The sequence below is a fragment of the Cedecea neteri NBRC 105707 = ATCC 33855 genome (assembly GCF_001571265.1).
Lineage (GTDB): Bacteria > Pseudomonadota > Gammaproteobacteria > Enterobacterales > Enterobacteriaceae > Cedecea > Cedecea neteri.
The window spans coordinates 1-114,958 of sequence record NZ_BCTL01000002.1; the positions used below are offsets into that span (position 1 = coordinate 1).

Consider the following 114,958-nt stretch of genomic DNA (forward strand, 5'->3'; position numbering starts at 1 on the left):
GGACACGTTCACCGTTTTCTGGACGTGCAGGGAAAACAGATTTATGGGTGAACGGAATAACTGCAGAGCGAAAGATAACTCCCGGAAGATTTTGAAAGAAAAATAGGTATAAGAGACAGCGCCCGTTGAGGCGAGAAGAGGCTACTCCTCTTCTTCCTCGGCAACGCGAACACCAATCTTACGTACCAGGTTGTCCTCTTTTTCGGCCACCGTCCAAATCATCCCGGCAAATTCTACCTGGTCACCAACAACCGGTGCGCCGCCAAGCATCCCCAGCACAAAATCACCTAACGACTGCTGGGTATCCACGTCTTCATTCAGCGTCAGGCCGTAAATGGTCGCCACATCGGAAAACTGGGCGCTGGCTTCCAGAATAAAGTCGCCAAAGAAACGCTGATCCAAATCCACCGGCGGAGACTGGCTAAACAGCTTACCCAGCGCGGGAAGATCGCGTTCGCGGCCAATCACGCAGAGCACGTCGCCTTCCCGCAGGCGGGTGCTGCCCGTCGGGTGTAGCAACACGTTATCGCGGAACAGCGCGGCAATGCGCGTCTCTTCAGGCATGTGCAGGTCCCGGAGGGCGGCGCCAACGCACCATTTCTCTTCGCTTAGTTGGTAGACAAATTGCTCCCACGGATTGTCAGGATGAATATCCAGACCGACGCGGGAAACGGGCCAGCCGACCGGTGGCACCACGACTTTGGCTTTCTTCGCTGCCCAGCCCAGGGATGTGCCCTGTAACAGCAGAGACACCAGCACCACAAAGAAGGCCACATTGAAGAACAGCCGGGCGTTATCCAGGCCGGCCATCATCGGGAACACCGCCAGAATGATCGGCACTGCGCCGCGCAGCCCAACCCAGCTGATAAACACGCGCTCGCGCAGATTAAACCCACGGAAGGGCAGCAATCCGGCAAAAATGGACAGCGGACGGGCAAAGAAAATCATCCACGCGGAAAGCAGCAGGGCTGGCACCGCGATTGGCAGCAGATCGGACGGATTTACCAGTAAGCCCAGCACCAGGAACATACCGATTTGCGCCATCCAGGCCAGGCCGTCAAAGGTTTGCAGAATCCCGAAACGGTTGCGAATCGGGCGGTTGCCCATCACAAAGCCGCACAGGTAAACCGCCAGAATACCGCTGCCGTCCAGCGCGGTTGTCACGCCAAACACCATAATGCCGCCGCTCAGGGCCAGCATCGGGTACAGGCCCTGGGGCAGGGTAATCCGGTTAATCATTTGCAGCAGCAGGTAGCCGCCGCCGAGGCCGAGCACAATCCCCAAGCCAAATTGCTGAATGATATGCACGAGGAACAGCCAGCTCAGGCCGGTCTGGTGCTGCTGGATCATCTCAATCAGCGTAATGGTGAGAAACACCGCCATCGGGTCATTGCTGCCTGATTCAATTTCAAGCGTGGCACCTACGCGCTCGTTCAGGCCTTTCCCTCCGAGCAGGGAAAAGACCGCGGCGGCATCGGTGGAGCCCACAATGGCGCCAATGAGCAGGCCGTCAATCAGGTTCAGGTTAAACAGCCAGGCGGCGGCAATGCCGGTCAGGCCGGAGGTAATTAATACGCCGACGGTTGCCAGCGAGAGCGCGGGACCCAGGGCAACGCGAAACGAACTCGCCTGGGTTCGCATCCCGCCGTCCAGCAGGATCACCGCTAGCGCCAGGTTACTGATCAGGTAGGCAAAGGGGTAATTATCAAACGGAATACCGCCCAGACCGTCGATCCCGGCCAGCATGCCGATAGCCAGGAAGATAACCAGAATGGGAATGCCCAGACGAGAGGAGAAAGAACTTAATAAGATACTGCAAGTTACCAGAACGGAACCCAAAATAAACAGACTGACAATCGCCCCTGCGTCCAAAATCATTCGTCTCCTTTGTCTATGCTGTGGAATTGTAACATGTCATCTGCTGCCCAAACGCCCAAAAAGGGCGCTTAAACCGGGCTTCTTTAGCGAAGCACCGGCTGCCCGCTTAACGTCAGTCGGGATGTGACCCCATCATGGACCAGCTCGCCAAACGCGCCGAGCGGCAGCGTCACGGTTTGCGGTTCGTGTCCAAAAGGCAGGCCGGAAAGGACAGGTATATTCAGGCGTTGTTGCAGCGTTTTACGCATTTCCTCAAAAGTATATCCTGCATCGTAATCCGTGGTGGTTGTACCGTTAAAACTTCCTAAAATAATCGCTTTCTGGCGCGAAAGTATGCCCGCATGGTAAAGCTGCAGCAGCATGCGCTCAACGCGGAACGGATGCTCATTAATGTCTTCCACAACCAAAATGCCGCCGTCTATTTGCGGCAGGAACGGCGTGCCGACCAGAGAGATCAGCATCGCGAGATTACCGCCCCATACCGTGCCGCTGGTTTGCATCGCAGGTGCATCGTTTTCCCAACTCAGCGCCAATTCCGGTTCGCTGAGCGCCCGCCAAAAGTGACGCCAGGTGTATTCATCCATCTCCTCGGCGCCAAAATTACCGGCAAGCATCGGACCGCTGAAGGTAATGGTCCCGCACTGTGCCAGCAGGCCAAGCTGGAAAGCGGTAAAATCGCTATGGCCGCAGATAATCTGTGGCCGGGCGCGGAACGAAGCGCCAAGTCGTGAAAAATCAATGTGCTCAAGCAGACGGCTCACGCCGTAACCTCCGCGGACGGCCAGCACGATGTCCGTTTCCGCCGGCAGCGTCGCCAACTGATTGAGATCCGCCAGTCGTTCACTGTCCGTTCCGGCAAAACGCTGAAAACGCCTTGTCACTGCCTGCTGATTGACGACCTGATGTCCGTTCTCTTCCAGCCGACGAATGCCCCTGGCGGCGGCCTGCTGATTAACGCAGTAGCCTGATGGGGCGATTAAATGAATCAGAGACATGGCATTTCCTTGCTGAATATGAATTGGTTATCATGCCGCTATCGAGAGCGCTTGTCATCGCCGTTATGGCTGGCCACATCAATAAGGATAGAGGCGTGAAATTAAGAGGGTTTATCATTCTGGTGCTATTTCTGGCCGGTTGTTCCAGCCATTCTCCACAGCAGCAGGCGCCGTGGGATCCGACGATCCCTACCCAGCGGGCGTTGAACTGGATGCCGTTGACCGAGCTCTCTGGGCAGCAGTGGGGCGTTAGCCCAAGGCTGATAACGGCGATCATCGCCGTGGAATCCGGTGGCAATCCGCAGCTGGTTAGCGGCTCGAACGCTATCGGGCTGATGCAAATCAAGGCCTCTACGGCGGGAAGAGAAGTATACCGCAATCAGGGCTTCAGCGGGCAGCCATCGAACAGTGAACTGCGGGATCCTGCGCGCAACATCGATATCGGCACGGCTTATTTGAGTATTCTGGAGCACGGTATTTTGCGGGGGATAAACGACCCACAGGTGATGCAGTATGCGCTGATTGTCTCTTACGTGAACGGGGCGGGGGCGCTATTAAGAACCTTTGACTCCGACAGACAGGACGCAATCGACAAGATTAACCGCCTGAGCCCGGATGAGTTTTATCAGCACGTAGCGACCAACCATCCCGCGCCGCAGGCACCGCGCTACCTGTACAAGGTGACGCGGGCCATGAACGCCATTTAGGTTATTTTACGCGGTTGGCCTTTTCCCGGGCCGACCGTTCCAGCGAGAAAATAATCTTTTGCAGTTCGCGCTCCACCGCCGGGTTTACGTTTAAGAAACGAAAACTCAGGCGCGGAGTAGAAATGGTCTCATTTTTACTGTCCACCACTTTTCGTTCTGAAACCATCACCAACTGCATATCAAAGTAAAACTTGCCCCATTCCACGAGATCCATCTCTACGCGGCCAAAACGCAGGCCGGGCGCAAGGCCTGGCGGCAATGTGCCATCCACCAGCGCCCCCATTCCGCCGAGAGACAGGTCGCAGAGCCGGAAGGCAAACTGAGAGCCATCGGCCAGTTCGGTGCGACAGTAATACTGCGGCTGCATGGGGGCGGTAATGCGGAAGTATTCCCGGCGCTGCACGAACCACAGCGACGGCGGCAGCGGCGTAGTGAACGCCGGCAAATTTTGATATTCCGTCGCCTTCAGACCGGGCAAGCTAAATTCAACTTTTGCCCCCTGCGTTTCAGCGATGAACTCAATGTGGGTGGCCTTTTGCACGGAAAGGTTTTCCTGCGACTGGCTACCGAAGTCCAGCACCAGGCGGTCCGCTGAGACCTCGAGAATCTTGCTGATGAACTGCCCGTTAGACCATTCCAGCCTGACGGGAACCTGCTGTTTGTGTAAGTCGCGTAGCACACCTAATACTGCCAGAGGAGACTGCTTCAGGAACTGCTCGTTATAGTGACTCAAGGCTCAAGTCCTTGTTGTGTTTTCAGGTTGTGGTATCGAAGCTTATCGGCAAAACCGGATAAAACTTAATACAAATTTTTGAATTTTTTTGCCTGAAAATGAGCATAACCAGGTGAGATTCATCACGTTTTTCTGCAACCGAACTATACTCTTTTTGACAGTAGGCCGCCGGCAGGGGCGCAGAGAGCGTCAGGCGAGCCTGCTAAAGCTCACAATGTAGAAGAGGACGTTCTAAAATGGGTATCCTGGCCTGGATTATTTTTGGTCTTATCGCGGGTGTGGTCGCTAAGTTAATTATGCCTGGCAAAGACGGCGGCGGCATTATCCTCACCTGTATTCTGGGGATCGTGGGCGCGGTTGTCGGCGGCTGGGTGGCGACGGCATTGCACCTTGGCGGACCGGTAACCGGTTTTAACTGGCCGAGTTTCTTTGTGGCGGTGATTGGCGCCATTATTGTGCTGGCTATTTTCAGGATGGTACGACGGTAGAAAGTCATTCATTACAAAAAACGGCCCTTCGGGGCCGTTTTTACGTTTAGCGTATTCTATTAGAAGTCATAACCCACGGTCGCAATAATCGACCGCTCCGCCCCCCAATAGCAGTAGCCCGTTCCGTAGCAACCCGCCACATAGTCACGCCCGGTCAGGTTGGTCGCATTGAGCTGTACAAACGCACCTTTCAGCGCCGGAGTCCATGCGCCCATATCTGCTCGCACCATCGCATCCAGCAGCGTTACAGAAGGTACGCGTAGGGTATTTTCGTTGTCGGCCCACTGTTTGCCGATGTAGCGAATCCCCGCGCCCAGGCTGAGGCCATAATCGGCTTTGAACGTGCTCCACAGGCTCGCCATTTGATTTGGCGTGACGTATGGCGTGTTGCCGTCGTTACCGTCAATCGCGTCTTTGTAACGTACGCGATTGAGGGTATAGCTGGCGATGGTCGACAGGCGTGGCGTTAGCTGAGTACGCGCTTCCAGCTCCAGCCCCTGCGAATGTACTTTGCCCGCGGGTTCAAAATATCCGCCCTGAACGTTACGGTTGCCTACGTCTTTCTGAGTCAGATCGTAAACGGCGGCGCTATACAAATCGCTGGTGCCGGCCGGCTGGTATTTCACCCCGGCTTCGTACTGTTCAGCGGTCGTAGGTTTCAGCAGCTTGCCTTCGGCATCGGAAAGCACCTGCGGCGTGACGGCCTGGCTGTAGCTCACATAAGGAGAAATGCCGTTATCAAAGGCGTAAAGCAGGGAAGCGCGGCCGCTGAAGTGGTTGTCCGAGCGGTTGTCCGTTACGTCGCTATCGATAGCCGTCGCGACCAGATGGCTTTTGGTGACCAGATGGTCGTAGCGGCCAGACAGTGTCATATGCCAGCGGTCCCACTTCATCTCATCCTGCAGGTAAGCCCCGGTTTGCTCGTACTGGCGGCGGCCAGCTTTGACCAGCAGTCCCTGATTGATCGTCGCGTAGCTTGGGTCTCGTGGATCGTAATAATAGTAACCGCCAACGCCGCCGGAAACGCCGGTCCACGGGTTCAGGTTGGTGGTATAGCCCGTCCCGTCCGTCAGATCGTTGGTGAACCGGTGATATTCACCGCCGAGCACCACTTTATGCTGCAGGTCGCCGGTCGTGAAGTCGGCTTCCAGCTGGTTGTCGATGGCCCAGGCATCCAGCGAGGAGTTTTCGCTGCTGTAATAGCGCGAAAGTTCGTTGTGAGCGGTGTCCGCCCAGCCAATTTGATAGGCCTGGCGCAGCGCCACGTTAGAGTGGGTATAACTGGCGTTCGAGCGGAATGACCAGACGTCGTCGAAGGCGTGAGCAAACTCGTAGCTGTAGATCTGCTGGTGGCGCTTGAAGGCGTCATCGCCCGGCTGCACGTCAGAGAACCCGGTATCCAGCTTGCGTCCCGTTGTGGTGTAGAGGCTGCCGTCGCCCGGAACGGAACCGTGGTAGCCGCCGGAAGGATCTTTTTCCAGATAAGCTCTCAGCACCAGAGACGTTGCGTCGTCCGGCTGCCACAGCAGAGAAGGCGAAATGGCGTAGCGCTCGTCGCGCGTGTTTTCATACTGGGTATCGCTATTTTTGGTCAGGCCGGTGATGCGGAAAGCCCACTGGTCGTTAATTGCGTTGGTGTAATCAAACGCCGTGCCGTTGGTATTGTGGTTGCCGTACATTGCCCGCACGTGGCCTTCTTCAACAAACTGCGGGCGTTTCGAGGTTTCCATCACCAGGCCGCCCGGCACGGTCTGGCCGTAAAGTGCGGAAGAAGGGCCTTTGATGACATCAAGGCGTTCCAGGAACCAGGGATCAACCTGTACGACGTTAAAGCTGCCCGCGTCGCTCATCAGGCGAAGGCCATCAAGGAAGATGTTATTGACGTCACCACCGTGGAAACCGCGCAGCGCAACGGTGTCGTAGCGGGTTGCGCCGCCGGCAAAACCGGTGAACACGCCAGGCGTGTAGTTCAGCGCGCTGTTAATGGTTTGCGCGCCCTGGTCTTCCATTTGCTGGCGGGTCACCACGGAAATGCTTTGCCCGGTGGTAATCAGCGGCTCGTCGGTTTTGGTTGCGCCACGGGTTGTGGTGGCGGTGTAACCCATTGTTGGAGAGGTTGCAGTATCGGCAGGTTTGGCGGTGACAACCAGCGTTTCTTCAGCCGATGAAGAAAAAGGGGCCATGAGAGCAAGCGCGCAGAGTAAAGCGGAGCGCTTTACGGTAAAAGCCTTTATCATTTTTTTGTCCGGAAGTATTGAGGTCATCATCCTGATGGAATTCCTCCGTCGACCTGCGACGGGAAAACGCGGTTTCTATATGCGATTTCGAATGCGAATTATTATCTAGCACAAGCAATGCCGCGCTTTTTTATACGTGAAAGCCCATGAAATCACTGATGATTTCATGGGCTTATTGTTTTAAATGAAATGATTAAGCGGCGATAACGCCGTTGTCGCTGCGGCCAGATTACTGCGCAGGCTTACTCGTGGCGGGTGATATCTCCGTTTTTTCCCCTGCAGGCTTGGCCGTTTCCGTCACCGGGCCGGGCGTGGCCGAAGGCAGTTTATCCGGCGCGTTGTCGCAGGGTTTGTCTTTCGGGCAAAGCAAATCCAGCATCTTCAGCGTGACGCCGTTGGTCCAGCCGAAGCCATCCTGCAGCGGATATTCGCCGCCGCCGCCCGTGCCACCGGTGGTCACATCGTATTTTTCAACCAGCTTTTGCTCTTTGTTGTAGAGATTCTGCACCGTACTGAGGAAGCGGAAGCTTACCTCCAGCGCGAGATCTTTATGGCCGTAGTTTTGTAAGCCTTCGGTTGCTACCCACTGCAGCGGTGCCCAACCGTTTGGCGCGTCCCATTGCTGGGTTGTTTTTACGCTAGTGGTAGCCAGCCCGCCAGCGCTGAGTAGATGCTGGCGCGTAGCCTTCGCCATCTTGTCCGCTCTGTCCTGTGAGGCAGCATGAACGTAAAGCGGGAACAGGGCGGCGGCTGTTAGCTGGTTTCGAACTGTATTGCTTTTCAGATCATAATCCGCGTACCAGCCTTCTTTGGCGTTCCACAGATTTTGCTCAATCGCTTTTTGGCGATCGTCCGCGGCTTGCTTATAGCGCGCCGCCGCCGCGCTATCTTTTGCCAGCTCGCTGGCGTGAGACAATGTTTTTTCCAACTGATAGAGCAGCGCATTAAGGTCCACGGGCACTATGCTTGTGGTACGGATTGTACCCAACTGGGCCGGATTATCCATCCAGCGGGAGCTGAAATCCCAGCCTGAAGCGGCGGCAGCCCGGAGGTCGCGATAGATATCCGTGGCCGCACGCGATGGCGTATTTTTCGCGGTGGTAACGTCGTCGAGATAAGCCTCGGTTCGCGGCGTGCCTTTATCATCCCAGTAGCGGTTGAGCAGGGCGCCATTTTTGAGTTTCACCACGCGGGCATGGGCTTCACCCGGCTTAAGGACATCGCTGCCTTCCATCCACCAGGCGTACTCCTGCTTCAGCTGCGGCAAATAGGTTGTATACACGCTGTCGCCTTTATTCTGCGCCAGCAGTTCAACCATCATGGCGAAGAACGGCGGCTGCGAACGGCCCAGGTAGTAGCTGCGGTTGCCGTTGGGAATGTAACCCCAGGTGTCGATTTCGTGCGCGAAGTTGTCCACCATATTTTGCACGTCATCCCAGCGCCCGCTCTCCGCCAGCCCCAGCAGGGTGAAATAGCTATCCCAATAGTAGAGCTCCTGGAAGCGGCCGCCTGGCACAACGTAGGGTTTTGGCAGCGGGAGCAGCGGGTTCCATTTGTTGGTGCTGTCGGCGGAGCGGGTCAGCACCGGCCACAGCCCGTTAATGTGTTCTCGCAGGCTTTCTCCTTCCTGCGGCTTATATTTATCCTCGTTCTTCGGCAGGATAAAGTTCACATCAACAAAATGGCGTAGGTCGAACCCCGAGAGACGACGCTGCATACGGTAGTCCGCAAGGATCATCAGCGGATCGCCTTTGGGCACGGCATCGGCAAAGGTTTTCTGATCGGGGAACAGCTTCGCTGTCTGAACATCAATAAACAAAGGCCCAAAAAGCTCGTCGGGCGTTTGAGGCTCGGCCGGACGTGGTGTTTCGATTTCCTGGGCTGCAAATGAAGCAAGCGGCGTGAGGCCAAATACGGCACCGGTAGCGGCCATTTGGGCCGCAAAGCAAAGCACATAAGGTCGGCGCAAAACGGGTTTTATCATCATTCCTTCTCCATCGACGGGACGCAACACGCTACGTTGCGATCAACTCCCTGAAAACCTTAGTTGAATTTTCCGAATTTCGAGCGCCGTTGAAGATAAAAAGAGAAAAACCGGATTATTTACCCCTGTAAAAAAGCCCCGCAGAGCGGGGCTGAACGATTGTGCTACCGACACGGCCTGCAAAACGCAGACTCCGGCTTCATCATTATTACCAGCTCAGGATCCACCCGTTCATCACCGGGCGTTGATAGTGAACGTTAAGCTGGTTGGCTGGCTTATTGCCTACGATGTCGTTATCGATGTGCCCATCTTCCTGTTTGTCTTTTTTAAGCTTCTCGAATTCGGCCTGGGAGATTCGAATTCCGAAGGTGGTCGTCTTACGCTCACGTCCGGTTTCACTGTCTTTGACCCACACCGCCTGCGGCACGCCTGCGGCACGCCGCGACTGTTTATCGCTTCGGCGATCAGGTACCAACTACGGCCGCCTGAGTCATCGTAAGTTCGCTCCACGCCAGATTTTTCACCGATGCGATCCACCACAATGAAAGTCAGAGGCTCCACCACATAGGCGTACATTTCATCCATGCGGTTTATGGACGCTATCCATTCCGGGGGCGGCGTTATCTCTGTATAGCCGCGTTCGGCTAAGCTACGCTCCAGTCCGGCGACAAAATCGCTGAGCGTTTTTCTGTCCTGACTGGAAAGGGGAAGCCCGAGCAGCTTATTTTTCTTTTCTGCAAAAATTTTTATCCGCTCGGCACGCGTTTTTTGCTGCTCCACGGCGGTGCTGACCTCTGCCACGGTGGCCTCAACCGTCGGGCTATTTTGCAAGATAGCCTGTTTCGCTGCGTCGAATTTGGCCGTAATGTCAGAAGACTGGCTGAGGAATGTCGAGAACTGTGGATCGACGGTAATCTGCTGCAGCGAGCCGTCAGCACGCAGCAGGCGGGTAACGTCGACGATAAGATTATTGGCGTTTTGCAGGAGATCTCTTTGTTTGTCATTCAGCGCCGTCAGCGACTGTAATTGTTCCTCGCGCTGCGCTGGGGCATTCTCCATTGCCAGATTTTGTGGCTGCTGGTGGATAAACTGTTCCAGCATGCCGTTGACCTTATCTTCGACCTCAGCTAAAGGCTTCGTGGCCCAGACGAGTGCCGCTTTATTGGCAACATCCAGCGTCCCTTTTATGTACTGGGCAATGCCCGTCAGGTCGTGGCTTCTTTTTATCTGCAGCGTAATGCTGTTGTTCAACGCTTCCAGCTGGTTATGGGCGTCATAAAGACGATAGCCGGTGAACAGCACGCCGCACAGTACCACTCCGCCCAGCCCTTTTAGCCACTTAGGGCTCGTCAAATACAGGTTTGCGCCCAGCCGCTGGCTGAGGGTTAACGGCGGTGACTGGTAGCTCAAACGCTGCGTGAACCAGTTTTTCACGCCTTCTTCGATAAGCTCGTCATTCACAGCCGTGCCTGACTTCTGATAGTAATCACGTATGCGCTGGCTGATTTTCTGCTTTAACAGCGGCAGGTCTAAATGCTCGTCAACGGCAATTTGCTGGGCATGCAGCGCGTCGACGATGGCCATCGCCCCAAGCTGATCGCTGAGTTTTATCTTATCCATCAGAAACTGTCCGTGGTCCGGTAACTACCACCCCCGGTTGAAGAAGAAGAGCTAAAACCTCCGCGGGAAGAACTTGAGCTGGAGCTTCTGGCGGAGGATGAACTGGATGTCCATACTGAGCCGGAAGAGGGGCGTCGGGCGCTGCTATAGCTGCTAACGGCTGCCGGTTTGGGTCTCTTACGGGAGGCTGCGGATATTTTAGCCAGAATATCTTTCAGGCTTTGTTCGCCGTTCATATAGCGCTTGATCTGCTTTTCCTCGCTATCAAGCAAGCCCCATTTAAACTCAAGATCGGGATCGTTAAAGCCATGCTGGTGGAAAGCGTTCTCCAGCGATTCGGCCCGGCCAAGATCGTTCCTTGCACTATCCTGATCGGTTTGCGCGGCGGCAATACGGCCGCCGAGGCTTGTCTCCTGAGGAATGAGCGTGCGTATTCTTTCAAGCATAATATCGTCGTCAGGCGAGGCGGTTCGCGCCACCAGTTCGCTGAGCTTTTGCTGCGGCAAACGCGACATTTGTTCCGACAGTCTGCGCATAATACGCTGAAAATTTTCACCTTCTCCGTTGGCATATTCCTGCATTTTCATCTGCAGCTGGCTAACCTTTTGCTGGCTTACGGTCAGGTTGGCTTCCAGCGCCTCAAGCCGCTGGTACTGCTCGGGCAGGCCAACATTCTTTTCAACCCGGCTGACAAAGCCTTTGAAATGCTCATCCCGCGCGTTGGCCTGCTGGCTCAGCGTTTGCAGTTTGGTTTCAGAGGCTTTTTGCAGCGCAAAAAGCATACGGTAATTGGCTACGTTTTCGTTAAAGCGGCACAGTCCGGCAATCCAGCCGTCGAGATTACGCCGAAGGCGCCAGGCACGATATTTCTCGGTGCCGTAGCCTTTGAGAAGCAAATAACTAAACAATTTCTGCTGGTCGTAAACCGCCGTTTTTTGCGCGACCTCCACTTCAAGTTCGGCGTGAAGTGCAGTTTGTTCCTCTAATTCAGCGGCGAAGCTTTCCTTGTCTACCCGAGCCTGTTCAGCCTGCGGATCGGCGGCAAGCTGCGCGTCTCGTTCGGCTTCTTGTTGGTCGACTTGTTCATCCAGGGCTACCAGCGCACGTTGATGCTGCTGAAAGCGTTGCTCTTCGGCAGCCAGCTGCTGGCGGGTAAGGGCAATTTCGTTGTTCAACTGTTGCAGCAGAGGCTGGATGTTTTGCTCATCGACATCAACGGTTGAAGACTCCTGCAAAAGCATCGTCGCCATTTTCTGGTAAAGAGAGGCGATCTGCTGCTGTAAAGACAGCTGCTGGCCGCGCAGCTCGGCCACAGAGGCTTCTACAGACGAGAGCTGTAAACGCTGGGCTGCGGTGTTCTGCGCCAGCGTTCGTGCCAGTTTATAGGCTTCCATTTAACTCAGATTCTCCATGAATCGCGTCGGAATAGTGGTGTTGAACATCGGGTATCAGCGCGTCAGTTCTGCTTTATTGACGATGCTGGTAAAGCGGCGTTTACCGTCTTCGACAACCGCCGCCAGCTCTTCAGCATTTTTGGTGGCTTCCCCGCGCAGCTCTTCAATCATTTTGTAGCTGGACTCCTGGAAACTGACGATGGCATTCACAAGGGAACGCACTGATTCGGCTTTGATTGTTGAGCCGTACCCTGCCCGAAGTCCTGCTTCCAGCTGTTTTGTACCGTTGGACGCAATCGTGTTCAGGCCATCGTTGATACCTGCCTTCATGGCCTCCAGCGTTTTAGTACTTTCGTCGAGGCCCTGAAGTGAGGTCATTGAAGCTGAAAGTGCGGTAAAGACGATTTCGTTCGTCGCAAAGAAGGTCACGCCCTGGCGGTAAACACGCTCTTTAATGGCGTTAGTTTGCTGCAGCCGGGCAAACACCGCTTCCGCCGCGTTGTAGGCGATAAGCAAATTATCGGTAAGGTCTTTGACGATTTGGTAGCGCTCATCTTCTTTTTGCATTGCGCGCAGGGCTTCATCCCGGACTAACTCTCGACGTGAGCGCTCTGCGCCGTCAGAGGCATCGTGACTGTCAGTGGCGGTCTGAGCGCTTTGCAGAGTCTGGCGACACTGCTCTACGCGTTGTTCTGCCAGAGTCATGAGCGCCATGGCATCCACATGGGCCTCTTTCAGGCCAAAACGGAAATCCTGATAGGCGTCGAGAATGACTTTCTCGCGGGAGATTTGCTCATCGGAGGCTTTGGCAACGTCGAGCCAGGTTTTTTTGATAGCGTTGAAGCGCTCGGGAATAGAGCCGCGGCGAAGGGTCATCCAGCCGGACTTAATGCGCTCCATCAGATCCAGTTTACCGTCGTCCAGCCAGTCAACCATTTGGGTAGCATCCTGGCGGATCGAGTCGAAGGCGGCTACGATTTTCGTCTGGCGGTTGGCAACATCCATGCTTGAAATATTGTCGCGAACAACAGCGTTAAACGCGCTTTGCTGCTGCAGCGTTCTGCCGATGGCGGTTACCCGGTCGGTATCCAGGTCCACAATCGCATCCAGCAGCACAAGCACCGGCGATTCGACTTCTGGCGCGGGCATGATGCCTAGCTTCTGTAACTTTTGTATGGCCCGGTTGGTATAGCTGGCTACGGCAGATGTCATCATCGCTTCCTATGTTGATGTCAAAATATTTCAGCCAGTACTATACCCTTATGTTTTGTCTCTGTAATCACTCCTGTGGGTTCACCAGCCACGTGCCGGAGTTTGCCACCACAATGGTTTGCTTGCGGGATGTTTCGCCGCCGCTCAGCGTTAACAGGTATTTCCCAGCCGGGAGCTGAAGTGATGCAAAACCGTTGGCGGCAGGGGTCAGCTTTTGCGCTTTACCATTGACCGCCAATTGCTCACCGTCGTTCATTCGGATATAAACGCGGGCAAGCGTACTTTCAGCTGCGGCAGCAGCAGGTGCCGCGCTTACCTGCGCCGGGCTTTGATTAGCAGTCAGCGACGCAGGGGCAGGTTTTGGAGAACTCACGGAAGGGCTTCCCCGGCCAAAAAGCACCGCACCGACAATCAGACCAGCGGCGGCACCAGCGCCAATCTGCAGTGCAGGTTGATAGCGTTTCCAGCGCGGAAGCACCGCCGTGTTATCCGGATCTTCTACCGGCACTAGCGCGGTACCCGTTTTTTTACTGCTCACCAGCTCACGCACGTCGCCTGGCTGGATATTCAGCAGGGCCGCAAATGCGTCAATGGATTGAGGACGATCTTCCGGCTTTAGCGACAGCGCTTTATCAACTGCCTGCAGTAAATTGAGGGAATATCCCTCGGGCTGGCTTTCCGCGAGCTTAACGCAGCTGTCCTGAATACTGCGCGCGACGCTGGCCGGCGGTGCATTACCTGTAATAAGCGTATACAGCACGGCGCCGACGGCGTAGATATCGGTCCAGGGCCCCAGCTGGCTTGCCAGGTCTCCGGTGTACTGCTCCAGCGGGGCAAAACCGGGATGTAGCAAGGTATTGCCTTCGTCCAGCGAACCCTGGCCCCGGCGCGGGGCGCCAGTATTGAGCAGGATTGGCAGGCCGTTATCCTGAATTTGAATGCTTTTCAGCGACAGGTTGCGGTGCAGATGCTCCGCCGCATGCAGCGTTGCCAGCGCGCCGCAGAGCATGGGCAGCATCCGACGGAGCCACGCTTCATCAATCAGCGATGGCTGCTGCTTTTGCAGTTCATCCAGCGTCATCCCGCTATAAAACAGTGTGACGATGTAAGCCGTATTATTGTCGCTCCAGATGCGCAGCACCTGAGGCAGATTGGGGTGGTTAAAGTGCGCCAGCTGACGCGCTTCTTGCATGAAGCTGTTCAGGCCGGCGGTATACACCAGATGATCGCGCTCGCTGTGCAGCACCAGCTCCATTACGTCATTGCGCATGACGTAAGCTTTGGGCATGTATTCGCGGATAGCCACCAGGCGTTCGAGCTGGTGATCCCACGCCCGATAAAGAATACTGGTCACGCTGGCGTCGATGGCTTCCTGAATTTCAAATTCATCAAAGCGGTAGCCCGGCGGCAGAGCGTTAGGGACTCTTGGGATAAAATCGTTATCTAGCATAATGTTCTCTGCGCGTAATCATGCAATATACGGCCTGTTTATTTTTGGGCACGCCAGGCTCCGGCGGCCGGGTCGCGCAGCTGCGGATGCAGGGACTCAACCAGCAGCAGCGTGATGGACGTGCCTGGCGTCAGCCAGCCAGACCAGAGTTTACGCACCTCATTTAGCCGGGTCTGGAGGCGCTGTTCATCCAATGCCATATCGCGAGAGACCTCGACGGCAACGGTGCCGCTGGTTTTCCAGCCATTGATTTCCGGGTGGTAGGGCAAAATTAGCCAGCTTTGCGGTGCCTGTTCATTGCTAACCACCATGCGTTCATTATTCACGCTGGTGATAAGCAGGCTGTCGGCGTCCGCCGCGGGATTCAGCCCGCTGACCGGGAAGCCGTGGACAAACGTCATCATAATCCGCTTCTCGCCGCCAGTGCCGCGCTGAATGACTTCGCTGCTGCCGTTCAGCCAGCCGCCTTTTTCACACTTGCCATTCTCTTTACCTGGAATAAACAGCGAGCTGCTGCCCGCGTCGCCCTGCCAAAAGGTGCGCAAGTGGCAACCGTCCTGCAGGGTAAACTCCAGCCAGGGCGTACGATCGAGAGGCGTGGAAAGATCTTCCGGGCGTTCATTGCGGGTGGCAACCGAAGAGAGTGGAGATTCTATAGTGACTTCCCAGTCGCTGGCCTTGGCGGCGGAACCGCGAGCAAGGGATGCGCCTTCAGGATCTTCCAACTGCCAGTTGACGCGCTCAATCTCACTACACTGGTTTTCCAGAAGCGCGCCGAGTCGGGGCATAAAAGTTTTCAGAATTAGGGGGTTTTTCTCCCCGTTTGCCACAATGCGGACCGGTAGTTCACTCCCGCACCAACTTTGCGGGGCATTACTTTTGATGTTATCTATCCACACGTCCAGCTTTTGGGAAGGTGACTGAACGATGCGGTAGTTCCCTGCCCAGACGGTAGTGGATGCCAGCAGCAACGCTATACCCGAAAGCCAGAGTTTCATAAAGATCCTTGTTAGCCTGTGTGTAAAGAGAAGGCAACGTTAACGTCTGCACAGGTTGCCTGTGTGACCGTTGCCATTCTCATACGGAAGTCTTTGGTGAGAAAGCCCCCGAAGGGGAAGTTAATTAATGATCCACGTTCCGTTATCGGCGTTCTGGCAGGCTTTGCTGTTATTATCTACCGCAACGCAGGTGGATTTTTTCGCCGCACGACGAGGGCGTGGACGATCTTTTTTCAGCGCCTGGTTGTACAGTTCGCTTTTCACCAGGGCTCTCAGCGGCACATAGCCCAGCAGTTCTGGTTTATCCTGTTCGGCGATAGCAAACCAGTGGTTTTCTACCTCGCCTAACACCGTATAGCTTTGGCCGTTTTCAAGCTGGGCCAACACTTTGCCACCAAAATCGGGCTTGCTCATGATAGATCCCGGATAAAGCGCCCGATAGTCCGCATTGACTGGCGTGAATTCTTTCGGTACTTCAACGACATAGCGGTGAGTCAGGGTGACGCCGTTTACCGTGCTGGTCACAATGGTGTCGTCGGTCATCTTCGGCGGCGGCGCTTTACAGCCGACAACCGTAGTGACAACAAGAAGGACTAACAGGCTTCGCAATTTCATTGAGACGTTCCCTGAGAAAAAGGTTAAAACCCAACCGCCGCGGAAGCAAGGAGCGCCGCACAGGATAATTATCCACGACGTGAGATACGCCCACGCAAAACGGCGTGGCGGTTTGGGTATCTCGCCGGCGCAAGGAATTCGCGTGGTTTCAGCATAGTAGCGTGATTTTACATAGCCCGGTTAACAATTCAATGGTGTTATAACAGTGGAATAACCTATTACGTACATGAAGGTTTGAGGCGGGGCTGGTCGAGATGAAAATTGGGTTGGTTTAAAAACGAACAGCGCGTCATCTAAGTGGAATAAAAAGCATGAAGTTAGCGTTAATTTTTTGAATTTGTTTGATAAATTCAAGCTTTTCAGCGAAGTCTTATTTTTATTCCGTGGTCAATGCGAATGGCCTTTGGCGGTTTCCCTGAGGTTATTCTTAAAACAACGAAAAAAGTACCGGGCAGTCTTCAGGCTACCCGGCTGTGAGCCTGAGGATCAGGCTTCGGCAGATTGCGAAAAGAGACGTAGTGCGCGCTCGCCCAGTTCATCAACCGGCAGGTAAACCAGCAGCCTTGAACCGTCCCTCGGCGCGGAGTACCAGTTGACCTGCTGCATACCGAAGGTGCCGATCTGCGGATGCGTATACTGCTTGATATGGTTTTCGATATTGCGGATTTCGTAGCGCTGCTCCCAAAGTGTTTTAAACGCGGGGGAGGCGGCGAAAAACGATTCCAGCAACGTCTCCCAGCGCGGATCGCCACGGTGTTCGGTGATCCCGGCGCGGAACCAGCCCACAAACTTGGGCAGCACATCTTCGTTACAGTCTACCCGACTGCGCCAGGTGGCATTCGTCAGGTATTGATAGATACAGTTACGATGCTCCGGCGGCTCATTGTCGAGATCGACCCCCATTAGCCGGCAAAAATGTGAATTGTAGCCGAGGATGTCGAAGTTCGGCTTCTGGATGCTGGCGGGGTTGGGCATCAGGGCGTCCAGCATCCGGCGAGCGGCGGGGCTGAGACCCTCGCACTGTGCGGCGGCGGGGGCTTCGGACGGGGGTAGCCCGGCCAGAATAAACAAGTGTCGGGTCTCTGCCGGGGAGCACTGCAGCGCGCTGGCGATCGCCGTCATGGCGCTGGCGGAAGGATTCACTTCTCGCCCCTGCTCAAGCCAGGTATACCAGGTCACGCCGATGTCAGCCAGCAGCGCCACTTCTTCACGGCGAAGACCGGGCGTGCGGCGACGCCCGCTGCGCGGTAAACCCAGCCGCTGCGGATCCAGACTTTCACGCCGGGTGCGCAGAAACAGCGCCAGCATTTTACGGCTGTCGTCCAGCGGGCCGGTTCGCAGCTCAGACTGAGTGATGAGCATCACAAATACTCCAGAATAGTAGTGCCAGTACCAGTATAAGTAAGAACTGGTACCCGGTTAAATGTTCATGGATCCTACGTCGGTATCCTGAACTATGCAATGGAGTCCCTGATGAATAATTCGCCTGTTTCACCCGGCCGTGCTGGCCTGGTGCTGCTGTTGACGGGCCAGATGTTGCCGTTGATCGACACCTCTATCACCAATGTGGCACTAGACTCAATCACCCAGTCCCTTGGCACCACGCCAACTCAACTGGAGCTAATCGTTGCACTTTACGGCGTTGCCTTTGCCGTCAGCCTGGCGGTGGGCAGCAAGCTGGGGGATAACCACGGCCGCCGCAGAACGCTGCTGTGGGGCGTGGCGCTGTTCGGCATTGCTTCCTTCCTGTGTGGAATTTCCGGCTCGGTTACCGAGCTTCTGGCCGCACGAACCCTACAAGGCGTTGGCGCTGCGCTGATTGTGCCTCAGATCCTTGCCACGCTGCACGTTACGCTCAAGGGCACCGCTCACGCCCGTGCCATCAGCCTGTACGGCGGCATTGGCGGAATTGCATTTATTATCGGCCAGATGGGCGGCGGCTGGCTGGTGTCGGCAGATATTGCCGGGCTGGGCTGGCGTAACGCGTTCTTTATCAACGTGCCTATTTGCCTGTTAGTGCTGGTGTTGAGCCGCTTTTATATCCCAGAAACGCGCAGTGAAAGCCATTCACGCATTGACTGGCAGGGAACCGTCACGCTTGCCCTGATGCTTTGCTGCCTGCTGTTCCCGATGGCGCTTGGCCCGGATCTGCACTGGCCGTGGCCGATGCAGCTGATGCTGGTGGCGACGTTACCGCTCGGTTACCTGATGCGCGTCGGGGCACTTAATCAACAGCAGCGCGGACTACAGCCACTGCTGCCGCCAAGGCTGCTGAAGCTCGGCAGCATACGGTTTGGCCTACTGATCGCGCTGCTGTTCTTTACCTGCTGGTCGGGCTTTATGTTCTGTATGGCGCTGACGCTGCAGTCGGGCATGGGCATGGCGCCGTGGCAGTCCGGGAATAGCTTTATTGCGATGGGCATTTCTTATTTTGTTTCAGCGTGGTTTGCGCCGAGGCTTATTGTGCGCCATTCGCTGAGTACTATTCTGCTGAGCGGGATCGCAATTCAGGTTGTGGGCCTGCTGGGGCTGATATTTACGCTCTGGCATTTTGGTACTCACGCAGGCCCGCTGGCTATTGCCCCTGCGACGCTGGTGACCGGTTACGGCCAGGCGCTGATTGTGAACAGTTTTTACCGCATTGGGATGCGCGATATCGACCTGAACGATGCCGGGGCGGCAAGCGCCATATTAAGCACCTTGCAGCAGTCTGCCCTGGGGCTTGGCCCGGCGGTGCTGGGGGCATTATTCCTGCATTTACAGCGCCAGAGCGGGGATTATTCCGTGGCGATGATCGGGTTCCTGGCCGCTGAAATTGTGATGATGCTGGCGCTTGCGGTTGCCGCCGTGACCCGCCGTCAGCTTTTGTCCGGGGTGAAAGTCTCTTTAAGATAACGTCCCGGCGGCAGGCCGATAATTCGGGTAAAAGCAGTGGTAAAGCTGCTGGCGCTTTGATAGCCCATATCATAGGCCACCTGAGTTATCGGCACGCCGTTAACCAATTGTTCTACCGAACTGATGATCCTCATCCGTTCCCGCCAGCGTGTAAAACTCATCCCAATTTCGCTTTCGAACAGCCGGCCTAATGTTCTGGGGCTGATGAAGGCAACCGCAGCCAGCTGAACCAGCGTTTTGCTACAGGCCGGATCTTCCCGCAGCAGGCTGGTGATTAGTCTCAGTCGTTTATCTCTTCCCTCAGGCACAAACAGATCCGTTTTCAAAACCTGCTTACGCAACTGGAAGTGCAGCAGTTGTGCAATCAGTTCAAGTTGTTCAGCCGAATCACTGTTTGGTTGAATCGCCAGGGCTTCTTTGGCCAATTCCGTCAGCAAGTTTGAGGCGACGATAAGCGAACTGTTTTCCGGCAGCAGCCGCTCAAATCCTTGCCGGAAACGCAGATTAATTAGCCGCGAACGTTCAGTGTAGAGCGCCCGGTGTAGCAGGCCCGGCGGCACCCAAACGCCGTTACCTGGCGTCGCCAGCCACCAGCCGGTCTCGGTTTGCAGTCGGAGGGTACCTTCCAGCGTGACGCTTAACTGGCCATGCAAATGGCGGTGAAACGTCACGTCGTCACCCCGAAGATGCGCCATGTCGGAAGCGGCGATAGCGACGGGTAGGGCATCTGGCATGTTGGCACTCCTGCAAAGCGTTTTGGCGGATTAGCGAAAGAATTATCTCATTCTTTTTTTGATAATACCTTCATCGAAAAATAAGAGGAGAACAAGATGAAAACATTACGCTTCGTGGGAATCGCCGGTAGCCTGCGGATGGATTCGGCTTCCCGTGCATTGCTGAACAGCATTCGCGAAATGCTGCCCGAGCAGAGTCATTTTAGTGTGCTTGATATTGGTGCCCTGGAACATTACTGCCAGGATTTGGAAAAGACGGAATTACCTGAGCCGGTGGTTAGCGCCCGCCAGCTGGTGGCTGAGGCCGATGCGGTGATTATTACGGTGCCGGAATACAATCACGGCATGCCCGGCGTACTCAAAAATGCGCTCGACTGGCTGTCGCGGCCGGTCAGAGCCAGCTGTATGCTGGGGAAATATGTCTTTTTCGTTTCGCAGTCGACCGGCGCTCTGGGCGGCGTCAGGGCGCAATACCAGCTGCGGGAAACGCTGGCTTCGATGTTGTGCAATATGGTGCCGCTGCCGGAGCTTGCGGTCAGCTTTGTGAATCAGAAATTAGAGAACGGACGTTTAATTGATTCCGCCACGGCGGCGTCTATTCGTACCCAGCTTGCTGTCTTTATTAAGGCGGTAGAGCAGAATAGCACAAACCGTTAACGACGAATTTATCGCCTTTTGTGGAAATGAAATAAGGATAAAATCCATGCGCATGCGTGGATTTTTTTTGCCAATAACATCCCGATAACTAAGCGAATTACCGCTAATAATACCCGGAATACAGGATGTATTATTAGGCGGCGTTATTTTTATAATATTTGATTTTATTTGGTTTTTTTAATTAAAAAAATCATTGGCATTAATTGTATGGATTAATCGGGATGTGAATGAGATTTTAAAATATCGTAAAAGTGGGTTAACATAGATGTACTTCATTCACCTGCGATGCAATAGAATTATTATGCCTGCAATGAAAAAGACAATTATTTCTCTGACAACACTGGCGTTATTCGTAAGCTCTGCTAGCTACGCTAACGCGGATTCCACGCAAAAAACTGACTTCCTGCTGATTGGCGGCGGTATTATGAGTGCCTCTCTCGGGACGTGGCTCCAGGAGCTGCAGCCGGACTGGAAACAGGTCATGGTTGAGAAGCTTGACGGCGTGGCGCTTGAGTCCTCCAACGGCTGGAATAACGCCGGTACCGGGCACTCGGCAAATATGGAGCTGAACTATACGCCGGAGCGCCCGGATGGTTCTATTGATGTCAGCAAAGCGCTGGAAATTAACGAACAGTTTATGATTTCTCGCCAGTTCTGGTCCGCACAGATTCAGCGCGGTATTTTGAACGACCCGCATTCGTTTATTAATTCCACGCCGCACATGAGTTTTGTCTGGGGCGATAAAAACGTTGAGTATCTGACCAAGCGCTATGACGCACTGCAGAAAACCACACTTTTCCAGGGCATGAAATTCTCCACCAACCACGAGCAAATTAAGCAATGGGCTCCGCTGGTGATGGAAGGACGCGACCCGAATCAAAAAGTCGCGGCAACCTGGACGCCTGTAGGGACCGACGTCAACTACGGTGAAATTACCCGCCAGCTGATCGGCAGCCTGAAAAAAAGCCCGAATTTCTCCCTGCAAACCTCTTCTGAAGTCACCGACTTCAAACGCAACGGCGACAATTCCTGGCACGTCACCATCAAAGACGTGACCAGCGGTAAAGAGCACGCCATCGATGCGAAATATGTCTTTATCGGTGCTGGCGGCGGCGCGCTGAAGCTGCTGCAGGAAACCGGTATTCCGGAATCGAAAAACTACGCCGGTTTCCCGGTGGGTGGCTCCTTCCTGATGACCGAAAACCCGGCGGTAACCAGCCAGCATCTTGAAAAAGTGTACGGTCAGGCCTCCGTGGGTGCGCCTCCGATGTCCGTGCCGCACATTGATGCCCGCTTTATCGACGGTAAGCGCGTAGTGCTGTTTGGGCCGTTCGCGACCTTCTCCACCAAGTTCCTGAAAAACGGTTCTTTCTTTGATCTGCTTAGCACCACCACGACCAGCAACTTTATGCCGATGACCGACGTAGGTCTGGATAACTTTGACCTGGTGAAATACCTGATTGGTCAGGTAATGCTGAGTGATGAAGACCGCTTTGACGCGCTGAAAGAGTACTACCCGCAGGCGCGTAAAGAAGACTGGAAACTGATCCAGGCCGGTCAGCGCGTGCAAATCATCAAAAAAGATGAGAACAAAGGCGGCGTGCTGAAGCTGGGTACCGAAGTGGTTGTTGACCAGCAGAAAACCATTTCCGCTCTGTTGGGCGCATCCCCAGGCGCTTCTACCGCGGCACCTATCACGTTGAACGTGCTGAAGCAGATGTTCCCGCAGCAGTTCAACTCCGCGGAATGGCAGAACAAGATCCGTGCCGTTGTGCCGAGCTACGGTCAGGAGATGAACGGCAACGCGGCGCTGACGCAGAAAGTTTGGGATGACACAGCAGCCACGCTGCAGCTGACCAAACCGCCGGTTATTCAAATGAACGACCAGAGCGCAACGCCGGTGGCAAAACCAGCCGAAGCGAAAGCGGAAGCGGCCACCCAGCACGATATGGCGCTGTAAGTTTACGCCTCAGCCAGCCTCTGTATTGCAGGGGCGGTAATAAAAAAGCCAGCCGCAAGGCTGGCTTTAGACTGATGACAAATCTCATGCGGATAAAATTCTGCAATGTGTCACCAGAAAAATAAACAGGAAAATCAATTCATTGCTTTTCAGCTGATAAACACAAAGAGGGAAAAACCACGCTTTTTCCCTCTTTGTCAGCAATCAAGCCAGCCGCAAGGCTGGCTTTTGCATTTCAGCGACCGTTACAGCCCGCGTTTATCCATCAGCAGGGCAAGGTCAACCAGGCGATTGGAGAAGCCCCATTCGTTGTCGTACCAGGCCAGAATTTTCACCAGGTTACCACCAATCACCAGCGTAGACAGCCCGTCAATAATCGAAGATCGTGGGTCGCCCTGATAATCGCTGGAAACCAGCGGCTCATCGCTGTAGCCCAGAATGTCTTTCAGCGGACCCGCTTCAGCAGCCTTACGGAACGCGGCATTCACTTCTTCCGCCGTGACATCGCGTTTGAGCGTCACGGTTAAATCGACGATAGACACCACCGGCACCGGTACACGCAGAGAGTAACCGGTCAGGCGACCGTCGAGCTCGGGGATAACCTTGCCGAGGGCTTTTGCCGCGCCGCTGGAATACGGCACAATCGACAGCGCTGCCGCACGTGCGCCGCGCAGATCTTTTTCCGGCTGGTCGTGCAGCGCCTGGCTATTTGTGTAGGCGTGAGTGGTGTTCATCAGGCCGTGTTCAATGCCGAATGCCTGATGCAGCACCTGAGCGGCAGGGGCAAGTCCGTTGGTAGTACAGCTGCCGTTGCTAACTACAAAGTGCTTCTGCGGATCGTAGCTTTCGTGGTTCACGCCCAGCACAATGGTCAGATCGTCGTCTTTACCAGGGGCAGAAATGATCACGCGTTTTGCGCCGCCGTGGGTGATGTGAACTTCGGCTTTTTCGCGGCTGGTGAAAAAACCGGTGGCCTCAATAACGATATCTACGCCGACGTCACGCCACGGAATTTGCGCCGGGTCTCTTTCGCTGAAGACGCGAACCGGCTTGCCGTCAACGTGGAGCAGCCCTTCGGAAGCCTCCACCGGCGCAGGCAGTTTACCCATCAGCGAGTCGTGCTTGAGCAGGTGTGCGAGCGTTTTGCTGTCCGTCAAATCGTTGATTGCTACGATCTCAATATTGGGGTTACCCAGGGCAGCACGCAGCACGTTTCGTCCGATTCTGCCAAAACCATTAATCCCGACCTTAACCATGATTCACTCCTTCTCTTGAATGTCTGAGGTCAGAGTAGGCGCAGAGCGAAATGGCGTAAATGACAAAAAAGGATCAATTCATGCCAATTTCCGGCAGTGGAAGCGTTCGCGGTATTCTCCCGGCGTGAGGTGCAGCTGGCGCTCAAAGACGCGGCGCAGGTTAATGGCGGTGCCAAAGCCCGAGGCGCAGGCCACCCGTTCCAGGGTGTCGTTCGACTGCTCAAGATGATGACGAGCGGCGGCCAGTCGGGCTTCTTCCACGTAGCGAGCGGGGGTAACGCCGGTTTCACGGGTAAATACGCGGGTAAAATTCCGTGGGCTCATGGCAACGCGTTCTGCCAGTTTCTCCACCGACAAATCGTCCGCCAGGTTATCCAGCAGCCAGTCCTGAAGCTGGCTTATAGGCCCGGTGTTGGCGGCCTGGCGCAGATGATAGCGGCTGAACTGCAGCTGCCCGCCGGGGCGATGCAGGTACATGACTAAATCCTGAGCGACGTCACGGGCGAGGGTGAAACCGTAGTCGGCCTCCACCAGCGCCAGCGTAAGATCGAACCCAGAACTCACGCCGCCTGACGTCCATACCGGCCCGTCCTGAATGTACAGCGGGCCAGCTTCGACCTGGATTTGCGGCCATTTGGCCTGCATTTCCTCAAGCATTCGCCAGTGGGTGGTTGCCCGGCGGCCGTTCAGCAGCCCGGCCTGAGCTAATAACATGGCGCCGCCGCAGATGGAGGCAATGCGGTCAGTATGCGGCGCCGCGCGGCGTATCCACTCCACCACGGCGCTGCCTTCCGGCTCGCTCAGACCTTTCCCGGTAATCATGATGGTGTCGCGAGGCTCGTCGGGATCGAGGTCTGCCAGCCGGTGGTCGGCCAGCAGGTTGAGCCCGGACATACCGTGCACAACGTGATGAGGCTGCGTGGTAGCGATGCTAATGCGGTAGCGAGGTTCGGCGAGGGCCTCCGTATGCAGGCGAGTGGCCTGCATCAGAATATCGGCGATACCGGCGGCTTCGAACAGCATGCCGCCGTCAGGAACGATGATCAGAATAGTTTTCATGTCCTGAAAAGTACGCTTTAAACAAATTAAGTCAAGCGGGCTAGCCGTAGTGACGTTTTCCCCAGTCCAGCGCCGTCTCAATCAATTGGGTCAACAACTGCTGGAATTGCGCGCCTTTATCGTCTGACCATGCAAAGCTCTCTTCGTCCATATAGCAGCACTGCGCCACTTCCAGCTGTACGGCCTGAATGTTTTGCTCCGGCGCACCGTAATGGCGCGTGATGTAGCCGCCCTTGAAGCGGCCGTTCAGCACTTTGCTGTAGCCGTTAAAATGCTCGCTGGTTTTCAACAGCTCGGCGCTGAGCGCCGGGTCACAGCTGGCTCCGTCCGCGGTACCAAAGTTAAGGTCCGGCAGGCGACCTTCGAATAGCCGAGGTACCACGGACTTGATGGAATGCGCGTCCCACAGAATCGCATAGCCGAAGGTTTCTTTCAGTCTTGCCAGTTCCTGGGCAAGCGCCTGATGATAAGGCTGCCAGATGTTGGTCAGGATATCGGCCCTGGCCTGCGCATCGGGGGATTTTCCCGCCTCGAACAGCGGTTCGCCATCGAAAAAGATGTCCGGATAAAGCCCGGTAGTGGCGGTGGTGTACAGCGGCTTATCGTCCGACGGGCGGTTTAAATCAACCACGTAGCGGGAATAGTTGGCGCTGAGCATGCTGGCGCCCAGATCGCGTATCGGCTGGTAAAGTTTGGGAATATGCCAGTCGGTATCTTCCAGTTTTTTTGCCCGCGCCGTCAGCCCGTTCGCCACTTCCGGCGTTAACTGTGTGCCGGGATGCGGCATGCTGATCAACAGCGGCAGCTTACCCTGATGAAGCTCAAAGCCCTTAATCATTCCACACCTCTTTACCTTGATAGATAACCTGTTTGGAGAGCGTGCCGCCCAGCCAGTAGCTCAGCTCGGCGGGATGATCTATCTCCCACGCAACAAAGCTTGCTTCTTTACCGGCTTCAAGGGTGCCCGTTTTCTCACTAATGCCGAGCGCACGCGCCGCATTCAGCGTCACCCCCGCCAGCGCCTCTTCCGGCGTCAGGCCAAACAGCGTGCAGGCCATGTTCATCATCAGACGCAGCGATTGCACGGGGGAGGTGCCTGGGTTCAGGTCGCTGGAAATTGCCATCGGCACGCTGTGTTTACGCAGCAGCGAAACCGGCGGTTTTTGCGTTTCGCGCAGGAAATAAAACGCCCCGGGCAGCAGCACGGCGGCCGTGCCGTGTTTTGCCATCAGCGTGATATCGTCCTCGCAGAGATATTCGAGGTGGTCGGCTGAAAGCGCGTTATGGCGGGCGGCGAGCCCCGCGCCGTGCAGCAGCGAAAGCTGTTCGGCATGAAGCTTGACCGGCAGGCCGAGCTCATGGGCTTTGTCAAAGACTCGCTCAACCTGCGGCACGGAAAAGGCCAGGTGTTCGCAAAAGGCATCCACGGCGTCAACTAACCCTTCGCGATGCAGGTCAGGTAACCAGCGTTCGCAAACGTCGGCGATAAAGTCATCGCTGCGGTCTTTGTATTCCGGGGGTAGGGCGTGCGCGGCCAGACAGGTGCTGTAAATCGTCAGCGGCAGGCTTTGCGCCAGCTGGCGGATCACGCGCAGCATTTTGCGCTCGTCCTCAAAGCTGAGGCCGTAGCCTGATTTCACTTCCAGCGTGGTTACGCCGTCTTTGCGCAGCGCATTAATGCGGCGGCTGGCGCTTGTCAGCAGGTCGGTTTCGTTCGCCTGGCGCGTGGCCTTCACCGTGCTGGCTATCCCTCCGCCCGCCGCGGCAATGTCCGCGTAGGTTGCACCGTTCAGGCGCATCTCAAATTCCTGGCTGCGGTTGCCGCCGAACACGCTATGGGTGTGGCAGTCGATAAGACCGGGAGTGACAAGTTTGCCGCGCAGGTCGCGCTCTTCGTCATAAGGCAGGTTGGGACGCTGACTATAGGGGCCCACCCAGGCAATTTTGTCGCCTTCGGTTAGCAAAGCCGCGTCTTCGATAAGATTGTACTGGCCGTTGGCCATGGTAGTGATGCGGCAGTTACGCCATAAAATCCGCATAAGATCTCTCTCATCAGGACGGGGCGCGGCGAGGGCCGCGCCACAGGGGAACTACTTCGCCAGCATTGGCAGGTTCAGGCCGTGCTCTTTGGCGCACTCGATAGCAATATCATAGCCTGCATCCGCATGGCGCATTACGCCGGTGGCCGGATCGTTATTCAGCACGCGGGCGATTCGCTCCGCTGCTTCGTCGGTGCCATCGCAGACGATAACCATGCCGGAGTGCTGCGAGAAGCCCATGCCGACGCCGCCGCCGTGGTGCAGGGAAACCCACGTCGCGCCGCTGGCCGTATTCAGCAGGGCGTTCAGCAGCGGCCAGTCGGACACCGCATCAGAACCGTCCTGCATTGATTCGGTTTCGCGGTTCGGACTTGCCACCGAACCGGAGTCAAGATGATCGCGGCCAATGACGATAGGCGCAGACAGCTCGCCGCTTCTGACCATTTCGTTAAACGCCAGGCCCAGTTTGGTGCGCTGGCCGAGGCCGACCCAGCAGATACGCGCCGGCAGACCCTGGAAGCTAATGCGCTCTTTGGCCATGTCCAGCCAGCGGTGCAGGTGCTTGTCGTCCGGGATCAGCTCTTTGACTTTGGCGTCGCTGCGGTAGATATCCTCAGGCTCGCCGGACAGCGCGGCCCAGCGGAAAGGCCCAATCCCGCGGCAGAACAGCGGGCGAATATAGGCCGGCACAAAGCCCGGGAAATCAAAGGCGTTGCTCACGCCCATCTCTTTTGCCATCTGGCGAATGTTGTTGCCGTAGTCGAAGGTAGGAATGCCCTGCTGCTGGAAGGCGAGCATCGCTTTTACGTGCTCTGCCATCGAAGCTTTCGCCGCATGAGTGACCACCGCAGGCTCAACGGCCGCGCGCTCGCGGTACTCTTCCCAGCTCCAGCCCACGGGCAGGTAGCCGTTGAGCGGGTCGTGGGCGCTGGTCTGGTCGGTCACCATATCCGGGCGCACGCCGCGTTTTACCAGCTCCGGCAGAACTTCTGCCGCATTACCGTGCAGGGCGATAGAAACGGCTTTCCCTTCGCTGGTGTAGCGTTTGAGGCGGGCGAGGGCGTCATCCAGATCTTTGGCCTGCTCGTCGACATAACCAGTGCGCAGGCGGAAGTCGATGCGTGACTGCTGGCATTCAATGTTCAGTGAACAGGCACCGGCAAGGGTCGCGGCCAGAGGCTGTGCGCCGCCCATGCCGCCGAGGCCTGCGGTCAGCACCCAGCGCCCGGTTAGCGAGCCGTTGTAGTGCTGGCGGCCTGCTTCCACGAAGGTTTCATAGGTACCCTGCACGATGCCCTGGCTGCCGATGTAGATCCACGACCCGGCGGTCATCTGGCCGTACATTGCCAGGCCTTTAGCGTCCAGCTCGTTAAAGTGTTCCCAGTTAGCCCAGTGCGGCACCAGGTTAGAGTTGGCAATCAGCACGCGAGGGGCACTGGCGTGGGTTTTAAAAACGCCAACAGGCTTGCCGGATTGCACCAGCAGGGTTTCATCTTCATTCAGTGCTTTAAGCGCTTCGACCATTTTGTCGTAGCACTCCCAGTTTCTCGCCGCCCGGCCAATGCCGCCGTAAACCACCAGCTCTTTCGGGTTTTCAGCCACATCCGGATCGAGGTTATTCATCAGCATGCGCAGCGGGGCTTCCGTCAGCCAGCTTTTTGCATTCAGCTTTGTACCGCGTGGCGCCCTGATTTCAACATCGCGATAACGAGAAAACTCACTCTTCATGGGGTTCACCTTGTTTTGAGATAACGGGGAAAGTGCTCACGAAAAATACCATGTCATTTTTTCGATTGCTTGTATATACATGATTAGCACATTTGATGCCAGGCACGAGATTGTTTTTATATTTGTTTTAAATCATATGCTTATGTATGGCAGGGTAAGTAGTTACATCATATATCGTTCCTTTTTTATCCTTTAACGCACCATTTTGGCGCTCTTTACAAAGAGATTGATCCTTTTTAGGGCAAAAATAGCAGTTCGGATAGCTGGAAAATCGCTCATAAGGCACCGTTTAATCCTGATAAAAATCACGAGTTGATCACACTTAAAATTTAATAAATTAATTATTTGATTGTTTTTAAACAATAAAATGTCTTTATTTTGATGTTGCGAGTTTGTTATGGCACAGGCTTTGCAGATTGTACATACAATGCTATACATAGCTTTTTTACGCAGCCGTTCATTTCTTCGGCAGCCAGATGACCATGAGGCGTAGCGATGATTACTTTCAACAATGTGACCAAGTTTTATGACGACGGCACGGTCGTGGTGGATGGGCTCAATCTCACCGCACCCGGCGGCAAGATAACCGTGCTGGTAGGCCCTTCAGGCTGTGGGAAAACAACGTCACTGCGGATGATTAATCGGCTGATTGAGCCTTCCTCCGGCGAAATCCTGCTTAACGGCGAATCCACCGCAGAAATGGACGTGGTGCAGCTGCGCCGTCGCATTGGCTACGTTATCCAGAATGCGGGCCTGTTCCCTCACCGAAACATCATCGACAACATCGCCACTACCGCGATTCTCAACGGCATGCCTAAAGCCAAAGCCCGTGCGAGAGCGGGCGAGCTTCTGGAGGTCGTCGGCCTGGCCCCGCAGCTGGCCAAACGCTATCCGTGGCAGCTTTCCGGTGGCCAGCAGCAGCGTGTTGGGGTTGCCCGAGTGCTGGCCGCTGACCCGGAGTTCATGCTGATGGATGAACCCTTCAGCGCCGTGGATCCGGTGGTGCGCGATCAGCTGCAGGAAGAGTTCCTGCGCATTCAGAAAGAAGTCAGCAAAACCATCATTATGGTGACTCACGATATCGATGAGGCCATGAAGCTGGGCGACCTGGTGGCAGTGCTGAAGCCCGGCGGCAAGCTGGGACAGATGGCCTCGCCGGGTGAACTGCTTAACGCGCCACAGAGTGATTTCGTGGCCGATTTTATTGGCCGCGACCGCGGTTACCGCAAGCTGAGCTTCTACAATTCAGGGCCGCTGGCGTCGATGCAGATGGAACCGACCGCCGAGGTGGGCACGCCTATCGACATGGCGCGCCACATTGCGGTGCAGCGCTGGCTGCTGGTGACCCGCGAAGGCAAAGCCTGCGGCTGGTTTGACACCCATCAGCAGGTCGAGGCCGTTGTCCCCGAGCACATTAATCTGGGCGCCACCTTCTACCCGCAAAGCGGCACGCTGCGCCAGATGCTGGACTCTGCGCTCAGCTCGCCGTGCCACCGCGCCGTGGTGATTGACGACCGCGCTGAAGTGCTGGGAACGCTGGGGTTGGATCATGTGCTGGATGCCTGCAAGTCAATGGCGCGGGAGGCGGTATGAGATTTGACTGGCTGTGGGCGCAAAGCGACAAAATTTTCCATTTGCTGCTGTGGCATCTCTACCTCTCGGTGACGCCGATCCTGATTGGCCTGCTGCTGGCGATCCCGGCCGGCTGGCTGGTGAGCAGCATGCCGCGCGTGAAGGGCGTCATTCTTAACCTGTTCGGGCTGCTGTACACCATCCCGTCCCTGGCGCTGTTTGTGCTGCTGCCGCCGCTGCTAGGCACGCAGATCCTCGACCCTATCAACGTGGTGGTGGCGCTGACGATTTACAGCTTTGCGTTGCTGGTCAGAACCGTGTGCGACGGGCTGGATTCGGTGCCCACCGACACCCGGCAGTCCGCCTTTGCCCTAGGCTACAGGCCGGTGCACCAGTTTTTCCAGGTTGATTTACCGCTGGCGGTGCCGGTGATTGGCTCCGGGATGCGGGTTGCCGTGGTCTCTAACGTCAGCATCGTTTCCGTTGCCGCGCTGATCGGCGCCCCGCAGCTCGGGTCGCTGTTTACCCAGGGTTTTCAGCTGCAGTTTCTGACGCCGATTATTGCCGGCATCGTGCTGTGTATCGTGCTGGCTTTTGTGCTCGACTGCGTGGTCGTGGCCGTGACCCGCTCATTAAGCCGCTGGCAGCCAACAAGGGGATAAAGTATGTCTGACTGGTTCTTTACGCTCAGCCACTGGTATGGCGATGACGGTATTCTCCCGCTGCTGGCGCAGCATATTGGCTACAGCGCGGTGGCGCTGGCGATAGCGATAGCCATTGCGTTTCCGGTGGGCTGTTACACCGGCCATACCGGCAAAGGGGAAGCGCTGCTGATTGGCACCACCAACGCGCTGCGTTCGCTGCCTTCGTTTGGCCTGATTATCCTGCTGGTTATCCTGATGGCGGGCTATTTCGAGTCGGATATGGCCTTTATTTTGCCGTGCATTATCGTGCTGGTGGTGCTTGCCCTGCCGCCGATAGCGCTGGGCGTTCATGCGGGGATTCGCTCCGTTGACCCAAGCGTTCACGACGCCGCCAAAGGCATCGGCCTGACGCCTTTCCAGGTGCTGACGCAGGTTGAGCTGCCCTGCGCCACGCCGTTGATTCTGTCCGGCATCCGCAGCGCTACGCTGCAAATAATCTCCACCGCCACCATTGCGGCTTACGTCTCTCTTGGCGGCCTGGGGCGGTTGATTATCGACGGCCGCGCAGCAAACGATTTTTCCCAAATGACCGCTGGCGCCGTGCTGGTTGCCATTCTGGCGCTGCTCGTGGATGTGTTCTTTTCCCTTTCGGTGAAGTACGTGGTGTCCCACGGCATTTCCCGACGTATCAAAACCCAGTGATGTTGAGCCCGTAAATTACACAAGGTGAACGCGATGAATATGAAGAAACGTTGTTTGACGCTGTTGAGTGCCGCGATGCTGTCCGTTGTTTCCTCCGCGTGGGCGGCAGACGCGGGGCAGAAGGTGATTATCGGCTCGGCTGACTTCCCGGAAAACCAGCTGCTGGCGACGATTTATGCCGGCGCGCTGGAAGCGCAGAACATCCCGGTGGAGAAGAAGCTCAATATCGGCAGCCGCGAAGTCTACATTCCGGCGCTGTTGGACGGCTCCATTAACGTGATCCCGGAGTACAGCGGCGCGCTGCTGAGCTACCTGGACGCCAATAATAAAGCGCACAGCTCTGATGAAGTGGCGGCCGCGCTGGCGACGAAGCTGCCGGCAAAAGTGAAAATGCTGAATACTGCCGTGGCACAAAACAGCGACGTTATCGCCGTGACTAAAAAAACGGCGGATAAATACAAACTCAAAACGATTGATGACCTGAAGCCTCATGCGGCAGAACTTATCCTGGGTGGCCCGGCAGAATGGAAAACGCGTCACGAAGGCGTGCCGGGGCTGAAAGAAGTCTATGGCCTGAACTTCAAGAGCTTCAAAGTGCTGGACGTCGCGGGCCCGCTGACGCTGACCGCGCTGAAAAATAACCAAATTCAGGCGGCTGACTTAACGTCCACCACGCCGGAAATCCAGAAAGATCATCTGGTGGCATTGGAAGATCCGAAAAACCTGTTTGCGGCACAAAACATCGTCCCGATTGTGGCCACTTCCACGCTGAACCCGACGATTGAGAACACGCTGAACAAAGTGTCTGCGCAGCTAACTACCGCAGATTTGATTGCCATGAACGGGCAGCTTGCCGAATTCGCCAGCATTGATGACGTGGCTCATCAGTGGCTGGTTAAACATGGCCTGAGCAAGTAAGGGCGCACAATGACAAGACAAACTGGCTCCTCCGCTCACCAGCATCAGGCCGTAACCTTAGGCAGAGCGCAGACCACTATCGAAGAGTTAGTGCGCATTGCCGACGGGGCTCCGGTCACGCTGGCCGAAGAAGCGCTGGCGAACATGGACAGCGTGAGCGGCTATATCCGCCGGGCAATAGAAGAAGGGCAGGTGATCTACGGCCTGACCACCGGGGTGGGCGATTTGGTGACGGAACGCCTGTCTGCCGACCAGATCGCCAGCGTGCAGCTGAACATGCTGCGCAGCCACGCCTGCGGGATGGGGCCAGATTTGTCGGTGCGTGAGGTGCGCGCGATGATGGCGGTGATGCTGAAGTCGCTGCTGCAGGGTTACAGCGGCGTCAGCGCCGGGCTGGCGAAACGCATGGCCGAAATGCTTAACCGCCAGGTCACGCCGTGGTCGCCTGCGGGCGGCTCGGTAGGCTATTTAATTGCGACGGCGCATATCGGCCTGTCTCTCTTTGGGGAAGGGAAGTGCTGGTATCAAGGGGAGCTATTGCCGTCTGCCGAAGCCCTGGCGAAAGCGGGCATCGCCCCTCGAATCCCTGGCCCTCGAGAAGGCCATGCTCTGATCAGCGGCACTTATGAGATTACTGGCCTGGCGTGCCTGGCCGTGCATGATTTTGAGCGGCTGCTGCCGGTGGCGGACATGGCTGGCGGTATGTGCCTTGAAGCGCTGAAGGGCAACACCCGTGGCTACGACGCCAGGCTGCACGCCCTGCGCCCGCACGACGGGCAGCAGAAAACCGCCGCGATTTTGCACCGCCTGCTGAGCGGCAGCGAGATCTTTGCTCGTTTTCGCGACCATCGCGTGCAGGATGCCCTGAGCCTGCGCTGCATTCCGCAAATTCACGGCGCGGTGCGCGACCAGCTCGCCCATTGCCGCCAGATTGTCACCATCGAGCTGAACTCGGTCACCGACAACCCGGTCTTCCTCATCGAAGACGACGCGCTGGTGATTCTTCCCGGCGGCAACGGCCACGGTGCCCCGCTGGCGCTGGCATTAGATTCTCTGGCGATAGCCATTGCCCAGGTCAGCACGGCGTCTCAGGCTCGATCCGACCGTATCACCAACGTGCATCTTAGCGGCCTACCTGCGTTCCTGGTCGGCAGAAGCGGCGCAAACTCCGGGATGATGATCCCGCCTTACGTCGCTGCCGCGCTGGCGGGGGATAACCGCAGCCTGGCCGCGCCGTCGAGCGTGCATACCGTCACCACCTGTGCCGGGCAGGAAGACCATATCAGCATGGGCGTCTCTTCGGCACGCAAAGCTCTGCAAGCGGTAAGCAATGCGGTGGATATTGTTGCCATCGAACTGCTGTGCGCCAGTCAGGCGCTGGAGTTTCATCGTCCGCTTCGCGCCTCGGTTGGCGCAGAGTTAACGCTGAACATGGTGCGCGAACGTGTGCCGTTCCGCGAAACGGACACCGCGCTGTACCCGGACATGCATGCCGTGCGGGATTTGATTGCTGAAGGCGATCTGAGCCAAAGGCTGCTCTCCCTGATTGAGGAGTCCGAACATGAGTGAAGCTTTGCAGCCGCTAAAAGGCATCAGAGTGCTTGATTTGTCCCGCGTGCTGGCCGGCCCGTGGTGCGCTTCGCTGCTGAACGATCTCGGGGCGGAAGTCATCAAGATTGAGATGCCGGGCAGCGGGGATGACTCCCGCAGTTTTACCCCGCATATCGGCGGGGAAAGCAGCTACTTCATGCAGCTTAACCACGGCAAAAAAAGCGTCACCCTGGATTTAAAGGCACCTGAGGGATTAGCCATTCTTAAGCAACTGGTGGCGCAGGCCGACGTGCTGGTGGAGAACTTCCGGCCGGGCGTAACCAAACGCCTCGGCATTGATTATCCGACGCTGCAGGAGATTAATCCGCGCCTGGTTTACGCCAGTATTTCCGGGTTTGGTCAGCAAGGGGCGATGGCGCACAAAGCTGCTTACGACCACATCGTGCAGGCCTATGGCGGCATTATGCAGGTGACCGGCTGGGCGGAAGGGGAGCCAACCCGCGTTGGCGATGCCATTGGCGACGTGGTCGCCGGGCTGTACGGCAGTTGGGCGGTGCTTGCGGCGCTGCTGCAGCGCGGGATCGGCGGCAAAGGGCAGCATCTTGATGTCTCTATGCTCGACACGATGGTGACGATGCAAATGGTTTCCTTGACTCAGTGGATCGGCGGGCAACCTTCTGCCGGGCGGCTGGGCAACGCGCACCCCATCAGCGCGCCGATGGACAGCTATCCGGCTCAGGATGGCCACATCGTGATTGCGGTCGCCAATGATAAGCTGTTCCGTCAGCTTTGCTCGGCGATGGAGAAACCAGAACTGGCGAGCGATCCGCTGTATCTCACTGACCCGCTGCGCCTGGCGAACCAGCAGCCGCTTCGCGGAGAGATAGAGCGCTGGCTGGCGGATAAAACCGTCAACGATGCTCAGGCTATTCTGGACAGCGCAGGCGTCCCGGCCTCCGCCGTTCTGCGCCTGGATCAAATCCTTACCAGTGATTATGCGCGAGAGCGCGAACTGGTTAAACAGGTGACGCACCCGACGGCAGGCAACATCTCTATCGTTCCGCAGCCGGTGAAAATGAGCGGCATGAAAGCGGAGCCAGCGCTGGTGCCGCCTGCGCTGGGCGAACATACGGCAAGCGTGCTGCGAGAATTACTGGCTATTGATGAGGCAACGCTGACTCAACTCAGGGCGCAGGGCGTCATTTAACCGGCGGAGAACGCAAATGGTGCAAATAAAAAAAGTGGCGGTAGTCGGGGCCGGAACGATGGGCGCACGTATTGCCGTAGTGATGGCGCGGGCGGGCTACTGCGTGAGTCTGTGGTCGCGCTCTGAGGCGACGCTCGACAAAGCGCGGACCATTGTGGCATCGCTCGGCGTGGATGAAAAAGTGGATTTCACCACCTCATTTGAGGCTTGCCTTGCCGACGCTGACCTGGTTTCTGAAAACGTGGCCGAGGACGTGGCGCTGAAACAGCGCGTGCTGAAGGATGTCGAGCGCCTGGTCAGCGCGGATTGTGTCATAACCACCAACACTTCAAGCGTGTCCATCACGCTGCTGGCCTCGTCTCTCAGCCAGCCGCAGCGGCTGATCGGCATGCATTGGTTTAACCCGGCGGATACCATGCCGATGATTGAGATTGTGCGCGGGGAGCAGACCGGGGATGACATCTGCCAGCGCGTGCGGGATATCTGCCAGCAACTGGGCAAAGAGACGATCGTCGTCAACCAGGATATTCCCGGCTTTATTATCAACAGGCTGCAGTACGCGATGCTGCGCGAGGCGCTTTACCTGGTGGATGCCGGGATTGGCTCAGTGGAGGATGTTGACCGTGCGGTGCAACGCACGCTGGCTCCCCGCTGGGCGGCGATGGGGCCGATGAAGCTGATGGATTTTGCCGGGCTGGATACGGTGGAAAAAGTCGCCGGGATCTTGCTGCCCGCGCTGGATAACAGCAGCCAATTGCCCGGGTGGTTGAAAGCCAAAGTGGCCGATAACAAACTCGGCGTTAAAAGCGGTGAGGGTTTCTATGCCTGGACCGCAGAGACCGCCGCGGCAGGTATGCGCCACCGGGATGACATAGTCAGACAGCTGACCGGGGGTGAGAAGCATGAGTGATATTCTCTCCCGCGTTGACGGCGCGGTTGCCGTGGTTACGCTCAACCGGCCGCAAAAATATAACGCGCTCACCGCTGAAATGCTGGATGAGTTGGTCAGCACGCTAAAGGAACTGGACGGGCGAGCGGACGTCAGGGCGATCGTTTTGTTTGGCTCCCCCAAAGCCTTTTCTGCGGGGGCCGACACCGGCACGCTGGCGTCCGCTTCGGCGACGACGCTGTGGCGCAGCGGGTTTAGCGAGAAGTGGGACAGAGTCGCTGAGATTGAAACGCCGCTGATTGCCGCCGTCTCCGGTTATGCGCTCGGCGGTGGCCTGGAGCTGGCGCTGCTGTGCGACATGATTATCGCCGACCAAAGCGCGGTCTTCGGCCTGCCGGAAAGCCACATTGGTATTATTCCCGGGGCGGGCGGCACGCAGCGGCTGGTACGTGCCGTCGGCAAGTCGCTGGCGATGGACATGCTATTGAGCGGCAGAAGAATTGACGCGCAGGAAGCCCTGCGTGCCGGGCTTGTCAGCCGCGTGACGGATGCGCTGGAAGAGCAGGCGCTCGTATTGGCCACTCAGGTGGCAAAAGCCGCGCCGCTTGCCGCGATGATGATTAAAAAAGCCGTGGCGGCGAGCTACGAAATGCCGCTGAGTGCGGGCGTGGCCTATGAACGATCGCTCTCTGCGTTAATCGCCGACAGCGAAGACCGGGCGGCGGGGCTGGCGGCGTTCAAAAATAAGCAGTCGCCTGAGTTTAAGGGGCGATGAGGTGAGATAAAGATGAAACCGGCAGCCAGTCTGCCGGTTTTTTTACGCTGTAAGGATAACGCGAGCAAAAAGGGAAGGGGCCGCGGAAAGCACGCTGACCGCAGCCGGGGTGCTAATCAACAGGCTGTCGTAGTGCTGTAAAATCTGGCGTACGCCGTTGACGTCAATCTCCAGAGTGCCACCGGCATTAAACAGCAGCTGTGTACCCTGCTGGTGCGTCCAGGTGCCCTCCCGCAGCCAGCTTACCGTGGCTTGTATGGTGTCTGCCTTATAGATGACGTTAAAGTCCAGCAGCGGTCCGCCGACAATCGCACAGCTGACTTCGCTGTCGCCGCTAAAATCCGTTGCCTGAAACGGCGGAATAAGCGCGCTTTGCTCACCGTCGACGGTGAGATACATGCCTTCGCCTTCCAGCACGCTGATGTTGCGCAGGTAGCCTGAAAAAAGAGAGAAGGGGCCGTCCTGGCGGATGGTCGCCACCGAAATACGCCAGGCGTAGTCATCCGTGGCCGGGCTGCGGTAGATCTCCCGTGTGACGCCCTGGCCGTTTTTCCAGAGCATTTCCGGGCATTGCTCATACGGCAGAAGCTGGATCATTTATGCATGCTTCCTTCGAGGCGGTAGCGCGAGCCGGGGTAAACCAGGCGCACGCTGGTGACGATTTTTTTGTTCTGCCGCCCGGTCCAGGTACGGCGATTAACCTGCAGGCAGGGCGTGTGTTCGTCGATTTCGAGATACGCGCATTCTTCGCGAGGCACGTTCACCGCCTCAATAATATGCTCACCTTCAACGATAGGCGCGATGGACGAAAGATAGGCGTTGGGCGTGATGCGGGTGAAATCCTGCTGGAAGTAATCCGGCACGATAAGCGAGTTCACCAGGCGGTCTTCCAGCATCACCGGCACGCCGTTTTCGTAGTGGCAAATCAGCGAATGGAACAGGCGGCTGCCTTTAGGTAAATTGAAGGCCATCGCCTGCTGTGCGTCGGCATAGACCTGAGTTAGTTCCAGCACGCGGGCGTGATGGCGGTGGCCGCGGCTGGCGATTTCGTCGGCAATGTTGTTAATTTCCAGCAGCGCGGATTGGCCACGAACCTCGGCCACGAAGGTCCCGATACCCTGCATGCGCACCAGCAGGCCTTCGGCGGTCAGCTCGCGCAGCGCGCGGTTGATGGTCATGCGGCTGTAGCCAAACTGATTTACCAGCTCGCTTTCCGATGGCACGCGGTAATTCACCGGCCACAGCCCGCTATGAATATTGGTCTTAATAATGATTTTGACTCTTTCATAAAAAGGGGCCGGCTGGTCCAGATTTTCGGTCTCTGCCGCTGCTTTATATACGTCGTTTTGTGCCATTCATCATTCCTCGCCCGGGTATCCTTTAAAGTTTACTCTACCCCTATTTGGATGTATATATACATGCATGTATATACAATTGATTAACATCAAACCGGGGTGCTGATATGACGGTATATTTCGCGGCAAAAGCGCTTCTGCCGCAGGGCTGGGCGGAAAATGTCAAACTGGGCGTTTCGTCGCAGGGAGTGATCTGTTCCCTGGAATGCAACAGCGTGCCGGGGGCCGACGATATCCGGCTCGACGGGATTGTCGTGCCGGGCATGCCAAACCTGCATTCACACGCTTTTCAGCGGGCGATGGCCGGGCTGACCGAAGTGGTTGGCGACCCGGTGGACAGCTTCTGGACATGGCGTGACCTGATGTATCGGCTGGTGGGCAAAATCACCCCGGAGCAGCTGGAGACTATCGCCAGTTACCTGTATATCGAAATGTTAAAAGCCGGCTATACCTCGGTCGCCGAGTTTCACTATTTGCACCACGATGTTGACGGTAAGGCCTATGCGCAGCCTGCGGAACTGGCGCTGCGCGTCGCTCAGGCAGCAAAAAGTGTCGGCATTGGCCTGACGCTGCTCCCGGTGCTGTATACGCACTCTGGCTTTGGGGGCCAGCCTGCCTCAGTTGGGCAACGCCGCTTTATTAATGACACTGACAGCTACCTGAAACTGTACGACAGCATTGCCACGGCGCTTGCCCCGGAACCGATGCAGCGCGCAGGGCTGTGTTTCCATTCATTGCGTGCCGTTACGCCGGAACAAATACGCATCGTGCTGGAAAGTCAGCCGCAGCCTCAACCGGTGCATATTCATATCTCCGAACAGCAGAAAGAGGTGGCGGACTGCCTTGCCTGGTCCGGGCTGCGTCCCGTCGAATGGCTGTATGAAAATATGCCCGTTGATGAGCGCTGGTGCCTGATTCATGCCACCCACATCACCGAAAGTGAAACTCGTCTTATTGCAGATTCTGGCGCGGTTGCCGGGTTGTGTTTGACGACCGAAGCGAATCTCGGGGACGGTATTTTCCCCGGCCAGGCGTTTTTGCAGCAGGGCGGCAACTGGGGGATTGGCTCCGACAGCCATATCAGCGTTAGCGTCAGCGAGGATTTGCGCTGGTTTGAATACGGCCAGCGGCTGAATAACCGCCGCCGTAATTTGCTTCACCTTGAGACGGAGCCTTATGTCGGCAACGTGCTTTATCAGGGGGCGCTGCGCGGTGGGCGCATGGCGCTGGGGCAAAACATTGGCGAGCTGGCCGTGGGGGCAAGAGCCGACTGGCTGGTGCTGGACGGCGACGATCCGTTCCTGGCGACGGCGAAAGACAGCGAACTATTGAACCGCTGGATTTTTGCCTGCTCTTCTAACCCAATAAAAGAGGTGATGACCAGCGGGAAATGGGTGATACGCGAAGGGCAGCATGAGAAAGACGCGGAGATCAAAGCCGGTTTCGCCCAGGTGTTGAAACAGCTAACGCGTTAAGACGCGGTGAAAACGCATATCCGCTATTGAGCTATCCGCCTCGGGGCTTTCGGGTTTTATTCGTACTGGCCTGCAAGTCCACGAGGATAAAATCATAACCCAGGCGCGTTATGCCATTTTGGTCGGCGGTTCTGGCGTAACCGCCCGGCTGAAGTGCCCGAACCAGCCTGCCAATTTTGGAACAGTCCGGCGTTAAATGGCCGCCCGGGACACGTAGATGAATAGGCCGCAATAGCGTTTTTTCTTCTGGATAATCAGAGCATTACCGGCAGTAACTTTCATTGCGATGGCGGCTATACGCTGCGTGAGGCACGTTTATCCGTGGGCGTGTTTTTTACTCAAGTTAACGCCTGTCTGGCCGATATTTACTGCAGACCAACATAATGGGATGAATTAAATGACAGGTCCGATTGGCAGCATTGGCTTTTCTGTTCCCTTGATGGGGGCAAATATTACGGCAAAGGTAAAAGCTCCGGTGGTACCCACCCCGGCGATCCAGGCCTCAACGCGCGTCACCCTCAGCGGGGCGAGCGACAGCATCAGCGCAGTTTACTCTTTCGGCGCCCAGAAGCTTCGGGCGAATACTCCCGCTGGCAACAGCAATTTATCCATGCTGATGGGGGCAACGCTTTCGCAACCGGCTTCTGTTTCGTTCCAGGGGCTGGGCAAAGAGCTTCTGTTGGCGCTGAAAGATAACCCGAAAGGCTTCTCTCTTGCGGTAGCCTCGCCTGCGGCCGCAGCCGCAGATGGCGATGTCACTCAGGACAAAGACAGCGCGGTCGCGCTGAATATCGAGACGCAGAGCGGCGTTAAGGTCAGCATTTCCTTATCCCGGCAGTCTGAAGGCCTGGTCGCGGAAGTTCAGACCAGCGGCGGCGACCTGACCGACGATGACGTGGCGGCGATCTCGGGCCTGGCGGAGGGTTTCCAGAATGCGCTTGATGGCCTGGCGCAGCAGCCTCCGGCGTTAAAAATCGGTGGATTGCTCAACGTTGACAGCAAGCTGTTCAAGTCCGTGGAGCTGAACACCGATGTCAGCCAGGCCGGCAGCTCAATCCAGTCCCTCAGCTTCCAGAGCGACAGCACTCAGCGTGCGTTAAGTTATAAAGATGCCGACGCCACGTTTAACCTGACCACGGATCTCAGCGCCCCGGGAACATTGGGCAGCAAAAGCCAGCAGGCCCAGGCGCTCTCCGCCTATGAGAAACAGCTGGACGGGGCCGGTTCTCGAGGCCACGCCAACAAAGCCCAGCTTGCCCTGTTTAAAAGTGCCTTCCATGCGCTGAACAGCGATTACGGCTCAAACGAGGCGAAAACCAGCGGGATTCAGCAAACTATTACGGTTTCTGCGGAGGATAAGGCTCGCTCTTACTTGAGCGGACTGGCGGACTTTACCGCGTCCTTCAAGCAGGCGGACGTGGCATCTAACCCTTATAAGTCTGAGGAAAACGACAGTTTTTCCTACGACTTTAGCCAGACGACCCAGGCCAGCACCGACAGCCGGGGTGACCTGAGTAAACTGGTTCAGAACACGAGGGCGAGCCTCAAGGCCAGCTATCATGAGTCGCTGCTCCCCGGTGAGAAGCTGGATCTCAAGGGACTGAAATCGTCGCAAAACTACACTTATCATGTGATCAGTGAAGAAACGACCACCCAGACCGCGCTGGAGTTCAAAAAGGGCAATCTGGCGAGCGTGGAAACCAGCCGTGCAACCCACAACGCCGAATACGTTCAGACTTACGTTGCGGCGCGTTTGACCGATGAGAAACGTACCCCGTTTGATAAGGAAGAGACGAAGAAGGTCAATCTGCTGGCCGACAATATCAGCCTGAAATCGACCAATCCTCTGAATTTGAAATAATCCTGTCACCCACGCTTCGGCGTGGGTTTTTTACCTCTGCCGGGGAACCTGCGCGCCAACGCTGCCACTCAGCCTCAATTACCCAACGAGTGGAATACCCTCCGATGAGAAATATCCTTAATACTTTCCGTCCGACACAGTCCGATCCTCGCCTGCAGGCACAAAGTGGCCAGTCGAGCCGCACTGCGAGAACGTCGGCTACGGCTTCTTCGTCCCGTAGCGTGAATAACCCGTCCACCCGCCTGGTGCAGGATTTTGCGAAGCTAAGCGGCAAAAATCTGAGAGCCAACGTGCTGCTTAACAGCGATGACAATTCGGTGCCGATTCACCATAAAAGCCCATCGGCGCTGCTGAAAGCGATAGACGATAATATTTCAAATACGGCCAGAGAGTGGGGAATGCCTAAGCACGAAGTTGAGGCGATGCTGGGCAGCAGCAAGCGCATTAACGAGCCTGTTTGCGGCGTCACGGCGAATAACGTGATGAAGCTTTTCCTCGACACCGACCATTTCAGCTACGCTTTTGAACACGGGCGTACGATGTCGTTACCTCAGCTTCAGCAACAGCTTGCCAATTTACCCGCTCACAAACATTTTATTTTGCGTGTGAATGACGCAGGCATGGGCCATGCCTACGTGATTGATCTGCCGGCAAGCGCAAAACCACGACGCGATGCGTTTCTGTATCAGTCGGATTTAGGCGACGGCGCAACCCGTCCCCTGCGTCTTGATGACTGGATGAGCAAGAAAGCTTCGCACCCGGTTTCGCTGAACGATATCAACACGCATTTTATGAACATGGCGCAGGGGCGAATCGATCCGGGGCATATTGCTAAGCTGTTCGACGTTGACAGTAACCCGAATATGCTGCGCCCGGAACGTCTGGATTTAAAGAGAAATCAAGGTTTTAATTTTCAGTTAGCGGAATACGATCCGGCGAATCTTGAGCGAAACGTCACGGCGATTAAAGCCCGATGTGGCTAAGTATTTGCCGCCGGAAGCAGGGAATAAATCCACGGTTGATGTGGATTTATTCCGGTTTGTCGGCAGAGAAAAAGCGGCGTTGGGGCTGGACTAACTCAATGTGATCTCTATCATGTCGGGGTCACTACAGAACAAGAGAACGTGCTATGCAACATATCATCGAAGGTTTTCTTAACTTCCAGAAAGAGATTTTTCCGCAGCGTAAAGAACTCTTTCGCAGCCTGGCGTCCAGCCAAAATCCTAAAGCGCTTTTTATTTCCTGTTCCGACAGCCGCCTGGTGCCGGAGCTGGTGACTCAGCAAGAACCGGGGCAGCTCTTCGTTATTCGTAATGCCGGCAATATCGTGCCTTCTTTCGGCCCCGAGCCGGGCGGCGTTTCTGCGACCATCGAGTACGCGGTCGTTGCCCTTGGCGTAACCGATATTGTGATTTGCGGGCACTCTAACTGCGGCGCGATGAAGGCTATCGCCTCCTGCCAGTGCCTGGATCCGATGCCTGCGGTGGCCCACTGGCTGCACTATTCCGATGCGGCAAAAGCGGTAGTCGAAAAGAAAACCTGGGATAACGAGACCGACAAGGTCAACGCCATGGTAGAAGAAAACGTTATCGCACAGCTGAACAACATTAAAACGCATCCTTCCGTCGCGGTAGGGCTGCGTAACAATGGCCTGCGCCTGCACGGCTGGGTTTACGATATCGAAAGCGGTGAAATTCGCACCCTGGATAAAAACAGCAAGACGTTTATCTCCCTCGCGGATAATCCTGACGTTTGTTTCGAATAAACTCACGCAGAAGTTCTTGCAGACAATAAAATCCACGCTTTGCGTGGATTTTTTACATCTATGGATAAATAAAGACGTCAGAAGCGGGATTGTGGAGATTTCGCGAATTTACTTTCCCTGTACGGAAAAGCCTGAGGCGGCGGGATTATAATCGACATAAAGCGGGCCAAAGCTCGCGTTCAGCCGCAGGTCAGGAGTGTTTAAGATGAAAAAGTCTCTGTATGTTTTGGCAATGTCTGCGCTGATTGTCGTGCCGTCGCTGGCGCAGGCACGCCCCGGCCCCTGGTTCGGTCATGGGCCGGGATTCTGGTCTGGTCCTCGTTATTACGCCGGGCCGCATTACTTCTATCCAGGGCCGCGTCTGACTGTGCTGCCGGGGCTGGCAACGGCCATTATCGTCGGCGGGCTGACCTATTACGTGGTCAACGGTATTTATTACCAGCGTCAGGGCGCGGAGTACATTCGGGTTGAAACGCCGTCAAGCCCGGGTGCCGGCATCAGCGTTCTGGATTACAACGGCAAGCGTTATTACGTGCGTAACGGCAGCTATTACCAGAAGGATATTAACGGTAACTATTTTGAAGTGCCGCGTCCCGCCGGGCTGTAGCGCCGACTTTAACCCGCCCGCGGCTGACGCAGGTTAGCAGGCAGCAATGCAGGAAACCCACCGTCAGCGTGGGTTTCTTTTGGCATAAATTTACGTCTGAATTTTCCACTTTCCCTCAACGTTAACCTCCCAACAATTTTCAGGCTGGCCTGTCCGCGCCCGGTAACCATCAGTTTTTCATATTGGTACATATGCACATCAATTTGGTTACATAAAATCTACAACTTAGTTCGCAAATTCATTATCAGCAGGGTGTGGTTTGCATTTTTTGCTTGTATATACATGAGTGGTCATTTGATGTGTGACGGGTTTTCCGGTGTTTAATCAGGTTTAGCGAGGTCGTTATGTCTTCCTTTTCATCCACAGAAGAACAGTCAAAAAAGGGCTCTCGGCTGAGCGAGACCCGATCTATCGATTACATCCCGGACGGGGAACGCCACGGGCATCCGTTTAGCCAGTTTACCCTTTGGTTCGGCGGCAATTTACAGATCACCGCGATTGTCACCGGCGCGCTGGCCGTTGTGCTGGGCGGCGATGTCGTCTGGTCGCTGGTGGGTCTGTTTGTGGGGCAAATTCTGGGGGCATCGATCATGTCCTTCCACGCTTTGCAGGGACCGCGTCTTGGCCTGCCGCAGATGATCATCTCCCGGGCGCAGTTTGGTGTTTACGGGGCGGTCATTCCTCTGGTGCTGGTGTGCATCATGTATATCGGGTTTTCTGCCAGCGGCACCGTACTGGCGGGGCAGGCGATGGCGCATTTGCTGTCCATCAGCGATGTCAGCGGGATGATCCTGTTCAGCGCCATTATCATCGTTATTGCCGTGCTCGGCTATCGCGTGATCCATAAGCTCGGGAAGGTCGCCAGTATTGTCGGCGTGTTGGCTTTTGCCTGGCTGTTTGGGTCGCTGCTGTTCAACACCGATCTCACAGCCATCCTGCAAAATAATCATTTCTCCATGCCGATGTTTTTGCTGGCGGTGTCGCTGTCTTCTTCCTGGCAAATTGCGTTTTGTCCTTATGTTTCCGATTATTCGCGCTACCTGCCGCGAGACGTGTCTGCCCCTAAGGTGTTTTTCTCGGTGTTTAGCGGCACCGTGCTGGGGACTCAGGCTTCGATGACGTTGGGCGTTATCACCGCCGCGATTGCCGGGAGCGCCTTTTCCGGCCACGAAGTCAGCTATATTGTGGGGCTGGGCAAAACCGAAACCATGGCGATGCTGATTTATTTTGCTATCTGCTTCGGCAAAATCACTTTTACCACGTTGAACGCCTACGGCAGCTTTATGTCGCTGACCACCATTGTGTCCGGATTCCGTAAGCAGGTGACCCTAAGCAAGAAGAACCGTATTCTGTTTGTGGTGCTCATGGTGGCGGCGTCGTGCATCATTGCACTGCTGAGCGAACCGGCGTTCCTGAAACACTTCACCCATTTCCTGCTGTTCCTGTTGGCCTTCTTTGTACCGTGGAGCGCTATTAGCCTGACCGATTACTTCTTTATTTCGTCCCGAGCTGTTGATATTCCCGCGCTGTTTGACGCCGATAAACGCTATGGTCGCTGGAACCTGTTTGGCATTGGCGTTTATGTTGTTGGGGTTCTGATTCAGCTGCCTTTTATTGAGAACCCACTGTTTCACGGTTCGCTGACGTGGCTCTTCGACGGCAACGATGTGTCTTGGATCATCGGCTGGTTTGGTACGGCCATTCTCTATTATGGTCTGCATCGCCTCGATAAACGTGCTCTGCCGGCGGAGACGGTTTTCCCTAATAGTTCGGCTCGCTGATGCTGCGTTAAAAAACTGGGTTGCCCGGGGAAAGAGAAGACCACTGCTTGTCGGAAATTTGTTAGGCTGGTGAAAACCGACGAACAAATTCTCTCAACTTTTGATTGATGCTTACCCGGGCAGGATGACGCTATGAACATTAAGCAATTGAGTTATTTCTGCCACGTCGTGGAGTCAGGCAGCGCCAGCGCGGCCGCAAAGCAGCTGTTTATCGCCCCCACGGCGATCAGCATGCAGCTGGTGGCGCTGGAGCAGGAGTTGGGCGGAGAGTTGTTGAACCGAAGTTCCCGCCCAATGTCTTTGACTAAGCTGGGGCACTTTTTTTATCCACGCGCCCAGAAATTGCTTAATGACTTTCATAAATTGCAGAGTGATACGCGGGCATTTGTTAGCCTTGCCGATACCGTATTGAACATTGGTTTTCCACGTTCGGTTATGGTTAACCTGTTACCGGAGGCCATTAAGCTTTTCTCGGCAACACACAGCCATGTCACGCTTAATTTGACCGAGGTGTTATCGGAGTACCAGCCAGAGAGGGTGCTTAATCAAACCATTGATATTGGTATTACGCGAGAGTTTGAAGGCGACTGTATTGTACCAAAAAGTTTGAATCATCATCTTATTTTGGTTGATCCTTTATTCGCGGCGATTCATCGCGACCATTATCTTGCGCAGAAGAGTTTTTTAACGTTACAAGATTTCTGCCGTTCTCCCTTTATCAGTTACCCCAAAGATGAGCGAAGTGGTTTTTCCCAAAAAATACTGAACTATTTTGCTGCACAGCAATGTATGCCTGTTATTTCACATCGGGCAATTGAAATTCATACCGCACTGGCGCTGGTAGGTGCAGGCTTAGGCGTGACGTTAGTTGGCAAGTCAGCCATTCCTGAAAATCGTCAGGATGTTATTTATCTTCCCATCGAAGATTTTAAAGTTAATAGCTATATTTACGCTATCAGCAATCCAGACAGCAGCGGTACTCATATTCATGCATTTATTGAAATATTAAAAAGCATTGCGGCTTAATCAGGCGTTTTGAATCGGTTCTTCGATAGTCAGCACAATAATAAAGGTCAGAATAGAAATTGCTGACATAAATAAAAACACCGCATTCCAGCCGTAATGATCAAGCAGCAATCCCCCAATAAACGGCGTCGCGGCACCGCCCAGCTGTCCGCCCATATTCACGATGGCATTGGCTGTCGGGAAATTCTTCCTGGCAATAAACGACATCGGGTAAACCATATAAGCTGAAAAACCAATACTAAGCAGCAAGCCGGTGAGGAAAAGTAGCAAGGCACAAATGACCGGGTTCGCTGGAATAGAGATCAGGGCAAGCATCATGAGCGAGGTCGAAATAGCCGAGATCAGCATGCCGGGTTTTCGGCGTTTTCCCAGGACTTTATCAGAAAGCCAACCGCCAAAAAGATTACCTAATACCGCACCCACCCAAGGCGCTGCGGCGACAAACCCCATTCCCACCACCGACAGCTGTTTTTCAGTCAGCAAATAAGTGGGGATCCACGCCAGCAGCAGGCTTGAGATACCGAGCTGAAAACAATAGCCAAGACTGCATCCCCATACGTTCCAGGAGCGATAAATCTGCCGGGTTTTCTCGAGCATGTTGACCGGCCTGACGCGAATCAATGTATCCAGAAACGCTATTTTTTTGTAACTGTCAGGCGCCTGATCAGACGTCAGGGTCGTTGCTCTTTCATTAATCAAATCAACCTCTGCCTGATTTGAAAAGCGAGAGTTTTCCGGCTTATCGGTCACAAAAAAATACCAAAGCAGTGGCAGCAGCAGGCCCGGAAGCGCAAAGAAAATAAAAATCTCTTTCCATCCCCACAGGGTAATAATCAGCGAGCCAATAATGGGTGTGAGTACCGGGCCGAGCTTGATTGATGAGAGAAAAATACCTGATGCGATGCCCTTTTCGCGCGAAGGGAACCAGTTGTTAATGGTTGAGGTTACGCCTATTGGCAGCGGGCCTTCCGCAACGCCCAACAGTATTCGACAGATTTTCAATTGTACAATAGAGCCAACCATGCCAGTTAAGGCCGTTGCCATAGAGGTGAAAATCATCGCAATGCTAAACACTTTTCGCACGCCAAAACGAGAGATTAACCAGGCTGAAGGAAGCTGCACCAGCGCATAGGCGACAAGAAACAGGCTGGCAAGGCCACCAGCCTCGGCATTGGTCATAGCGAATTGTTCACGGATAAACGGGAGGGCGACCCCCAGATTCGCCCGGTCAGCTGCGGCCACGGTATAGATTAAAAAAAAGAGGGCTGCGACCCACCAGCGGTGATGGGTCGATTGTGAGTGAGTTGAAGCCAGTTCCAAAGGTGTACTCATTATTTTTTCCTCACTCTAAATGAAAGCGCCGGAATGTTTCGGCGAGGTGCATTAATTCGGCTGTGGTGGCGCCATTTTTAATTGCGTTTTTAATTGAGGTTTCTTTTTCTTCCCGGGCAATAGAGTGTGCAATGGCTATTTCCAGCGTGGCGGGAGGGACAATTACCACGCCATCTCGATCGCCTATCACAATATCGCCGGGGTGGATAACGCAGCCGCCAATAGCGACGGGGACGTTGATCTCGCCGGGTTGAAGTTTGCTGGTGCCTTTAATCGACAAGCCGCGAGCAAACGTCGGAAACTGCAGGTCGATGATGGTTTGCGCGTCACGCACCGCGCCGTTAACCAGGATACCGGCCAGCTCAAGCGTCATCGCCTGTGTGGTGAGCACATCACCCCAGACGCCAGCTTCCATAAAGCCTTTGCAATCAACGACCAGCACATCACCGGGATTCGCGTGCAGCAGCGCGTAATGGAGCAGCAGATTGTCGCCGGGGCGCATATCAAGGGTGAAGGCGGGCCCCACCATTTTCATGTCCGGGCTGAGAGGTTTTATTCCAGAATCCAGGGCGCCAAATGCCCCCTGAGCTTCATAAACCGTGGCGGCCCCCAGTTTTTTTAATAGCGAAATGGTTTCGGTAGACAAAAGAACAGCGTTATTCATCATTGAATACTCCGGTTTCAGGCAAATGAGGTTTATTTATTGGGGTTGCGTTGCAGCTGGTGATAATGATGTTTTTTACGTGCTTCGGAGAGCGTCATGCCTTTGAGGGCGTCATTAATAATTTCACGTTCGATTTTCTGCATAGACAAAGCCCGGTCGACCACGGCCTCAATATGTTTCTGCGGAACAATGACCACACCGTCAATATCGGCTACGACAAGATCGCCTTGTTTAATCAAAACGCCACTGATTGAAACCGGCTCGCAGACGGCACCAACCTGAACGCGATCCTTGCCGGTGCGCATATAGCGACCGACGGCAAAGAGTGGATAGGCGGCCTCGTTGGCTTCGGCGGTGTCACGACAAACGCCGTTAATGACGGTGCCGGCAATGCCTTTTTGGGCAGCAAGCTGGCTTAAAATACCGCCCCAGACGGTACAATCCTGGCGACCGGCGTTATCAATCACGACAACATCTCCGGCGTTAACCCGATCGATAAAATCGCCGACGGTGCCAGGGGCGTCGTTATCGAGTGCGACATAGCGCACTGTCCAGGCCAGTCCGGCCAGGGTTTGTTTGCCTGCAATGTGTTTAATGCCGAGCAGTGAACCAGGCAGCGAGAAGTAATCCAGCGCATCTGAAATTTCCGGGGTGGTTAACTGCCGGGCTTTTTCGACGGCGAGGGTGAGCGTGGTATGTGTCATCGGTGTCTCCTTTTTACCCATGATTTCTCATCGGGATTCAGGCGACAATTGGGTGAAAATGACGCTAAGTTCAAAAAAAATGAATGTGGTTGATGTTTGTACTGATTCTCCGCTGGTCATTTATAACTGACTGAATAAAAAGATAAATAATTTCTTGTGTGTCATGGCGTCAGGCGCGATTTTTGCGATGGAAATCAAAATAAATATTCTCTGGCGGCGATAAAACCGGCTCTTTTTACGGACGTTTTTGTTCCCTGACTGAGAGGTTTTATTCATGGCATATAAAAATTAACCAACATGAGAAGCCTGCTATACTCATTGCGTTGCGTGTTTTTTGACCTAAAAACAGACTTGATCCTGATGCACCCTTATTCAAGGATGTGCCATGCCTCAACAAGCTGATGTCGACAATCATTCACCGGCGGATAATGTCATCGTGCTCTGGCGTGAGATGGCGTGGCTGTCGCTGGTGATTAATCAGGTTATTTGCAGCTATCTCAAGCAAGAAGGGCACGAACGCCATTGGTCAGATATTTCGCCCCCGGAATTAGTCAAAGGCACACCTTATGCTGATCTGGTGATCGACTGGCAATTATCTGTGTTTGAACGCCTGGCGCTTGTGCTTGCTATGTCCCCGGGCGTAAAGCCCGATACCCTGGATATTTTCTTCGGCCTGAACAGCCTTATCGACCGGCCTTTTACCGAATTTGGCGGCGTCAGCGATAAAGCCTTTAGCGGTTTTATTCCCACCGGGCAAACGCTCAACTTTCTGATTAGCGCCAACGATCCCGACTGGCGAATCTATACCCATGCGCTTCTTTCCAATAAACATCGCTTGATGGCCGAGCAGGTGACCGAGCTATTACCCGTTGATGATGGCGTCCCAAAATGGGCTGGTATTTATCGACTCAACGAAGAGTGGCTGCACTATTTTACGACCGGCGAGCGGCTGCGCCCGGAGTTGAGCGCCAGCTTCCCTGCGCATTTGCTGGAGTCGCCGCTGGAATGGCAAGACCTGGTGCTGGATAGCGACGTAATGGCGCAGGTGGAAGAGCTGCATGCCTGGCTCAGGCATGGCCGCACGCTGATGAAGGAGTGGCAGCTGGATAAAAAGGTCAAACCGGGTTACCGGGCGGTATTCTTTGGCCCGCCGGGGACGGGGAAAACGCTGACGGCGGCGCTGCTGGGCAAGGCCACAAAACGGGATGTCTATCGCGTGGATCTTTCTATGGTGGTGTCAAAGTACATTGGTGAAACGGAGAAGAACTTATCCCGCGTGTTTGAAGCCGCCAGCTACAAAGAGTGGATCCTGTTTTTTGACGAAGGGGATGCGCTGTTTGGTAAACGCTCCGAGGTGAGTTCATCCAATGACCGGCATGCCAACCAGCTGACGGGGTATTTGCTGCAAAAAATCGAGGATTTTCCCGGCACGGTGATCATTGCCACCAACCTCAAAACCAATATGGATGAAGCCTTTACCCGCCGCTTTCAAAGCATGGTGCAGTTTACCATTCCCGGTCCGCAGGAACGCCTGCAGCTGTGGCAAAACGCCTTTAACGGCGCCTGTGAACTGGCTGAGGATGTCAATTTGCCGGAGATCGCCGACAAGTATGAAGTGGCCGGCGGGCAAATCATCAATGTGCTGCGCCAGTGCGCCTTAACGGCCATCCAGCGTGGCGCGCGGACGGTGAATCAGGCCGATATCATCGCCAGCATTCGTCAGGAGTTCCGGAAAGACAACAAACTCTTTTTTGAGTAAAGGTTGCGCTAATCCACGGGCGTTATTGCCTGGGGGTTTATCAGTTTTATCGTTTGAGCAAAAGTAGGGGGTTGTTATGTTTTCCAGACAGGCGAATGGGCAGCAGGCTACCCTGCGGGCGGTGCATGCCTCATCGGCCTCGCAGCGCAAAGAAAATCATGCAGAGACCATAGAAGATAACCGCCCTGAAACCGTGCAACGGCAGGCGAATAAAACCGGGCTGCCGGACAATTTAAAAAGCGGGATGGAAAATCTTAGCGGCATGAGTCTGGACCACGTCCGGGTGCACTACAACTCCGCCAAACCCGCCGCCGTGCAGGCCCATGCCTATGCGCAGGGCAGCAATATACATCTGGCCTCGGGCCAGGAAAAACACCTGCCGCATGAGCTGGGACATGTTGTCCAGCAGGCGCAGGGGCGCGTGTCTCCCACAACAACGGTGGCCGGTATGGCGGTGAATGATAATCCCGGGCTGGAGCATGAAGCCGATGTGCTGGGGGCTAAGGCGCTGCGGGGGAAATAGGGTATTAACTTTCAAAAGGTCTGAGCTATGTATAAACATACAGAGAAGCTGAAAGAAAATAACAGCAGAGCGGTTCTTCATTCGGTTGCACAGAAAAAAAGTGATGGAAAGCAAGGTTTTGGACTTGTGGATAATCGAATTGAAAATCTGAGACTTAAAAAAACAAGTACGCAAAATGATGATTCATTTAATCAGCCTGTTTTAAAAAAAGAATATATCTCTGATTCAGGGGGTTATCATTTAAAGAGTAAGCATGGGTTAGTAGATGATGAATCGCAGAATGTAATTCAGGGAAAGTTTGTGTACGCAGGTTTAAATAAGCGTTTGATGAAAGCATTGGTCAGTTATCAAAAAAATATACCAATAGTTAAAGAGATGGGGGAGCATAAAATTTACACCGTCACATTTAAATTAATTAATGATGAGGGTGAGAAATGGCTTGGTGTTACTTCAAATAAAGGAAGTGGTAATGTTGAGATAATTTTAAATCTAGCACATGCTAATACTCCTCATCAATTAGAACATACCCTTACCCATGAACTTTTATTGCATGGTTCAGATCATTTTCTTACTGCAGTAGGTAAAATCGGAAGTATACCCTCAGTAGAAAATCAGCATGATAGAGCGACAGATACTTTTATTGGAAAGGATTATTATCATGCTCAACTTAACATAATAAAACAATTCATCGAAAAAGGAGATTTTGATACCGCCACAGAATATACATTAATTGCCATGCAAGAGACTGCACAAACGGTGAACTTAAAAAACACAAACCGTAAAGAACTTAGTAAAGGGAAAGAACTTACGCACAAAGGATATTCGAGCACCTTAACTAAAGATGAGTGTACCTTTGCTATTGAAAAAATTATAAACTTGAAGGTTGAATTTGAACGAGAGCTTAATAAGAAAGATCTGTATGATACAGACCGAGAAAAATGGAATGAAATAATAGAAAGAATTGGCCACCATTGTAGTAAATTTTCCAAGTTGGTTTCTTCAGAGATGTCAAGTTTGTAAATATGTCGAGATCATTATTGTTGGCATGCGTTGCGTTAGACATGAGGGGATAATACTTCCATTTATTATCCCCTTTCCAAAAATCATCCCCTATGGCTTATCCCCGTCCCTTCGCACCATCCTGACCACAAAGAGTATCCAACCGATCGTCAGTACGGTAACGACTAAAATCGGTACTTTATAATCCTGGAACAGTGGATCGGCGACGAATACCAGCGTCAGCCCGCAAATGGAGAGTGCGACCAGAGCTACAAACGGGATGCTGCTTAAATGCTTCCTGAGCGGGAAGGACCAAATGCAGATAATCAGGAACACAAGAATAAACATAAACGACACAAACAGGCCCGCTCTCAATTCCCAGCGATTCACGCACACCCAGTTCAACAGGGTATTGATATTGTTTACCACGTGATTGAGCGGCGGCGGATATTCCGGGGAGGGCAGGAAGAATGTTTTATCAATCAGCGCTTCGTTGGCGTCGCTTAGCGGCAACGGCCAGTAGGCAGCCCCCAACAAGTTCCAGCTGGAAAGATTGACCAGTTGGGTCAGGAGCTGTGGCTGATCCCGATTATCTTCGGTAATCAACACTGGCACCAGTTGCTTATACACCCGCAACACTTCGGCCTGGTTAGGCTGATTGCTGAGCCATTTCTGCAGGTCTTTTATTTGCGCGACCTCATCGTTAGCATCATCGACCTTATCCGGGTTACCCGGCCGGACGATCGCCAGATTGGTCTGTCTGGATAAGGTGTCGAGATTGTTGAAGCTATAAAAGTTATCTTTAAGCGTCACGATATCTTTCGCGGGAACAATCACATTCACGAAATATCGGTCGCTGTTTGCGGCAGGATAATCGACGTCGCTGCTGCTCCGGCCATGCTGGTAACTTTGGCGCAGGGCGATTTTGAGCTTCTGCAGGAAGGCAAAAAATGCCTGCTGGCTGTCCGGCGTATTTAGCACCGAAAGATCGATATCAAAGGTAATACCGTCCGCCATCGGGAGCACGTCTTCGAGGCCAAGGCTTATCCACTGCTGCACATTATTAATAAAATACTTGTCCATCGGAGCGGTGACGGATGCCACCAGGCGTTTAACCATCTCATCAGTAAAGAGCGCAGTCAGTTGCTCCCGGGACAGATCTCTCGGCGTGGTGACCACCAGATCAAGCTGGGTACGGTAGCGGTGCGTGGTTTGAATAAACTGGCTAAAGGCTGGCGTGACTTGCCAGTTTTGCGGCAGCACCAGCGCACTGCCGCTTCCTTCAGGCTTCATCACCGCACCGATATAGCCGATACGATCTAAGCGGCTGAAATCAATCGTTTGTCCTTTCTCAAGGTGCTGCCAGTACGGGTAGAAACCATAAAAAGTACCGACGCTGAATATCGATTTGGCGCTGTCCTGGCAGCCGCAGCCCGGTGGCGCATCCCACTGCATCGGGACGGCATGTATCGGACTAATTCCGCTTTTTCTTGCTAAGGCGTAGACGCCTTTATCCTCCAGGCTGGCGGGTGAAATACCGGATATGTTCACTGCCATCTGGAACAAATAAAGGCTGGGGAAAACCTCATCCTGTAGCGGTGCCAGGGTTTTTAGCACCTCTTTAGACAGGGCGGTGATCCCCAACTCCTGAATGGTTTGGTTCAGCGCTTCAGCGTTCAACTGCCAGACGACCTGCGGGGCCGTGGTTTGCGTATCGCTTTGGGTGCTGGTTTCCGTCACCTGTGTGGACGAATCCGGGACATCCGTATTTTTATCGTCGGCATTTTCAGTATTGGCCTCAGTTTCATTGCCTTCGGGTTTCGCGGGCGGGGTAGCGTTGGTGCTGGTGCTGGTGCTGGTGCTGGTGCTGGTGCTGGTGCTAGTACTTGTGGTTGCGCTGGTGCTCGGGTGCGTCGTTTCTATGGTGTACGCGTCAATCAAGCTTTCGATATTCAGCGGCGGCGTAAGGGGGATATTCAGTTGGGTAAATAACTCGCTAAGCTGATTATAAAGCTGGCTGCGCTGGTCGAACTGCTGTTTTTCTAACTTTGCAAAGGTTGCCAGCACGGTCTGGCGTAGCGCCAGGCTGGCGAAATCTTTTTTGGTCAACTGATAGTAATAGGGCGTGGTATCGCTGTCGGGCCGGTCTGGCAAAACCGTCGAGGTCGATGTTGACTTGTCCGCGCCTTTCTCTTTACCGGATGCATTGCGACCGAGTTTTAGCTCAATCTCCGCCGGGGTGAAGGTCAGCAATTCCGGGGGCGTTATCGCCGTGCGCCAGGTGGGGTAGAGCATATTACGTTCGGCGGCGCGACTTAACGCGATCATCAATGCGTCGACGTAAACCTGATGCGGATCGCTGTCAGATTCCGGCGGCGTGAACATAAATTCACCGCAGAAGTAATCCATCCAGTAACGAGTGGTGGGGCCGACAATGCCGTCATTCAGCGGCTTGCCGCCTTTATTTAGCTGGGCCTGAAAAGCGGCGTTGGCCTGATAAATAGACGCCAGTTGCGTTTGTATCTCTTTCCCCAGCGTGCGTTTATCACTCCAGGTTAACTGTTTGCTACACGGCTTAATCGCCTGAGCCTGGCCAGCTTCGCTGTTTTGCGCCGCGTACCCCGGCAGCGCTATGCAGGCTAGCAGGCCACCGCACAGTAATCCGCGAGCCATTTGCCTGGCGATACGGACAGAGGCGTTACGCATAAGTGATAACAAACTGAATGCAGGATTTGTCATTGTTTTCGTCCTTAGCGCCATGAAACAAACAGAGGTTTGTCCATCCATGGGTATTTGATGGTCTGAAAACGCCAGGGCAACTGGTCGAGGAGCATGTCAAACGTGCCAGGGATGACATTCAGTTGCCAGTGTTGGGGCGTGAAAGTCAGTAAGCCTTCACGCTGAATAAAGGTGGTCTGCAGCCCGCTGATTGAGGTGTTCCCCAGCACTTTCCAGTGGGCAATGATCGCCGTGAGCAAACCTTCGATCAGGGATTCGGCCCCGTCGGGTAACGGAATATGTTGTGGAATTGGCGTGGAAGGCTCAATGCCGCACAGGACTTTATTCAGCAGAAGCTGATATTCAGGCGCGCTGTCGGTGCGATGGCTCATCCACAACAGGCAGAACAACGCCTGATGCTGAGCCTCGCGACTGACAAACTTCTGCCCGTCGGTCAGGGCTAAACGTTGAAAGAGCATCGGAATATAGGTCGACGCGATGACCAGGCCCGCATTGAATAGCGTGACGGGATCGCTACTGGCGTCCTCGTCATCCTGCCTTTTTTTCCAGGGCGTTCCCTCTTCAGGGCTGACTGTTTTATTCGGCATTTCTATGGCCTCAATGAGCTGTTTGATTTCCGGCCGCTGGTGGTGCAATTGTGCCGTCCACGGCTGAACCTGCGGTTGGCGGGGGACGGGCAAATGTGTCATTTGCGTTAATGCTTTTTGCAATGATGCAGAAACGATCAACGGCAGCAATCGCGTGGTTAACCCGGTTAGCGGGGCATTTTGGGGCGTTGGCGCCGCGTTCGTGTGGGCCAGCCACGCCTGATTTAGCTCAATGAGCAGCGCAGGCATCAACTGGCGGCTGGTCAGCGTTATGCCTTTGAGCCAGTGTTGACGATAAAGTGTTTGCCAGAACAGGTATTCCCCCTGTTTTGGGGCCGCCAGGAGTTGGCAAAAGGCATGCCGCAGATCCAGCAGGGCGAGCGTGGCGTGGTTGAAGCGTGGGAACAATAGCGCCTGATGCGTGGCCGGTGTCAGCTCCTCGAGCCAGCGCTGCAAATAGCGTGGGTTGGCCAGGGAGCGACGTAAATAATCTCGTCCTGACGGGGTTTGTATCAGGCTGGTGAATAACGTTTGTTCCGGCACGCGGGCTTTCCCCTCAAACCAGGACTGTATCTCCGTCAGCAGCGCTTCTTCTGGCGTGATGCTATAGAGCCAACGTTCGCGATCGGCCCGGGAGAACTTAATGTCCTGGCTGTTGAGCACGAGCTGTCGCAATTGCAGATAGCGGCCTGAGGATGGCGACGTCCCCTGCCGGTTGATTTGCTGCATCAACCGCCGGAACCATTTTTCCGGGGTGGCCGGGCAATCACCGCTGAGCAGCAGTTGGTAAAACCAGTGCGGCGCCAGGGTAAACCGCCGCACGATGGCAAGCAGAACCGGCAGCAGCGCAATGACACGTTCATTTACCTGCGGCTGCATCAGGCGTACAAGCCGCTCAAGTTGAGGAGGATCCCAGCGTTGCAGCTGAGTCGCCACCGCAGAGGCGTTGATTGAGATATAGCGGTGCAAAAGGGTGTGCTGAGCAGGGCTTATTCCCGGCGGTTGAGAGGCAGACTGAATATTATTCAGCAATTGAGGCCCCGTGGCGGGGATCTCTGTCTGGTGTCCGACAAGCTCAAGCAACTGTTGTCGCCAGAGAAAACCGCTGTCGCTCAGGCTTAACCATTCCTGAATTAATATTTCCGTCTTTACCTGGTAGCGGGCAGAAAGTTGCCCGGTGAGGTTGAGTAAATACTGGTATTGGTTGAATTCGCTGCCTCTGCGGCTGAGCAAATAATGTAGCGTCAGCTCCCATAGCGCATGCCGGGTATTGGTCGGGGCGATCGCGCCCGGTGCCCGGCGAATCGCCTTCTCTATGATATTTTCTTCGTTAAGGATGCCCCGCACTGTCTCTTTCGCGTACGGATTGATAATAGTCGTCAGGGTAAATAAGGCGGGATCATCAAAATGGCTGACCCAGCGTTTTATTGTGGAAGCGTTCAGGCCGGTATCGCGGATGATCGGCTGTAACTGCTTGCCGTAATGACGCTGCCACGGCTCAATGTGGTGATTCCACTGGCTTAAATTAGCGTTTTGCAGCGTGAGAACGATCTCTCCGATGTCGTTGAGTTGCGCTGGCGAAAATGCGTTTAGCCGCGAGGGGGGTAGCGATGACGTATACCCCAGACTGATTTCTTCAGGCTGCGCCGGGCGAGAAGTTTGGGCCAGCCCCGCCAATAGCGTAGCCAGGGCGGTAGCAGAAGGTGAAAACCCTCCTCTACCGGCGACGTGGCTTAGCATATCGTCCAGGAGATCGGCATAGGCGATATTCCCCTGAGCGGCCATCTGCTGGAGTAAATAGCGGAGATAGCTTCTTCTGTTAAATGCACTGCGGGTCTCCACAATCAAAAATGCGAAAGTGAATTGCCACAGGTGAATGTGCGCCGTGCGTTCAGTGCGGGCGGCGGAGGTAAAGGCGCTAAACAGGGGCTTTTCTGCCAGCAGCGTTTGGATAAAAAACGCGGCGCGCGGCGCCAGCACATCGACCAGCGCCAGCAATGTTTTTTCAGGGTAGGTTTCAGCCCAGTGGCGGCGTACCGCATCAAGCTGACCACACCAGCGCAATAAAGCGGCGAACGCTGGCCGGTTGGTTGGCCAGAACTGGATGAGCTGAGTCTCCTGGCCTGAACAAAGCGCAATGACCAGTTCAGTCAGGTCGTTCAATGGGGATTCACCGCTAAGTGAGCTGCTTTCGTCATCAGGCATGGCAGGGGCTTCAGCGATTTCGGGCATCGTCGATGCCGATGAAAATGTAGCGGACGTGGCAGACAGCTGTAGCGTAAGAAGCAAGTCCAGTAACTGCGCCCGCAATGTGCTGTCGATGGCGGTGTTGTCTACGGCAGAAATCAATGACGCCAGCAGCGTGTCTACGGACTGATTTTGTGCGCTGGCCATCCGGACAACCAGGCCTGACATATAGCTCTGGCGGTTAAATACGCTGCCGCGGTCAACGAGCAGATAATGGAGCGTGAAAAGCCACAAGTGCTGCTGGAGCTTTGATTCAGGCAAGATCGCCCTGAAGTCCCCCGTAGGTGCTTCTGTTATGGCACGGGTGCTGTCGGCGGGGATTTTCATTTGCCACAGCTTCGGTGCCTGCAGCACGGCCGCTAAGAAGGGGTATTCCTGTGGCGTTAAGACGCTGAGCAGCAGCATGCGGTCGGCTTGCGTGAGATCCCGAAGCAACACCCCCGGAAGTTGGCTGTCGGTATGGCGCTGATAAAGGGCTTCAATAAGCTGCGGTGCAAACTGGGGAATGAGTTTTTGCCAGCTGAGGCGAAGAGACGCCAGATTGTGCCGGGCCAGTAAGTGCGTGAAACGGGCGTACCAGGCCTGTGCCAGCAGGCCGGGCAATTCGCCCTTATTGCGGTCAGGCCGGGTTAATAAAAGCGACATTATTTGCCATTGATGTGCCGGGGCCAGGGACGAGAACAGGGCCGCCAGGCAGGTCGCGGGCAATTGCTCAACCACGCGGTGTAGAATCGCCCCCGGCCGGCTGGATCGATGAAGTTCATCGTTAAACTGTACGGTGTACTCCGCCAGCCCGGCGGCTAAACCGAGCGCCTCCAGCGACCGCTCGACAGGCATTGACCAGGGCAAAATGCCGGTACTGAGAAATTGCCATAGCTGGTTCCAGCGCTGTTGCCGTGCGCTGAGCAACGTGGCGAGTTGTGGCTCGTCCACTGCAGGATTTTTGGCGCTTTTTAAGGGCACTGGCTCCAGCTGCATGGCCTGGCGAAGCTGGTTACGGATCTGTTCCTGCAGCAACTGCTTGAGCTTTTCTGGCGCCCGCGAGTAAAACGTTGCTGAACTGAATTCGCCGAGATCGAGCGTTAAGGTGTCGATAACCAGGGTTTGATGCGGCGAGCACAGTTCGTCGAAGACCGTTTCAATGACGGGCAGGAGGTGCTGAACGACCCATTGCGCAGCGCATGATTCAAAGGCTTCCGCGTCTGCCAGCCGGATGAAGTCAAATGCTATGCTGGTCTGGTGAATGCTGTGCCGCTGGCTCATCGATCCCGCACCTCATCAGTTTTACTCCGCGGCTGTTGAATGAACGGAGATAACCGCTGAGCGAGAGCATCGCATTGGGGCTGATCTTCACTGCGCTGCAGCGCGCTGGACTTCGCTTTTCGCCAGCGGTTATACAGCGCTTCAAATTGACTAAATTCATCAAAATCAAGCCATTGGCATTCTGTCAGTAGATGTGCCGGGCTGTTATCAATGATTAATTGTGCAACCTGCTCGCGGAAAATGAGATTAGTAAAACGGGCGGTATAGCCTGGGAATACAATGGTTACCCGGTTCGCCTCATTACCCCACGCCGCGTTATTTTCCCCGGCGCGCAATAAAACAGGCTCAACGACATAAAGCCCCTCGCTGCTTTGGTTCAGCTGAATTAGCCAGCGTTGCAGGTGATGGCAAAGGTGGGTGAGGGTCTTCAAGTCCGGGTGACTCGCAAGGCAAAGCCATTGCCCGGAGGCGGTGATGTCCACTTTCAGCCACAGCTGATAATCATTATGTGTCGGGCGGTGGAGCAGGCGGTATTTGCGGTTATCAATGCCGAGCTGCAATAACGTGTCAGGCAGCGTTCGTGTCGCAAAGAGATCAAAGGCGGACAGGATTTGATGCCCCAGCGCTTCATCGACGCTCACCTCTAACTTGTTTTCCGCTAAAGGCTGCAACTGCGTTAAGGTTTCGGCATTCAGTATCGACAGTGCATTTTTGCCCGGGCCGGTGGTGAACCAGGGCTCGCCGGGCACCAGATCCAGCGAATGTTTAGCGAAGGTGTGCCTGTAACCCAGCGGTGGCGCAGCGTGCGGAAGTAGCCCCAGCATGAGCGCTAGGCGCTGGCTGTAGCCTCCGCGATGCTCGGGCAGCAGTAAATTATCCCCAATGCCCCGGCCATTCGTCATGGTGACGATATTCAGGATAAAATCTTGTTTATATTTCAGGAGCTGTTTTTCCAGCGCCCCGGCAGAATAATAAGGGTTGAACTGGCGATGCAATGAATCAGGGAAACGCTCGCTATAAAGGGCAAGCAAATAATTAAAAATGCGGTTTTTACGCTCCGGGTAATCATCCAACTGAGCGCGTAGCTGCTCCAGGTGGGCGGCTGAGTCTCGCGGATAATGCTGGGCGATATTATAAAACTCGTCATCCTGGAGCAGATGAGCGTGGTAGGTCTTTTCCGTGGTTAAAGAGAGCGAGAACAGCGTAGTTAGTCCGGCAATATCATCGCAAAAATTTGCCATTAGCTGATCAAACAACAGCAGGTAGCTGCGCAGTTGATGCCGCTGCCCCTGCTGCTGCGCAAGGTACTGGTTTGGTATGCCGGGCGCTAAATGGTAGTTGCGGGGGAACAAGGTCTGAATAGATTCATAGCGCCGAAAATTAAAATAACGCCCGGTAGGCAACGTGGGCGGGTTAGCGATGTGGAGCTGTGCCGCACGCCTTTCGTACTGGATTTGCTCTATTTGAATTGCCAGATCGGCGTAGTCTATTTCAATCGGGTGCTGAAACTGGATTATTTCCATCCCCGAACCGGTGGTGCGCTTCGGCATCTTCAAATAAGAAAAAGGGGCCAGGGTCTCCACCGTTACCGGCTCGCTTTTCCCCGTGATGTCACTGTATTGGCTGAACTGAAGCCTGTCGATTTGCTGAATGCCGCCTTCGGCAAGCAGGAATTCTTTAATGACCGAAACGGGCGTGGGTTGGGTAATGGATTCAAGCCAGAGGCCGATGCGGTGATAAAGCGTGGCTGCAAGCCAGGTGACATCCGTCACGTCATCGCTGACGTGAAGCGTTGCCTTGAGCGTCAGGGGATTTTGCCCGGTTAATTCAATGCTGGACAAATCTTCCCCAACGGCGCGGACGCGGTAATATTCGCCGCGAATACGCTCTATAGCGGTATGCTGCTGGGCATAAATTGAGTGATCACCGCTGCCGTGCTGCTGGCTTAAGGCATAAAAATGGTTCAGCTGCGCGCTGAGCGTGTAAATTCCCAGCTGCGGTTTATTTTCGTGCCAGCGCAGCCACACTTTATCCAATTCGGGAAGCCGGGCTAATAGCCAGGTTTCATACTCTTCGGGCTGCTGTGGGTAGGTCGGGAGGATGTCCTGGGCCAACGCTAACCCATGCGTGCGGTAGTCAATGTTGCCGGACGTTTCGCTGAGATAGTCTGCGACATCAAATTCGCAGCGGTAAATCAGATCTGTCAGGGCGTAGCAAACCTGCTCCAGGATAGTCATGCCCGGATCGTGCGTGTTGTAGTCCGTCCAGATATGTCCACTCAGCTGTTGGATATAGGTCAGGCCAAGCTGATAAAGCTGTTCAAAACTATTCGGATTATCGTGATGGCGCTTTTTCGAAATAGTCTCAGACATGCGTGGATTTACTCCTCTACCGTCGCAGGTTGGCATTGCTGCATAAACGCGTCGTGCCATAGCTGCGTAATGTGGTATTGGATTGTCTGGTTTTCGCCAAAGGCGGTGTTGGTGCGAATTTGCAAGGCGTAAGGGCGCACGGTGCCTTTATGGTTTCTTTGCCGCCAGCGGAATTGAATTTTGTCGGCAGAAGAGTGGAAGTGCGCCTGAGTCACATTGATGGGGTTTTTGTCTTTTCGCTGCCACCAGCGCTTATTGGGGGCGCAGGTATTGATCGCGATGGCGTGGGCGAGCGCATATCGTCCGCTGTAACGAATACCAATCCCCGCGACCACTTCGAGCATATGGCACCCTTCCAGTTCGGGCGTAATATCGTGCCATTCCCCGTCAGCGGGAACGGGAGTATCAATAAACACTATCCCCTTTCTTCCCTGAGAAGCGACGGTGCCGTTCACTTCCAGGGCTTGCCTCGGGGTGGCGGTATTAATGCCCACGTAGCCTTGGGGCGTCATCGACAGATTGACGGCCTGCGCGGGGGCGTTATTGTCCGCGTCCGCCCGCGTAATATCCGCTTCCGGGTTGGCAAAAATGTGCAGATTATTGCCCTGGGGGGCAAAGCCCACGTGCCACAAGGGCGTGTCGTGGTTATTTTGCTGATAGAAACTCAGAATGTGTTCCTGGTCCAGGGTTCTTAGCTGCAGCCCCGTTTCTGGCGGTTTGATAAAGCCTTCGTCAATCTGATTCACGCAGGAATCAATCAGATCCGAAAAATGCTCGGCTGACGGCATGGTGCCGTGGCGAAAATAGTTTTTTAGCGTACTTCGATTACGTTTTGCCATTATTTTGTGCACCTTTTTTATTCGAAGTCGAAGCGGGACCCACAATAAACTGCTCCCCGATCGCTAATTCGCCAATGCCCACATTCACCGGCTTGTGAATGAGGTTATCGGGTGAAATTTGAATGTAGTGATGTTCTTCGGGAATCAATAAAAACCACGGCAAAGCCGCCTGAATAGGCTGGGAGGTTGCCGCGCTGTCCTGTAGCGAATAGTCGGTATCTTCATCGATGCTGATTTTTAGCGCGGATAATGCACTGACATTAATGATATTTTCTTGCCCAAGAATAAAGGCGCTGAGTTTCTCAAGGGACAAACGGAACCCCAGGCCTGTATTGAGCGTATCCGGCTCCCAGGGGCATAATTGTGATTTAACCGCATACTCCAGCTTGCGCAACGCAGGGCCGTGGTTCACGCCCTCTTTTAGCGTGACTTTGCATCTGATCTGAATCTTTTCATACCCAGGATTGCGCACGTCTATTTGTACGTGAGCGCGAGAAATGCCCTGCAGAAAACGGCGGATGCTGAGTAAATATGAAGAATCTAACTGTTTGGGGGCGCACAGGGAGTGATCGCAAGATGTGTTGATCGGGGTCACGATGATTAAAACGTGGCCAGCAGCCGGCGCCTCAGAATAATAAGTTCGCGTCGGGAAACAGTATACGGCACCGACTTCAGGAAAGTTCTCAAGAATAAGATGTTTATAATCCCAGGGGGTGATGGCTTTGCCTTTGTGGCGCAAGGTCTCGCTGACCCGCATTTGAAAATGACGATCGCTTTCTATTTCAGGAATTTTTATCATCGGATTTAACTGGGCGATGGGAGCCAGATTTGCCCGACGAGGTATGCTTCGCCATGCAGAAAAGGAGCGTGGAGTGACACCATCGTCGGCAAGAGGAGCGCCTTTCCCCATGACTTTTACTACGTGCGTGGCGACATGCAGGCAGTCTGGATAACGGTCGATGCCTTTATTTGTACTTACACGCAGCCAGAAAAGGCCGGCGGGCATTACGCCGTGCTCGGTGTTAATGTCGTCCGGAATATCGAGCGTAACAATCCCGGTGGTGAGAAAGCTTAGCGTCGTGTCGTGAATAATCTGATTGGGGCTGAGCGCGTGCCATTCGTCATCCACCAGGTAGTACCACGTATAAAATGTCGACGGATAAGGTGTGAGTAATTTTGAACTGCCGTCAAAGACGAAAAAGAGATTTAAATAGCCGGAAAGCTCAGTGGCCGCGATGCCGATAAAGCAGTGCCCGTCTTCTTTGTAATTCGGGAAAAAGCGCGGGCGGCCGATCTGCTGGAGTTGTGTCGTTGGGTAAATAACGTTTTGCCCAAACGGATGCAGGTGAATAATCTCGCTTTGGCGGCTGTCATCGAGTGCCATGATATCCAGAGTGGCTTCCGCCGAATAATCCAAAGAAATTCGGGTCACCAAAGGCGTATAAGGCGGGTTCGGCAGCTTTCTTTTACGCTTGTTAGTCACATTATGCGTGAGCGTGTCGCTCAATAAAGGCGCATAGTCTTTATGGCCAAAGGCGGGTTCCGGGCCGGTCAGTTTTAACTTAAATAGCCCGTCACGTAAGCCTGACTGGTTGCTGTAGGGTGTTTTTGGCCAGGGCTGCGTTATCGGGGTATAGCATTTTTTAACGTCGGAGAATTTAATATGCCGATCGTGGCGCAAAGGACCCGTGGCGGGCGTAAACAAAGGTATGTGTGCCGGGCCGATCTCCACCCACTGTCCGTGACTCAAAACTTCAGAAATAAGTTGAAAACTGGCGTTGGTGTACGGATACGGATATTGCTCGTAGTGCTGTTTGAAGCCATCAGACCCTGCGGGAAGCCCGCCCCAATGCAGGTTCAGTGAGACCTGAGTCACTGACTTCCTGGCAATTTCTTCGTTGGCAATCACGGCATAAGCATCCAGATAAGGTTGTGAGCCAAATAAGAAAAAGGGCTGGGCGGTATCGACTTGCCCTTCCGGGTTAAATAATTGCAGCTGCGTCACCCCTTGAACCTGGGCGGCTACCTCAAATTTTGATAATTCGAAGTCACGGAAAATGGCGTAGGGGAAGCAATTACTCTGCCGTTTTAACGTTATTTTCAGCGATGCGCTGTGCGGGTATGAGGCATAAAGCGGAACAATTGGCGCAAAGCCGGTATCAATGTGGCATTTCACCTTAAAGCCAATCTGGCATTCAGCGGACGTGCAGGGGTGAATTTCGACATTCGGCAGCGTTTCCCATCCTTTGGCGGTGGAGGCTTCAATGTGAAAAACGCCCTGCAGCAGTTGGTAAAATGCCGCCGTGGTTGAGTAGCTGAACAACTCTTTGAGGGTGGAATACGCAATCGGGTCTTCCGTCAGCATCGGGGCTACTGTGCTTAGAATATCGCTGATATCAGATGCCGTTAACCACGGAGTACAGTAAAGCGAGCGGCGAGCCACGATTTGGCCAATAACGCGAAAAAGAAGTGTTTTACCGGATAAGCCGTACGGCATTGCCTGGCCTGGCTCGTCGGGCACTGAATGAATAAAATGCAACACCTGCAGATAAAACAGCTTATAGGCAACGTAGCTGTTCTGCGGCGGCTTTACGCGTTCAAACTGGCTAAGCTGTTCAGGCGAGAGCGTTTGGACTAAATGATCGACGCTTATTCGTGCGGCCCAGTCTTCGAATAAATGGGCATGGGTGATGAGCAATTGATTAAACACATTTTTTAAGGCCGCGATAATCTTGTCTCGATCGTTTGCCCCCAGCAGTTCTTGCGCAACAATATTCGATCTCACCTCTTTAAGATGTATCACGAGACTGACGACGCGATTACCCTGCTCCAGCGAGAATATCGGATCGGTGATGATAAGCCCCATCGGTTGCGTGTTGTCATCGGTTTTATACTGGTTTTTGAACAGATTGAATTGTTGTTCACGGGGGAAATTTTCGCCGGTAGCGTTAGCCGTAATGGCGATATGCTGGCCGCTCACCCCGCAGACAAAGCCAGATTCTTTCTCGGGTGAAACCAGCGGGTCGCGTTGCAGCGTGAGGTTGTATATATGCGAAACCTCGGCATCCGTGACTTCTATCGGCCAGGCACTGCGGTAAATAATGGGGGTAAAGTCAGGCGTTTCCCCAGGGCTAAACCCGAAGCCGGATTCAAACTGAATCGTCCTGTCGGTTGGGTTGTTTAACGAGAGTTTCAGGTATACCGGGTTGTCTGGAGGAATCTCCTTCTCCTGCTGCAGGACGCGTTGGTAATAAAATTGCAGGTGTTTTTCCGTGAAATGATTCAGGCTCTGCTGGGCACGCTCAAACAGCTTGAGGAAAGCAAAATAGAGTGCCTGTTGCGGCGCGTTTTGCTGGTGAACCAGTGCGGTCTGCAAGACCTGTTGGCTTTGCTGTTTTATTTGTTCGATGACAAAAACGATTTTTGCAAAGCAGTGGCGTATTTGTTCCGTGAAACTGCTGCGCTGTAGTACACGGGAGGCGGTGTCCAGTTTTTGCTGATCGAGATTCCATATTGTATCGAGCTCCTGCACGCGATGGCGGAAATGCTCGGGCAGGCGGGTGATAACAAGGCCGATCGGCAATGTCAGATGGGACTGATATTCGTGTAACAGGTAATATTTGAACTGATAAGCGCTCTCGGGGGTTGCCGGCAGGTGCAGATACCATTCTTGTAATCGCTTTAACAGCACAAATAAAAAATCAGTGGCTGCATCATCGCCCTGAGCCAGCGCCTGCTTGAATTGGGTTTGGATCTGCCCGGTGTGGCTGGTGGCAATGGCGGCACAAACCACAATTTCATTTTGCTCAAATAAACTGTCCCAGTGCCCCTCCAACCGATCCTGGAGGTTTCTAAAGGGCAGCGTCCGGGCAAACTGCCGCGCCCAGACAATCAATTGCTCAAAGCTGAGCTCATGGGGTTTAAGTAAGGCGGGATTAATTGCCTCATCCAGGCGCTGTTGCCGTGAAGTCATTGCACCATATCCCATTCATGGGTGAGCGGCAGCAGTTGAGGTGAGATTAACGTGCCTTCATTTAGATAGAAGGGATAAACCATATTGCTGCGGGTGTTGGTGGTTATCACGCTGTAATCGAGCTGGATGAGCAACTTCCCGGTCCGCGGTTCCGGCAGAAAATGCATCTCTTCGAGAGTGATCCGTGATTCGAAAAACAAAATGGCGTGACGAATTTCAGACTCCAGTTGGGTTAATACCGTTTGCGTGAGCTCTTCAAAGACAAACTGATGAATGCGGCAGCCGAAGTCGGGCACCATAGGTCGCTCTCCTGGCGTGGTGGAAAGCAGAATCGTTAAGCTTTGCTCAATATCCTGGCTATCCGAACTCATGACGGCGTGACGGTCCGGCCCCTGAAAATGAGGAGGGAATGCCCAGCCGGTGCCCAAAAATGCATTATCGTCGGTCATAATTATCCGGGCTCCTGATGGGCGGCAATTAGCCACCAATGATGACGGTAGGGCAACCTAAGGTGATGGTGCCCCCGTGCGTCGTGGTGTCTCCTATTCGTGCCGCCGGTTTCCCGCCAATCATGACCGTGGCCGATCCTTTAATGATGGTTGAGGGCGGTCCTACGCAGGTGCAGCTGTCCCCGATAACGGCCGCAGGCAGGCTACCAATCAATACCGTCGGCACGCCTGGGCCGATAATGGGGCCGCCGACGTGGGGAATCGGCGGCAAACCGGGCGTGGCCATCGGGCAGATCTGTAAATCGGTAATTCTGGCGGCAAAGGGCATAAGTCACTCCGTTTTTAGCTAGTTAATTTTGACCAGCGCACCTTTTACGGTGGTTATCCCTGAACAGGAGAGTTCGGCGGTGGCGTTCCCTTTGAGCGTTATGCCGGTGTTGGCCTGCGCGGTCACGTTCAAACCAGACACTTTGGCATCGCCGGTTGCCTTAATCGTGGTATTGCTGGTGGATTCAATACTGACGGCGTTTTTGGCGGACAGCTTGATGTCTTTGCTACTGCTCAGAGAAATACCGCTTTCCCCCATGACGATGGTGTTACTATTTTGATCGGTCAGGGTGATGGACTTCTCTTTATCACTCATGACGATGGAGTTTCCGTTGGGGGTGATAAATGTCATCACGCTATTTTCGTCATCAAAGACAACCTTCATCTGGCTTTTGGTCACGAGGGTTTTGATATGGTTTTCTGCCGTAAGCTCCTGCGGCATCTTATTTTTACTGCTGTATACCGATCCTAAAACGATCGGGTTGCCTGGATCCTGATTGAGGCAGCCAACAATAACCTCATCCCCGACTTCAGGAATAAAAAAGCTCCCGAAGCCCGCCGAGGCGTACCAGGTCGCTAAGCGCGCCCAAATTAAATTGGATTCACTGTTTAACGTCGGTATTTTTATTTGAATACGGTAATTTGAATCAGGATCTTCGTTCAGTTTGGTTACCACGCCAATTTGCAGACCATCTACGGGCGGCAAATAACCTGCTGCAGGCGGCGCGCCAATATCACGATGTTCAGCCGACCACATGGGAGACAGCCCCAGTTCGGCGGTGGTTACCCACTGGCCTTTTTCAATGTTGTGATGAATCGCGCCAATATAATGCGTGCCGTTATAGCGTTCGCCAACGCCGGCCAGCTCAATCAGGCTGTTGATGACGGCACTTGCGTTTCCCTGAAAAGTCACGCTGCCGCGGACTTTACTTAGCATGGCCTTCACCTGTTGGCCATTAGCCCAGCTGGTCAGTGCATCTGAACTCAGGAGGGACGCGGTTTGCAGGGTGTAATCATTGATGCCTAAAACCTGTGCTAAATCCTGGCTCGTGAAATTGCCCTGACCCGAGATGGATTGCGCTGCCCCTTTGCCCGTCACCATATCCTGCTTCGTTGAATCCCATGCAGTGGCGGTCACAGACGTAAGCTGGTTCCTGGCATCCACCTTTGCAGAAAACGCCATTAAATCCGCGCCATAAGTGACGACGAGCGCTGCCGAGCCGCTTACCGACGGTTTATCAACCGTTACCTTATTGGACTGATTGACGATCACAAAGCCATTGGCTTCGGCCCGGGTGAGCATAAAATCCCAGTCAGTGCTGTTGAACTGCACCAGTTCCGAATGCGTGTCGGCAATGCTGCCGACGGAGCCCGTCACGCCGGCATAATTGGCAATCAGGCTGCTGATGATTGCGCTGTCCGATTTAGCGAGAAAGCACTGGCTGTGTTTGGCGACAGTCATGCCTACTGCCTTGTCTTTACAGACAATGTGAAGAAATGTGCTGTTATCCGGCGTGATTTCAATGCCGTGACTAATAACGATACCTTCAAAAATAGGGGATTCATCGCTGGCGTAGCCAGCCGAAATAGAAATGATTGCGCCAGGCTTAAAGGTGTCGGCATCACTGATATCAAAGCGTTGGGCGGCCATATCACCATCGCTCAGGATGATTTCTGCCGTGGCGATATGATTGATTCGATAATCAATATTAATGGAGATAACCCCAATGGAACTGTCCATCGGGCTACCATTAACTTTAAGGGTATAGGTTGTTACGCCTGTGCTGTTGGATGAAGGAGAGATTGCCATAGTAAGCCTGATGACTAAATTAAAGGGGGAAAATAAAGTTTAGTGCCGGGTTTTATCTGCCGGGCGCTGATGAGGTCATTGGCACGAGCGACCTCGAGGTAATAACTGCTGTCGTTATAAATCTTATGGCACAGCATGGGCAGCGTGTCGCCCGCTTTAAATTCCACAATATGCGTTAAATCCGGGGAGGATTGTTTCTTTAACGCGCTTTTTTCTTTTTGCGTCAAAAATTTGGTAAAGCTCAGCGAGACCGTGGCGCGAAGCGGATTACCGGAGGAATCAAAAAGAGAGTAATTAATGCTGATAGACGTCAGGCGACCCCTGAAGCTGACGGACGCGCCCCACGTGATGAGAACGGGATAGGGTTCATGCTGTTCACCGTTGTAGGCGTAGGTCACTTTTTTTAGCGTGGCCAACTGCTTTTGAACGGTGCTGGTGCTTGTGTTGCCGGTGACGCCGGTGCCATCCAGTAACAGTTCGAAGTCCAGTTTTTCGCTCTCGTAGCCTTTGAATGCGGTTTTCGGCGAGAGATCCCCTTGCTGTTGCAGGCCCGTATTGGTGTAAGAAATACCAAAGTTGTGCTTAATGCTATTCGGGTTCAGCGTCGCCGAAAATGTCTGTGCCACGTTTCCGCTGGAGGTAATCGATTTTATTGTTATTCTTTCCATGCCGCATGCCCTTTAATAAAATTGCCTATCTTTCTCTCGTCTCATTTACGCTAACAGGGCGATAAGCAGAACCATTACCGGACGGTTTTTCGTCCGCGTCACGATGCGATTCATTTGCATTGGGTGATGGGTTTTTACCGTCATCGCTGATGGTCTTTGACTTAATAACAAGCTGTTTTATTTCGACTGGCACAGTTATAAGTTCCTTTGTAAACGGTTAAAGCAGATTTCAATTTCTTCTATGGCAATGTCGTTCTTGGTTGCGTTGAAGGGTTCCATTTTCAACTTGACCGGGTACGCATTGGATGCCGTCCAGCTTTTGCAGGTCATGCCATTTTCATTGAGCAAATTGATCGACACGCTCTTGGTCGAGATCGGTTTGGACAACTGATCATTGACGATGCCAAGACACCAGGCGAGCAGCTGGGATTTTTTTTCCGTTACCGCTCGCTTTAATGTCAAATTGCTATTTTTAATCGACTTAGGCAGGTGATAAACCAGATTGTTTCCGCCTTCGATGTACTCTTCAGTGTCTATCTGGAATTCCAGCCCGGAAACCTCCTGAAAAGCCGTATCGCCAGCGCATCCACTGATCGAAACGCTGAAGTAGAAAGCCGGCAGAGGCCATTCCCCATCTCCCTGCGTCCCGCCTTTGCCTTTTATTATTTCCATCCGATCACCTTGCACCCTGTCAGAGGAAATAAGGCTTTACACCAACTAAGCGTAAAACCTTATTGTGGCCAGACATTAAACGGAGATTTCCATTCCCTCATGGGCAAGTTCAATACTTTCAACGGCGACCTCATTACTGTCTGACTTTAGGTCGGTGCCGGTAACTTTTGTTGGCCAGGCATTTTTTAATTTCCAGCTCATTACCGGAGCGCCGCTTTCATCCAATAAGTTAATGGTAACTGCGGTACGGGCGATGGTGTTCATTTTTATTTTTGAATACCAGGTGTAGAAATTATTATCTCCCTTAAAGATGCCTTTCTTGAGGGTGATATTGCCGGTTTTTATCAATCCAGGCATTTTTATGGTTGAAAAGACGGGGCTGTTGCCTGCCCGGTATTCAATCGGTTGTGCTTCAGAATCAAGACCGGATACTTCCTGAAAGGCTGAAACCATCCCGGCACCGGCGCCGCCGTCCCACTTCACTTCGAAGTGGAACTTTGGCATCGGCCATACTGTTTCTGATTGCGCTGAACCATCATCTGCCATGGGGATTCTCCTGGAAAACTGTCCACGTCATATTCGACGATATTGAATGCCAACCACATCGGAACACGATGGCGGTTTCTACGATTCCTGCATTTTTTGCTGGAAGGTGATTTCGATAAACTCGGCCGGTCTGGCGATTGCCACTAGCACGGTGATCCGCAAAATACCTTCCAGAATATCGTTGGCCGTCATCGTCTTACCGAGACCGACGCTGACGTTGTAGGCTTCGCCTGGCGTGGCACCGGCTAAACCGCCTCGCTTCCAGATGCCGTACAGGAAGTTGCTCAGCATGCTTTCCATGGAAACCCAGGTGTTGGCGACGTTAGGCTCAAAAACATAGGCTTTCGACGCCAGTCTGATCGACTCTTCCAGCATAATCATCGTGCGTCTGACGTTGATATAGCGCCAGTCGAGGCTGTTGCCATCCAGCGTTCTGGCGCCCCAGACCAGCGTGCCTTCGCCGATGAAGGGGCGAATAGCATTAATAGATTTGCCCTGAGTGGTGACGTTTAAATCTTCTTGCTCATCGTCGCTGATATTCACCGTGGGTGAGACTACGGCGTTAACGCTGACGTTGGCAGGGGCCTTCCAGACGCCACGGGCGTTATCGACCATGGTATAAATCCCGGCCATTGCCGCGGAAGGCGGCAGGATGTTTTGCTGGAATTTAATATCCGCCATGATGGTCTGGTAGAGCGGGCTGATATTGAAAAGAATTTTATGTAAAAGCACCGCGTCCGCCGGGGCAAGTTCGGTACTTAGCTTAGCGATTTCATCCAACATGGATTGTTTGCGGGTTGCTCTGAGCTTGTTCCCACCGGTGCTGAGTTCTTCCGGCGTCAGGCCATCGAGATCGCTGAACGATGCCGCAACCTCAGTGTTCAGAAGCTCCGTCAGTTTGTCTAAATTACCGACGTTGAGAAAACTGACATCGCTGTCCTGCACGATGGACGTGTTGAGCCAGGGATAATAGGCAGAGGCATAATCGAGATAATTGGTGCCCAGTTTGGATCGGAAATTTTCCACACAGTCCCCGTCCGGGTGCTGCCTGTCTTTATACCCGTTCCAGACATCTAAAATGGCCACGCGGCTTTTCATTTTACCGCCGCAGTGGCCCAGCATGGCCTGCTCAACGTTGATGCAGTCATCCTCTGCCAGCTGGATGGCTTCTGGAATGAGCAGCATAGTCGGTTCAGCTTCTTTGATGAGCGGGTTAATCCCTTCTTTTAATACCCCGGCATCAATAGTGTCGGTGTAACTGCCGACGGAAATGATATAACAAGCCCCGCCGCCATTTTGAAAGAAAAATAGCATGCTGTAGTAAAGGTGATGTCGGGTATTGGTCTGTGAGATCTGATAGGTTTTATCAGCCTGCTTAAAGGCCTCTCTGACATTGTCGTCGGCAGGTGTTTTTATTTCGGCGATTTCAAATATATGCTGGGGTTCTCCGCCAAAATATTGCCGGTATTCTGACATGGAAGTAATCCGCCAGGGCTGATTACTTAGCGATTTACCGCCGTTGACCGCTTTTTCTGTGTATCCAATAAACGCGGGAACCGATGTTGCCACTTCAACAACAGAGTTCGGAAATGCGTTTTGCTCAACAATATATACACCCGGAGTTTTCATTACGCCCATGATTTGGACCTTCAGGTAATTGAGTGGCAATCATGCCCAACTGTTAACACAGGAAAAAGCAATGTTAAGAAAGGCATTCAATAGGAACTGTCTGACTTTTGCTTAGACTGGTATAGCGTTTGCCGTGTTTACTGTCAACAGCCGTTTTAAATAAAACGCAATGGCCCGTTTTATGGACAATGAATTTATACTTTTATGACATTGATAAGTTTTTTTAACTATAGAGGTGCGGGCCAAGAATATATTTTAAAAAGCTGATCGACTTCAAATAAATTAGGGTGCAAGGGGGTTTTAGCGATGCTTAAATATGAATGCTTATGCTTAAATTAAAAGATTTGTTGGCTTTAAAGGTGTTAGCTGACATAAATATGCGAGGTTAAATGTCCCTCACCGTCGATAAATATTGTTGACATACTGTCAGACCTGGGGAAAGGCAATGATTTTATCATTGTTTTATTGTCCTGCAATAAGGACAGCGATGTCGTATAAACCTTCTGTAATGGCATTTTATTTTTTGAAAGGAATACCCGGGCAGTTTTATCGGCGATTTGCTCTGTCGGTTTCTCCGTGAAGTCCGGCAGACTATCAGTTGGGCAAGTAATACTGAGTGCAGGCTTAGCGTTCAGTGAGAAAAAATAATACTTCCAGTAAGTCGAGAGGGTGTTGAACTGCACGGTAAGGAGTTTTTGCCCTGACGTAAAACATTCTTTTGGGATATGAATGTTAAGAACGCCTAATAAGTTGTGGTCATAATGAGTGAGAGCCTGCGGGAGGCTTTCTCGATTTGTCCAGTTTTCTGCAGGGGTACTCAACGTTGCGGATTGGGCGAAGCTGACGTTGATATTTGTGATATCAAACGTGGCGGGCATGTTTGTCATGCTTCTGAGCGTGGGATCCTGGCTGATGAGAAAAAAGGTTAAGTGAAAATCATTGATTAAATCGACTAAGTCAGCCAAGAGTGCCGGGTCTGCAATAAGATGGATAACACCCGGTTTCGCCTTTATAAGCATACCGCACTGTTTGAGCAAAAGGGCAGTTTCACCTTCGGGCAGAACGTCTATCGGGGCCAGCGCATTTTCATGTGTGTTGTAGTATTCATGCCTGACGCTCACGGTCAGGAAAGGCTTATAGTCTGTCATTTAGCGGTCTCTTTTGCTCAGGGCGGTATCCGTCAGGCGGATATTGCCTGCCTGGGAAAGGATAGATTCACTGTCCGGCACCAGCGCTCTTACCCGGTAAATACAGGACGGCAGATAGTGTGAGCCAAATATTCCCCACATGTGATTTAACTGTTCACCCGGTATAGATTCCAGCTCCATATTGATCTGTTCAATATTTTGGGGCAGATCAGGGGAGTTCTGCCGGGTGAAGCTGTTGTGACGATTGAAAAAGGCGAGCAGGTGAGAGAGGACTTTTAGGCCATCGGTATAATGGCTGGTGGTAAAGTTTGCCGCGACGGTGACCGTCAGGGTGATAAAAAGGGGTTTAGAAGACAGCGCCGTTCTGCTCCCGCCCAGATTGCTATCCTGCCGAAGGCTTTTGGAGAAGACATCTTTTTCAATATTGCTAATAAAAATAAGGATCTTATTCTGTATTTTATCGGTTCTTGAACCGTCGAGATCTGTCGGCGGGGAGACAATCACCAGGTCAGTAGATAACTCGAAGGTGTTTTTTATCGACTGGTTCATTCTTTCTTTTAAGTAATCTAAGCAGTTATCCAGCATAAGATGTTCCTGATCGAGAATAGAGCATTACGGTCGGCAGAGGGACCCTATAGCTATAACGCATACGCTAAGTTTTTTACAACTTTAAAGGGGGGCTGTAGGTTTTTGTCATACGGACTACAGTGTGTAAGGAATGCGTTGTCGTTCTAAAACCCTGTCACGAAAGTGCTTACCTAAAAAGGTTTAAGATATGTATGCACAAATGAAAAAGTCGAAAGAGAATAAAAATAGTGCCGTTGCCGCTTCTGTTGCTCAGAAGAAAGGTAATGGGAAATATCCTTTTGGGTTTGTGGATAATCGATCTGCGGCGGTTGCATATAAAAAACCGCAAGGACAGGTGAATAATGGCCCTCAACGCACTCAAATTCCGCAACTACAGCTTATGACCAATGTAAACGGAATTCCAGTGAGCCAACGCGCTGGCGTTATACAGCGGGTTCAGACCGTTACTATTACCAATAATGTCGATAATTACGACAGTGGGTGGTTACAGGCTGAAACACAACGTAGAGGGGTAGAATCCGGGCCAAGGGCTGAAGCACAAACCGTGGCGAATATCGTTGGAGGAACCTGGGTTGGGGGACACATGGTTAATGATGCCCTTGGCGGTGGAGGAGGGTTCAGTAATATTGTGCCCATTACGTCCTCAATGAATAATCAACACCACACTATAGAAAATGCTGCGCAAAATATCGTAGGGAATATTGGATCAGCCTACGAGGTCAGATATTATATGAATATTTTGAACCGTACTAATTATATCGTCACCCCCAATAATGATCGTATAAACAATCTTCCCGATCAATTTCAGCAGCGTTACACCTTCAGAACAAAAGAGGTGCAAGCCGGTGGAACCACTAGTCGGCCGATAGCTTATCAGGCACCTGGGCCCATAACTACGGTAACAGGGAGCGTGCTCAACATGCATGTGTGACGCCTAAAAGCAGAGAGACCATTGAAATGATTGAGCCGATAGGGTTTTTCTTACGGCACAGGCAGTGCGGCATTGGGTATCGGTGAGCATAACGGGGGATTGTTTAATTATTATACCGTCATTGCACTCACTAAAAATGAAGATGGAAGAATGTTGTACTCATCCATGTACTCATTTTTGACAGCGTTGTTACGAGATGAGTTGAGACATTATGAAATGAAAAATCCACGCAATAGCGTGGATTTTTTAGGGTTTTTCCGTTGCTATGAGATTCAAAGAAACCTCATGAGACAACAAGTTTTATTTAGACGTTGAACAAGAAGTTCATCACGTCGCCATCTTTCACGACGTAGTCTTTACCTTCGGCGCGCATTTTGCCGGCTTCTTTTGCGCCTTGCTCGCCTTTGTAGGTTATGAAGTCTTCATAGGCGATGGTTTGCGCACGGATGAAGCCTTTTTCGAAGTCGGTGTGGATTTTACCCGCCGCCTGTGGCGCGGTCGCACCGACAGGGATGGTCCAGGCACGTACTTCTTTCACGCCAGCGGTGAAGTAAGTTTGCAGGTTCAGCAGCTCGTAGCCTGCGCGGATCACGCGGTTCAGGCCCGGCTCTTCCAGACCCAGCTCGGCCATGAACTCTTCACGGTCAGCGTCGTCCAGCTCGGCGATGTCGGATTCGACGGCAGCGCAAACGGCAACCACGACGGAACCTTCACCTGCGGCGATTTCGCGGACTTTATCGAGGTACGGGTTGTTTTCAAAACCGTCTTCGTTAACGTTGGCGATGTACATGGTTGGCTTCAGGGTCAGGAAGCTCAGGTATTTGATTGCCGCTTTATCTTCTTCGGTCAGGTTCAGCGCGCGCAGCATGCCGGCGTTTTCCAGCTGTGGCAGGCATTTTTCCAGCGCGGCCAGCTCGGCTTTAGCGTCTTTGTCGCCGCCTTTGGCCTTCTTCTGCACGCGGTGAATAGCGCGTTCACAGGTATCCAAGTCAGACAGCGCCAGCTCGGTGTTGATAACTTCGATATCGTCAGCCGGATCCACTTTATTATTTACGTGGATGATATTGTCGTTTTCGAAGCAGCGCACCACGTGGCCGATAGCTTCGGTTTCACGGATGTTGGTCAGGAACTGGTTGCCCAGGCCTTCGCCTTTAGACGCGCCTTTCACCAGACCGGCGATGTCCACGAACTCCATGGTGGTCGGCAGAATACGCTGCGGTTTAACGATTTCGGCCAGCTTGTCCAGGCGCGGGTCCGGCATTGGCACAACGCCTGTATTCGGCTCGATGGTACAGAACGGGAAGTTAGCCGCTTCAATACCCGCTTTGGTCAGCGCGTTGAACAGAGTGGATTTACCAACGTTCGGCAAGCCGACGATACCGCATTTGAATCCCATGGTTTAAATCACCTTAATTGCTTGATAATCAATGAATTTTAACGTTTTCATTGAAAAAATGTAGATAACTTTGCGCATTATACACTTAAACCGCCGTCAGCGGGCGTGGAAATCCTTTCCGCCAGGGCGGAAGAAGGAATTATTGTGCTTTAAAGGCGTGCAGACGATTGGTCGCTTTTGTCAGGCCTTCTTTCAGCCAAACCTCGGTGCAGCGCGCCGCTTCGTCGACGGCATCGTCGATCAGCTTCTGTTCGCTAACCGGCGGTTTGCCGAGCACAAAGCCGACAACTTTGTTTTTATCGCCCGGATGACCGATCCCTACGCGTAACCGGTGAAAGTTCGGGTTATTGCCCAGTTTGCTGATGATGTCTTTCAAACCGTTGTGCCCGCCGTGGCCACCACCCAGTTTGAATTTTGCCACGCCCGGCGGCAGATCAAGCTCATCGTGGGCCACCAGAATTTCGTCCGGGGCGATGCGGAAGAAAGTCGCCATGGCGGCAACAGCTTTCCCGCTGAGGTTCATAAACGTGGTCGGAACCAGCAGACGGACGTCTTCGCCGCCAAGATTAATGCGGGCGGTATAGCCAAAGAATTTCGCTTCTTCTTTCAGCGACTGATTGTGGCGTTCGGCCAGTAAATCCACATACCAGGCTCCGGCATTATGGCGGGTCGCTGCATATTCAGCGCCTGGGTTGGCCAGGCCGACAATTAATTTGATGCTCACGTTTAAATTCCTGAAAACCGTTCACAGCCGCGTAGTTTACTGCGCGACGGCGGCGTTGACAAAGCGCAATCCCCGCGCCGACACATTCTTGAATAGTTGACGATCTGAACCATTAGAATTTCAAGTAACTCAGGTGCTTATTTGTAAACTTTTGTAGAGCTTTCGTTCGTAATTGTGATCGCCCACGCACATGCTCTTTAGGGGCATTGTCTATACTTTAGTCACAAGGATAGGGGATGTTCCCCACCGACCCGTAATATTGCGGAGGTGACATATGAAACGCAGAAACGCTTCGTTACTCGGTAATGTCCTCATGGGATTGGGACTGGTTGTAATGGTGGTCGGCGTGGGCTATTCGGTTCTGAACCAGCTCCCGCAGCTGAATCTGCCTCAGTTTTTCGCCCACGGTGCCGTGATGAGCATTTTCGTCGGGGCCGTACTTTGGCTTGCCGGGGCACGTATCGGTGGGCGTGAACAGGTCTGCGACCGTTACTGGTGGGTTCGCCACTACGATAAACGCTGTCGCCGGGATGAACATCATCGCCACAGCTAATATTTAGCAGATTTGAAGAAACGGCTCCTTTTCAGGGGCCGTTTTTTTTATGCTTAACGGGTTGACCCTCACGTAACGTGAGGCTGCACACTCCCTCTCAGCAGAAGCCAAAAGGAGCAGGACATGTTGTTCAAAGTCGGGGAACTGGCAAAGCGTGCTGGCATTACAGTACGAACGCTACACCACTATGAAGCGATGGGCCTGTTGCTGCCTTCTGCCCGCACCACTGCGGGTTATCGACTGTATAACCGGCAGGATATCACCAGGCTGCACCACATCCAGGCGCTGAGCCGGATGGGAATGAGCCTGAGTGAGGTGCGCGACTGTCTCGAACGTCGGGCGCTGTCGCTCCAGGAGATCCTGGATTCGCAGATCTCAATGCTGGATGGCCAGCTGGCGGAAATCGCCGTGCTGCGCCAGCGGCTGGTTACGCTACGTGACACTTTGCGCAGCGGCGCAGAACCTGACCTCGAGGAATGGCTGACTACGCTGGAGTTAATGATGATGTACGATCGCTATTTTTCAAAAGAAGAGTTACAGCGCCTGCCTTTTGCGCAGCCTGATAGCCGCCGTGACGAGGAATGGAAGCAGCTGGTAGAGGAGGTGACCGGGCTTAATGCTCAGGGCGTGCCGCCAGAGGATGAGCAGGTGCAGCGGCTGGCGACGCAGTGGATGGAAATGCTGGAGCGTGATACGGCGGGTGAACCTGACTTTTTGGTTCGCCTGAACAGAATGCATCAGGCCGAGCCTGACATGGCCCGGCAGACCGGGATCTCTCCGGCCCTGACCGACTACGTGACCCGCGCATTCGGCCACAGCAAACTGGAGATTTACCGGCGCTACCTCAACGAGGAGGAGTTTGCCTTCACCCGCCGCCACTACTTCGATCGTATGCAGGAGTGGCCGCCGCTGGTGGCCGCTGTGCGTAAGGCCAATGCGGAAGGGATGAAGCCTGATTCAGACCAGGCACAGCAGCTTGCTCGCCGCTGGCTGGAGCTGTTTCAGTCGTTTGCCGGGACTTCACCGCAGACGCAGCAAAAGTTCCGCACCGCAATGGCTCAGGAGCCCGAACTGGCCAAAGGAACCTGGATGACGCCGGAGGTACTGAGCTGGCTGCAGCAGGCCATCGGCGCTATGTTCCAAGCCGCTGGACTAAGAAATCAACCAGGCTCCTGACCCGCAGAGAGAGATGGCGGGCGTGAGGGTAGAGTAAAATAAAGGGACGTGAGGTGCCGCCGTATTCCGGCAGCACCTCAACCAGCGTCCCGTCGGCCACATCCTGCTCCAGGATGAACCGGTAGGTCTGAATCAGGCCCGCACCGCTTCTTGCAAGCGTCACAATCCCCAGCACATCTTCCGCGCAGGTAAAACTGCCACGGGTAAAAATGTCAGTGTCTTTGCCGTCGATGTTATACGTCCAGGGCACTTTTCGTCCGGTGCTAGGCAGTTCAAACTGGATGCACTCGTGCTGATTCAAGTCGTCCAGCGTTTTCGGTATTCCCGCCCGGGCTAAATAGGCCGGTGAAGCGACCGTGATCAGCTCAGAGTCTTCGAGCTTGCGGGCAATCAGCGATGAGTCCGCAGGCGAACGGCCTCGAATAGCTATGTCGTAACTTTCATCGGCAAAGTCGATGTTGCGGTTGCTGATGTGAACCTGCACCGACACGCGGGGGTAAAGCTTTCTGAATTCCGGCAGCAGCGGCAGCACGCGATAATGAGCGTACGGAGTAGGGAGGCTGATTCGCAGCACGCCTGCAGGTTCTATCTGCGCGCCCGTGACTTCTCGCTCGGCTTCTCTGAGCTGCTGCAGCGCCTGCTGGCATTGAAGAAAGTAGCGCTCGCCGCTTTCTGTCAGCCTGATCTGGCGGGTGGTGCGCACGAACAGGCGTACGCCCAGGCGTTCTTCAAGGCGGGCAATAGAACGGCTGACCGCCGCAGGCGTGATCCCCATAAAATTGGCTGCCGCGCTGAAGCTTAGCTGTTCTGCGGCCTGGCAAAACAGCTCCAGCGTGCCGATCTGCATCTCTTCGAAGTGGCGTCTCATCGCGGGCGATCCCTTTTTATTTGTTACATCAGGTATCTTGTCATGTTACGGATGGCTAATTTATCGGTCATTATGTCATAAGTATAGTGAGCTCCACATTCACCCACAGGAGCACAGCATGAACTCAACCCCAACCGTTATTGTGACCGGCGCCTCAAGCGGCATCGGCCTGGCTATCGCCCAGGCTTATCTGGCTCGCGGCTACAATGTTGTCGGCAATTGCCGCACGCTGAAGCGCTTAGAAACGGCGGCGGCAAGCCTGGGCAACACGGCGAATTTCCTGCCGGTGGCCGGAGATATTGCGCTGAAGGCAACCGCAGAAACGCTGTTTAAGCAGGCTATCGCCGCTTTTGGACGAGTCGATATTCTGATTAATAATGCCGGGATCTTTATCCCGAAACCGGCGAGCGAATACAGCGAACAGGATATCGACGCGCTGATTAACACCAACCTGAAAGGGTTCCTGTTCCCGTCCCAGCTTGCCGCCCGCCATATGAGTAAAAACAAGTCGGGCCATATTGTGAACATTACGGCGAGCGTAGCGATGCAGCCCAACGTCAAGGTGCCGGCTTTGTTGCCGGTAATGGTGAAGGGCGGTTTAAACCAGGCGACCAGGGCACTGGCTTTAGAACTGGCGGCAGACAATGTGCGGGTTAATGCCGTTGCGCCCGGCATTATCGAGACGCCACTGCATGCGGATTATTCAGGCTCGGTAGGTTTTCTCAGCTCGCTGTCACCGAGCGGGAAGACAGGCACCGTGCAGGATGTGGTGAACGCCGTGTTGTACCTGACGGATTCAGAGTTTGTCAGTGGGACCGTCATGGCCGTTGACGGCGGCAGCACCGCCGGGATCTGGTGACAGGAGAACGGCCATGCCATACGTTAATATTCGTGTAACCCGGGAAGGCGTCAGCGCAGAGCAGAAGCTGGCGCTGATTGAGGGAGTGACCGATCTGCTGGAGCAGGTGCTGAATAAAAAACCTGCCGACACCTTTGTGGTTATCGACGAAGTTGACACCGACAACTGGGGCGTGAACCGTGAAAGCGTGACCACCCGGCGACGACGCGAAGCCGGGCAGTAGGAGTGATGCTGGCCGCTAGTTGGCGGCCAGCGCAGCCTGAACGTCCGGGAAGAAGGCTAGACGACCCGGGATCGGCTTAACGCCAGCTCGTGCGAGTGTGCGCAGCGGCTGGAATTCAAGGTTTGTCACCCGCAGCTCACAGCCTTCCGGCAGTTTCTCCACAAAGCGCTGGAAGGCATCCAGACCACCCGCGTCCAGCACTGGAACCGCATCCCACTGCAGAATAACCACCCGATGCCCCGGCACTTGCAGGGCCAACTGAGTGAACAGCCCTTCGGCGGCAGCAAAGAATAGTGGCCCGGTGACGCGCAGCGCCAACATATCTTCAGGCACATTCACGTTACTAAGCGGCGCGAGACGGGTCATTCGGGCTACCCGACGCATGAAAAGCAGTGACGCCAGCACAATGCCGACGCTGATGGCTATCACCATGTCAAACAGCACGGTCAGCGACATACAAATCAGCATCACGATGATGTCGTCTTTCGGCGCGCGGCGCAGCAGGTTGACGACTTTATGCGCCTCGCTCATGTTCCATGCCACCATCAGCAGCAGAGCCGCCATCGCCGAAAGCGGTAGCCAGGAAAGCAGAGGGGCGAGCGCCAGCAGGGCAAGGATCACCAGCAGCGAGTGAATGATGGCGGCAACCGGCGAGGTTGCCCCGGCACGCACGTTAGCGGCTGAACGGGCAATCGCTGCGGTAGCGGTAATACCGCCGAAGAACGGAGCAATAATATTTCCCAGCCCCTGGCCGACAAGTTCACTGTTGGCGTTATGTTTTGTCCCGGTCATCCCGTCCAGCACCACCGCGCAAAGCAGCGATTCGATGGCGCCCAGCATTGCCATAGAGAATGCGGCGGGAAGCAGGGCGCTCAGCGAGTCCCAGCTCAGCGTAAAGTCTGAATTTGGCATGTTCCACGGCAGCATTAGCTGAGGCAACAGCTGTGGAATGCCGTTCCCCTGGCTGCCATCGGCCAGCACGTAGTGGAACCGGGAGCCAATAGTGGCCACGTTCCCGCCCATTGAAGTGACGATAGCCATGACCGCGCAGCCCGCCAACAGCGCAGGCAAATGCCCCGGCAGGCGGATCCCCAGACGAGGCCAGAAAATCAGCACCGCGAGAGTGACAATGCCAATGGCGGCATCGCCCATATTCACCGTGGGCATCGCCATTGCCAGCGCGGCGACTTTATTCAGATAGTGCTCCGGCACGTGCTCCAGCGTCAGGCCGAAGAAGTCTTTCACCTGCATGGTGGCGATGGTGATGCCTATCCCGGAAGTGAAGCCCAGCGTTACCGACAGCGGGATGTACTCGATAAGTCGGCCAAAGCGCGCCAGCCCAAACAGGATCAGGAATATGCCGGACATCAGCGTGGCGACCAGCAGCCCCGCAAGGCCAAACTGTTGTGCGACCGGGTAGAGAATGACCACGAAAGCGGCTGTCGGGCCGGAGACGCTGAAGCGCGAACCGCCGCTAAGGGCGATAACAATCCCGGCGACGGCGGCGGTATACAAACCGTACTGCGGCGCAACGCCGCTGCCGATAGCCAGCGCCATTGCCAGAGGGATAGCAATTATCCCCACGGTCACGCCGGCGATGGCGTCGCGGCTAAAGCGGGACAGGGTGTACTTTTCGCGCCAGCAGGCATCTATCAGGGCGCGGAAAGGCATTACGTGAGAAGAAGATACGGTTTTCACTTGTGATTCCATCCGTGAGCGCATCATCTGTCGTTCAGGCAGGTGAAGGAGGCATTGAAAAAGAGTAGTACAAAACGAAAAAACCCGCCGCAGCGGGTTTTAAAAGCAACGTCTATCAGTGTTCGAACATCGCAGAGATAGATTCTTCATTGCTGATACGGCGAATGGCTTCTGCCAGCATCCCGGACAGGGTCAGGGTACGGACGTTTGGCAGGGCTTTGATTTCGTCAGACAGCGGGATGGTATCGCACACAATCACTTCGTCGATCACCGAGTTGCGCAGGTTGTGAACCGCGTTGCCGGAGAAGATTGGGTGAGTAGCGTAAGCGAATACGCGTTTCGCGCCGCGTTCTTTCAGCGCTTCTGCTGCTTTGCACAGCGTACCGCCGGTATCGATCATGTCGTCAACCAGCACGCAATCACGGCCGGACACGTCACCGATGATATGCATAACCTGGGAAACGTTAGCGCGCGGACGGCGCTTATCGATGATAGCCATATCGGTGTCGTTCAGCAGCTTAGCGATAGCACGGGCACGTACCACGCCGCCGATGTCCGGGGAAACCACGATTGGGTTTTCCAGACCGATTTGCAGCATATCTTCCAGCAGAATTGGGCTACCGAAGACGTTATCTACCGGGACGTCAAAGAAGCCCTGGATTTGTTCAGCGTGCAGGTCCACGGTGAGAACACGGTCAACCCCTACGCTTGAGAGGAAGTCAGCAACGACTTTCGCAGTGATTGGCACACGAGCGGAGCGCACGCGGCGGTCCTGACGAGCGTAACCAAAGTAAGGGATAACAGCGGTGATACGGCCTGCAGAAGCGCGGCGCAGGGCATCAACCATAACAACCAGTTCCATCAGGTTGTCGTTCGTTGGGGCACAGGTGGACTGGATGATGAAAATATCACCACCGCGTACATTTTCGTTGATTTGTACGCTTACTTCACCGTCGCTAAAGCGACCGACGGCGGCGTCACCAAGGGAGGTGTACAGGCGGTTGGCAATACGTTGTGCTAGTTCCGGGGTGGCGTTACCAGCAAAAAGCTTCATATCAGGCACGAGAAGAACCTCAGGCATGCGTCCAGTGGCGGATGGTTGCTACCGCAATATGTGCGGGCGGGGTAGCCCCCATCCAGGCGGTGTATTAAAGAGCACGATGCAACGTCTGAAACGAGGTGACGTTGTCACCAATGCCCAGCTTGCCCGGATATGGCCTGATGCAGCGGAGATCTATTAACGCCTCGCGCAACAAACCCATGCAGCCATTCCGGGGCTTGCTCAAGCACCTGCCGGGCGGCATGCTCGGTGTTAAATTCAGCAAACACACAAGCGCCGGTGCCGGTCAGGCGCGACGGCGCGTATTCTAACAGCCAGGAAAGCGCGGCATCAACCTCGCGAAAACGTTTTCTTGCGATAACCTCACAATCGTTGCCAAATTCACATTTTAGCAACGTCGTAATTGACCTGACCGGTGTTTCGCGCGGGAGGTCAGGATCGCCAAAAATGATCGGTGTCGGAATACTCACGCCAGGATGGGCAACCAGGTACCATTTTTCCTCAGGCTCAGCCGGCGTCAGGATTTCGCCAACGCCTTCGGCAAAGGCCGCGTGGCCCCTGACAAACACCGGCACGTCGGCACCAAGGCGAATGCCTAGCCCGGCCAGCTCGTCTTCGCTACAGCCGGTTTTCCAGAGATGATTCAGCGCCACCAACACGGTGGCCGCGTTTGAAGAACCGCCGCCCAGTCCACCGCCCATCGGGAGGCGCTTCTCAACGCCGAGATCCGCCCCGGTACCAGCGGGAAGGGTGCCTTTCTCTCTGGCGTAGTCAACCAGCAGGCGGGCGGCGCGAACGATCAGGTTTTCTTCATCAGGCACGCCGTCAATGGGCGTCACCAGCTGAATTATGCCGTCTTCCCGGAGTTCTATGGTTATCGTGTCGCCATAATCGAGAAACTGAAACAGCGTCTGCAGGTTGTGATAGCCGTCGGCACGGCGGCCGGTAATGTACAGAAACAGATTCAGTTTTGCAGGAGAAGGCCAGCGGGAGATCATTATTTCACCGTCCAGCTGTCCATTTTCAGCTTGATGCGCTGGTCACCTTCGCGCAGTTCCATATTAGAAGGCAGGGAAGGCTGAGTTTTGCTGTCGTAATCGCTGTATACCACTTTCCAGGTTTTGCCGCCCTGGGTGTAGTTCACTTCGCGCAGACGGTACTGGTCGTCCAGCTTGTAATCTGTTGAATCGCCCGGCAGGCCGAGCATCCACTGGCGCAGGCTGTTAAGCGGAATAGGCATCCCGGTCAGCTTGCCGATCATCTCTTCCGCATCTTTGGCGATGTAGCGCTTGCCGTCGCGGTCGGTCAGCTGGACCTGATTTGGCTGAGCGTTAAGCTCAAGTTCAGTGCTGCCGAGCGGGTTGGTCAACAGCAGGCGATAGCGGTCTGGCGCAGTTTGCTGCCAGTTAAAACGGGCATATACCTTTTGGCTATCGGAGAGATAAGCAAAAGCGCCACGCGTCTGATACTGGGTGATTTTTTGCACTTGTTGCTGGTGTTCTAACCACTGCGGCGAGTCAGGACTCTTGCCCGGGCCGCTCGGTTGGTTGACTGAACAGGCGGCCAGTACGAGGCTGGCAAGGGGCAGAAGGCGCATCAGGCGGGCTTTTGGCATCAACATAGCGGCAGCAAATCCTTAAATTCATTTTGTGGTCAACCGTTCATGCTAGCGGGCGGCAGGCGGGGCGTCTACGTTCAAGTTGTCTTAAATCATAAATCACCCACTTACTCCGCAAGGGTAAGCTCTCTTTTATTGATTCGGCTCATCCTGTATGATGCGACCAGAAATCCTTATCAACATCGGTATTACTCAGACCGCTCCATGACCCTGTTAGCGCTAGGAATTAACCACAAAACAGCTCCAGTATCGCTGCGAGAACGCGTCACGTTTTCGCCGGACACGCTCGACCAGGCGTTGGGCAGTTTGCTGGCACAACCCATGGTCCAGGGCGGGGTGGTGCTGTCGACCTGCAACAGGACCGAGCTGTACCTGAGCGTTGAACAACAGGAAAATCTGCACGAGCGGCTGGTTCGCTGGCTGTGCGAGTACCACAACCTCAACGAAGAGGAAGTGCGTAAAAGCCTCTACTGGCATCACGACAACGACGCCGTCAGCCATCTGATGCGCGTCGCGAGCGGCCTGGATTCGTTGGTTCTCGGCGAGCCGCAAATTCTTGGCCAGGTGAAAAAAGCTTTTGCCGATTCACAAAAAGGCCATTCGCGCTCCAGCGAGCTGGAACGCATGTTCCAGAAATCTTTCTCCGTTGCCAAGCGCGTGCGCACCGAAACCGACATCGGCGCCAGCGCCGTTTCCGTCGCGTTTGCCGCCTGTACGCTGGCGCGGCAAATCTTCGAATCTCTTTCCTCGGTTACCGTCCTGCTGGTCGGCGCCGGGGAGACCATCGAACTGGTTGCCCGTCATCTGCGCGAGCACAAAGTTGAGAAGATGATTATCGCCAACCGTACCCGAGAACGCGCCCAGGTGCTGGCCGATGAAGTCGGCGCGGAAGTGATTAGCCTGAGCGAGATTGACGAACGTCTGGCGGATGCCGATATCATCATCAGTTCGACCGCCAGCCCGCTGCCTATTATTGGCAAAGGGATGATGGAGCGAGCACTTAAAGCTCGCCGTAACCAGCCTATGCTGCTGGTGGACATCGCCGTTCCGCGTGATGTTGAACCGGAGGTCGGTAAGCTGGCGAACGCCTACCTTTACAGCGTGGACGACCTGCAGGCCATTATTCAGAGCAACCTCGCGCAGCGTAAAGCGGCGGCGGTTGAGGCTGAAACTATCGTGGCGCAGGAATGCAGTGAATTTATGGCCTGGCTGCGCGCGCAAAGCGCCTCCGAGACCATTCGCGAATACCGTAGTCAGGCAGAGCAGGTGAGAGACGACCTGGCTGCCAAAGCACTGGCTGCCCTGCAACAGGGTGGCGACGCGGAAGCCGTACTGCAGGATCTGGCCTGGAAATTAACCAACCGCCTGATTCATGCCCCAACCAAATCGCTCACGCAGGCCGCCCGTGACGGGGACGACGAACGCCTGCAAATCCTGCGTAACAGCCTCGGGCTGGATTAGCACACACAACTCTTATTACAAGGTGAACCACCGCCCATGAAGCCTTCTATTGTTGCCAAACTGGAAGCCTTGCAGGAGCGCCATGAAGAAGTTCAGGCCCTGCTAGGCGATGCCTCGACCATTGCCGATCAGGACCGCTTTCGCGCCCTGTCTCGTGAATATGCCCAGTTAAGCGATGTATCACGCTGTTTCCTGCAATGGCGTCAGGTACAGGAAGACATTGAAACCGCAGAAAGTATGCTCGGCGACCCGGAAATGCGCGAAATGGCGCAGGAAGAGCTGGCTGAAGCGAAAGCCAGCAGCGAAGAGCTGGAGCAGCAGCTTCAGGTTCTGCTGTTGCCGAAAGATCCTGACGATGAGCGCAATGCGTTTGTCGAAGTCCGTGCAGGCACAGGTGGGGACGAAGCCGCGTTGTTTGCTGGCGACCTTTTCCGCATGTACAGCCGCTACGCCGAATCCCGCCGCTGGCGCATTGAAATCATCAGCGCAAACGAAGGCGAGCACGGTGGTTTTAAAGAGGTTATCGCTAAAATCAGCGGTGACGGCGTTTATGGCAGGCTGAAATTCGAGTCCGGCGGCCACCGCGTGCAGCGCGTTCCAGCCACGGAATCCCAGGGGCGTATTCATACTTCCGCGTGTACCGTGGCTGTGATGCCGGAAATTCCAGAGGCGGAACTGCCGGATATCAACCCTGCGGATCTGCGCATCGATACCTTCCGCTCCTCGGGCGCGGGTGGCCAGCACGTTAACACCACCGACTCTGCAATCCGTATTACCCACTTGCCTACCGGTATTGTGGTGGAGTGCCAGGACGAACGTTCCCAGCATAAAAACAAAGCGAAAGCGCTTTCCGTACTGGGCGCGCGTATTCGTGCTGCAGAAGTCGCCAAACGCCAGCAGGAAGAGGCTTCCACCCGCCGCAATCTGCTGGGCTCCGGCGACCGCTCTGACCGCAACCGTACCTACAATTTCCCGCAGGGGCGCGTGACCGACCACCGCATTAACCTGACGCTTTACCGTCTGGATGAAGTGATGGAAGGCAAAATCGACGCCCTGATCGAGCCGATTGTGCAGGAGTTCCAGGCCGATCAGCTCGCGGCGCTGTCCGAGCAGGATTAATGGAGTTTCAGCTATGGCTTCGCCAGGCCGTTCAGCGTCTGGCGCAAAGCGAAAGCCCAAAGCGGGATGCGGAGATTTTACTGGGATTTGTTACCGGCAAATCCCGCACCTTTATCCTCGCGTTTGGCGAAACCACGCTGACGCCTGCCCAGCAAACCGAGCTTGATGCTCTGCTGGCGCGGCGGGAGCGCGGTGAGCCGGTTGCACACCTCATCGGCGAGCGGGAGTTCTGGTCGCTACCGCTGCGCGTTTCTCCGGTGACGCTGATTCCTCGCCCCGATACCGAATGCCTTGTCGAACATGCTTTAACAAAGCTGCCGGGCACGCCGTGCGCAATACTGGATCTTGGTACCGGGACCGGCGCTATTGCGCTGGCGCTGGCAAGCGAACGTCCTGACTGCGACATCACCGCCCTGGACGTGGTGCCGGAAGCCGTGGCGCTGGCGAAAATGAACGCGGAAAATCTTGGTATAACCAACGTCAGGGTGCTGCAAAGCCACTGGTTTAGCGCCCTCGATGCCGGGCGTTTTTCGCTGATTGTCAGCAACCCGCCTTATATCGACGAAGCGGACCCGCACCTCAGCGAAGGCGACGTTCGCTTTGAGCCGAAAAGCGCGCTGGTGTCGGAGAATCATGGCCTTGCCGATTTAGACACGCTGGTTAACGATTCACGCCGTTTTCTCGAGCCCGGCGGCTGGCTGGTGCTGGAACATGGCTGGAGGCAGGGCGAAAGCGTGCAGCGCTTGCTGCGGGACGCCGGCTTTACCGAGGTTGCAACCTACAAAGATTATGGCGACAACGATCGCCTGACGTCAGGACGCTATCTTTGACTCATTAAGGAACAGACATTTTGGCGACTTATTTCTCACTTAAATATCTGCATATTTTCACCGTCGTTATTTCAATCAGCCTGTTTGTTTTACGCTACTGGTGGCAATATCGCGGGTCTGTGATGTCCGGCAAGCGCTGGGTGCGCATCGTACCGCACGTTAATGATACGCTGTTATTGATCAGCGGTTTTGCGCTGGTCATGATTACGCATTTCTATCCTTTTACGCCGCAGGGAACGTGGCTGACTGAAAAGCTGTTTGGCGTTATCATCTATATCGCTTTAGGTTTTATCGCGCTGGGTAAACGCCCGCGCAGCCAGCAGGTTCGTTGGTTCGCTTTTCTGCTGGGGCTGGTGGTGCTCTACATCATCATAAAACTCGCCACCACTAAAATACCGATATTGGGGTAAGTATGAAGTCGTTAGCCGATTTCGAATTTAATCAGGCACCGCTCTGCGAGGGCATGATTCTGGTCTCGCAGCTGATTCGGGATGATTTCCCGACCGCAGAAGTTAAAGCTCAGCTCGGTGAGTTGGTCAGCCTGGCAAAAGAAGAGATTTGCCAGGGGGCGCATCCCGATCTGCAGCTGGAAAAACTGCTGGAACTCTTTTACGGCGAATGGGGTTTTAAGGACTCTGGCGGCATTTATCGCCTGTCCGACGCCCTGTGGCTGGATAATGTTTTAAAAAGCCGTCAGGGGAGCGCGGTCTCCCTTGGGGCCATCTTGCTGTGGGTTGCCGGGCAGCTCGATATTCCGCTGATGCCGGTTATCTTCCCCACGCAGCTTATCCTGCGCGCCGACTGGATGGATGGCGAAATGTGGCTCATCAATCCGTTTAACGGCGATACGCTGGATGAACACACGCTGGAAGTGTGGATCAAGGGCAACATTAACCCTACGGCCGAGCTGTTTGACGAAGATCTGGACGAGTCTGACAACGCGGAGGTGATCCGCAAGCTGCTGGATACGCTGAAGTCCGCGTTGATGGAAGAGCGGCAGATGGAGATGGCGCTGCGCGCCAGCGAAGTGCTGCTGCAGTTTAATCCGGAAGACCCGTACGAAATCCGCGACCGCGGCCTGATTTATGCACAGCTGGACTGCGAGCATGTGGCGCTCAGCGACTTAAGCTACTTTGTCGAGCAGTGCCCGGAAGATCCGATTAGCGAAATGATTAAGGCGCAAATCAATTCGATTGCGCACAAGCAGATTACCCTGCATTAAGTTCACACCTGATAAGGCGAACATATGAAACAAAAAGTGGTTAACATTGGCGATATCAACGTCGCAAACGATCTGCCATTTGTGCTGTTTGGCGGCATGAACGTGCTGGAGTCCCGCGACCTGGCGATGCGCATCTGCGAACACTACGTGACCGTGACCCAAAAACTGGGAATCCCGTACGTGTTCAAAGCCTCTTTTGATAAAGCTAACCGTTCATCCATTCACTCTTACCGTGGCCCGGGCCTGGAAGAGGGCATGAAGATTTTCCAGGAGCTGAAGCAGACCTTCGGCGTGAAAATTATCACCGACGTGCATGAAGCTCACCAGGCACAGCCTGTGGCCGACGTGGTTGATGTGATTCAGCTGCCAGCTTTCCTGGCTCGCCAGACCGACCTGGTTGAAGCGATGGCCAAAACCGGCGCCGTCATCAACGTGAAGAAACCACAGTTCGTTAGCCCTGGCCAGATGGGCAACATCGTGGATAAATTCGCCGAAGGCGGCAACGACAAAATCATTCTTTGCGATCGCGGCACGCAGTTCGGCTACGACAACCTGGTGGTCGACATGCTGGGCTTTAGCGTCATGAAGCAGGTTTCTAACGGTGCGCCGGTGATTTTCGACGTGACTCACGCCCTGCAGTGCCGTGACCCGTTTGGCGCGGCGTCCAGCGGCCGTCGTGCTCAGGTGACCGAACTGGCTCGTGCCGGGATGGCGACTGGCCTGGCCGGCCTGTTTATTGAAGCGCACCCGGATCCGGACAATGCCCGCTGTGACGGTCCTTCCGCACTGCCGCTGGCGAAGCTGGAAGCTTTCCTGACCCAGATTAAAGCCATTGACGACCTGGTGAAGAACTTCGACCCGCTGGACACCAGCCACTAATTGCTGCAAAAAAACAAAACCCGCCACGGCGGGTTTTTTTATATTTGTTTCCCTCTCCCACTGGGAGAGGGCGTCAACACTAAAGACTGCCATTACAGGCAGCCTTGTTGTCTATTTAGGCAAAAATTGTCATCAGGTAGGCGGCAAACAGCGCCAGGTGCGCGGTGCCGTTAAGCACGTTGGTACGGCCCGTTGAGAACGAAATCTGACACAGCACCAGCGCCGCCAGCATGACCACCATCTGCGGCATACCGAGGGCGAAAATCAGGTCGTTGCCGGTGAACCAGGCAATCAGCGTCACCGCCGGTACGGTCAGAGAAATGGTGGCGAGCACGGAACCGAAGAACAGGTTCATTGCGCGCTGAACCTGGTTGCTCAGTACCGCTTTTAAGGCGCCCAAACCTTCCGGAGACAGAATCAGCAGGGCGACCAGGAAGCCGGTGAACTGGGCCGGTGCATCCATCGCGCCCAGAAGGTGCTCCAGCGGGTTGGCGTTCATCTTGGTGACCGCGATCACCGCAATCAGGTGGACGATAAGCCAGGCCGTATGCCATGTGGAGCTGTGCGCGGAAGGCTTGCCGTGGTGCGGGTCATCGCTGTCGCCTTCATCTTCATGCTCGTAAACAAACAGGCTCTGGTGAGTTTTCGTCTGAATAAGCAGGAACACGCCGTACATGGCGGCAGAAATCAGCGCCACAAGCAGGGACTGGCCCAGTGAGAAGTTGCCGCCCGGCAGCGCCATCGGGAACACCAGCACAATCACCGCCAGCGGGAAAAGCGCGATCAGGTACTGCTTGATGCCAAACAGGTTCATATACTGTGTGGCAAATTTGCGGCCGCCCATCAACAGGGAGAAGCCGACAAGGCCGCCGGTCACAATCATAATGATGGAATAGAGCGTGTCGCGCATCAGCGTCGGAGCGGCATCGCCGGTGGCCATCAGGGCGGAAATCAGGCTAACTTCAAGAATAACGACCGACAGGCTCAGGATTAACGAGCCGTAGGGTTCACCCAGACGGTGCGCCAGCACGTCCGCGTGACGCACGACGCTAAAGGCACTACTGAGAATGGCGACCAGCGCCAAAATATTGATGCCGACAACCACCGGCAGGGACTGGCTTGACCCCCATATCGCCAGTACCGCCAGCGCGAGTACCGGGAAAATGAGAGAACTCTCCTTGTGGCGGGTTTTTACCGCCTCATGTTGTGTTTTTGTCATTCAACTTCTCCATCTCTGCAGGCGATAACCTGTTTTGATCATTATAGTCAGGTTTTTGAAGTCATATAAACTAGCAAAAAACCGTTACTTTTAGTTAAAAATTTACTTACTTTTACGGCGTTTATTTTAATTTAGTTCTAATGCACCAAAATGATGTGTGTTCTTTATTTAGTTTAAATAAAACATATTGATATATATTTCGTTAAAACAAATAACCGCTATTTTTAACGACCTTTGCCCGGTGTATTCGCATGAAAATCACAACCTGAGCGTGAAATCAGCATGTTAGCGATACGGAAACCGGCGAGTAAGCTGTTAACAAAGAGAGGTGCCAGCAAAATTAACCCTCCATTATATGTGTCTAATTTGTGGGTGACAGAGTAACACTCATCAGTCTGGCACGAAAAAATGACAATTTATCTGTTTTGTGATCGTTATCATGCTTGCCAGCGCGCAGCGAATTGCTTATGGTCTTGATATATTGCTCTATTAGTAGGCAAAAGTTGTCAATAAATGCCGGGAAGGCGCAGCGTGTGCAGTCGCACGGAAGCAAGCAGTGGCGGAGGTATATCGTGTTAACGCGTGATTTCTTAATGAAAGCGGATTGTAAGACGGCTTTTGGTGCCATTGAGGAATCGTTACTGTGGTCCCCTGAGCAGCGCTCGGCGTCTTTGGCCGCCACGCTCGCTTGTCGCCCAGACCAAAGTCCGGTATGGCTCTTTGGTTACGGTTCATTGATGTGGAACCCGGCTTTTGAATTTGAAGAGTCAGCCCCCGGCATGCTGGTGGGCTGGCATCGTGCATTTTGCCTGCGGTTGACGGCGGGGCGTGGAACCGCCTGTCGCCCCGGACGTATGCTCGCGCTGAAAGAGGGCGGCAGAACAACCGGGCTGGCTTACCGGCTGCCGGAGGCGGGGCTTGAAGACGAGCTGACGCTGGTCTGGAAGCGGGAGATGATTACCGGCTGTTATTTGCCAACCTGGTGCAAACTTGCGCTGGATGACGGGCGGATGGTCAACGCGCTGGTGTTCATTATGGACCCGCGTCACCCGCTCTATGAGGCGGATACCCGGGCAGAAACCATCGCGCCGCTGATTGCTTCCGCCAGTGGGCCGCTGGGCACCAATGCGCAGTATCTTTTTTCTCTCGAGCAGGAGATGAAAAAGCACGGTATGCAGGACGACCGTATGTCCGAGCTGGCAAATCAGGTGCGGGCCTGGCTGAGCGGACATGAGGATGAAAGCGGGCTGCAGCCTGGGTTTGCATAATAAATAAGAGGCCACCAAAAGGTGGCCTCAGTTTTTTATGCCGGAACATAGCTGATGGAGTGCTCAAGCGACTGCGTATGGCTATCGATCAGCACCTTCCAGGTTCCGCTGTAGGGCACGGCGATATAGGCCGACTGGCGATTTTGCACGCTTAGAACGTCGGCCTCTGCGCTGCCGCGCTTGTCTGAGTCGCACATCAAATGGATATGACAGTTATTCGAACAGCGAACCACCACGGTATCGCCACCAAAAAGTTTTAGACTGGCTTTTACTACTGGCATTTTTCACTCCACTTCCGCATCAAACATGGCCTTTTGGCCCCCAAAGGTGCTGTCCTGGTTCGTGATGTTGTTCACAAATCACTCGTGGCATCACACCAGAGCCTGGGGGCGTAAATGCTGATACTGATCAAAAAATGCCGCAACGATTAAACAATAATCATATTGTGCCTGAAACCTTTCAGCTGACGGGCATTTCGTTGGCAAACACCCGTCAGCGCATCATTAAATACGGAAATGTCCCGCGGTTTCCGCTAAGTCTCCAGCCTGACTTTGCAGCGCACCCGCCGCCGCCGCAGATTCCACCACCAGTTCAGCATTCTGCTGCACCATATTGTCCAGATGGGTGACCGCGTGGTTAATTTCCTGAATCCCTTTCATCTGTTCATCGGTTGAGAGGGTTATCTCGCGCATGATGACCAGCACGCTTCCGATGCTTTGATTTATTTTGTCCATCGCTTCACCGGCCTGGCGCACGTAAAGCGAACCATCGGCAACGCTTGCGGTGGTGGAGTCGATCAGGCTTTTGATCTCCTTCGCCGCCTGCGCGCTGCGGCTGGCCAGGTTGCGCACTTCACCGGCCACTACGGCAAATCCCCGGCCTTGTTCACCGGCGCGAGCGGCCTCAACGGCGGCGTTTAGCGCCAGGATATTGGTCTGGAAAGCGATGCTGTCAATGACGCCGGTAATATCGCCAATCTTGCCGGAGGCCTGCTCAATGGCCTGCATGGTGGTGATGACCTTCGAGACGACTTCGCCCCCGCGCTCGGCGGCTTCACCGGCGCTGTGGGCCTGGGTGTTTGCCTGGGCAGCAGAAGCCGTAGAGTTTGCGACGGACGCGGTAATTTGCTCTACCGCGCTGGCGGTTTCCCGCAGGCTGGAGGCGGCTTGCTCGGTTCGGGCCGAGAGATCCTGGTTACCTGCGGCAATTTCGTTGGCGGCCACCTTCACCGAGGCGCTGGAATCCCTGAGCTGGGTCATAACCACGCCCAGCTTGTCGCTGAAAGCGTTAAAGGCGTGGGCGATTTCCGTCACTTCATCATGACCGGTTTCCGGTAACCGCTGAGATAAATCGTTAGTGCCGCTGCTGATGGCGCGCATCCCGTCGCGAATTGTACCGAGGCGGTTCATCACCTTGCTAATCAGCAGATGCACAATCGTGCCGGAAATCAGTACCAGCACCAGCAGAGCAATGGCGGAAGCCTTCAGTAAAGCGCGCATACCGGAAGTGGCGTCATGTTCGTCGAGGGCCACGACCAGATACCAATGTGTGCCGGCAATCGGCGTGGCCATCAGCTGCTTGCTTTGCTCATTAATTATGCCAGTGGTGCGGTGAGTGTCACCCAACAGCTGGGATAAATCGGCCTGATGAACGGCATCAGAAAAGGCCTTCAGCGTCAGGGCGGGATCCTGGCCGGCAATCAAAGTTCCATCGCTATTGATCAGCAGGCCGCTGCTGGCGGGCGTAGGGTGAATGCTGCGCACGTTAGCAATCACGCTGTCCATCGCCACATCTCCCGCGACGACGGCCTTAAGGCTGCCATTTTGCTTAATGGGCACGGCAAACGTCACGACCAGCTTACCGGAACCGGCATCCACGTAAGGGGCGGTGACGACGGAGGCGTCGTCTTTCACCACCTGCTGATACCACGGCCGCCCGGTAGGATCGAAGTCGGCCGGAACCCCCGTCGGGTCTGAGAATTTTGCGGTTTTATTGGCATAGCCAACGTAGATATTGGTAAAGCCTCCGGATTTGGCCAGTTGGGTAAAGACCGGAATGGGATCTTCGCTTAGCGCGACACTTTCCAGAGAACTCACGATGGCCATTTTACCGCTGACCCAGTCGCCGATCGCGACAGAATGACTCAGGCTGGTGCTGGTCAGGGTGTCCGTGATGGCACGCTGGTTATCGCGGCTGGTGACGGTGTAATTAATGAAGGTGTTGAGACATAACGCGGAGACCAGGCAAATTGCCGTGACTAAAAGAAGACGTGTACGAAGAGATCTAACCATAATTATTATCCTGCTGCTGTGTTGTCCTAAGCAAAATATCGGCAACAATCGCAGGGAACTTGATGGCGCGGGAGAGGGTATAAGCAAATAATATTCCCGCGCCGAAATAATTAGAAGGTAAGGGTTTTATCCGACGCTAAAGTCCACTCGGCAAGTTCAACCAGCGTGCCGATGGCGACGCCTTCGATAAGCGGCAGTCCGGTGATGCCGCGCCCGTCGGTACAGGTTTTACAGAGTTTCACCGGCACACCCTGCGCGGTGAGAATTTCGAGCATCTGCTGAATGTTGTATCCCTCTGCTGGCTTCTGGCCGCGCAGGCCAGCGGTCACCGCATCGGACATCAGGAACAGTTTTACTTCTGGCTGCGGCTCCTGGTCGTGCAGGGCGATGGCCAGCCGCAAACTGTTAAAAAGCGATTCGTTGCCGTAAGCCGGGCCGTTGGCAATAATGACTATCTTCTGCATTGTCTTCTCCTTGATGATAACGCTGAGCGTAGGAAGCAGTGTATCCCCCTGCATGACCGGTGAGTATGATTTATCCCCGGAAAAGCCGGATTACTCCTGGAGTCGCGCTCAGGTCATGTATGGGCCGGGTAAAGAGCAAAACCAGTATGTTATAATTTACAAATGCGTAGATTTGCCGTTCCGCTTTTGACTTTGTATTGTCTGCTCCCTCGTCCGGGAGGGGCAATGAGTACCTCAAACTCCCTCGTTTCTGCTGCCCAGAATCCTTTATCTTCTTCCGCCGGTGACCTGCCGAACATGGGGCTTGCGCCTGAAACCGATGCCGCCGCGCGCAGAATTGCCGCGATGGCGAAGAAGTTTGGTGAAGACAGTATGGTGGATAATGGGCTGGATACCGGCGAGCAGGCACAGTTGTTTGCCTTCACCAGCCTGCGGGATTTGTTAACCACCAAAGTCACTGATGAAGCCCAGTCCTTGCTTTCGCCCTGGGGCAAAGCCAGCTTCAATTTGCAGGTCGATCAGCATGGGAGCTGGAAGGGTAGCAATGGCTCACTTTTCACGCCCTGGCAGGACAACAACCGCTATCTGACCTGGAGCCAGCTCGGCCTTAGCCAGCAAAATAACGGTACCACCGGTAACCTTGGGCTGGGGCAGCGCTGGGTCGCCGGAAACTGGCTGCTGGGGTACAACTCGTTCTACGATAATGAACTGACAACGCAGCTTCAGCGGGCAGGATTTGGGGCCGAAGCCTGGGGCGAATACCTGCGGCTTTCGGCCAATTATTACCAGCCGCTGAACGGCTGGCGCGGGCAAACAGACACGGTTGAACAGCGCCTGGCTCGGGGCTACGACGTCACGGCGCAGGCCTGGCTGCCGTTTTATCGGCATATAAATACCAGCCTGAGTTTCGAACAGTATTTTGGTGACAACGTCACGCTTTTCGACAGCGATACCGGCTACCGAAATCCGGTGGCGGTGACGATGGGCATTAACTACACGCCGGTGCCGCTGATTACGTTGACCGCCCAGCATAAGCAGGGGGAAAGCGGGATCGCGCAGGAGAATCTGGGGCTTAAGCTTAACTATCGTTTCGGGGTGCCGCTGCAAAAGCAGCTCTCGGCGGACGAAGTGGCAACGACGAGCTCGCTGCGCGGCAGCCGCTACGATAGCGTTGAGCGTGAGTCCGTGCCGGTTATGCAGTTCCGCCAGCGCAAAACGCTGTCGGTATTCCTGGCTACGCCGCCGTGGCAGCCTCAGCCGGGAGAAACGGTATTACTTAAGCTGCAGGTTAAAGCGACCTACGGCATCAGAAGCCTTTCGTGGCAGGGCGATACAAAGGCGCTGAGCCTGACGCCGCCGGCGCAGATGCGCAGCGCAGACGGCTGGAGCATTATTCTGCCGGCCTGGCAGGAAGGTGCCGCAAATGAATATCACCTGGCGGTCACTCTTGAGGACGAGAAGGGGCAGCGGGTTACGTCGAATGCGATTGTGCTCAAGCCCGCTGCGCCGCTACTGATCGCCCCTGACAGCGACCCGCGATACTCCTTGCTGCCGGGGGAGTAACTGGCATTAGAAAATACGGTCCTGGTGCACCCAAACGGCGGCTTCCACCCGGGATTTGAGCTTCATTTTCTTCAGCAGGTGTTTGACGTGTACCTTCACCGTACTTTCGGTGATATCCAGGCGACGGGCGATCATCTTGTTGGGCAGACCCTGAGCGATCAGCTTCAGGATATCGCGTTCCCGCGGCGTGAGCTGATTAACGTCGCGGTCGGAGGTGGCGCGGTTGGCCCGCAAGCTTGCCGCCAGCACCGGTGTTAGCGCCTCGCTGAGTACCATTTCCCCCGCCGCGGCCTGTTGCAGGGCTTTGAGCAAGTCTTCCGGCTCCATGTCTTTCAGCAAATAGCCATCCGCGCCGCGCTTAAGGGCGGTGACCACATCTTCTTCATGGTTCGAAACGGTGAACACAACAATGCGCCCCGACAGCGCTTTTTCGCGCAGGCAGTCAAGCGTCTCCAGCCCGTTCATGCCCGGCATGTTCAGGTCGAGCAGAATCAGGTCGGGATCGAGCGCTTCGGCAAGCTGTACGCCCTGTTCGCCGCTGCCGGCCTCACCGATGACGGCCAGCTCTGGCGCCATGCTAATGAGTTGCTTAACGCCTGTACGCATCATGGGATGATCGTCTATCAGCAAAATGGTTGCTGCTTCCTGATTGCTCATTCTTCGCTCCTTGTTACGGAAGAAAGCGGTGCTTCGGGGATGAAATTGACGACCACTTCGGTGCCGCCGCAGGGGCGGGGGCGAACCTGGCAGTCACCCTGCAAGGTTTGGGCGCGGTCGCGCATGATAATAAGGCCGTAATGATTGCTGCGCTCGCCGCTGCCGGAGATCCCCCGGCCGTTGTCCCACACCACCAGGCGAACCTGATTCCCCTGGCGGGTGGCGCTAATGCCGCAGGCGCTGGCGTCGGCATGTTTTAAGCTATTGTTTAACGCTTCGCGGGCAATCTGCACTAAATGGATCGCCTGATGGGAAGGGACCAGGCGCGGCGGGAGCTGGTAATCCAGGGCCACCGGGAAGCCCAGTTTATCGCTGAACTCCTGGCAACTGGCCTCTAGCGCAGGCCGCAGTCCCGGCTCGGTCAGCTGCAGGCGGAAGGTGGTCAGCAGCTCTCGCAGTTGCCGCCAGGAGGTATTCAGCTCGCCGCGAATTTGCTCCAGCAGCGTCCGGCTTTCCTCCGGCAGCGCTTTGCCCTGCATTTGCAGGCAACTGACCTGCATCTTCATACAGGAAAGCGACTGGGCGATGGAGTCGTGCAGTTCCCTGGCGATGGCAGAGCGCTCTTCCATCACGACGAGTTGCTGCTGGTGTTCATACTGGCGCTCCATGGCAAGCGTGGCGGTGAGCTGTTCCATCAGGGTGGCGATGAGCTGCTGCTGGTCTTCGGTCAGTATCTTGCCAAAAGGCAGCTGGGCCAGCACCAGACCGTAATGAATATGATTGTCCGTGAGCCGCCATTTCAGGGTGGTGGTTTCCTGCGGCAGCGCTGCCCCGGCATCCGGGCACAGCTGGCAGCCTTGGGCATCGCAGTGCGCATCCGGCTGGAAAGTATATTCCTGGTAATTCTCTTCATCTTCGTACTCATAAACCCGCAGCACGATGCCCAGCAGCGGCGTTAATACCTGTAGCTCGCTCAGCACGGGGGAGATTCGCTGGCACAGCGGGGCCTGAGCGTGCAGGCGGCGGTTCGCCTCGTAGAGGAAGGAGAGCATCTGATTTTTTTGCTCAAGGCCGGCGGTTTTCTCTCTGACCCGGCGCTCGAGCACGGCGTAGCTTTGCGCCAGTTCGCTGGACATGCTGTTCAGCGCGATCCCAAGCGTGGCCATTTCGTCGCGCCCGCGAACGTTCACGCGCTGGGTGAAGTCCCGTTGGCCAATGGCCGTGGCCATCGCCAGCAGCTGACGCCACGGGCGGAGTAATCTTTTGCGTAACCAAATCAGGGTAAAGACGATCAATAACGCGAGTAACACCGCCATACCCTGCTGCAGCAAAATTACGTGATGCAGGCGCATCTCCGTGGTGCGGTCAAAGGAGCTGACGAGTTCATCAATGCTGGCCACAAAATGGGCGACGGCGGGTTTCACCTGCTGCGGCGTTTGGGCGGCAATCAGCGCGGGTTCAAGCGTGCTGCGCCAGTATTCTTGCAGTTGCTGAAGTTTGGCCTGCTGCCCGTCGCGTTCGGCGGCAAGGTGCAGCTCGTCACTCCATGTGGTTTGCTCCATTTCACGAAGCAACACCTTGTCCTGCTCCGTCAGCGGTATGGCCGCCAGCAGGCGATAGCTCTGCATGCGCATTGAGCCCGTTTTATTGATCGCGTGGGCATTGCCCGAGATCCCCTGGGCCAGCCAGCCGGCAGCCGCCATTCCCGCCACGCTGATAATCGCCAGCAGCATGACGACCAGCGCGAGCTGATTGACCAGCGAAAGGGGAGAAAACAGGCGTTTTAGCATTGGCGCACGGGCTCCTGAGGCGGTAAGGATGACGAGTGGCGCTATTTTCGGCCAACACCTGGAGTATACCCATACCCCCTAAGGATTACCCCTAAATTGCCAAAGGTGGCAGAGGGTTGTGTTCTGTGGACAGCAAGCGCCGCAGGGATGTGATAAATCACGTTATTTTTTTGCCAGAAGATTACTCACAAAGAATGAGGGGGCATTTTTGCCCGCCGGAGAGATAGATTATCCCTTGATTTACATCAACTAATCTCCACGCAGGAACCCTAAGGTTGCGGCATTTACTCACACGAAATGAGGTGTTTATGTCACAGTCTCCCGTTACCGAGAAGTCGTCGGGCGCACTGATTACCGACTGGCGGCCGGAAGATCCGCAGTTTTGGCAGCAAAAGGGCCACCGGATCGCCAGCCGTAACCTGTGGATTTCCGTTCCCAGCCTGCTGCTGGCCTTCTGCGTCTGGATGCTGTTCAGCGCGGTGGCGGTGAATTTGAATAAAGTCGGCTTTTCTTTTACCACCGACCAGCTGTTTATGCTCACGGCGTTACCTTCCGTTTCTGGGGCGCTGCTGCGCGTGCCGTATTCCTTCATGGTGCCGGTCTTTGGTGGCCGCCGCTGGACGGCGTTCAGCACGGGGATTTTAATTATTCCTTGCGTCTGGCTGGGCTTTGCCGTGCAGGACACCAGCACCTCGTTTAACACCTTCATTTGTATCTCGCTGCTGTGCGGTTTCGCCGGGGCGAACTTTGCTTCCAGTATGGCCAACATCAGCTTCTTCTTCCCGAAGGCAAAGCAGGGCGGCGCGCTGGGAATTAACGGCGGGCTGGGCAATATGGGCGTCAGCGTGATGCAGCTCGTGGCCCCGTTGGTTATCTCCCTGTCGATGTTTGCCGTTTTCGGCGGCAAAGGCGTTGAGCAGGGCGACGGCACCATGCTGTTCCTTGAAAATGCAGCGTGGATTTGGGTGCCGTTCCTGGCCGTTTTCACCCTGGCAGCCTGGTTCGGAATGAACGATCTTTCGGCGTCAAAAGCTTCCCTGCGTGAACAGCTGCCGGTGCTTAAACGTGGCCATCTTTGGGTCCTCGGCCTGCTGTATCTGGCGACTTTTGGCTCATTCATCGGTTTCTCTGCCGGGTTTGCAATGCTGTCAAAAACCCAGTTCCCGGACGTCAACATCCTGCACTTTGCCTTCTTTGGCCCGCTGTTTGGCGCGCTGGCGCGCTCTGCCGGTGGGGCAATTTCCGACCGCTGGGGCGGCACCAGAGTTTCGCTGTATAACTTTATACTGATGGCGATTTTCAGCGCGCTGCTGTTCACCACGCTGCCGACCAACGGCCAGGGCGGGAACTTTATCGCCTTCTTCGGCGTGTTCCTGATGCTGTTCCTGACGGCCGGGCTGGGCAGTGGCTCGACCTTCCAGATGATCTCGGTGATTTTCCGCAAGCTGACGATGGACAGAGTGAAAGCCGCCGGCGGTAGCGATGAAGCCGCTTTGCGCGAAGCCGCCACGGATACCGCCGCAGCGCTGGGCTTTATTTCGGCTATCGGGGCTATCGGTGGGTTCTTTATCCCTAAAGCTTTCGGCACCTCCCTGGCGCTCACCGGCTCGCCTGCCGGGGCGATGAAGCTGTTCCTTGTCTTTTATATCGTGTGTGTGGTTATCACCTGGGCCGTTTACGGCCGTAAATCCGCACGCTAATGCTTTGACCTTTTTGGTTATCCCTTTGCGCGGCTTCGGTCGCGCTTTTTTTTGCCCGTCATGTTGTCAGGGACGGTTATTTCGCCGTCTACCCCTTAATACCCAAACCCGGCTTACTTCTACTCCTTCTCCGATAGGTTTGGTTTTTTTTATGTTTTTATTCAGTTAGTTAATTAATTTTGAGGGGTTACACTTTGGTGGTAGAAGCGAGCTGAGGGCAAAAAAACACACCGGGAGCAGTTGATCGTTATCAAAAATCCCCTTCTTTCGAGGCGTTACCGTCTCGGGCATCAAGCAATGTCGATTTCACCAGAAGAGCCACCAGGCTCCACATCAGGAGTATCCCGATGAGCAAGTTCCTCGACCGGTTTCGTTACTTCAGGCAGAAGGGAGAAACCTTTGCCAATGGACACGGCCAGCTACTCGATACCAATCGCGACTGGGAAGAAGGGTATCGCCAGCGTTGGCAGCACGACAAAGTGGTGCGCTCGACGCACGGCGTAAACTGTACCGGCTCCTGCAGCTGGAAGATTTATGTCAAAAGCGGCCTGGTGACCTGGGAAACCCAGCAAACTGATTACCCGCGTACCCGCCCGGATATGCCGAATCACGAACCTCGCGGCTGCCCGCGCGGCGCAAGCTATTCCTGGTATCTCTACAGCGCTAACCGCCTGAAATACCCGCAGATGCGTAAACGCCTGATCAAGCTATGGCGCGAAGCGAAAACGCAGCATAACGATCCGGTCGACGCCTGGGCATCCATCATTAACGATCCTGAAAAAGCCAAAAGCTACAAACAGGCTCGCGGACGCGGAGGATTTGTTCGTTCAAGCTGGGAAGAGGTTAACGAGCTGATTGCTGCCGCGAACGTCTATACCGCAAAAACCTACGGCCCGGACCGCATCACCGGCTTCTCGCCTATTCCTGCGATGTCGATGGTTTCTTACGCCGCAGGCACCCGCTATCTGTCGCTGATCGGCGGCACCTGCATGAGCTTCTACGACTGGTACTGCGACCTGCCGCCTGCGTCTCCGCAGACCTGGGGCGAGCAGACCGACGTGCCTGAGTCTGCGGACTGGTACAACGCCGGCTACATCATTGCCTGGGGCTCTAACGTCCCGCAGACGCGTACCCCGGACGCCCACTTCTTCACCGAAGTTCGCTATAAAGGCACCAAGACCGTTGCCGTCACGCCGGACTATGCGGAAATCTCCAAGCTTTGCGACCAATGGCTGGCGCCGAAGCAGGGGACCGATGCCGCGATGGCGATGGCGATGGGCCACGTCATGCTGCGCGAGTTCCACCTCGACAACCCTAGCCAGTACTTCACCGACTACGTTCGTCGCTACACCGATATGCCGATGCTGGTGACGCTGGAAGAGCGCGACGGATTCTATGCGCCCGCGAATTTGCTTCGTGCGGCAGACCTGGTCGACAGTCTTGGTCAGGAAAATAATCCGCAGTGGAAAACCGTTGCGCTGGCCGATCAGAGCGGTGAACTGGTCGCGCCTAATGGATCCATCGGCTTCCGCTGGGGTGAAAAAGGCAAGTGGAACCTCGAGCAGCGTGACGGCAGCAGCGGAGAGGAAACCGCGCTGCGCTTAAGCCTGCTGGGCAGCCACGATGAAGTTGCCGAGGTAGGTTTCCCGTACTTTGGCGGTGAAAGCACCGAACATTTCGATAACGTCAAACTGAAAGACGTCCTGCTGCATAAACTGCCGGTTAAACGCCTGCAGCTGGCTGACGGCTCAAGCGCGCTGGTGGCAACGGTTTACGATCTCACGATGGCTAACTATGGCCTGGATCGTGGTCTGAACGATGAAAACTGCGCCAGCAGCTACGATGAAATGAAGGCTTATACCCCAGCGTGGGCCGAGCAGATCACCGGCGTGCCTCGCCAGGATATCGTGCGCATTGCCCGCGAGTTTGCCGATAACGCAGACAAAACCCACGGCCGCTCGATGATTATCGTTGGCGCAGGGGTGAACCACTGGTTCCACATGGATATGGCCTATCGTGGGCTTATCAATATGCTGATCTTCTGCGGCAGCATCGGACAGAGCGGCGGCGGCTGGGGCCACTACGTCGGCCAGGAAAAACTGCGCCCGCAAACCGGCTGGATGCCGCTGGCGTTTGCCCTCGACTGGCAGCGCCCGCCGCGCCACATGAACAGCACCTCCTACTTCTATAACCACTCCAGCCAGTGGCGCTACGAGACGGTCACTGCGGACGAATTCCTCTCGCCGCTGGCGGATAAATCCCGCTATACCGGCCACCTGATTGACTTCAACGTGCGCGCTGAACGTATGGGCTGGCTGCCGTCTGCGCCGCAGCTCGGGACTAACCCGCTACGCATTGCTGACCGGGCGAAAGAGGCCGGGATGTCGCCGGTGGATTACACCGTCGAACAGCTTAAATCTGGCGGCATTCGCTTTGCGGCAGAGCAGCCGGACTCCGGCTATAACCATCCGCGCAACATGTTTATCTGGCGCTCCAACCTGCTGGGCTCCTCCGGGAAGGGGCATGAGTTCATGCTCAAATACCTGCTGGGCACCGAGCACGGCATTCAGGGCAAAGACCTGGGCCAGGAAGGCGGGCTGATGCCGGAAGAGGTGGAGTGGGTCGATAACGGCCTGGACGGCAAGCTGGATCTGGTGGTTACTCTGGACTTCCGCCTGTCGAGCACCTGTTTATATTCCGACATCGTGCTGCCGACCGCCACCTGGTATGAGAAAGAGGATCTGAATACTTCGGATATGCATCCGTTTATTCACCCGTTCTCTGCCGCAGTAGACCCTTGCTGGGAGTCAAAGAGCGACTGGGAAATCTACAAAGGGATCGCGAAGAAATTCTCTGAAGTTTGCGTCGGCCACCTCGGCAAAGAAACCGATGTTGTGACGTTGCCGATTCAGCATGATTCCGCCGCTGAACTGGCTCAGCCGTATGGCGTGATGGACTGGAAGAAGGGCGAATGTGACCTGATCCCAGGTAAAACCGCGCCGCACATTATTGCCGTTGAGCGCGACTATCCGGCGACGTATGAGCGCTTTACCTCCGTCGGACCGCTGCTGGAAAAAATGGGTAACGGCGGGAAAGGCATTAGCTGGAATACCGAGAAAGAAGTCGAGTTCCTGCGCAAGCTCAATTACGTGAAGACCGACGGCCCGGCCAAAGGCCAGCCGATGATCAACACGGCGATTGACGCTGCCGAAATGGTGCTCAGCCTTGCGCCTGAAACCAACGGCCAGGTAGCGGTGAAGGCCTGGGCCGCGCTCGGCGAATTTACCGGCCGCGACCACACGCACCTCGCGCGACCAAAAGAAGAAGAGAAGATTCGCTTCCGCGATATTCAGGTTCAGCCGCGCAAAATCATCTCAAGCCCGACCTGGTCCGGCCTGGAAGATGAGCATGTGTCTTACAACGCCGGATATACCAACGTCCATGAGCTGATCCCGTGGCGCACCCTGTCTGGCCGCCAGCAGCTGTATCAGGATCATCAGTGGATGCGCGACTTTGGCGAGAGCCTGGTGGTGTACCGTCCGCCAATCGATACCCGTTCCGTGGACGGCATGATGGGCCACAAGTCCAACGGCAACCCGGAAAAAGCGCTTAACTTCCTGACGCCGCACCAGAAGTGGGGCATTCACTCCACCTACAGCGACAACCTGTTGATGCTGACGCTGGGGCGTGGGGGGCCGATCATCTGGCTGTGCGAGGCCGACGCGAAAGAGATAGCTATTGCCGATAACGACTGGGTTGAAGTGTTTAACAAAAACGGCGCGCTGACGGCGCGGGCAGTGGTGAGCCAGCGTGTCCCGGCCGGGATGACCATGATGTACCACGCGCAGGAACGCATCATGAACCTGCCGGGCTCTGAAATTACCGGCCAGCGCGGCGGTATTCATAACTCGGTTACCCGTATCACGCTGAAGCCGACCCATATGATTGGGGGCTACGCGCAGCTGGCTTACAGCTTTAACTATTACGGCACGGTCGGTTCTAACCGCGATGAATTCGTGGTGGTTCGCAAGATGAAAGAGATTAACTGGTTAGACGGCGAAGGCAATGACCAGGTACAGGAGAGCGTAAAATGAAAATTCGTTCACAAATTGGCATGGTGCTGAATCTGGATAAATGCATCGGCTGCCATACCTGCTCGGTGACCTGCAAAAACGTCTGGACCAGCCGCGAAGGGACGGAGTACGCGTGGTTTAACAACGTGGAAACCAAACCCGGCCTTGGCTACCCGACTGACTGGGAAAACCAGGAAAAATGGAAGGGCGGCTGGATCCGCAAAATCAACGGCAAGCTACAGCCGCGCATGGGCAACCGCGCGATGCTGCTGGGTAAAATCTTCGCTAACCCGCATTTACCGGGCATTGATGATTATTACGAGCCGTTCGACTACGACTACCAGAACCTGCATACCGCGCCGGAAGGCAGCAAAGCGCAGCCGGTGGCTCGCCCTCGCTCGCTGATTACCGGCCAGCGAATGAACAAAATCGAAGCAGGCCCGAACTGGGAAGAGCTGCTTGGCGGAGAGTTTGAAAAACGCGCGCAGGACCAGAACTTCGTCAATATGCAAAAGGCGATGTACGGCCAGTTCGAAAACACCTTCATGATGTACCTGCCGCGCCTGTGCGAGCACTGCCTGAACCCGGCCTGCGTGGCGACCTGCCCGAGCGGGGCTATCTACAAGCGTGAGGAAGACGGGATTGTCCTTATTGACCAGGATAAATGCCGCGGCTGGCGGATGTGCATCACCGGCTGTCCGTACAAAAAAATCTACTTCAACTGGAAAAGCGGCAAATCAGAGAAGTGCATCTTCTGCTACCCGCGCATTGAAGCCGGGATGCCAACGGTGTGTTCCGAAACCTGCGTAGGGCGCATTCGCTACCTCGGCGTGCTGCTGTACGACGCGGATGCGATTGAACAGGCGGCCAGCACGGAAAACGAGAAAGATCTGTATCAGCGCCAGCTGGATGTGTTCCTCGATCCGAACGATCCGGCGGTTATTGCGCAGGCGCTGAAAGACGGGATCCCTCAGGGCGTGATCGCCGCTGCGCAGCAGTCTCCGGTTTACAAAATGGCGATGGACTGGAAGCTGGCGCTGCCGCTGCACCCGGAATACCGCACGCTGCCGATGGTCTGGTATGTGCCGCCGCTGTCGCCGATTCAGTCCGCAAGCGATGCGGGCCAGCTGCCGCATACCGGCATTCTGCCTGACGTCGAAAGCCTGCGTATTCCTGTGGAGTACCTGGCCAACCTGCTGACCGCCGGGGACACGGCACCGGTACTGCGGGCGCTGAAACGCATGATGGCGATGCGCCACTACAAACGTGCTGAAACCGTTGAAGGCGTGACTGATACCCGCGCGCTGGAAGAGGTGGGGTTAACCGAAGCTCAGGCGCAGGAGATGTACCGTTACCTGGCTATCGCCAACTACGAAGATCGTTTTGTGGTGCCGACCAGCCACCGCGAGCTGGCGGCGGAAACCTTCCCTGAGCACAGCGGCTGCGGCTTTAGCTTCGGCGACGGCTGCCACGGGAGCGACACTAAATTCAATTTGTTCAACAGCCGCCGGATTGACGCTATCGACGTTTCGAGCAAAACGGAGCCGCACCCATGATTGAATTACTGATTATCTCCCGCCTGCTGGAGTACCCGGATGCTGCCCTGTGGCAGCATCACCAGGAACTGCATGAAGCCCTTGCGCAGAGCGATGCCTTGACGGAAAAGCAACGTGGCGATCTGGACAGGTATATCGATTCACTCTGCCAGCGTGAGCTGCTGGATGCGCAATCCAGCTACAGCGAACTGTTCGATCGCGGCCGGGCAACGTCGCTGCTGCTGTTCGAACACGTTCACGGTGAATCACGCGATCGTGGCCAGGCGATGGTTAACCTGATGAACCAGTATCAGCAGGCGGGGCTGGAAATAGACAGCCACGAGCTGCCGGACCATCTGCCGCTGTACCTGGAATATCTGTCCCAGCGCACGCCGGCAGAAGCGCAGGGCGGGCTACAGGACATCGCGCCAATCCTGGCCCTGCTCAGCGCTCGCTTGAAGCAGCGTGAAAGCGACTATGCGCTGCTGTTCGACCTGCTGATTGCCCTTTCTGAAAGCAGCGTCAGCGTGGAAACCGTTCGCCAGCAGATTGCTAATGAAGCGCGCGACGACACCCCGCAGGCGCTGGACGCGGTGTGGGAGGAGGAGCAGGTGAAATTCATGGCCGACGACAGCTGCGGAGAGACTGAAATTACCGCGCACCAGCGTCGTTTTGCCGGGGCGGTGGCTCCGCAGTACCTGAATATAGCAGGAGGGAAATAATGCATTTTCTCAACGTCTTCTTCTTTGATATCTACCCGTACCTTTGCGGTGCCGTTTTCCTGATTGGCAGCTGGCTTCGCTATGACTACGGGCAGTATACCTGGCGGGCAGCTTCTAGCCAGATGCTGGATCGCAAAGGTATGAATCTGGCTTCAAACCTGTTTCATTTCGGCATTCTTGGGATTTTTGCCGGGCACTTCCTCGGGATGCTGACGCCGCACTGGATGTACGAGGCGTTTTTACCGCTGGAAATTAAACAGAAAATGGCCATGTTTGCCGGGGGCGCGAGCGGCGTGATGACGCTGGTGGGCGGCCTGCTGCTGCTGAAGCGTCGCCTGTTCAGCCCGCGCGTTCGTGCCACCACGACCGGGGCCGATATTCTGATCCTAAGCCTGCTGATGGTCCAGTGCGCGCTGGGCCTGGGCACTATTCCGTTCTCCGCCCAGCATATGGACGGCAGCGAAATGATGAAACTGGTGAACTGGGCGCAGCACGTGGTGACCTTCCGCGGCGGGGCTTCGGAATTCCTGGACGGCGTGGCGTTTATCTTCCGCGTCCATCTGGTGCTGGGGATGACGCTGTTCCTGTTGTTCCCGTTCTCCCGCCTGGTGCATATCTGGAGCGCGCCGGTGGAGTACCTGACGCGCAAATACCAGATTGTTCGCGCCCGCCGTTAGTTCTTCTGTATCATCAAAAGCCCGGTTTATGCCGGGTTTTTTTGCGATGAACAAATGCGATTTTTCGAATGTGTATGTTGACTTTATCGGCCTGAGTTTTACTATGGCGGAGTTTATTTACAGGACTCAATCATGACTGCGTTAACGCCTTTACAGCTTTTTAAGCATCTTTCGGAAGAGACCCGGCTGGCTATTACCCTGCTGCTGAGGGCGAAGCGCGAGCTTTGCGTCTGCGAATTGACTGCCGTGCTGGATCTGCCGCAGCCTAAGGTCTCCCGGCATCTGGCTATGCTGCGCGAGGGCGGTTTGCTGCAGGACAGAAGAGAGGGGAAATGGGTTTACTATCGCCTTTCACCGCATATGCCCGCCTGGGCTGCAGCGGTGATTGAGCAGGCCTGGCAAAGCCAGGGGCATGAAGTGCTGGAGCGTTTGAAACGCATAGAGGCGAGCGGGGCTATGGCGCTTTGCCAGTAAAAAAATTTAACTCAATATATCTGTTTTTTCGAATGTGAATTTTGCAATGATAATGGGGACTGAGTGCATATGTTTTTAGCTGGAGCAATATTTATTCTCACCCTGGTGCTGGTTATCTGGCAGCCGCGTGGGTTGGGGATTGGCTGGAGTGCGATGCTAGGCGCCGGGCTGGCGTTAGCCACCGGCGTGGTTCAGCTGGCCGATATCCCCGTGGTGTGGGCGATTGTCTGGAACGCTACGGCGACCTTTATCGCGGTGATTATTATTAGTCTGCTGCTGGACGAGTCGGGCTTTTTTGAATGGGCGGCGCTGCACGTTGCCCGCTGGGGAAAGGGGCATGGGCGGCTGCTGTTTACCTGGATTGTGCTGCTGGGTGCAACCGTGGCGGCGCTGTTTGCGAATGACGGCGCGGCGCTTATTCTGACGCCGATTGTTATCGCGATGCTGCTGGCGCTGGGGTTCAGCCCTGGCGCGACGCTGGCGTTTGTGATGGCCGCGGGTTTTATCGCCGACACGGCAAGCCTGCCGCTGATCGTCTCAAACCTGGTCAACATCGTTTCCGCAGACTTCTTCCAGCTTGGGTTCAGCGAATACGCTTCGGTGATGGTGCCGGTCAACCTCGCGGCAATTGCTGCCACGCTTGCCATGCTGCATCTGTTTTTTCGCAAAGATATTCCACGGGCCTACGACCTTGGGCTGCTGAAAACGCCTGCCAGCGCCATCAAAGATCCGGCCACCTTTAAGGCCGGTTGGGTTGTACTTGTGCTGTTGCTGGTGGGCTTTTTTGCCCTGGAGCCGCTGGGGATCCCGGTCAGCGCGATTGCCGCAGTAGGGGCTCTGATTTTGCTGGCGGTGGCGAAAAAAGGGCAGGCGATTAATACCGGTAAAGTTCTGCGCGGAGCGCCCTGGCAGATTGTTATTTTCTCGCTGGGAATGTACCTGGTGGTTTATGGCCTGCGCAACGCCGGTTTGACCGACCAGCTTTCGAGTTTGCTTAACATCATGGCACAGCATGGGCTTTGGACGGCAACGCTGGGCACGGGCTTTATCACGGCGTTCCTGTCATCAGTGATGAACAATATGCCCACGGTGCTGGTCGGGGCCTTGTCCATTGAGGGCAGTAGCGCCGGTGGCCTGATTAAAGAAGCGATGATTTACGCCAATGTGATCGGCTGCGACCTCGGTCCTAAAATCACGCCGATTGGCAGTCTGGCCACGCTGCTGTGGCTGCACGTTCTCGCGCAGAAGAAGCTGACTATCAGCTGGGGCTACTACTTCCGTACCGGCATTGTGATGACGCTGCCGGTGCTGTTTGTCACGCTCGCGGCGCTTGCCCTGCGACTTTCTTTCTCTCACTGAGTTACCGTCTATGAGCAAAATAACGATTTACCACAATCCTGAGTGCGGCACGTCTCGCAACACGCTGGCGATGATCCGCAACAGCGGGACGGAGCCCACGATTATCTATTACCTGGAAACGCCTCCGTCCCGCGAGGAACTTACCGGGCTGCTTGCCGACATGGCGATTAGCGCCCGCGAATTACTGCGTAAAAACGTTGAGCCTTATGAGACGCTGGGGCTTGGGGAAGGGCAATTCAGCGACGAGCAGTTGATCGACTTTATGGTGCAGTACCCGCTGTTAATTAACCGGCCGATCGTGGTCAGCGAGCTGAGCACCAGGCTTTGCCGTCCTTCTGAGCGTGTGCTGGATATCCTGCCTGAGACACAGCGGGGCGCGTTCAGCAAGGAAGACGGCGAGCAGGTTGTGGATGTGCGCGGCCAGCGCCTGAAACCGTAAAACACGCTTGAAACCGAAAAAGGAAAGGGTAGAATGCCTTCGCAAGGTGATGGCGTTCCACCTTCCCCAACCGCCTCGTTCGGAGGCTGATGACGCCTGGTATGACTCTTTTAATCCAAGAGGCATGTCAGGCTGGTCAACGTTTACCCCCCGGCTCTGCATGCTTCCCTGACCGTATCGATAAGATAGTTTTGAGGAAAATATGGTTAAACCACTTTTTGCAGTTATTGTTGGCGGCTCGGCGGGGTGCGTTATTCGCTGGCTACTTGCGTTGCGTCTTAACGGCCTTTTTCCTCAGTTGCCTCTCGGCACGCTGGCGGTCAACCTGCTGGCCGGGTTGATCATTGGCGGCGCGCTGGCTTTCTTTCTGCGCCAGCCTCAGCTTGATCCCACCTGGAAGCTGCTGATCACCACCGGCCTGTGCGGCGGCATGAGCACCTTCTCAACATTTTCTGTTGAGCTATTTTCGCTGCTGCAGGGCGGGAATTATGTCTGGGCGATGGCGTCTGTTTTCGCTCATGTGATGGGGTCATTATTAATGACCGCGGTCGGTTTCTTCATCATTAATGCAGTGATGTAACGTCAACGGACTCAGGTTGCCTGAGTCCGTATTGTTAAGTATTAGCGCCTCCCGCTCAGTTTCTTCAGGCGTTCAATGCCCACCGGTTCTTCATGCTGAAGCGGCGTAAGGGCTATACGTCTGGCATGTCCGTTCTGAATTTGCTGAATAATTGATATTTCTCGGCTGGCTCTGGCTTTCAGCAGTGGAGATGAAGGCCGGGCAGCGGCAATGCTGTTGTTAATGATCCATGCCCAGGGTTCAATCTCCGCTCGCCGCAGATCGTCCTGCAGGTTTGCTGCCTCCAGCATCGGGGTCGTTTCCGCCAGCGTGACGATAATCACCTTCGTTTGCTCCGGGTCCTGCAACTGCATTATCGGCGTGAGATAGCGTTCTTCAGTATTGCCCATCTGGCGCACCATCTCTTTGTGGTAGTTGCCTGAGGCATCCAGCAGCAAAAGTGTGTGCCCGGTGGGCGCGGTGTCCATAATCACAAAATGGTCATTCGCCTCTTTGATGATCCGCGAGAAAGCCTGGAATACCGCAATTTCTTCAGTGCAAGGGGAGCGCAGATCCTCTTCCAGTACGGCTCGCCCGGCGTCATCAAGATCTTTGCCCTGATTGTCCATCACATAACGGCGGTAGCGCTCGGTTTCTGCTTTAGGATCGATTCTGCTCACCGTCAGGCCTGGCATCGCATCCGCAAGGGTGTAAGAAAGATGCGCCGCCGGGTCGGAGGTTGTCAGATGAACATTATGCCCTCGACTGGCCAATGAGACGGCGAGGGAAGCTGCCAGCGTGGTTTTTCCTACGCCGCCTTTGCCCATCGTCATTACCAGGCCGTTACCTGCAAGACTTAATTCTTCCACCAGAGTGGAAAGCGGAGGCAGGGCGAGATCGTTCCACGGTTCTGCTATGAAAGATCCGGTTATTATCTCTTCCTCAGGATTTAGTAATGCTCTTAGCGCTTCCACCCCAACCAGGTTAAACGACTTCAGCGGCAGCTTAGTTTGTGGCAAAGACATCAGGTTTTCAGGCATCTCGCTGAGGGCTCTCTCTTCCCGCGCCAGAATACTTTGCGCCAGCGGGTCGTGCTCATCCGGCTGTGGCGTCAGCACGCCGTTAATGGCGAGATGCTGGTGTTTCAAACCCAGTTGAGCAAGTTCGTCGTGGGTGTGCGAAACCTCTTTCAGCGTGGAGATTTGCGCGCGTGCGACCAGCACCAGACGCGTCAGGTTTTCATCCGCCAGGGCGGTGACCGCGTTTGCATATTGGTGTTGCTGTTTTTCAAGCCCAACCAGTGGACCAAGGTTTGCCGCCGCGTCCGGGTTGGCCTCCAGATAACCGCTCCATGCGCCCGGCAGTTCGAGCATGCGGATTGTGTGCCCGGTTGGCGCCGTGTCGAAAACAATGTGCTGGTATTTCTCGCGCAATATTTCGCTGGTCAATAGCGCGGTGAACTCGTCAAAAGCGGCTATTTCGGTCGTGCAGGAGCCTGAAAGCTGCTCTTCTATGCTGCGCACAACCTCTGCCGGCATCTGGTCTCGTACCGGATTAAGGACCCGGTCGCGATAGGCCTGTGCGGCCGCGAGCGGATCGACTTCCATCGCATCCAGACCCGGCACTTGTGCCACGGCCACAATTCGATGTCCGATCTGCTGATTGAACACCTGGCCCACGTTTGAAGCCGGATCGGTACTGACCAGCAGCGTGCGTTTACCGCTGTCGGCAAGCCGGACGGCGGTAGCGCAGGCCAAAGATGTTTTGCCTACCCCGCCTTTGCCAGTGAAGAAAATGAACTGAGGGATGTCGGTTAAAAAAGACATTTGCATAATTTGCTCCTGAGATGCGTTAAGGCTGACGGGGAATTGTGCAGCAGCGGGGTTCGGCGTCGTGTTGTTCCCAATCCTGGGTGAAGGGGACGTTTGCCCAGCGGGCAAGATCCGCTCGTGCGGGACGCGTGCCTGACATCGCCAGGACGCCATCTACCAGGACAACGGGCAGCGCGCCCGAGCCAACATCATTCAGGACGTTTTTCACGATGGGATTGTTGATAAAGCTGGCGGGATTTTTAGCCAGATTGTACCGCTGGATAGCGATACCGTTTTGCTTCGCCCAGTCGAGATCGGCGTTCCACTGCAGGTCCGATCGCTGCACGTTCACGCTACTGGTCGCGCAGCATCCGGCAGCCTCATAAATTTCAATTCTGGACATGTTGTTTGCCTCAAAAGTAAGCCACAAAGTGTGGTACTGAGGTAAACGAACGAGGACAGGAAAGGATGCAAAAATTAATGCATTTTTTTATGGCAGCAGACGGGGGAATGCTCATCTGCTTCGACGTCACACAGCTCAACCAGCTTTTGCCTGAGACTGGATCTGGCGCGCAGCAGCCTGGATTTCAGAGCGCTCAGCGTCAGGCTCAGCTCGTCGGCAACCTCCTTCTGGGGGCGGCGATAAATATCACATTGTTCAATAAGCCAGGCTTCGTCGACGGGAAGAGACTGGAGCGTTTCGGGCAGGCATCGCGCCAATGAGGCAACGGGCTCAGCCTGGGGTGGCTGGTGAATCAGTGATTCAGGGACTTCAACAAACGCTTTGTCCAGGCGATGCTTGTCAATCAGCAGGTTTCTGGCTGCTCGGTAGAGCCAGGCTAACGGATAATCCATCTCACAGAATGTTTCGGCGTTCGCCCGAGCCTTTAAAAACAGTTCCTGCAGCAGGTCTGCCGCTTTGTCAGGATCGGCGGTTTTGGCTAACAAAAAATGATACAGCTCGGCCTGATGCTGACGCCAGAAAGGGGTCATGCAGCTATTAAAGGCGGTTATATCAGGCATCTTGTTTCCTCTGAATGAATACGGAAATAGCATAACGCAGTTCGAGGCGAGACCGAAAGCGAACTGGAAGATTGTGCAAATTTGAAGGTTTGGATTTTTTTCTGAGAGAGGG

The 114,958-nt window shown here is 54.7% G+C and carries 98 protein-coding genes, 1 pseudogene and 1 riboswitch; of the genes and pseudogenes, 45 read left to right on the plus strand and 54 right to left on the minus strand.

Annotation, left to right across the window (positions count from 1 at the left end; genetic code table 11):
* Positions 1-141 precede the first annotated feature (141 nt).
* Positions 142-1,872 carry a potassium/proton antiporter gene (locus CNE01S_RS00795; RefSeq protein WP_061272494.1) on the minus strand — a complete coding sequence of 577 codons (1,731 nt, stop codon included), beginning with the start codon at positions 1,870-1,872 and terminating at the stop codon, positions 142-144.
* Between the two features lie 89 nt (positions 1,873-1,961).
* A complete protein-coding gene (gene ldcA / locus CNE01S_RS00800; RefSeq protein ID WP_061272321.1) occupies positions 1,962-2,873 on the minus strand; it encodes a muramoyltetrapeptide carboxypeptidase in 912 nt (303 codons plus the stop codon).
* 95 nt (positions 2,874-2,968) lie between these two features.
* Between ldcA and emtA the strand changes: the two genes are divergently transcribed.
* Positions 2,969-3,580, plus strand: a complete 612-nt coding sequence (emtA, locus tag CNE01S_RS00805) for a membrane-bound lytic murein transglycosylase EmtA (protein WP_061272323.1) — start codon at positions 2,969-2,971, stop codon at positions 3,578-3,580.
* A 1-nt stretch (position 3,581) separates the two neighbouring features.
* On the opposite strand, the gene ycgR is transcribed toward emtA, so the two are convergent.
* Positions 3,582-4,313, minus strand: coding sequence for a flagellar brake protein YcgR (ycgR, locus tag CNE01S_RS00810; protein WP_061272325.1), 732 nt, complete (start codon positions 4,311-4,313; stop codon positions 3,582-3,584).
* 236 nt (positions 4,314-4,549) lie between these two features.
* Between ycgR and CNE01S_RS00815 the strand changes: the two genes are divergently transcribed.
* Positions 4,550-4,801, plus strand: a complete 252-nt coding sequence (locus CNE01S_RS00815) for a GlsB/YeaQ/YmgE family stress response membrane protein (RefSeq protein WP_016536859.1) — start codon at positions 4,550-4,552, stop codon at positions 4,799-4,801.
* A 59-nt stretch (positions 4,802-4,860) separates the two neighbouring features.
* On the opposite strand, the gene CNE01S_RS00820 is transcribed toward CNE01S_RS00815, so the two are convergent.
* The 10 genes and pseudogenes from CNE01S_RS00820 to CNE01S_RS00860 all read right to left on the minus strand — a co-directional run bounded on the left by CNE01S_RS00820 (position 4,861) and on the right by CNE01S_RS00860 (position 17,676).
* Positions 4,861-7,038: a TonB-dependent siderophore receptor gene (locus tag CNE01S_RS00820; RefSeq protein ID WP_061272496.1), complete on the minus strand. Its 2,178-nt coding sequence runs from the start codon at positions 7,036-7,038 to the stop codon at positions 4,861-4,863.
* Positions 7,039-7,267: 229 nt separating this feature from the next.
* A complete protein-coding gene (treA, locus tag CNE01S_RS00825) occupies positions 7,268-9,022 on the minus strand; it encodes an alpha,alpha-trehalase TreA (RefSeq protein WP_061272498.1) in 1,755 nt (584 codons plus the stop codon).
* A 208-nt stretch (positions 9,023-9,230) separates the two neighbouring features.
* On the minus strand, positions 9,231-9,449 hold the full coding sequence (locus CNE01S_RS25950) for a DUF6384 family protein (protein ID WP_369406054.1): 219 nt from the start codon (positions 9,447-9,449) through the stop codon (positions 9,231-9,233).
* Positions 9,450-10,240: 791 nt separating this feature from the next.
* Positions 10,241-10,642: pseudogene (locus tag CNE01S_RS25955) on the minus strand (DUF6384 family protein); the annotation flags it as partial.
* Positions 10,642-12,036, minus strand: coding sequence for a coiled-coil domain-containing protein (locus tag CNE01S_RS00835; protein WP_061272328.1), 1,395 nt, complete (start codon positions 12,034-12,036; stop codon positions 10,642-10,644). The gene CNE01S_RS00835 and the pseudogene CNE01S_RS25955, both read right to left, overlap by 1 nt.
* Positions 12,037-12,090: 54 nt before the next feature.
* The gene (locus CNE01S_RS00840; RefSeq protein WP_245874422.1) at positions 12,091-13,251 is read right to left on the minus strand and encodes a merozoite surface protein 3b; all 1,161 of its coding nucleotides are present in this window, start codon (positions 13,249-13,251) and stop codon (positions 12,091-12,093) included.
* 64 nt (positions 13,252-13,315) lie between these two features.
* On the minus strand, positions 13,316-14,698 hold the full coding sequence (locus tag CNE01S_RS00845; RefSeq protein ID WP_061272335.1) for a serine/threonine protein kinase: 1,383 nt from the start codon (positions 14,696-14,698) through the stop codon (positions 13,316-13,318).
* 38 nt (positions 14,699-14,736) lie between these two features.
* Positions 14,737-15,696 carry a hypothetical protein gene (locus CNE01S_RS00850; protein WP_061272337.1) on the minus strand — a complete coding sequence of 320 codons (960 nt, stop codon included), beginning with the start codon at positions 15,694-15,696 and terminating at the stop codon, positions 14,737-14,739.
* Positions 15,697-15,816: 120 nt separating this feature from the next.
* Complete coding sequence (locus CNE01S_RS00855; RefSeq protein ID WP_061272340.1) at positions 15,817-16,311, minus strand: SH3 domain-containing protein; 495 nt, start codon at positions 16,309-16,311, stop codon at positions 15,817-15,819.
* Positions 16,312-16,797: 486 nt separating this feature from the next.
* The gene (locus tag CNE01S_RS00860) at positions 16,798-17,676 is read right to left on the minus strand and encodes a helix-turn-helix transcriptional regulator (RefSeq protein WP_425430205.1); all 879 of its coding nucleotides are present in this window, start codon (positions 17,674-17,676) and stop codon (positions 16,798-16,800) included.
* 108 nt (positions 17,677-17,784) lie between these two features.
* Between CNE01S_RS00860 and CNE01S_RS00865 the strand changes: the two genes are divergently transcribed.
* The gene (locus tag CNE01S_RS00865; RefSeq protein WP_061272344.1) at positions 17,785-19,206 is read left to right on the plus strand and encodes an MFS transporter; all 1,422 of its coding nucleotides are present in this window, start codon (positions 17,785-17,787) and stop codon (positions 19,204-19,206) included.
* Here CNE01S_RS00865 and CNE01S_RS00870 read toward each other — a convergent pair.
* Positions 19,170-19,940, minus strand: a complete 771-nt coding sequence (locus CNE01S_RS00870) for an AraC family transcriptional regulator (protein WP_061272346.1) — start codon at positions 19,938-19,940, stop codon at positions 19,170-19,172. The genes CNE01S_RS00865 and CNE01S_RS00870 overlap by 37 nt on opposite strands.
* Positions 19,941-20,036: 96 nt before the next feature.
* On the opposite strand from CNE01S_RS00870, the gene CNE01S_RS00875 reads away from it, so the two are divergent.
* Both CNE01S_RS00875 and mqo read left to right on the plus strand, forming a co-directional pair.
* On the plus strand, positions 20,037-20,597 hold the full coding sequence (locus tag CNE01S_RS00875; protein ID WP_061272348.1) for an NADPH-dependent FMN reductase: 561 nt from the start codon (positions 20,037-20,039) through the stop codon (positions 20,595-20,597).
* A gap of 301 nt (positions 20,598-20,898) precedes the next feature.
* Complete coding sequence (mqo, locus tag CNE01S_RS00880; RefSeq protein ID WP_096753976.1) at positions 20,899-22,557, plus strand: malate dehydrogenase (quinone); 1,659 nt, start codon at positions 20,899-20,901, stop codon at positions 22,555-22,557.
* Positions 22,558-22,802: 245 nt separating this feature from the next.
* Here mqo and gap read toward each other — a convergent pair whose 3' ends face one another.
* The 5 genes from gap to hutU all read right to left on the minus strand — a co-directional run bounded on the left by gap (position 22,803) and on the right by hutU (position 28,639).
* Positions 22,803-23,813, minus strand: coding sequence for a type I glyceraldehyde-3-phosphate dehydrogenase (gene gap / locus CNE01S_RS00885; protein ID WP_045782868.1), 1,011 nt, complete (start codon positions 23,811-23,813; stop codon positions 22,803-22,805).
* Between the two features lie 78 nt (positions 23,814-23,891).
* Positions 23,892-24,872: a GlxA family transcriptional regulator gene (locus CNE01S_RS00890; RefSeq protein WP_061272350.1), complete on the minus strand. Its 981-nt coding sequence runs from the start codon at positions 24,870-24,872 to the stop codon at positions 23,892-23,894.
* A gap of 40 nt (positions 24,873-24,912) precedes the next feature.
* Positions 24,913-25,710 (minus strand): N-formylglutamate deformylase, encoded by a 798-nt coding sequence (gene hutG / locus CNE01S_RS00895; protein ID WP_061272353.1) that lies wholly within the window; start codon positions 25,708-25,710, stop codon positions 24,913-24,915.
* Positions 25,703-26,911 carry an imidazolonepropionase gene (gene hutI, locus CNE01S_RS00900; RefSeq protein ID WP_061272355.1) on the minus strand — a complete coding sequence of 403 codons (1,209 nt, stop codon included), beginning with the start codon at positions 26,909-26,911 and terminating at the stop codon, positions 25,703-25,705. The genes hutG and hutI overlap by 8 nt, the downstream gene beginning before the upstream one ends.
* Positions 26,912-26,962: 51 nt before the next feature.
* Positions 26,963-28,639, minus strand: a complete 1,677-nt coding sequence (gene hutU / locus CNE01S_RS00905) for a urocanate hydratase (RefSeq protein ID WP_061272357.1) — start codon at positions 28,637-28,639, stop codon at positions 26,963-26,965.
* A gap of 495 nt (positions 28,640-29,134) precedes the next feature.
* Between hutU and CNE01S_RS00910 the strand changes: the two genes are divergently transcribed.
* The 8 genes from CNE01S_RS00910 to CNE01S_RS00945 are packed head-to-tail and all read left to right on the plus strand — an operon-like array spanning position 29,135 to position 36,897.
* Positions 29,135-30,232, plus strand: coding sequence for an ABC transporter ATP-binding protein (locus CNE01S_RS00910; protein ID WP_061272359.1), 1,098 nt, complete (start codon positions 29,135-29,137; stop codon positions 30,230-30,232).
* Positions 30,229-30,873 carry an ABC transporter permease gene (locus CNE01S_RS00915; protein ID WP_061272361.1) on the plus strand — a complete coding sequence of 215 codons (645 nt, stop codon included), beginning with the start codon at positions 30,229-30,231 and terminating at the stop codon, positions 30,871-30,873. Before CNE01S_RS00910 ends, CNE01S_RS00915 begins: the two co-directional genes overlap by 4 nt.
* Positions 30,874-30,876: 3 nt before the next feature.
* A complete protein-coding gene (locus CNE01S_RS00920; RefSeq protein ID WP_061272363.1) occupies positions 30,877-31,557 on the plus strand; it encodes an ABC transporter permease in 681 nt (226 codons plus the stop codon).
* Between the two features lie 33 nt (positions 31,558-31,590).
* A complete protein-coding gene (locus CNE01S_RS00925) occupies positions 31,591-32,475 on the plus strand; it encodes an ABC transporter substrate-binding protein (RefSeq protein WP_061272365.1) in 885 nt (294 codons plus the stop codon).
* A 9-nt stretch (positions 32,476-32,484) separates the two neighbouring features.
* Positions 32,485-34,044 (plus strand): HAL/PAL/TAL family ammonia-lyase, encoded by a 1,560-nt coding sequence (locus tag CNE01S_RS00930; RefSeq protein WP_061272367.1) that lies wholly within the window; start codon positions 32,485-32,487, stop codon positions 34,042-34,044.
* Entirely contained in the window at positions 34,037-35,233 is a 1,197-nt protein-coding gene (locus CNE01S_RS00935; RefSeq protein WP_061272369.1) for a CaiB/BaiF CoA transferase family protein, read from the plus strand. Before CNE01S_RS00930 ends, CNE01S_RS00935 begins: the two co-directional genes overlap by 8 nt.
* A 16-nt stretch (positions 35,234-35,249) precedes the next feature.
* Positions 35,250-36,143 carry a 3-hydroxyacyl-CoA dehydrogenase family protein gene (locus CNE01S_RS00940; RefSeq protein WP_061272371.1) on the plus strand — a complete coding sequence of 298 codons (894 nt, stop codon included), beginning with the start codon at positions 35,250-35,252 and terminating at the stop codon, positions 36,141-36,143.
* Complete coding sequence (locus tag CNE01S_RS00945; RefSeq protein ID WP_061272373.1) at positions 36,136-36,897, plus strand: enoyl-CoA hydratase-related protein; 762 nt, start codon at positions 36,136-36,138, stop codon at positions 36,895-36,897. Before CNE01S_RS00940 ends, CNE01S_RS00945 begins: the two co-directional genes overlap by 8 nt.
* Before the next feature lie 42 nt (positions 36,898-36,939).
* Here the strand turns inward: CNE01S_RS00945 and CNE01S_RS00950 are convergent, their stop codons facing one another.
* Both CNE01S_RS00950 and hutC read right to left on the minus strand, forming a co-directional pair.
* A complete protein-coding gene (locus CNE01S_RS00950) occupies positions 36,940-37,494 on the minus strand; it encodes a HutD/Ves family protein (protein ID WP_061272376.1) in 555 nt (184 codons plus the stop codon).
* Positions 37,491-38,252, minus strand: coding sequence for a histidine utilization transcriptional repressor HutC (hutC, locus tag CNE01S_RS00955; protein ID WP_061272378.1), 762 nt, complete (start codon positions 38,250-38,252; stop codon positions 37,491-37,493). The genes CNE01S_RS00950 and hutC overlap by 4 nt, the downstream gene beginning before the upstream one ends.
* Positions 38,253-38,359: 107 nt before the next feature.
* Here hutC and CNE01S_RS00960 point away from each other — a divergent pair, with 107 nt between their 5' ends.
* The 7 genes from CNE01S_RS00960 (at position 38,360) to CNE01S_RS00995 (ending at position 46,767) form a co-directional block, all read left to right on the plus strand.
* Complete coding sequence (locus CNE01S_RS00960; protein ID WP_061272380.1) at positions 38,360-39,727, plus strand: formimidoylglutamate deiminase; 1,368 nt, start codon at positions 38,360-38,362, stop codon at positions 39,725-39,727.
* A gap of 397 nt (positions 39,728-40,124) precedes the next feature.
* On the plus strand, positions 40,125-41,588 hold the full coding sequence (locus tag CNE01S_RS00965; protein WP_061272382.1) for a hypothetical protein: 1,464 nt from the start codon (positions 40,125-40,127) through the stop codon (positions 41,586-41,588).
* Positions 41,589-41,692: 104 nt separating this feature from the next.
* The gene (locus CNE01S_RS00970; RefSeq protein WP_061272384.1) at positions 41,693-42,571 is read left to right on the plus strand and encodes a cycle-inhibiting factor; all 879 of its coding nucleotides are present in this window, start codon (positions 41,693-41,695) and stop codon (positions 42,569-42,571) included.
* 146 nt (positions 42,572-42,717) lie between these two features.
* A complete protein-coding gene (locus CNE01S_RS00975) occupies positions 42,718-43,353 on the plus strand; it encodes a carbonic anhydrase (protein ID WP_061272386.1) in 636 nt (211 codons plus the stop codon).
* Between the two features lie 205 nt (positions 43,354-43,558).
* On the plus strand, positions 43,559-43,960 hold the full coding sequence (locus tag CNE01S_RS00980; protein WP_061272388.1) for a DUF6515 family protein: 402 nt from the start codon (positions 43,559-43,561) through the stop codon (positions 43,958-43,960).
* A 392-nt stretch (positions 43,961-44,352) separates the two neighbouring features.
* Entirely contained in the window at positions 44,353-45,741 is a 1,389-nt protein-coding gene (locus tag CNE01S_RS00990) for a purine-cytosine permease family protein (protein WP_169799392.1), read from the plus strand.
* Between the two features lie 132 nt (positions 45,742-45,873).
* On the plus strand, positions 45,874-46,767 hold the full coding sequence (locus CNE01S_RS00995) for a LysR family transcriptional regulator (RefSeq protein ID WP_061272394.1): 894 nt from the start codon (positions 45,874-45,876) through the stop codon (positions 46,765-46,767).
* On the opposite strand, the gene CNE01S_RS01000 is transcribed toward CNE01S_RS00995, so the two are convergent.
* Genes CNE01S_RS01000 through CNE01S_RS01010 form a run of 3 tightly spaced genes read right to left on the minus strand, consistent with a single transcriptional unit; the run spans position 46,768 to position 49,467 of the window.
* Entirely contained in the window at positions 46,768-48,099 is a 1,332-nt protein-coding gene (locus CNE01S_RS01000) for an MFS transporter (RefSeq protein ID WP_061272396.1), read from the minus strand. It lies immediately after the preceding gene.
* Positions 48,100-48,109: 10 nt separating this feature from the next.
* Entirely contained in the window at positions 48,110-48,766 is a 657-nt protein-coding gene (locus CNE01S_RS01005) for an RraA family protein (RefSeq protein ID WP_217495795.1), read from the minus strand.
* 29 nt (positions 48,767-48,795) lie between these two features.
* Positions 48,796-49,467, minus strand: coding sequence for an RraA family protein (locus CNE01S_RS01010; RefSeq protein ID WP_061272398.1), 672 nt, complete (start codon positions 49,465-49,467; stop codon positions 48,796-48,798).
* A gap of 385 nt (positions 49,468-49,852) precedes the next feature.
* Between CNE01S_RS01010 and CNE01S_RS01015 the strand changes: the two genes are divergently transcribed.
* The 3 genes from CNE01S_RS01015 to CNE01S_RS01025 all read left to right on the plus strand — a co-directional run bounded on the left by CNE01S_RS01015 (position 49,853) and on the right by CNE01S_RS01025 (position 52,769).
* Positions 49,853-51,226, plus strand: a complete 1,374-nt coding sequence (locus tag CNE01S_RS01015; RefSeq protein ID WP_061272400.1) for an ATP-binding protein — start codon at positions 49,853-49,855, stop codon at positions 51,224-51,226.
* Positions 51,227-51,302: 76 nt separating this feature from the next.
* The gene (locus CNE01S_RS01020) at positions 51,303-51,749 is read left to right on the plus strand and encodes an eCIS core domain-containing protein (RefSeq protein WP_061272401.1); all 447 of its coding nucleotides are present in this window, start codon (positions 51,303-51,305) and stop codon (positions 51,747-51,749) included.
* Between the two features lie 27 nt (positions 51,750-51,776).
* A complete protein-coding gene (locus CNE01S_RS01025; protein ID WP_061272403.1) occupies positions 51,777-52,769 on the plus strand; it encodes a hypothetical protein in 993 nt (330 codons plus the stop codon).
* Positions 52,770-52,859: 90 nt separating this feature from the next.
* Here CNE01S_RS01025 and CNE01S_RS01030 read toward each other — a convergent pair whose 3' ends face one another.
* The 14 genes from CNE01S_RS01030 to CNE01S_RS01095 form a co-directional block, all read right to left on the minus strand.
* Positions 52,860-55,487 carry a hypothetical protein gene (locus CNE01S_RS01030; protein WP_156479826.1) on the minus strand — a complete coding sequence of 876 codons (2,628 nt, stop codon included), beginning with the start codon at positions 55,485-55,487 and terminating at the stop codon, positions 52,860-52,862.
* An 11-nt stretch (positions 55,488-55,498) separates the two neighbouring features.
* Positions 55,499-59,584 carry a contractile injection system tape measure protein gene (locus tag CNE01S_RS01035; protein ID WP_061272407.1) on the minus strand — a complete coding sequence of 1,362 codons (4,086 nt, stop codon included), beginning with the start codon at positions 59,582-59,584 and terminating at the stop codon, positions 55,499-55,501.
* Positions 59,581-61,956, minus strand: coding sequence for a hypothetical protein (locus CNE01S_RS01040; RefSeq protein WP_061272408.1), 2,376 nt, complete (start codon positions 61,954-61,956; stop codon positions 59,581-59,583). Before CNE01S_RS01040 ends, CNE01S_RS01035 begins: the two co-directional genes overlap by 4 nt.
* Positions 61,957-61,964: 8 nt before the next feature.
* Positions 61,965-62,795, minus strand: coding sequence for a hypothetical protein (locus CNE01S_RS01045; protein WP_061272410.1), 831 nt, complete (start codon positions 62,793-62,795; stop codon positions 61,965-61,967).
* Entirely contained in the window at positions 62,782-66,768 is a 3,987-nt protein-coding gene (locus CNE01S_RS01050) for a baseplate J/gp47 family protein (protein ID WP_061272412.1), read from the minus strand. The genes CNE01S_RS01045 and CNE01S_RS01050 overlap by 14 nt, the downstream gene beginning before the upstream one ends.
* Entirely contained in the window at positions 66,765-67,217 is a 453-nt protein-coding gene (locus tag CNE01S_RS01055) for a GPW/gp25 family protein (protein ID WP_061272414.1), read from the minus strand. The genes CNE01S_RS01050 and CNE01S_RS01055 overlap by 4 nt, the downstream gene beginning before the upstream one ends.
* Before the next feature lie 28 nt (positions 67,218-67,245).
* Positions 67,246-67,545, minus strand: coding sequence for a PAAR domain-containing protein (locus CNE01S_RS24215; protein WP_072279070.1), 300 nt, complete (start codon positions 67,543-67,545; stop codon positions 67,246-67,248).
* A gap of 18 nt (positions 67,546-67,563) precedes the next feature.
* Positions 67,564-69,354, minus strand: coding sequence for a type VI secretion system tip protein VgrG (gene vgrG / locus CNE01S_RS01065; RefSeq protein WP_061272416.1), 1,791 nt, complete (start codon positions 69,352-69,354; stop codon positions 67,564-67,566).
* Positions 69,355-69,368: 14 nt separating this feature from the next.
* Positions 69,369-70,022: a CIS tube protein gene (locus CNE01S_RS01070; protein WP_061272418.1), complete on the minus strand. Its 654-nt coding sequence runs from the start codon at positions 70,020-70,022 to the stop codon at positions 69,369-69,371.
* Between the two features lie 195 nt (positions 70,023-70,217).
* Complete coding sequence (locus CNE01S_RS01075) at positions 70,218-70,694, minus strand: phage tail protein (RefSeq protein WP_061272420.1); 477 nt, start codon at positions 70,692-70,694, stop codon at positions 70,218-70,220.
* 75 nt (positions 70,695-70,769) lie between these two features.
* Positions 70,770-71,240, minus strand: coding sequence for a phage tail protein (locus CNE01S_RS01080; protein ID WP_061272422.1), 471 nt, complete (start codon positions 71,238-71,240; stop codon positions 70,770-70,772).
* Positions 71,241-71,318: 78 nt separating this feature from the next.
* On the minus strand, positions 71,319-72,878 hold the full coding sequence (locus CNE01S_RS01085) for a phage tail sheath family protein (RefSeq protein WP_061272424.1): 1,560 nt from the start codon (positions 72,876-72,878) through the stop codon (positions 71,319-71,321).
* A 353-nt stretch (positions 72,879-73,231) separates the two neighbouring features.
* A complete protein-coding gene (locus CNE01S_RS01090; protein WP_061272425.1) occupies positions 73,232-74,017 on the minus strand; it encodes a hypothetical protein in 786 nt (261 codons plus the stop codon).
* On the minus strand, positions 74,018-74,602 hold the full coding sequence (locus CNE01S_RS01095) for a Pvc16 family protein (protein WP_061272428.1): 585 nt from the start codon (positions 74,600-74,602) through the stop codon (positions 74,018-74,020).
* Positions 74,603-74,792: 190 nt separating this feature from the next.
* On the opposite strand from CNE01S_RS01095, the gene CNE01S_RS01100 reads away from it, so the two are divergent.
* Positions 74,793-75,536, plus strand: coding sequence for a hypothetical protein (locus tag CNE01S_RS01100; protein WP_061272430.1), 744 nt, complete (start codon positions 74,793-74,795; stop codon positions 75,534-75,536).
* Positions 75,537-75,840: 304 nt separating this feature from the next.
* Here the strand turns inward: CNE01S_RS01100 and ychF are convergent, their stop codons facing one another.
* On the minus strand, positions 75,841-76,932 hold the full coding sequence (gene ychF, locus CNE01S_RS01105; RefSeq protein WP_061272432.1) for a redox-regulated ATPase YchF: 1,092 nt from the start codon (positions 76,930-76,932) through the stop codon (positions 75,841-75,843).
* Positions 76,933-77,071: 139 nt separating this feature from the next.
* Entirely contained in the window at positions 77,072-77,656 is a 585-nt protein-coding gene (gene pth, locus CNE01S_RS01110) for an aminoacyl-tRNA hydrolase (RefSeq protein ID WP_008454164.1), read from the minus strand.
* Between the two features lie 274 nt (positions 77,657-77,930).
* Between pth and ychH the strand changes: the two genes are divergently transcribed.
* Together ychH and CNE01S_RS01120 are read left to right on the plus strand one after the other, a co-directional pair.
* Positions 77,931-78,209, plus strand: coding sequence for a stress-induced protein YchH (ychH, locus tag CNE01S_RS01115; RefSeq protein ID WP_038482363.1), 279 nt, complete (start codon positions 77,931-77,933; stop codon positions 78,207-78,209).
* Between the two features lie 123 nt (positions 78,210-78,332).
* Complete coding sequence (locus CNE01S_RS01120) at positions 78,333-79,385, plus strand: MerR family transcriptional regulator (protein WP_061272434.1); 1,053 nt, start codon at positions 78,333-78,335, stop codon at positions 79,383-79,385.
* On the opposite strand, the gene CNE01S_RS01125 is transcribed toward CNE01S_RS01120, so the two are convergent.
* Complete coding sequence (locus tag CNE01S_RS01125; RefSeq protein WP_061272436.1) at positions 79,342-80,253, minus strand: LysR family transcriptional regulator; 912 nt, start codon at positions 80,251-80,253, stop codon at positions 79,342-79,344. The two genes, CNE01S_RS01120 and CNE01S_RS01125, sit on opposite strands and share 44 nt — an antisense overlap.
* 118 nt (positions 80,254-80,371) lie before the next feature.
* On the opposite strand from CNE01S_RS01125, the gene CNE01S_RS01130 reads away from it, so the two are divergent.
* Both CNE01S_RS01130 and CNE01S_RS01135 read left to right on the plus strand, forming a co-directional pair.
* Positions 80,372-81,112 carry an SDR family NAD(P)-dependent oxidoreductase gene (locus CNE01S_RS01130; RefSeq protein WP_061272438.1) on the plus strand — a complete coding sequence of 247 codons (741 nt, stop codon included), beginning with the start codon at positions 80,372-80,374 and terminating at the stop codon, positions 81,110-81,112.
* Positions 81,113-81,125: 13 nt separating this feature from the next.
* Complete coding sequence (locus CNE01S_RS01135) at positions 81,126-81,335, plus strand: tautomerase family protein (RefSeq protein WP_061272439.1); 210 nt, start codon at positions 81,126-81,128, stop codon at positions 81,333-81,335.
* A 15-nt stretch (positions 81,336-81,350) separates the two neighbouring features.
* Here the strand turns inward: CNE01S_RS01135 and dauA are convergent, their stop codons facing one another.
* From dauA to lolB, 4 genes are all read right to left on the minus strand, one after another.
* Positions 81,351-83,033, minus strand: coding sequence for a C4-dicarboxylic acid transporter DauA (dauA, locus tag CNE01S_RS01140; RefSeq protein WP_096753977.1), 1,683 nt, complete (start codon positions 83,031-83,033; stop codon positions 81,351-81,353).
* Between the two features lie 115 nt (positions 83,034-83,148).
* On the minus strand, positions 83,149-84,096 hold the full coding sequence (gene prs, locus CNE01S_RS01145; RefSeq protein WP_008454180.1) for a ribose-phosphate diphosphokinase: 948 nt from the start codon (positions 84,094-84,096) through the stop codon (positions 83,149-83,151).
* A 125-nt stretch (positions 84,097-84,221) separates the two neighbouring features.
* Positions 84,222-85,091, minus strand: a complete 870-nt coding sequence (gene ispE / locus CNE01S_RS01150) for a 4-(cytidine 5'-diphospho)-2-C-methyl-D-erythritol kinase (RefSeq protein WP_061272443.1) — start codon at positions 85,089-85,091, stop codon at positions 84,222-84,224.
* Positions 85,091-85,714, minus strand: coding sequence for a lipoprotein insertase outer membrane protein LolB (lolB, locus tag CNE01S_RS01155; RefSeq protein ID WP_061272445.1), 624 nt, complete (start codon positions 85,712-85,714; stop codon positions 85,091-85,093). The genes ispE and lolB overlap by 1 nt, the downstream gene beginning before the upstream one ends.
* Before the next feature lie 201 nt (positions 85,715-85,915).
* Here lolB and hemA point away from each other — a divergent pair, with 201 nt between their 5' ends.
* Genes hemA through kdsA form a run of 6 tightly spaced genes read left to right on the plus strand, consistent with a single transcriptional unit; the run spans position 85,916 to position 91,222 of the window.
* Positions 85,916-87,172, plus strand: a complete 1,257-nt coding sequence (hemA, locus tag CNE01S_RS01160; RefSeq protein WP_061272447.1) for a glutamyl-tRNA reductase — start codon at positions 85,916-85,918, stop codon at positions 87,170-87,172.
* Positions 87,173-87,208: 36 nt separating this feature from the next.
* Positions 87,209-88,291 (plus strand): peptide chain release factor 1, encoded by a 1,083-nt coding sequence (gene prfA, locus CNE01S_RS01165; protein WP_061272449.1) that lies wholly within the window; start codon positions 87,209-87,211, stop codon positions 88,289-88,291.
* Positions 88,291-89,121 carry a peptide chain release factor N(5)-glutamine methyltransferase gene (gene prmC, locus CNE01S_RS01170; RefSeq protein WP_061272451.1) on the plus strand — a complete coding sequence of 277 codons (831 nt, stop codon included), beginning with the start codon at positions 88,291-88,293 and terminating at the stop codon, positions 89,119-89,121. The genes prfA and prmC overlap by 1 nt, the downstream gene beginning before the upstream one ends.
* A gap of 20 nt (positions 89,122-89,141) precedes the next feature.
* Positions 89,142-89,531 carry a SirB2 family protein gene (locus CNE01S_RS01175; protein ID WP_061272453.1) on the plus strand — a complete coding sequence of 130 codons (390 nt, stop codon included), beginning with the start codon at positions 89,142-89,144 and terminating at the stop codon, positions 89,529-89,531.
* Positions 89,532-89,533: 2 nt separating this feature from the next.
* Positions 89,534-90,343 carry an invasion regulator SirB1 gene (gene sirB1 / locus CNE01S_RS01180; protein WP_061272455.1) on the plus strand — a complete coding sequence of 270 codons (810 nt, stop codon included), beginning with the start codon at positions 89,534-89,536 and terminating at the stop codon, positions 90,341-90,343.
* Positions 90,344-90,367: 24 nt separating this feature from the next.
* Entirely contained in the window at positions 90,368-91,222 is an 855-nt protein-coding gene (kdsA, locus tag CNE01S_RS01185) for a 3-deoxy-8-phosphooctulonate synthase (RefSeq protein WP_061272457.1), read from the plus strand.
* A gap of 115 nt (positions 91,223-91,337) precedes the next feature.
* Here the strand turns inward: kdsA and chaA are convergent, their stop codons facing one another.
* Entirely contained in the window at positions 91,338-92,441 is a 1,104-nt protein-coding gene (gene chaA / locus CNE01S_RS01190; RefSeq protein WP_061272459.1) for a sodium-potassium/proton antiporter ChaA, read from the minus strand.
* 572 nt (positions 92,442-93,013) lie between these two features.
* Between chaA and CNE01S_RS01195 the strand changes: the two genes are divergently transcribed.
* Positions 93,014-93,709, plus strand: coding sequence for a gamma-glutamylcyclotransferase (locus tag CNE01S_RS01195; protein WP_061272461.1), 696 nt, complete (start codon positions 93,014-93,016; stop codon positions 93,707-93,709).
* A 35-nt stretch (positions 93,710-93,744) separates the two neighbouring features.
* Here the strand turns inward: CNE01S_RS01195 and CNE01S_RS01200 are convergent, their stop codons facing one another.
* The 3 genes from CNE01S_RS01200 to CNE01S_RS01210 all read right to left on the minus strand — a co-directional run bounded on the left by CNE01S_RS01200 (position 93,745) and on the right by CNE01S_RS01210 (position 96,464).
* A complete protein-coding gene (locus CNE01S_RS01200; protein ID WP_061272463.1) occupies positions 93,745-93,990 on the minus strand; it encodes a DUF1883 domain-containing protein in 246 nt (81 codons plus the stop codon).
* A gap of 222 nt (positions 93,991-94,212) precedes the next feature.
* Complete coding sequence (locus CNE01S_RS01205; protein WP_061272465.1) at positions 94,213-96,000, minus strand: methyl-accepting chemotaxis protein; 1,788 nt, start codon at positions 95,998-96,000, stop codon at positions 94,213-94,215.
* Positions 96,001-96,110: 110 nt separating this feature from the next.
* The gene (locus CNE01S_RS01210; protein ID WP_061272467.1) at positions 96,111-96,464 is read right to left on the minus strand and encodes a DsrE/DsrF/TusD sulfur relay family protein; all 354 of its coding nucleotides are present in this window, start codon (positions 96,462-96,464) and stop codon (positions 96,111-96,113) included.
* A gap of 162 nt (positions 96,465-96,626) precedes the next feature.
* Here CNE01S_RS01210 and CNE01S_RS01215 point away from each other — a divergent pair, with 162 nt between their 5' ends.
* Complete coding sequence (locus CNE01S_RS01215) at positions 96,627-98,027, plus strand: YchO/YchP family invasin (protein WP_061272469.1); 1,401 nt, start codon at positions 96,627-96,629, stop codon at positions 98,025-98,027.
* 6 nt (positions 98,028-98,033) lie between these two features.
* On the opposite strand, the gene narL is transcribed toward CNE01S_RS01215, so the two are convergent.
* Together narL and narX are read right to left on the minus strand one after the other, a co-directional pair.
* Positions 98,034-98,684 (minus strand): two-component system response regulator NarL, encoded by a 651-nt coding sequence (gene narL / locus CNE01S_RS01220; RefSeq protein WP_039303793.1) that lies wholly within the window; start codon positions 98,682-98,684, stop codon positions 98,034-98,036.
* Positions 98,681-100,474, minus strand: a complete 1,794-nt coding sequence (gene narX / locus CNE01S_RS01225) for a nitrate/nitrite two-component system sensor histidine kinase NarX (protein WP_061272471.1) — start codon at positions 100,472-100,474, stop codon at positions 98,681-98,683. Before narX ends, narL begins: the two co-directional genes overlap by 4 nt.
* Before the next feature lie 308 nt (positions 100,475-100,782).
* On the opposite strand from narX, the gene CNE01S_RS01230 reads away from it, so the two are divergent.
* The 9 genes from CNE01S_RS01230 to crcB all read left to right on the plus strand — a co-directional run bounded on the left by CNE01S_RS01230 (position 100,783) and on the right by crcB (position 112,033).
* A complete protein-coding gene (locus tag CNE01S_RS01230) occupies positions 100,783-102,174 on the plus strand; it encodes a NarK family nitrate/nitrite MFS transporter (protein WP_061272473.1) in 1,392 nt (463 codons plus the stop codon).
* 347 nt (positions 102,175-102,521) lie between these two features.
* Positions 102,522-106,268 carry a nitrate reductase subunit alpha gene (locus tag CNE01S_RS01235; protein WP_061272475.1) on the plus strand — a complete coding sequence of 1,249 codons (3,747 nt, stop codon included), beginning with the start codon at positions 102,522-102,524 and terminating at the stop codon, positions 106,266-106,268.
* Positions 106,265-107,803 (plus strand): nitrate reductase subunit beta, encoded by a 1,539-nt coding sequence (gene narH, locus CNE01S_RS01240; RefSeq protein WP_061272477.1) that lies wholly within the window; start codon positions 106,265-106,267, stop codon positions 107,801-107,803. The genes CNE01S_RS01235 and narH overlap by 4 nt, the downstream gene beginning before the upstream one ends.
* Complete coding sequence (gene narJ, locus CNE01S_RS01245) at positions 107,800-108,504, plus strand: nitrate reductase molybdenum cofactor assembly chaperone (protein WP_061272478.1); 705 nt, start codon at positions 107,800-107,802, stop codon at positions 108,502-108,504. Before narH ends, narJ begins: the two co-directional genes overlap by 4 nt.
* The gene (gene narI, locus CNE01S_RS01250; protein WP_061272480.1) at positions 108,504-109,181 is read left to right on the plus strand and encodes a respiratory nitrate reductase subunit gamma; all 678 of its coding nucleotides are present in this window, start codon (positions 108,504-108,506) and stop codon (positions 109,179-109,181) included. The genes narJ and narI overlap by 1 nt, the downstream gene beginning before the upstream one ends.
* A gap of 132 nt (positions 109,182-109,313) precedes the next feature.
* Positions 109,314-109,655, plus strand: coding sequence for a metalloregulator ArsR/SmtB family transcription factor (locus CNE01S_RS01255; protein WP_061272481.1), 342 nt, complete (start codon positions 109,314-109,316; stop codon positions 109,653-109,655).
* Between the two features lie 69 nt (positions 109,656-109,724).
* Positions 109,725-111,014: an arsenic transporter gene (locus CNE01S_RS01260; protein WP_061272482.1), complete on the plus strand. Its 1,290-nt coding sequence runs from the start codon at positions 109,725-109,727 to the stop codon at positions 111,012-111,014.
* Positions 111,015-111,024: 10 nt separating this feature from the next.
* Positions 111,025-111,453 (plus strand): glutaredoxin-dependent arsenate reductase, encoded by a 429-nt coding sequence (gene arsC, locus CNE01S_RS01265; RefSeq protein ID WP_061272484.1) that lies wholly within the window; start codon positions 111,025-111,027, stop codon positions 111,451-111,453.
* Between the two features lie 36 nt (positions 111,454-111,489).
* A riboswitch (Fluoride riboswitch) is annotated at positions 111,490-111,559 on the plus strand.
* A 96-nt stretch (positions 111,560-111,655) separates the two neighbouring features.
* The gene (gene crcB / locus CNE01S_RS01270; protein ID WP_061272486.1) at positions 111,656-112,033 is read left to right on the plus strand and encodes a fluoride efflux transporter CrcB; all 378 of its coding nucleotides are present in this window, start codon (positions 111,656-111,658) and stop codon (positions 112,031-112,033) included.
* A gap of 41 nt (positions 112,034-112,074) precedes the next feature.
* Here the strand turns inward: crcB and arsA are convergent, their stop codons facing one another.
* From arsA to CNE01S_RS01285, 3 genes are all read right to left on the minus strand, one after another.
* Entirely contained in the window at positions 112,075-113,844 is a 1,770-nt protein-coding gene (gene arsA, locus CNE01S_RS01275; protein ID WP_061272489.1) for an arsenical pump-driving ATPase, read from the minus strand.
* Positions 113,845-113,863: 19 nt separating this feature from the next.
* Complete coding sequence (locus tag CNE01S_RS01280) at positions 113,864-114,226, minus strand: arsenic metallochaperone ArsD family protein (protein ID WP_061272491.1); 363 nt, start codon at positions 114,224-114,226, stop codon at positions 113,864-113,866.
* 74 nt (positions 114,227-114,300) lie between these two features.
* A complete protein-coding gene (locus tag CNE01S_RS01285) occupies positions 114,301-114,846 on the minus strand; it encodes a sigma-70 family RNA polymerase sigma factor (RefSeq protein WP_061272492.1) in 546 nt (181 codons plus the stop codon).
* Positions 114,847-114,958 lie beyond the last annotated feature (112 nt).

Excerpts from the sequence above, each read along its gene's own strand:
- hutC (WP_061272378.1), bottom strand. The coding sequence starts at position 38,252 with ATGGCACAAAACGACGTATATAAAGCAGCGGCAGAGACCGAAAATCTG.
- arsA (WP_061272489.1), bottom strand. The coding sequence starts at position 113,844 with ATGCAAATGTCTTTTTTAACCGACATCCCTCAGTTCATTTTCTTCACT.
- chaA (WP_061272459.1), bottom strand. The coding sequence starts at position 92,441 with ATGACAAAAACACAACATGAGGCGGTAAAAACCCGCCACAAGGAGAGT.
- CNE01S_RS01125 (WP_061272436.1), bottom strand. The coding sequence starts at position 80,253 with ATGAGACGCCACTTCGAAGAGATGCAGATCGGCACGCTGGAGCTGTTT.
- CNE01S_RS01080 (WP_061272422.1), bottom strand. The coding sequence starts at position 71,240 with ATGGCAGATGATGGTTCAGCGCAATCAGAAACAGTATGGCCGATGCCA.
- CNE01S_RS00950 (WP_061272376.1), bottom strand. The coding sequence starts at position 37,494 with ATGATCCAGCTTCTGCCGTATGAGCAATGCCCGGAAATGCTCTGGAAA.
- CNE01S_RS01215 (WP_061272469.1), top strand. The coding sequence starts at position 96,627 with ATGCGTAGATTTGCCGTTCCGCTTTTGACTTTGTATTGTCTGCTCCCT.
- CNE01S_RS01120 (WP_061272434.1), top strand. The coding sequence starts at position 78,333 with ATGTTGTTCAAAGTCGGGGAACTGGCAAAGCGTGCTGGCATTACAGTA.
- crcB (WP_061272486.1), top strand. The coding sequence starts at position 111,656 with ATGGTTAAACCACTTTTTGCAGTTATTGTTGGCGGCTCGGCGGGGTGC.
- narL (WP_039303793.1), bottom strand. The coding sequence starts at position 98,684 with ATGAGCAATCAGGAAGCAGCAACCATTTTGCTGATAGACGATCATCCC.
- CNE01S_RS00925 (WP_061272365.1), top strand. The coding sequence starts at position 31,591 with ATGAATATGAAGAAACGTTGTTTGACGCTGTTGAGTGCCGCGATGCTG.
- CNE01S_RS00890 (WP_061272350.1), bottom strand. The coding sequence starts at position 24,872 with ATGAAAACTATTCTGATCATCGTTCCTGACGGCGGCATGCTGTTCGAA.
- CNE01S_RS01035 (WP_061272407.1), bottom strand. The coding sequence starts at position 59,584 with ATGAGCCAGCGGCACAGCATTCACCAGACCAGCATAGCATTTGACTTC.
- CNE01S_RS00865 (WP_061272344.1), top strand. The coding sequence starts at position 17,785 with ATGAATAATTCGCCTGTTTCACCCGGCCGTGCTGGCCTGGTGCTGCTG.
- CNE01S_RS01070 (WP_061272418.1), bottom strand. The coding sequence starts at position 70,022 with ATGGAAAGAATAACAATAAAATCGATTACCTCCAGCGGAAACGTGGCA.
- CNE01S_RS01100 (WP_061272430.1), top strand. The coding sequence starts at position 74,793 with ATGTATGCACAAATGAAAAAGTCGAAAGAGAATAAAAATAGTGCCGTT.
- CNE01S_RS00975 (WP_061272386.1), top strand. The coding sequence starts at position 42,718 with ATGCAACATATCATCGAAGGTTTTCTTAACTTCCAGAAAGAGATTTTT.
- CNE01S_RS00855 (WP_061272340.1), bottom strand. The coding sequence starts at position 16,311 with ATGAAATTGCGAAGCCTGTTAGTCCTTCTTGTTGTCACTACGGTTGTC.
- CNE01S_RS01135 (WP_061272439.1), top strand. The coding sequence starts at position 81,126 with ATGCCATACGTTAATATTCGTGTAACCCGGGAAGGCGTCAGCGCAGAG.
- CNE01S_RS00840 (WP_245874422.1), bottom strand. The coding sequence starts at position 13,251 with ATGATGACATCTGCCGTAGCCAGCTATACCAACCGGGCCATACAAAAG.
- CNE01S_RS00935 (WP_061272369.1), top strand. The coding sequence starts at position 34,037 with ATGAGTGAAGCTTTGCAGCCGCTAAAAGGCATCAGAGTGCTTGATTTG.
- CNE01S_RS00850 (WP_061272337.1), bottom strand. The coding sequence starts at position 15,696 with ATGAAACTCTGGCTTTCGGGTATAGCGTTGCTGCTGGCATCCACTACC.
- CNE01S_RS00960 (WP_061272380.1), top strand. The coding sequence starts at position 38,360 with ATGACGGTATATTTCGCGGCAAAAGCGCTTCTGCCGCAGGGCTGGGCG.
- mqo (WP_096753976.1), top strand. The coding sequence starts at position 20,899 with ATGCCTGCAATGAAAAAGACAATTATTTCTCTGACAACACTGGCGTTA.
- CNE01S_RS01260 (WP_061272482.1), top strand. The coding sequence starts at position 109,725 with ATGTTTTTAGCTGGAGCAATATTTATTCTCACCCTGGTGCTGGTTATC.
- CNE01S_RS01090 (WP_061272425.1), bottom strand. The coding sequence starts at position 74,017 with ATGACAGACTATAAGCCTTTCCTGACCGTGAGCGTCAGGCATGAATAC.
- CNE01S_RS01025 (WP_061272403.1), top strand. The coding sequence starts at position 51,777 with ATGTATAAACATACAGAGAAGCTGAAAGAAAATAACAGCAGAGCGGTT.
- CNE01S_RS01015 (WP_061272400.1), top strand. The coding sequence starts at position 49,853 with ATGCCTCAACAAGCTGATGTCGACAATCATTCACCGGCGGATAATGTC.
- CNE01S_RS01085 (WP_061272424.1), bottom strand. The coding sequence starts at position 72,878 with ATGGGCGTAATGAAAACTCCGGGTGTATATATTGTTGAGCAAAACGCA.
- CNE01S_RS00965 (WP_061272382.1), top strand. The coding sequence starts at position 40,125 with ATGACAGGTCCGATTGGCAGCATTGGCTTTTCTGTTCCCTTGATGGGG.
- CNE01S_RS00870 (WP_061272346.1), bottom strand. The coding sequence starts at position 19,940 with ATGCCAGATGCCCTACCCGTCGCTATCGCCGCTTCCGACATGGCGCAT.
- CNE01S_RS00845 (WP_061272335.1), bottom strand. The coding sequence starts at position 14,698 with ATGCTAGATAACGATTTTATCCCAAGAGTCCCTAACGCTCTGCCGCCG.
- vgrG (WP_061272416.1), bottom strand. The coding sequence starts at position 69,354 with ATGGCAATCTCTCCTTCATCCAACAGCACAGGCGTAACAACCTATACC.
- prfA (WP_061272449.1), top strand. The coding sequence starts at position 87,209 with ATGAAGCCTTCTATTGTTGCCAAACTGGAAGCCTTGCAGGAGCGCCAT.
- CNE01S_RS01255 (WP_061272481.1), top strand. The coding sequence starts at position 109,314 with ATGACTGCGTTAACGCCTTTACAGCTTTTTAAGCATCTTTCGGAAGAG.
- ldcA (WP_061272321.1), bottom strand. The coding sequence starts at position 2,873 with ATGTCTCTGATTCATTTAATCGCCCCATCAGGCTACTGCGTTAATCAG.
- narI (WP_061272480.1), top strand. The coding sequence starts at position 108,504 with ATGCATTTTCTCAACGTCTTCTTCTTTGATATCTACCCGTACCTTTGC.
- CNE01S_RS00820 (WP_061272496.1), bottom strand. The coding sequence starts at position 7,038 with ATGATAAAGGCTTTTACCGTAAAGCGCTCCGCTTTACTCTGCGCGCTT.
- CNE01S_RS01010 (WP_061272398.1), bottom strand. The coding sequence starts at position 49,467 with ATGACACATACCACGCTCACCCTCGCCGTCGAAAAAGCCCGGCAGTTA.
- CNE01S_RS01055 (WP_061272414.1), bottom strand. The coding sequence starts at position 67,217 with ATGACCGACGATAATGCATTTTTGGGCACCGGCTGGGCATTCCCTCCT.
- CNE01S_RS01205 (WP_061272465.1), bottom strand. The coding sequence starts at position 96,000 with ATGGTTAGATCTCTTCGTACACGTCTTCTTTTAGTCACGGCAATTTGC.
- CNE01S_RS01075 (WP_061272420.1), bottom strand. The coding sequence starts at position 70,694 with ATGGAAATAATAAAAGGCAAAGGCGGGACGCAGGGAGATGGGGAATGG.
- CNE01S_RS00915 (WP_061272361.1), top strand. The coding sequence starts at position 30,229 with ATGAGATTTGACTGGCTGTGGGCGCAAAGCGACAAAATTTTCCATTTG.
- CNE01S_RS00995 (WP_061272394.1), top strand. The coding sequence starts at position 45,874 with ATGAACATTAAGCAATTGAGTTATTTCTGCCACGTCGTGGAGTCAGGC.
- hutU (WP_061272357.1), bottom strand. The coding sequence starts at position 28,639 with ATGAAGAGTGAGTTTTCTCGTTATCGCGATGTTGAAATCAGGGCGCCA.
- CNE01S_RS01020 (WP_061272401.1), top strand. The coding sequence starts at position 51,303 with ATGTTTTCCAGACAGGCGAATGGGCAGCAGGCTACCCTGCGGGCGGTG.
- narJ (WP_061272478.1), top strand. The coding sequence starts at position 107,800 with ATGATTGAATTACTGATTATCTCCCGCCTGCTGGAGTACCCGGATGCT.
- CNE01S_RS01285 (WP_061272492.1), bottom strand. The coding sequence starts at position 114,846 with ATGCCTGATATAACCGCCTTTAATAGCTGCATGACCCCTTTCTGGCGT.
- lolB (WP_061272445.1), bottom strand. The coding sequence starts at position 85,714 with ATGTTGATGCCAAAAGCCCGCCTGATGCGCCTTCTGCCCCTTGCCAGC.
- CNE01S_RS01210 (WP_061272467.1), bottom strand. The coding sequence starts at position 96,464 with ATGCAGAAGATAGTCATTATTGCCAACGGCCCGGCTTACGGCAACGAA.
- CNE01S_RS01050 (WP_061272412.1), bottom strand. The coding sequence starts at position 66,768 with ATGACTTCACGGCAACAGCGCCTGGATGAGGCAATTAATCCCGCCTTA.
- CNE01S_RS01040 (WP_061272408.1), bottom strand. The coding sequence starts at position 61,956 with ATGTCTGAGACTATTTCGAAAAAGCGCCATCACGATAATCCGAATAGT.
- treA (WP_061272498.1), bottom strand. The coding sequence starts at position 9,022 with ATGATAAAACCCGTTTTGCGCCGACCTTATGTGCTTTGCTTTGCGGCC.
- sirB1 (WP_061272455.1), top strand. The coding sequence starts at position 89,534 with ATGAAGTCGTTAGCCGATTTCGAATTTAATCAGGCACCGCTCTGCGAG.
- CNE01S_RS01130 (WP_061272438.1), top strand. The coding sequence starts at position 80,372 with ATGAACTCAACCCCAACCGTTATTGTGACCGGCGCCTCAAGCGGCATC.
- CNE01S_RS00910 (WP_061272359.1), top strand. The coding sequence starts at position 29,135 with ATGATTACTTTCAACAATGTGACCAAGTTTTATGACGACGGCACGGTC.
- CNE01S_RS01030 (WP_156479826.1), bottom strand. The coding sequence starts at position 55,487 with ATGACAAATCCTGCATTCAGTTTGTTATCACTTATGCGTAACGCCTCT.
- ychF (WP_061272432.1), bottom strand. The coding sequence starts at position 76,932 with ATGGGATTCAAATGCGGTATCGTCGGCTTGCCGAACGTTGGTAAATCC.
- CNE01S_RS01235 (WP_061272475.1), top strand. The coding sequence starts at position 102,522 with ATGAGCAAGTTCCTCGACCGGTTTCGTTACTTCAGGCAGAAGGGAGAA.
- hutI (WP_061272355.1), bottom strand. The coding sequence starts at position 26,911 with ATGCGGATTTTATGGCGTAACTGCCGCATCACTACCATGGCCAACGGC.
- ispE (WP_061272443.1), bottom strand. The coding sequence starts at position 85,091 with ATGATCTCCCGCTGGCCTTCTCCTGCAAAACTGAATCTGTTTCTGTAC.
- hemA (WP_061272447.1), top strand. The coding sequence starts at position 85,916 with ATGACCCTGTTAGCGCTAGGAATTAACCACAAAACAGCTCCAGTATCG.
- CNE01S_RS01005 (WP_217495795.1), bottom strand. The coding sequence starts at position 48,766 with ATGATGAATAACGCTGTTCTTTTGTCTACCGAAACCATTTCGCTATTA.
- CNE01S_RS00945 (WP_061272373.1), top strand. The coding sequence starts at position 36,136 with ATGAGTGATATTCTCTCCCGCGTTGACGGCGCGGTTGCCGTGGTTACG.
- arsC (WP_061272484.1), top strand. The coding sequence starts at position 111,025 with ATGAGCAAAATAACGATTTACCACAATCCTGAGTGCGGCACGTCTCGC.
- hutG (WP_061272353.1), bottom strand. The coding sequence starts at position 25,710 with ATGATTAAGGGCTTTGAGCTTCATCAGGGTAAGCTGCCGCTGTTGATC.
- CNE01S_RS00875 (WP_061272348.1), top strand. The coding sequence starts at position 20,037 with ATGAAAACATTACGCTTCGTGGGAATCGCCGGTAGCCTGCGGATGGAT.
- CNE01S_RS01095 (WP_061272428.1), bottom strand. The coding sequence starts at position 74,602 with ATGCTGGATAACTGCTTAGATTACTTAAAAGAAAGAATGAACCAGTCG.
- CNE01S_RS00980 (WP_061272388.1), top strand. The coding sequence starts at position 43,559 with ATGAAAAAGTCTCTGTATGTTTTGGCAATGTCTGCGCTGATTGTCGTG.
- CNE01S_RS01045 (WP_061272410.1), bottom strand. The coding sequence starts at position 62,795 with ATGGCAAAACGTAATCGAAGTACGCTAAAAAACTATTTTCGCCACGGC.
- CNE01S_RS01000 (WP_061272396.1), bottom strand. The coding sequence starts at position 48,099 with ATGAGTACACCTTTGGAACTGGCTTCAACTCACTCACAATCGACCCAT.
- CNE01S_RS00920 (WP_061272363.1), top strand. The coding sequence starts at position 30,877 with ATGTCTGACTGGTTCTTTACGCTCAGCCACTGGTATGGCGATGACGGT.
- CNE01S_RS00835 (WP_061272328.1), bottom strand. The coding sequence starts at position 12,036 with ATGGAAGCCTATAAACTGGCACGAACGCTGGCGCAGAACACCGCAGCC.
- CNE01S_RS00970 (WP_061272384.1), top strand. The coding sequence starts at position 41,693 with ATGAGAAATATCCTTAATACTTTCCGTCCGACACAGTCCGATCCTCGC.
- narX (WP_061272471.1), bottom strand. The coding sequence starts at position 100,474 with ATGCTAAAACGCCTGTTTTCTCCCCTTTCGCTGGTCAATCAGCTCGCG.
- CNE01S_RS00930 (WP_061272367.1), top strand. The coding sequence starts at position 32,485 with ATGACAAGACAAACTGGCTCCTCCGCTCACCAGCATCAGGCCGTAACC.
- CNE01S_RS24215 (WP_072279070.1), bottom strand. The coding sequence starts at position 67,545 with ATGCCCTTTGCCGCCAGAATTACCGATTTACAGATCTGCCCGATGGCC.
- gap (WP_045782868.1), bottom strand. The coding sequence starts at position 23,813 with ATGGTTAAGGTCGGGATTAATGGTTTTGGCAGAATCGGACGAAACGTG.
- prmC (WP_061272451.1), top strand. The coding sequence starts at position 88,291 with ATGGAGTTTCAGCTATGGCTTCGCCAGGCCGTTCAGCGTCTGGCGCAA.
- ychH (WP_038482363.1), top strand. The coding sequence starts at position 77,931 with ATGAAACGCAGAAACGCTTCGTTACTCGGTAATGTCCTCATGGGATTG.
- kdsA (WP_061272457.1), top strand. The coding sequence starts at position 90,368 with ATGAAACAAAAAGTGGTTAACATTGGCGATATCAACGTCGCAAACGAT.
- CNE01S_RS01200 (WP_061272463.1), bottom strand. The coding sequence starts at position 93,990 with ATGCCAGTAGTAAAAGCCAGTCTAAAACTTTTTGGTGGCGATACCGTG.
- CNE01S_RS00940 (WP_061272371.1), top strand. The coding sequence starts at position 35,250 with ATGGTGCAAATAAAAAAAGTGGCGGTAGTCGGGGCCGGAACGATGGGC.
- CNE01S_RS00815 (WP_016536859.1), top strand. The coding sequence starts at position 4,550 with ATGGGTATCCTGGCCTGGATTATTTTTGGTCTTATCGCGGGTGTGGTC.
- CNE01S_RS01230 (WP_061272473.1), top strand. The coding sequence starts at position 100,783 with ATGTCACAGTCTCCCGTTACCGAGAAGTCGTCGGGCGCACTGATTACC.
- CNE01S_RS01280 (WP_061272491.1), bottom strand. The coding sequence starts at position 114,226 with ATGTCCAGAATTGAAATTTATGAGGCTGCCGGATGCTGCGCGACCAGT.
- narH (WP_061272477.1), top strand. The coding sequence starts at position 106,265 with ATGAAAATTCGTTCACAAATTGGCATGGTGCTGAATCTGGATAAATGC.